Source organism: Phreatobacter aquaticus, from assembly GCF_005160265.1.
In the GTDB taxonomy this organism is placed as follows: domain Bacteria; phylum Pseudomonadota; class Alphaproteobacteria; order Rhizobiales; family Phreatobacteraceae; genus Phreatobacter; species Phreatobacter aquaticus.
Genome location: NZ_CP039865.1, coordinates 3384069 through 3495604 on the forward strand (window position 1 = coordinate 3384069; position 111536 = coordinate 3495604).

Consider the following 111536-nt stretch of genomic DNA (forward strand, 5'->3'; position numbering starts at 1 on the left):
GCAGGGCGACGGCCCCAAGCGCATGGTCGTGCGCAAGGAAGGCCCGGGCACTGTCAGCGCCGGCGACATCCAGACGGTTGGCGACGTTGTCATCCTCAATCCGGATCTCGTGATCTGCACCCTCGACGAGGGCGCCTCGATCCGCATGGAATTCACCGTCGACACCGGCAAGGGCTATGTCCCGGCCGAGAAGAACCGCGCCGAAGACGCGCCGATCGGCCTGATCCCGGTCGACAGCCTGTTCTCGCCGGTCAAGAAGGTCTCCTACCAGGTCTCGCCGACCCGCGAAGGCCAGGTGCTCGACTACGACAAGCTGACCCTGACGGTGGAGACCGACGGTTCGGTCACCCCTGAGGACGCGATCGCCTATGCGGCCCGTATCCTGCAGGACCAGCTGGAAATCTTCGTCAACTTCGAAGAGCCGCGCAAGGAAGTGGTCCAGGAGACGATCCCGGATCTCGCCTTCAACCCGGCGCTGCTCAAGAAGGTCGACGAGCTCGAACTGTCGGTTCGTTCGGCGAACTGCCTGAAGAACGACAACATCGTCTATATCGGCGACCTGATCCAGAAGACCGAGGCGGAAATGCTCCGCACTCCGAACTTCGGCCGCAAGTCGCTGAACGAGATCAAGGAAGTGCTTGCCCAGATGGGCCTCCACCTCGGTATGGAGGTTACGGGTTGGCCGCCGGAGAATATCGAAGAGCTCGCAAAGCGCTTCGAGGACCATTACTGACTTAACATTTCCCGCTGACCGTGAGGTCCGCGCGGCTCACCCGGAGGATACGGCGATGCGTCACGGCAAAGCCCACCGCAAGTTCAACCGCACGGCAGAACATCGCAAGGCGATGTTTGCCAACATGTGTGCGGCTCTGATCAAGCACGAACAGATCGTCACGACCCTGCCGAAGGCCAAGGACCTGCGTCCCGTCGTCGAGAAGCTGGTGACCCTTGGCAAGCGCGGCGACCTGCACGCCCGTCGTCAGGCCGTCAGCCAGCTGCGCGACCTCGGCATGGTCAAGAAGCTGTTCGAGATCATCGGCCCGCGCTACCAGGCGCGCAACGGCGGCTATACCCGCGTGTTGAAGGCCGGCTTCCGCCATGGCGACAACGCCCCGGTGGCAGTGATCGAGTTCGTCGATCGCGACGTCGATGCCAAGGGCAAGGATTCCGGTCCGGTCCAGGCGCAGTCGGAGCAGGCCGCGGCCTGATCTCTTAGACGTCAAGGCAAGTGAGGGCTCGTGCTTGCGCGGGCCCTGTTGAGGGCGGCCGTCAGGTCGCCCTTTTTGCGTGGGCGTGGTCAGGCCCTGCGCGCGGTCGCGATCTCAATCGACACGCCGGCGAACATGATGGCGCTCGCCAGGGCGAAGACGAGGGCATGGCTGCCCGTGGTGGCCAGAATCGCCGTGAAGCAATAGGCGCCACCTGCCTGCATGGCGGCAAACACCACCGTCTGCAGGGCCCAGGCCGGCGTGTGGGCCTCTGCGCCGACGATTTCTCGGGTTCGCCCGGCGGCGAGCGAGCCAAGGCCGATCATTAGCCCCCCGGTCAACATCGCGGACAAGCCCAGCAGCACGATCTGGCTGGTAAGCACGGGGATTGCGGCCCCAAGCGCCATCAGGGCGACCACGACCCTCAGGGACAGCGCAAACCCGAACCTGTCGGCAGCCAGGCCCGCCACCATGGGTGCGACAACCGCCGTGCAACCGGCAAGGATCCAGATCCATCCGCCGACCACCAGGCCGTAGCCGAGGTCGCGGGCCACGTGGTCGACGAAGATGGTGGTGTGCGGCACATAGCCGGCAGCTGCCGCGCTATAGGCAGCGGCAAGGCCGATGAAGGCCGGCGACGTGCGCCAACCGGTGGGAGCCTGCGCGCCTACCTGAGCCGGCTCCGGCGGAGGTGTTCGGGGCAGCGTCAGAACAAGGGCAATCGCCGCGGCCGCGATGATGGCGGTGCAGGCAAGCCAGGCGGCGGCCGGCCCCTGCGCCGCGAACAGGGGCACCACTGTACCCGACAGCATGAAGCCGGTTCCGACGCCCGCAAAGGTCAGGCCTCCTGCGAGCCCCCGGCGGGTCGGGGCGACGGTCGATGCAACGACCGGCGGGATCACGATCATCATCAGTCCACCTGTCACACCCGACAATGTGCGCAGCGCGATGAAGACGGGCGACGGGAGCGGTATGGCCGAGAAGGCAAAGGCGGCGACCGAGGCGATGGAGGCGAGAATGATCAGCGCCCGGACGCCAAGGAGACGCGTGGCCGTGATGGATGCCAAGGCGCCGGCCATATAGCCGGCGAGATTGAACGCCGCCGACAGGTTGAGCGTGGTCGGACTGGCCCAGCTGGCCTCCACCATGGCGGGGATCAGCGGCGGGAAGCCGAAGCGTCCCATGCCGATGGCGACCAGCAGGCCGCAATAGCCCGCGATCACCGGCCCCCAGAACGCCCCCTTCACCGATGGGGTGTTCTGAACCGTCACGCCGAACGCTCGATGGCGACGCTGCGACAGTCCATCTCATAGTCGAGACCGATCACGGGCGGCCGGGCGAAATGCCAGGTGAGCCCGGCCCGCGCCGCACCGCGCCGCGCCATCTCGCTCGCCATGAACGGATGGATGTCGAACACGCAATAGGTCTGGGTAGCGGTCGTGTTGCGCCAGGCATGACCGAAGGCGGCCATGCGCTTTTCCATCTGCGCGAGCACGAAAACGGCCTTCTCGGTCAGCGCGTCGGTTCCGGTCTCCTGATAGCGCACGATGCGTTCGGCATAGGGGCCGGGGCCTTCACGCGCTTCGCCGGAACCTGAAATGACGAAGTTCGGCTCGCCGGCGTCCCCCTCGCGGGTGAATGAGAAAGCATGGAACGATGGCTCGGTGGGCGCACCGATTTCGGGACAGACATTCGAGCGGGCGACCGGGTTGGTTGTTCCGTCGAACAGGCCCCAGGCGCGGAGTGTCTCGACATAGGTTTCGTTGAAGGAGCGGAACCCCTGGTCACTGAACTGACCGGGTGAGCGCAATTCACACGCGCAAAACGAGGTCAGTGGCCGGCCTGCGGTGCGAATCATCGCGGCGATCAGGTCAAAGCCGGCTTTCAGGGGCACCGGCTCACGGAACATCACCCGCTCGATATGAAAACCTGGATCGGCGGCAGCGCCCGCCGAGTACTGGAAGACGCTCGGCACGAACCGGTAGTTCCCGGGAGCGAAGGCAATCGCGGTCATGGCCAGTCCTTGGGCTGAAGCGGGCAGGGGCATGAAAGGTTGCGGTTCGCTGCACACCGGTCAACCGGCACGAATGCATCATGCCGGTGCGGCATCGCAGGATACGCGACGGGCGGACATCATTTGAGCCGCCGCCCTTCCGGCCAGGGTTGGGCGCCGCTATATTCCCGCCATGACCCGATTTGCCTCCCTGATTGCCGCAGCGAGCCTCGCGCTCGCGTCCACCGCGACCCTCGTCTTGGCTCAGGCGCCGCAGCGCCAGGCACCATCCTCGCGTGCCGAAGTGCAGCTGTCCTTCGCACCCGTCGTGAAGCGAGCGGCGCCGGCCGTGGTGAATGTCTATGGCGCGCGCGTCGAGCAGGTCCGCAACGCCTTCTTTGACGACCCGATCTTCCGCCGCTTCTTCGGGGACCGCGGCGGTGGGCAAGGTCCGCAGCGCGAGGAAGTCGCCCGTTCGCTCGGTTCCGGCGTGGTCGCCGATGCCTCCGGCCTTGTTGTCACCAACAACCACGTCGTCGAGAACATGACGGAGGTGAAGATCTCGCTCGCCGACCGCCGCGAGTTCGAGGTCGACATCGTTCTGCGCGATCCCCGCACTGACCTGGCAATCCTGAAGATCCGCAACCCGCCCTCCGATCTCGCGGTGCTGCCCATCGGCGATTCCGATGCGCTGGAGGTTGGCGACATCGTGCTGGCCATCGGCAATCCGTTCGGCGTCGGCCAGACCGTGACGCAGGGTATCGTCTCGGCGCTGGCCCGCACCCAGGTGGGGGTCGCCGACTTCCAGTCCTTCGTGCAGACCGATGCCGCCATCAATCCCGGCAATTCCGGTGGCGCCCTGGTCGATATGTCCGGCAATCTCGTCGGCATCAACACTGCGATCTTCTCACGCTCCGGCGGCAGCCACGGCATCGGCTTTGCCATTCCGACCGCAATGGCGCGCCTCGTGCTCGATTCGGCGCGGGCCGGCAGCCCGACGGTCCGGCGGCCCTGGTTCGGCGCGACCTTGCAGACAGTCAGTCCCGAACTTCTGGAAAGCCTCGGGCTGGCGCGGCCGACCGGTGCGCTTGTCGTGACCATTGTCGCCAACTCGCCCGCCGCCAAGGCGGGGCTTAGGGTCGGCGACCTCATCACCGCCGTCGACGGCCGCGAGATCGAGAACCCGGACGGCTTCGGCTATCGTTTCGGCATCCGCCCGATCGGCGGGCTCGCGACGCTGGCCGTCACTCGCGAGCGCCGCAACCTGATCATTCCGGTGGCCCTTGAAATTGCCCCGGCTGGCCCGCGCGACGCTGAGAAGATCACCGGCATTTCACCCTTCCAGGGCGCGACGGTGTCGTCGGTTTCGCCGGCGCTCGCCGACCAGCTGCGCGTTTCGCATCGCCTGTCGGGTGTAGTCATCACCGAGGTTGAGCCCGGCTCGCCGGCAGCTCAGGTCGGCCTGCAGCCGGGCGATTTCGTGCTGGGCGTCAATGGCAGCGAAATCAAGGCGCCGCGCGACCTGCAGCAGGCAACAGCCCAGCGGGCGCGCCTCTGGCGCTTCCAGATCGATCGGCAGGGGCAGGTCATCAATTCGATGATGGGCGGCTGAGGTGGATCTGTTCGAGGCCGCGGGCCCCGATCCCAAGGCCCCGCGTCCGCTTGCCGATCGTCTCCGTCCGCAAACGCTCGCCGATGTGGCCGGACAGGAACACCTGACGGGTCCGGACGGCGCGCTGACCAGGCTTCTGCGCACCCGCTCGCTGGGTTCGCTCATCTTCTGGGGACCACCCGGCACGGGAAAGACCACGGTTGCCCGTCTGCTGGCGGGCGAGACGGATCTCGCCTTCGAGCAGATCTCGGCCATCTTCACCGGCGTCGCCGATCTGAAGAAGGTCTTCGAACAGGCCCGATCCCGCCGGATGCAGGGGCGCGGCACCCTGCTGTTCGTCGACGAGATCCATCGCTTCAATCGGTCGCAGCAGGATGCCTTCCTGCCGGTGGTCGAGGACGGCACGGTCACGCTGGTCGGGGCCACCACGGAGAACCCGTCCTTCGAGCTCAATGCCGCGCTTCTCTCTCGTGCGCGCGTGCTGACCTTCCGGTCCCTCGACGACGAGGCGCTGGAGAAACTCCTCGTGCGGGCCGAGGCTGAGGTCGAGCATCCGCTGCCGCTCGATGAGGACGCCCGCGCCGCGCTCGTCCGCATGGCGGATGGCGATGGCCGGGCCGTTCTCACCCTTGCCGAGGAAGTCTGGCGGGCAGCAGGCGAGGGCGAGACCTTCGACACGGCGGGCCTCTCGGAGATCGTTCAGCGCCGTGCGCCGATCTACGACAAGGCGCAGGAGGGGCACTACAACCTCATCTCCGCGCTGCACAAGACGGTGCGCGGCTCCGATCCTGATGCGGCGCTCTATTACCTCGCGCGCATGCTGGATGCTGGCGAGGACCCGCTGTTCATCGCGCGCCGCGTCGTGCGGATGGCGGTGGAGGATATCGGGCTCGCCGACCCGCAGGCGCTCGTCGTCGCCAATGCGGCCAAGGACGCCTACGATTTTCTTGGCAGCCCCGAGGGCGAGCTCGCGCTGGCCAATGCGGTTCTCTATGTCGCAACCGCGCCGAAATCCAACGCCGCCTATACCGCCTGGAAGAAAGCGATGGCGCTGGCGAAGGAGCGCGGCAGTGTCATGCCGCCGAAGACCATCCTCAACGCGCCGACCAAGCTGATGAAATCCGAAGGCTATGGCGGTGGCTATCGCTATGACCACGATGAGCCTGACGCCTTTTCCGGCCAGGATTACTGGCCCGAGGCGATCGGCCGCCAATCCCTTTACGACCCGGTCGAACGCGGGTTCGAGCGCGAGATCAGGAAGCGCATGGAATGGTGGGCCAAGCTGCGCAAGGAGCGTGGCTGAGCCTGCTGCGTCGTTTGTGACGGCTGTAGCCGGCGGCTAGAATGAGCACGCTTTCAGGTCAGCGACCGAGTCGGCAGGGTGAACACATGACGGCTCCGGTTCCCAGGCTCTATCATGCGGCGCCCTCCTATTACTCGATGATCGCCCGGTTGGCACTGATCGAGGCGGGAGTGCCCTTCGAGCCGGTCAGGCTCGACATCCACCGCAGGAAGCAGCAGCTCGACCCGGACTATGTCCGCATCAATCCCGACATGACCGTGCCGGCCCTGGCCTGGCCTGGCCGGATCCTGGCCGACAGCCGCCTGATTCTGGCGGAGGCCTTTGCCAGCCTGCCCGCGAGTGCGGAGAGTGAAGCCTGGGTCGACAAGCACTACGCGTTCCCCATCGAGGAGCTGACGATGGGCCGCCTGATGGCGACCAATCCGCTGGCCCGGCGCTTCTTCCCACGCACTCTGGTGTCGATCCATGCCCGCCTGCTGACGCTGGCCGAGGCCCATCCCGATCTGGCGGAGCGTTACCGCCATCGGGCCGAGCGCTTCGCCGAACGCATCGAGACCTTCGATCCATCGGCGGTGGTGGGTCTGTTTGCGCACCGTCTGGCCGAGGCCGAGAGCCTCCTCGATCAGCTTGACGCTGCGTTGGCCGACGGCAGGTCTTTCCTTGACGGCCAAGCCTATGGTCCTGCGGATGTGGTCTGGACAGTTTTCCTCGCCCGCATGCGGTTCGTTGGCCGGGCAGAGGCTGTCACGCGGCGTCCCTCGCTTGCGCGTTACGAGGCGGCGATGTCCGCTCGGCCGAGCCATCACGCCGCTGACCTGTGGACGAAGCTTCATCCGCTTCGCATGTTGAGGCAGTTGTTCGGCTGAGCCCTGGCCGCAATGGTTGGCCTGTGCTCGTCACGTCCCTACTTGAAGGCTCGGACAAGACGTCATGACCAAGGCACTTCTCGTCTTCCTCGGCTCCGGCATTGGCGGCACGCTGCGCTATGGCGTCAACATCTGGGCACCGAAGGTGTTCGGCCTGTATCTTCCGGCGTCCACCTTCATCGTCAATGTCGTGGGCGGGTTTCTCATGGGCGTGATTGTCGGCTGGCTCGCCTTCAAGGCCCATGTGCCGTGGTCGCAGGACGTCCGCTTGTTCCTCACCACCGGCATTCTCGGCGGCTTCACCACGTTCTCGGCCTTTTCTTTGGATAGCGTCTTGCTCATTGAGCGGGGTGACTATGCAACCGCAGGGCTCTATGTGGTGGCCTCTGTGGTTCTGTCGATCGCGGCGCTCGCGCTCGGCCTCGCCCTGATGAGGAGTTTGTCATGAAGGGCAAGGGCGGAAGGCCTCCCGGTTCCGGTCGTTCGGGCCCGTCGGGCAAGAGCGGATTGCGGTCCGGGCCCCCAAGGTCCGGCGCGTCACGGTCAGGCGCGCCGCGCAACGGCGGGCCGGCCAAGCGCGGTCCGGCCGGCGCCAAGGGCGAGCCACGGTTCCGCCGCGATGAGGATCGTCCGGCTCCGCGTTTCCGTCGGGATGACGACAGGCCAGCGCCGCGCTTTCGCCGCGACGATGATCGCCCGGCCTCGCGCTCCCGCGAGGAGGAGGTTCGCCTGCCGCCGCGCACCAGGGGCGCCCGGCCGACGGAAGCCGAACTGCGCAGCTTTGATGGCTCGCCGCGCCGCTCCCGCGATTCCGAATGGGATGTGCGCGAGCCCGAGTGGTCGCCCGAGCAGGACCTGGACATCAGCGCGCTCGAAGAGCCGCGCGAGCCCCGGGAACCACGCGAGCCGAGACCGCCGCGCGAACCGCGCCGTCGTGACGACGACCGTTCGCGCTCTGCCCGTCCAGCCAGCCGCGGCCGGGAAGACGCAGCCGAGCCGCGGCGCCCCGCTGCTCCGACCGGCCCGACCAAGGCCGAGCTGAAGGCTGCTGCGACCGAGACGCTGCAGACCGGCGTCCAGACGCTCACCGTCACCGATGACGAGGACGACATGCGCGTCGACCGCTTCCTCGCGGCGCGTTTTCCCCAGCTCTCGTTCAGCTACATCCAGCGCATCGTCCGCAAGGGCGAATTGCGCGTTAACGGCAAGCGGGTCGAGACCAAGGACCGGCTCGAACCCGGCCAGGCCGTGCGCGTGCCGCCGCTCAAGATCGAGGCCCAGCGCCCGATGAGCGCCAAGGTCGGCGAGGACGTAAAGGGCTTTCTGGCCTCCATCACGCTTTACGAGGACCAGGACGTGCTTGTGCTCTGCAAGCCGGCGGGATTGTCGGTGCAGGGTGGATCCGGCACCAAGAAGCATCTGGACGGCATGCTGGCCGTGCTGACCGACGAGGAGGGCCAGCGGCCGCGTCTCGTCCACCGGCTCGACAAGGACACGTCTGGCTGCATCCTGATTGCCAAGAACCGCTTCACCGCAGCAGCGCTCGCCAAGACCTTCCGCACGCGTTCGGCGCGCAAGATCTACTGGGCTGTCGTCGCCGGCGTTCCGAAGCCCCGGCAGGGGCGCGTTTCCACCTTCCTCGCCAAGGAAGAGCGCGAGGACGAGAGCTTCATGCGCATCGCCAAGCATGGCGAGAAGGGCGCAAGCCATGCGGTGAGCTATTATGCCGTCATCGAGACCATGGCGCAGAAGCTCGCCTGGCTGTCGTTCAAGCCGGTGACCGGCCGAACCCATCAACTGCGCGTCCACGCAGCCGAGATCGGTCACCCGATTCTCGGGGATCCCAAATATTTCCAGATCGAGAACTGGGAAATTCCTGGCGGCCTGCAGGACAAGCTGCACCTGCACGCCCGCCGCCTCGTCGTGCCGCACCCCCGCGGAAAGGGCACGATCGATGTGTCGGCTCCGCTGCCGCCCCATATGGAACAGACTTTCAATCTGATGGGCTGGGACGTGACGCGCTACGATCCGATCGTCGAGGCGCCCGAGGAATAAGACGACGGGCGGGCGAGGGGGCCTCACCATGACGATGAATGCCGCGATCTACCTGACCGCCGCCATTCTCGGCGTGATTGTCTGGCTGATCATCGTGGTCACTCGCCGGGTCATTCGCACCGTGCCCGGCGGCGGCCGTGACGCCAAGGCCATGGCCGAGCTGGTTGCCGAGCTTAAGCGGGGCAACGACCTAAGCGAGCGGCGGATCGCCGAACTCGCCGTGCGGGTCGAGGCGCTCGAGAAGCGCCTCGGCTGAACTGAACGCTCGGTTCACCCGCCATTCAACGGCAACACGCGAAGCATCTTCTCCCGTTCGCGTCATCCAGAGAGGAGATATTCCATGAAGCGTCTGATCCAGGCTTTCGCCATCACCGTGCTGGCCGCCGTGCCGGCCCTCGCTCAGCCGATGCCCGGCGCGCCCATGACCGATGGCCAGGCCGCCCGCATGCAGTGCCGCCAGGAGGCCGCGTCGCGCGGCATCGTTGGCCCCGAGCGCCGGCTTGCCGTCCGCCAGTGCATGCAGACCCGTTTTCCTCAACTGGCCGGCAATCCCGAGCTGCGCGCCGAGCGGCAGAACTGCCGCCAGGATGCGCGTGCCCGTGGCGCCCGTGGACCGGAAGTGCGCGCAGCTGTTCTCGACTGCCTCCAGGCCCGCCGGCCTGATCTCGCCCGCATCGTCCAGTGCCGCCAGACGGTCCGGGCCCAGGGCCTGATGCCGCGCACGCCGGAGTTCCGCCAGGCCATCCAGGCTTGCCGCCGGGGAGCCTGATGACGCTCCAGCTTGACAGCAGGATGCCAGTGGTTGAAGCGCTCCGGGCACCCCCCCGGAGCGTTTTGACGTGAAGCTCGTGATCTTCGACTGCGACGGCACGCTGGTCGACAGCCAGCACATCATCGTCGCGGCCATGAACAAGGCCTTTGAAGGCCTCAATCGCGAACCCCCGCCGCGTACGGCGACGCTCGGCATTGTCGGCCTGTCGCTGACCGAAGCGCTGGAGGCCCTGACCGCGCCGGACGATCCCGATGTGCCGGTGCTTGTCGAGGGGTACAAGAACGCGTTTCACGACTTGCGCGCCGGCGGCCTGGTGACCGAGCCGCTCTATGACGGCGCCCGCGAGGTGGTTGAGGCACTGGCGGCGAGCGGCGACGTCATCCTTGGCATCGCAACTGGCAAGTCACAGCGCGGTGTTCGGCTGGTGCTCGGCCATCACGGAATCTACGACCATTTCTCGACCATTCAGACCGCGGACGATGCCCCCTCCAAGCCGCATCCCGGCATGATCGAGCAGGCGATGGCGGCAGTGGGCATCGGGTCGGCCGACACGGTGATGATTGGCGATACGACCTTCGACATGCAGATGGCAGAGGCTGCCGGCGTCGCCGCGATCGGTGTCGCCTGGGGTTATCATCCCGTCGAGGCCCTGCACGCCACGCGCGCCCGCATTGTGCTCGACCAGTTCGCGCAATTGCCTGCGACCCTCGACCACCTGTGGCGCTGATCCGGCCTGGATGCTAAGGCCAGCGCCATGAGCAAATCTGTGTTCGACGACTGGTTCGCCAAGGGCCTGGACCCCGCAGGCTACGATCCCGTGGCAGCCGCCAGTCTCGCCATGAAGCCGCAATTGCCCAAGCGGTTCTACGAGGTGGCGAGCTATGCCGAGACCGATGGCGCCTTCGCGCTGACGCTGGATGGCCGCAAGGCCAAGACGCCCGGCCGCAAGCTCGTCGCCATGCCGTCTGCGGCGCTGGCCGAGGCAGTTGCCGCTGAATGGCAGGCCCAGGTCACTCATATCAACCCGGCCACCATGCCGCTCACCCGCATTGTCAATGCGATCATCGAGGGCGTGACCGAGGTGCCGGAAGCGGTTGCCGAGGAGATCGTCAAATATGCTGGGTCCGATCTGCTCTGCTACCGCGCCGACCGCCCGCAGAGCCTGGTCGAGCGGCAGGCCGCAGCCTGGGATCCGGTCCTGACATTCCTGCGCGAAACTATCGGCGCGCGCTTCTTCCTGTCCGAGGGCATCGTCTTTGTCGAACAGCCGGAACCCTCGATCGCTGCGGTCCGGGCCGCGCTTCCGCGAGACGCGTGGCGCATCGGCGCGATGAGCGTCATCACCACGCTGACCGGCTCCGCCCTGCTGGCGATCGCCGTCCAGCGCGGTTTCATGTCAGCAGATGCCGCTTTCGATGCGGCCCATGTCGACGACGATTTCCAGCGCGACACCTGGGGGCACGACGATGAGGCTGCCGCACGTCGTGCCGTCCGCCACGCCGAAATGACGGCTGCGGCAAAGGTCCTGTCGTCCTTGTGACATGGGTTGGAAACTCGCAGGCCTCATCTCGCCTTGATCGGCAGCTAAGAGCGGCCTGAGGGAGACCTTGCGATGAAGGTGACGCTCGATCTGGCACGTTTGGTCGAGGATGGCCGGCTGACACCCGAGGAGGCGGCACGCCTCAAGGGGCTCGCTGCCGAAAGCACAGGCTCGCTCGCCATCAACATTCTGGTCGGCTTTGGCGTGGTCGCCGTGGCCTGCGGCATTCTCGGCCTGTTCCCGGTGCCAAGCGTTGCCAGCGTCATCGGCAGCATGGTTGGCATGGTCGGCCTTGGCATGATCCTGACAGGGCAGCGGAACTGGGCCGTCTTCGCCAATATCTGCCTGTTGTCGGGCGCCCTGATCCTTGCCGGCGGCATCATTGCGCTGACCAAGGGTTCACCTTTGACATTCTTCGGCATCACGCTGCTGTTTTCCGCGACAGCGATCCTGGCGCGTAGCGGATTGCTGATGGCGCTTGCGGTCATCGCCTTGTCCGCCGCTCTTGGCGCGTCGACCACCTATTGGCACGCCACCTATTCGCTGGGCATCCAGCAGCCGTTCCTGACCGTCCTGCTGTTTTCGGCCCTGGCTCTGGGGCTCTATCACCTGTCGAAGCGCCTGAAAGCGGATATGGAGCGTCTGGCGATCATTGCGGCGCGAACGGCCCTGCTGCTGATCAATTTCGGCTTTTGGATCGGCTCGCTCTGGGGCGACCGCCTGCGCTTCCTTGGGCCGGATGCCGGCTTCGGCATTCCGGCCTGGATTTTCTCCATCCTCTGGGTCGTCGCCATCGTCGGCGCCGGAAGCTGGGCCGCGCGCGCCAATCGGCCGTGGGTGCTCAATCTCGCCGCTGTCTTCGGCGCGATCCATTTCTATACCCAATGGTTCGAGAAACTCGGCGCGACACCGCTCAGCGTCCTCGTCGCGGGCGTGGCCACGCTCGGTGCGGCTATCGCGCTGTGGAAGTACAATCAGGGCAAGACTATTCCGGCGTGAAACCGGCTGTCCTAGCGGCCAAGCAGAGCTCCAAGGAGACCGATCGCGACGGCAATGCCGGCGAAGATGGGGCCTGCGCCCGAACGGAACAGGTGGATGATGGCCGCCGAGCCAAGGCACATGCCGAGTGCGATGCCCGCAATGATCAGGGAATGAAAGCTGCTGGCGCGCTGAGCAAGCGACAACAGATAGGTACCCGTGAACAGGAATGGGGCAAGGATCAGCAGTGCGCGGACCACGCGCCAGTTGATCTCGGGATCGTCCCATTTCTCGTGCATGGCTCATGACAACACTGCCTTGCCATCCTGTCGAGAGCTTGCCGAGGCATCGGCGGGCACCGATTGCCGTGTGCCGGCTATCCCCCTTCAGTCTCATTGGTTGGCGCGCAACTTGCGTGCTAACGAAACGGCCTGTGGTCTTGAGGGGCGGGGAGCGATCCCTGGCAATGGCATGAAGGACGTCCTGGACAAGCTCGAAGAGCGCCGTGGCGAGGCCCGTCTCGGCGGCGGCCAGCGTCGGATCGATGCCCAGCATGCGCGCGGCAAGCTGACCGCGCGCGAGCGCATCGAATTGCTGCTCGATCGCGGCTCCTTCGAAGAGTTCGACATGTTCGTCCAGCACCGCTGTGCCGATTTCGGCATGGAGAGCCAGCACATTCCCGGCGACGGCGTGGTCACCGGCTGGGGCACGGTCAACGGCCGCACGGTTTTCGTCTTCTCCAAGGACTTCACCGTGTTCGGTGGATCGCTGTCTGGCGCCCATGCCGCCAAGATCACCAAGATCCAGGACATGGCCCTGAAGGCCCGCGCGCCGATCATCGGCCTGTTTGACGCCGGTGGTGCGCGAATCCAGGAAGGTGTTGATGCGCTAGGCGGTTACGGCGAAGTCTTCAAGCGCAATGTTACCGCTTCTGGCGTCATTCCGCAGATTTCGCTGATCATGGGCCCCTGCGCCGGCGGCGACGTCTACTCGCCCGCCATGACCGATTTCATCTTCATGGTGAAAGACACGAGCTACATGTTCGTGACCGGTCCGGACGTGGTCAAGACCGTCACCAACGAGGTCGTGACCTCGGAGGAACTGGGAGGAGCATCCGTTCACGCGGTGAAGTCGTCGGTCGCCGACGGCGCCTATGAGAACGACCTCGAGGCGCTCCTGCAGATGCGCCGTCTGATCGACTTCCTGCCGGCGAACAACCTCGACGGTGTGCCGGAACTGCCGAGTTTCGACACGCTCGATCGCATCGACATGTCGCTCGACACGCTGGTGCCGGACAATCCGAACAAGCCCTATGACATCAAGGAACTGATCCTCAAGACGGTCGACGAGGGCGACTTCTTCGAGATCCAGGCGAAATTCGCCGGCAATATCGTCACCGGCTTTGCCCGTATCGAGGGCCGCTCGGTCGGCATCGTTGCCAATCAGCCCATGGTGCTGGCAGGCGTGCTGGACTCCGATGCCAGCCGTAAGGCCGCCCGTTTCGTCCGCTTCTGCGACGCCTTCTCGATCCCGATCGTCACCTTCGTCGACGTGCCGGGCTTCCTGCCCGGAACCGCGCAGGAATATGGCGGCCTGATCAAGCACGGCGCCAAGCTCCTGTTCGCCTATTCCCAGTGCACCGTGCCGCTGGTGACCATCATCACCCGCAAGGCCTTTGGCGGCGCCTATGACGTTATGGCGTCGAAGCATATTGGCGGCGACATCAACTATGCCTGGCCCTCGGCGCAGATCGCGGTCATGGGCGCCAAGGGTGCGGTCGAGATCATCTTCCGTGCCGATATCGGCGATGCCGACAAGATCGCGGCGCGCACCAAGGAATATGAGGAGCGCTTCCTGTCGCCGTTTGTTGCGGCCGAGCGCGGCTATATCGACGAGGTCATCATGCCGCACTCCACCCGGCGCCGGGTGGCTCGGGCGCTTGGGTTGCTCCGCCACAAGGCCAGCGAGACACCCTGGAAGAAGCACGACAATATTCCGCTGTGAAATAGCGGCGCCTCGACAGTTCTGCCGCAAGCATCAGCCGTGCGATTGGCGCGCTTGCGCCTGATCCTCGTCAAAGACACCGTCGTTCCGGGCCGTCACTGTTGTGCGGTTCAATCCGGAACGGAGGTTCCCCCATGTCCATCAAGACAATCTATCTCGCTTTGATCGCTGGCGATGGCGCGCGCCCACAGGGTGCGATCGACTACGCGCTGTCGCTTGCCGCCGAAAACAGCGCCCATCTGTCGATTGTCGTCGGCGCGATCAAGGTGCCCGTCGTGGTCTATTCCGGCGTGGCCGAGGTCCAGGCCATCGTCACGGACGAGAACAACAACCGCTCACGCGAGGGCGAGGCCCTGGCCGCCGGCATCGCCAAGGGCGCCGAGATGAACGGCGTTTCGTGTTCGGTGCAGGTCCTGACCGATTCGATTGATCCCCTGTTCACCCGCATCGCCCAGCGCGCCCGCCTGCACGATCTCGCGATCTGCGGCCGGCCGCGGGCCGAGGATGTCTGGTCGACCGAACTTGCCGAAACACTGCTCCTGTCCAGCGGTCGACCGGTCATCGTTGTGCCGGATGGCTTTGCCGCCGACCGCGCCTCGCGCACCATTGTCGCCGCATGGGATGGAACGGCGGTCGCCGCCCGCGCCGTGGGCGAGGCCATGCCGCTCATCGAGCGGGCAGGCGTGGTCGAAGTGGTCACCGTGCTCGGCGACAAGAGCGCCGTCGACATCGTGCCGGGCGCGGAGCTCGCACCCATGCTCGCCCATCACGGCGTCAAGGTCACTCTGGTGGACCTGCCGGCGAACCGCGATGTTGGCCAGGCGATCTCGAACCATGCGCAGCTGAGCCGGGCACAGATGATCGTCATGGGCGGCTATGCCCATTCCAGGCTTCGCCAGATGGTGCTGGGCGGCACGACGCGAACGCTGCTGCAGACGACGCCGATCCCGCTGTTCATGGCGCATTGAGCGCCCTGCGGAAGGCCCTCAGGTCTTCCGGCGCTTGCGGGTGAGAATTTCCGCCGAGACCTGGGCAATGCCCGGCGCCTCGGCGGCACTCAAGGCCTTGGCCTGTCGCTCGACAGTCTTCCAGACCCTCAGGATATTGCCAGAGGCGATCTTGCCGATCGCCGCATCCGACCAGCCACGCCGGACCAGTTCGGCGATCAGGTGGGGAAAACGTGACGTGTCATTGAGGTCCGGTGGGTTCGGACCACCATAGAAATCCGAGCCGATGCCGATATGGTCCGGCCCGGTCCGGTCGACGATATAGGCGATATGGTCGCAAAGCTCGCTGATCGAGCCACGAGGCCAGGGGCCTTCGGCACGCGCCTTCTCGGTGACCGCCGCATCGATGTCGATCCCGGGCATGGTCTTGCCGAAGCGCTGGAACGGGCTGACCCATTGGTGGCTCTTCCGCGAGATGAAATTCGGCACGAAGGTCGCCATGACCATGCCGCCATTGCCTTTGACCCGGGCGAGCACGTCGTCTGTGACATTGCGCGGGTGGTCGCAGAGCGAGAAGGCGTTGGAATGCGACCAGAGAAGCGGTGCTCTCGCCGCATCGATCGCCGCATGCTGCGCCTTGGGCGAGGCATGGGCGAGATCGACCATGATGCCAAGCCGATTGCACTCGGCAATGACGGCCCGTCCGAATCGGGTCATCCCGTCGTGGCGCGGCGCATCGGTCGCCGAATCGATCCAGTCCAGCGTCTCGTTGTGGCAGAGCGTCAGGATGCGGATGCCTGCGGCGTACCAGACCCGCAGCGGTGACAGCGACCCTTCGAGCCCGACGGCGCTCTCCACAGACAGAACCGAGGCGATCTTGCCGAGACGCTTCGCCTTCGCAACGTCGCTTGCCCGTCGCGCTGGATGGAACACGTCGGCATGGACGCTCTCGATGTCGAGACCGATGGCAATCTGCTCCAGCGTGAAGCGGGCAGGGCGCGGCACCGAGGTCGGGACGAAGGCGGCGAACACCTGGGCCGCCACCAGGCCGTCCCTCAGGCGGGGAATGTCGGTGTCGCTTTCCTGGTGCACGCGGTCGAGGCCATAGGCCTTCACATCGCCATTGGCCTCGTCGCGGCGAATGACGAAGGGCAAGTCGTTGTGGCCATCAAACAGCGGAAACCGCGCCAGAAGTTCGCGGGCCTTGGTCAGAGCCTTGTCGTCACGTGCCATGCTGGATGCCTGCCCGATTCCGCTGGAAGCCAGGCTGCAGGATGTCACGCCGTCAGGGATGCGACCATTGCGTTTTCGATCGTGACCACCCGGCCTCTTTCGATGGCAAGCGCGAGCTTGCCGTGCTTCAGCGCCAGAGCCTTCTCGCCGAACAGCTCGCGCCGCCAGCCCTTGAGGGCGCCGATATCGGCCTCGTCATCCTCGGCGATGCGGTCGAGGTCATCCGATGTCGCAACCACCTTGGCGGCTACGTGGTGTTTCTCGGCCACCATCTTGAGAAGCACCTTGAGCAGTTCGACCGTTGCGGACTGCGCCTGGCTCGGCGGCCGGTGCTTGTCGATCGCGGGAAGTGTCTTGGGGTCGAGCGCAAGGCCGCGAACCGCGGCCTCCACCACAGAGATGCCGTCGCGCGAGCGCTCCCAGCCCTTCGGGATCGAGCGCATGGCGCCCAGCGCCTCGACGGTCTTCGGCCCGGTCATCGCGATGTCGATGAGGCTGTCGTCCTTGAGCACGCGCGAGCGCGGCACGTTGCGCATCTGCGCCTCGCGTTCGCGCCAGGCCGCGACTTCCATGAGGACAGCGAGTTCGCGCGGCTTGCGCACGCGGGTGCGGAACCGCTCCCACGCCCGCTCAGGCTCCTGCCGGTAGGTCTCGGGCGAGGTCAGCACGCGCATTTCCTCGGCGACCCAGTCGCTGCGGCCGCGCTTCTCGAGTTCGCCGGTCAGTTTCAGATAGACATCGCGCAGATGGGTGACATCGGCGATCGCATAGATGATCTGCGCCTCGCTTAAGGGCCGCTTCGACCAGTCGGTGAAGCGGCTCGTCTTGTCGAGCTGCGTGCCGTTGGTGCGTTGGACCAGCTGGTCGTAGGAGATCGAATCGCCATAGCCGAGCACCATCGCGGCCACCTGACTGTCGAACAGCGGGGCCGGAATGCGCTTCGACAGGTGCCAGATGATCTCCACGTCCTGGCGCGCGGCATGGAACACCTTGACGATCCCGGGATCGACCATCAGGTCGAAAAATGGCGCAAGATCCATGTCGGGCGCCAGCGCATCAATCGCCACGGCCTCGTCGGGGCTGGCGAGCTGGATGACGCAGAGCTTCGGCCAGAACGTTGTTTCGCGCAGGAACTCGGTATCGACCGTCACGAACGGGTGCTTGGCAAGTCGCGCGCAGATGGCCGCGAGTTCAGACGAGGAGGTGATCAGCATCATCGCCTACATACAGGAGTCGCACAGGCTTTGCGAAGCATCTCAAGAGACAGAGAGCTGCGCTTCGATGAGGGAGATGATGCGCGTGTCTGTCGGGCGTACGCGGGCAGGGAAAGCGCCGACGATCCGGCCCGAACGGCCGATCAGGAACTTGTGGAAATTCCAGGTGGGGATATCGGCCGGGCGTTCGGATGCCGCCCAGCGATAGAACGGATGGGCGTTGGCGCCCCGTACGACCTGCTTGGCGGCCAGCGGGAAGGTCACGCCGAAGGTTCCCTGGCAAAATTCGACGATCTCCTTGTTGGAGCCGCGCTCCTGGGCGAAGTCGTCGGAGGGTATGCCGATCACCACCAGGCCGCGTGACCCAAAGCGCTCGTGAAGCGCCTGAAGGTCGGCATATTGCGGTGTGAACCCGCAGGACGACGCGGTGTTGACGACGAGCAGCACCTTGCCGGCGTGGTCGGCGAGGTTGAGCTTGCCACCCTCGATGCCATCGAATGCGAAGCGGAACGCTGCTCCCGGCAGCATTGTCGCGTTCTGGGCCAGGGCCGTGGCGGGCATGAATCCGCCAAGACCTGCGAGCAGCTTGCGTCGGTCGATTGCCATGACACTCCTCCGCGAACCTGTCCAATATACGCCATTGCGGCTGACTTGGATGCACGATCTGCAGCAACCGGGACCTGCTGTGAGGGGACTTCTTGTCTCCGGGGCCGTGTCGAGGCCCATGTCCGCTCCTGGCCGGCCGGCCGTCACCCTAGCGTCACACTTGCCGCCGAGAGATCAGTGCACTCGCAGCCAGGGACCGGTCATGGATTATTTTCGGCGCTTCACCTTCCTCTTCGCCACGCCCTCCTTCGAGGCCGAGGATCTCGAAGGCATCCGGTTCAACCAGATCGTCAGCGAGATCGAGCGCTCGGGCTTCGAGGTGGTCAAGGCGCGCAAGCTGGAAGATGCCGAGATAGCCGTTCAGACCGATGCGGCCATCGGCTGCATGGTGGTCGACTGGGGCAAGAAGGGCCTGGAGGGCAAGACGGCCTCGCTGATCAACCTGATGCGCCGCCGAGGCCTCGACTTCCCGATCATCCTGCTGATCCGGCGCAAGCGCTTCGAGGATCTGCCGGTCGAGGTCCTCGATTTCATCGACGGCTATGTCTTCCTGTCCGAGGAGACGCCGGCCTTCATCGCCAAGAATCTGATCAGCCGGCTCAAGCAATATGCCGAGACCTTGAAGACCCCGTTCTTCGGCGCCCTTGTCGATTATGCGGAGGAGGGCAACCAGCTCTGGACCTGCCCCGGGCACAATGGCGGCGTGTTCTACAGCCGCAGCCCGATCGGCCGGGTGTTCATGGAACATCTCGGCGAGGCGGTGTTTCGCGACGATCTCGACAATTCCGTGCTCGATCTCGGCGACCTCCTGACCCATGAGGGGCCAGCCCTGCAGGCGCAGATGGAAGCCGCCAAGATCTTCGGCGCCGAGAAGACCTATTTCGTGCTGAATGGCACGTCGAGCTCGAACAAGGTGGTGCTGGGCGCGCTTGTCACCGACGGCGACCTTGTCCTGTTCGACCGCAACAACCACAAGGCCGCCCTTCATGGCGCGCTGATGATCTCCGGCGGCATCCCCGTCTATGTCCCGACCACCCGCAATGCCTGGGGCCTCATCGGTCCGATGGATCATGCGGCCTTTGACGAGACGGCCTTGCGCGAGCGCATCCGCACCAATCCGCTCGTCAAGGATACTGAGGCCTGGCGTCGCCCCCGGCCGTTCCGCGTCGCGGTGATCGAGCAATGCACTTATGACGGCACGATCCACAATGCCGAGATGATCCTGAAGCAGATCGGGCACCTCTGCGACTACATCCTGTTCGACGAGGCCTGGGCCGGCTTCATGAAGTTCCACCCGCTCTATGCCGGCCGCTTCGCCATGGGCCTGACCGAGCTCGGGGCCGATGCGCCGGGCATCATCGCCACGCAGTCGAGCCACAAGCAGCTCGCGAGCTTCTCGCAATCCTCGCAGATCCACGTGAAGGACCGGCACATTCGCGGCCAGAAGCGGCGCGTCGAGCACAGGCGCTTCAACGAGAGCTTCATGCAGCACGCCTCGACATCGCCGTTCTACCCGCTCTTCGCCTCCCTCGATGTCGGCGCGCAGATGATGAAGGGGCGTTCGGGCGAAGTGCTCTGGGACGATACGATCCGGCTCGGCATCGAGCTGCGCAAGAAGATCCGCGCGGTGCGCCGCGAATTCGAGGAAAAGGAGCTGAGGCCGGAACGCCGATGGTTCTTCGAGCCCTTCGTGCCGGATCGGGTGCGCATTCCCGATGTCTCGCGCGATGGTGCGGTCCATGACGTTGCCTGGGAAACGGTGAGCACGGACCTGCTGGCCACTGACCCGTCCTATTGGCAATTGGCGCCTGGCGCTGCCTGGCACGGCTATACTGGCATGGCCGATGGCTATGCCATGACCGATCCGAACAAGCTGACGCTGCTGACGCCGGGCTTCGACCGGGCGCTCGGCACTTATACCGAACACGGCATTCCGGCCCCGATCGTGGCCCAATATCTGCGTGAGAACCGGATCGTCCCGGAGAAGAACGATCTCAACTCCCTGCTGTTCCTGCTGACCCCCGGCGTCGAGGCCTCCAAGGCCGGAACGCTGGTCAGCGGCCTCGTCGCGTTCAAGAGACTGCATGACGACAATGCCCTGCTGGAGGAAGCCATCCCGGAATTCTTCCGGCGGCGGCCTCAGCGCTATGCCGGTGTGCGGCTGCGCGACCTGTGCGGCGACATGCACCGCTTCTTCCGTGACGCCGATGTGAGCGGGCTGCAGAAGCGCCAGTTCCTGGCCGACCACCTGCCGGAGGTCGCCATGTCGCCTCATGACGCGGCGCGCAGCCTTGTGCGCAACGATGTCGACTTCCTGCCGATCGATGCCATTGCCGGCCGGGTCGCCACCACACCCTTCGTGGTCTACCCGCCGGGCATCGCCACGATCGTGCCGGGCGAGCGCCTGACGGCGCGGGCACAGCCGATGATTGATTACCTCAGGATGTTCGAGACCTGTTTCAACACATTCCCGGGCTTCGAGGTCGAGATCCAGGGTGTCTATCGCCAGGTGGAGCCTTCGGGTCGCATCCGGCTCTACACCTATGTGATCGCTGAGTAATGGCCATCGAACAGGTTGCCGGCACCATGCAGAAAGAGCCCACCATCAGCATCCGCCCGACCCGCGACACCGACGTCGAGGCGATGCTGTCGATCTACCGCCACCACATCCGCCGCGGCGTCGAAGACGATGTCGAGGATGCCGACACGCCCCAGCCGGACGATTTCGCCGACCGGCGCAAGAACCTGCGCAACCGCCGCTATCCCCACATCGTCGCGACAATCGACGGCCAGGTCGTGGGCTATGCCTATGTCGTGCTGTTCCGGAAGCGCCCGGCCTATCGCTACACCGTGAAGCACTCGATCTATGTGCATCACGCCCATCTCGGCCAGGGCGTGGGGCGTCAATTGCTCAAGGAACTGATCGATTCCTGTGCTGCCGCCGGCTTCCGTCAGATGATCGGCTATATCGATGGCGACAATGCCGCCTCGCTTGGGTTGCACGCGAAGTTCGGCTTCGAGCGCGTCGGCCACCTTCCGGGAGTAGCCTATCGCTATGGCCGCTGGTCCGACAGCGTCATGGTGCAGCGCTCGCTGGGGGCGGGTATCACCGCCCCACCGCCGCCAATGCCTTTGTCGCGCCGGTAAGGCGCCTGAAGCTTAGCCCTTGGCCTTGGCTTCCGCCGCCTCATCCGCCAGGAACTTCTCCAGCCAGTGGATGTCGTAGCGGCCGGCGGCGATTTCGGGATTGCGCACGAGATCGCGGAACAGCGGCAGGGTGGTCTCGATGCCGTCGACCACGAACTCGTCGAGAGCCCGCTTCAGCCGTGCCAGGCATTCCGGCCGGTTGCGGCCATGCACGATGAGCTTGCCCACGAGGGAATCGTAGTGCGGCGGGATCGTGTAGCCCTGGTAGGCATGGCTGTCGACGCGCACGCCCAAGCCGCCGGGCACGTGGAACAGGTTGAGCTTGCCGGGCGAGGGCCGGAAGGTCTTCGGGTTCTCGGCATTGACCCGGCACTCGATCGCATGGCCCTGGATGACGATGTCGTCCTGGGTCACCGACAGCTTCTGGCCCGATGCGATCTTGATCTGCTCGTTCACCAGGTCGATGCCGGTGATCATCTCGGTCACCGGATGCTCCACCTGGATACGGGTGTTCATCTCGATGAAATAGAACTCGCCGTCCTCGTAGAGGAACTCGATCGTGCCCGCACCGATATAGCCGAGATCGGCCATGGCCTTGGCGCAGACGCCGCCGATGCGGGCGCGCTGTTCCTCGGTGATGATGGGCGAGGGGCCTTCCTCCCAGACCTTCTGGTGACGGCGCTGCAGCGAGCAGTCGCGCTCGCCGAGATGGATGGCATTGCCCTGGCCGTCGCCGAGAATCTGGATCTCAATATGGCGGGGATGGCCGAGATATTTCTCGATATAGACGGCGTCGTCGCCGAAGGCGGCCTTGGCCTCGGTCTTGGCGGTCTGCAGCGCGACGTCGAGTTCGTCCGCCGTGCGCGCGACCTTCATGCCACGGCCACCGCCGCCGGCTGCCGCCTTGATGATCACCGGGAAGCCGATCTCCTTGGCGATCTTGCGGGCATCCTCGTCATTGTCGACGCCGCCCTCCGAGCCCGGAACGGTCGGAATGCCCAAGCGCTTGGCCGTGCGCTTGGCCTCGATCTTGTCGCCCATCACCCGGATATGCTCGGCCTTGGGGCCGATGAAGGTGATGCCGTGGCTCTCCAGGATCTCGGCGAAGCGAGCATTCTCGGAGAGAAACCCATAGCCCGGATGGACCGCGTCGGCGCCGGTGATCTCGCAGGCGGCGAGCAGCTGCGGCACGTTGAGATAGCTGTCGCGGGCAGCCGGCGGGCCGATGCAGACGCTCTCGTCAGCGAGCTTCACATGCATGGCCTCGGCATCGGCGGTCGAGTGGACCGCAACCGTCGCGATGTCGAGCTCCTTGCAGGCCCGCAGCACGCGCAGCGCGATTTCACCCCGATTGGCGATCAGCACCTTGTGGAACATCGGGCGGGTGCTCATTCGATGATCAGCAGCGGTTCGCCATATTCCACCGGTCGCCCGTCCTCGAACAGGATGCGGGTGATGGTGCCGGCGCGCGGCGCAACGATGTCGTTGAAGGTCTTCATCGCCTCGATGAGGCAGAGCCGATCGCCCTCCTTCACCTGCATGCCGAGCTCGATCAGCGGGCGGGCATCGGGCGAGGGGCGGCGATAGGCGGTGCCGACCATCGGCGAGGTCACAACGCCGGGATGCTTGCGCGGGTCGTCGACCGCGGCGGCGGGCACTGCGGCGGCAACCGGTGCGGCAGCGGCCGCAACAGGGGCGGGGGCTGCGGCAGGTGCCTGGACCACGGCCTGCACGGTCACCTGCCGGGCAACCCGGATCTTCAGGTTGTCATGGGCGATCTCGATCTCGGTCAGATCGGTATCGGTCAGCACCTGCGCGAGTTCGCGGATCAGTGCGGGATCGATGGGGGATTTGCCTTTGAGCATTTTGCCCTCTTTGACCTTCGGCGAATGTTGCATCACGCCTTGGGAGCCGACGCGGCGAGCGCGGCAATGGCGAGCGCGTAACCCTGGGGACCAAGCCCGACGATCACACCGCGCGCGATGGGAGACAGAAAGGAGTGGTGACGGAACGCCTCGCGGGCATGCACATTGGTGATGTGCACCTCGATCAGCGACACGCCGGTGCCGCGCACCGCATCCGCGATGGCGAGCGACGTGTGGGTATAGGCGCCGGCATTGAGCACCACGCCGGCGAGCTTGCCGGCTTTTTGAAGCTTGCCGGCCTCATGGATCCAGTCGACCAGCACGCCTTCGTGGTTCGACTGGCGGCAATCCGCCGTCAGGCCGAATTTCGCAGCCTCGGCCACGCAGAGCGCGTCGACATCGGCCAGCGTCGTCGATCCGTAGATCGCCGGTTCGCGAGTCCCGAGAAGATTGAGATTGGGTCCGTTGAGAACGAAGATGGTGCTCATGCGCCCGTTGGTCGCTTGCCGCTGAGCCGCACCGGGCGCACTGGCGCCAAGGCGGACTCATGCCAAAACCCGGCGATCAAGGGCCGCCAAGGCGCGCCCTTATAGGCTCGACCGCGCCGGATGGGAAGCCGGTAGCGTCGCAAGCCGGATATGGCCGCGCCGCTGCCGTGGATAAGTCGTCAGACGGCCGCCGGTCTGGCCAGCGCCGCGCCGGGCCAGAGCTTGGCAGATGCGCGGACATATTGCTTCGGACGGGGGAGGTCGGCACCGAGCACGTCGGCCGCGTGCCAGCCCCAGCGCGGATTGTCGAGAAAGCCGCGTCCCAGCGCGACCATGTCGGCGGCGGCGGACGCGATGATCTCCTCGGCATGGCGCGGATCGGCGATGAGCCCGACGGCGCGGGTCGCAATCCCGGTGCCGTCCTTCACGGCCTTGGCGAAGGGCACCTGGTAGCCGGGCGAGACCTTGACGCGGGCCTTCGGCGATCCGCCGCCGGACGAGACGCAGATGAAGTCGAGACCGGCCTCCTTGAGCGCGGCGGAGAGGGCAACAGCGTCTTCCACCTGCAAGCCGTCATCGGCCCAGTCCTGGCCGGTGATGCGGGCGCCGAGCGCCACATCGGCCGGCAACGCGGCCCTGACCGCGCGGGCGATCTCCAATGGCCAGGCGAAACGGGCGTCGCGGCTGCCGCCATAGCGGTCGGTGCGATGGTTGGACAGCGGGCTCATCACATTGTGCAGGAGATAGCCATGCGCCATGTGGAGCTCGACCGCCTCGAAGCCGATGCGGGCCGCGCGCTTGGCGGCCTGAACGAAGGCTTCCAGGATGCGCGCCATGTCAGCCTCGTCCATTGCCTTCGGCATGTGCCAGCCGGCATCGAAGGGTTCGGCCGAGGCCGCAACCGTCGGCCAGGGGTCGGCACCGGGCGGCAGGGCGGCGCCACCTTCCCAGGGCCGCTGCGAAGACGCCTTGCGGCCGGCATGGCCGATCTGGATGCCGAAAGCGGTGCCGGGCAGGGCGACGGTGCGCGCCGCCGCGATCACCTTGGCCATGGCGGCCTCGTTGGCGTCGGAATAGAGGCCGACGCAGCCATGCGTGATCCGGCCGATGCGTTCGACGCCGGTCGCCTCGACGACGACCAGGCCGGCGCCCGACATGGCGAGGTTCATCAGGTGCTGCATGTGCCAATCGTTCATGCAGCCGTCATCGGCGGAATATTGGCACATCGGCGCGACGACGATGCGGTTCGGTAGTTCGACCGGGCCGATGTCGAAGGGGCTGAACAGGAGGCTCATCGGTCATCCATTGTCTGGCTGGAGCAGCCGGCGCTTGTCCGGCAGGGGCGTCAGGCGGTTTTGTCGCCCGGATGGTGTCCTTGGGGCAAGCCGGGCCGACGCATGGCGCATGTGTCCGGCGCAGACCACCCGACGCCGCAGATGGCTGGCGCGGGGCCGACATTCGGGCTAACCACCGATCCATGCTCCGGCAAGGCGCTCAGACAGGCTTTTGTTCTTCCCCGCGCCGGTGAGACAACCAGATCATTTCCCGGAAGCGCCATGACCGCCACGACACCCGACATGCAGGCCGCCGGCGATCGGCTCGCTCGCCGCAATGCCTTCGTTCTGGCGCTGGCAACTGCGCTGGCCGGCGCCAACACCACGGTGATGTTCGCAACCGGTGCCATTGTCGGAGCGGAACTGGCGCCCGTGCGGTCGCTTGCAACGCTCCCGATCTCGATCTTCGTCGTCGGCCTTGCCACCGCCAGCCTGCCGGTCGGCATGCTGATCCAGCGCGTTGGCCGCCGCGCTGCCTACCAGATCGCCACCATTGCCGGCGTGCTGACCGGCCTGTTCGGCTATCTCGGCGTCACGCTGTCCAGCTTTCCGATCTTCTGCGTCGCGACCTTCTGCGCCGGCTTCTATGCGTCCGCCGCGCAGAGCTACCGGTTTGCCGCGGCCGACACCGCCAGCGATGCCTTCCGCCCCAAGGCGATTTCCTGGGTGATGACCGGCGGCATCCTGGCCGGCGTCGTCGGCCCGCAGCTCGTCGTCTGGACCAAGGACGCCCTGCCGCCCATCCTGTTCGCCGGAACCTATATTGGACAGGCGGTGATCGCACTCATGGCCGGCGTCATCCTGTCGTTCATCGATATCCCGAAACCGAAGCCGGTCGTTGCCGGCTCGCATCGGCCGGTCTCCGCCTATTTCCGCGACCGCGCTTTCCTCACCGCTGTCACCTGTGGCGCGGCGACCTACATGCTGATGAATTTCGTCATGACCGCCGCTCCGCTCGCCATGATCGGCTGCAATCACTCCGTCGCCGACGCCGCCTACGGCATCCAGTGGCACGTCATCGCCATGTACGGCCCGAGCTTCTTCACCGGTAGCTTCATCGCGCGCTTCGGAGCGCCTCGCGTCGTCGCTGCGGGTCTGGCGCTGACCGCCCTGTCGGCCGCGGTCGCGCTGACCGGCATTACCGTCATGCATTTCTACGCAGCCCTCGTCTTGCTCGGGCTCGGCTGGAACTTCGGCTATATCGGCGCAAGCGCGATGGTGGCCGCGACGGCAGAGCCGCAAGAGCGCACGCGCGTGCAGTCGATCAACGATTTCTGCGTCTTCGGCGTCATGGCGATCGGGTCGTTCTCATCCGGCCAGGTGGTGACATCCTATGGCTGGGACATGGTCAACATCGTCGTCTTCCCGATCGTCGCCCTGGCAGCCGGGGCGCTTCTTCTGCGCCAGCTGACATCCAGCAGGGGACAAGCCGCCTGATATCGGCTTGAGCCTAAAGACCGATTGGCGGCTCCGTTGCTTAGCGGGCCGTATTTTGGCAAAAACACGACCGACTCGTGATCGAGCGCAACTCCGGGATTCCGGCGGTGGCCTCATCGGGCAATAACAAGCGGTCCGCAAAGGACCAGGCGGACGTCTCAATCAGGGGCGCCGGGCAAGAGGAACGTTGGGAATGAGCACTGCTCTGTGGGTAATTATCGGCTGTGGACTCCTGTCCATCGTCTACGGTGGCTGGGCCACCAAATGGCTTCTTGATCAGGATGCCGGTTCGGCGCGCATGCAGGAAATCTCCGGCGCCATCGCCGAGGGTGCGCAGGCCTATCTGAAGCGCCAGTACATCACGATCGGCATGGTCGGCGTGGTCATCCTGATCGCGCTCTACTTCCTTCTCGGCGGTGCAGTCGCCATCGGCTTCGTCATCGGCGCGGTTCTGTCGGGCGCTGCCGGCTTCATCGGCATGAACGTCTCGGTGCGCGCCAATGTCCGCACCGCCCAGGCGGCCTCCAAGTCGCTGGCCGCGGGCCTCGACGTCGCCTTCAAGGCGGGCGCGGTCACCGGTCTGCTTGTCGCCGGCCTCGCGCTGCTCGGCGTCGCTGTCTATTTCTGGTTCCTGACCGGTCCGATGGGCATGGGCCCGGCGAGCCGCACCGTGATCGACGCGCTCGTGGCGCTCGGCTTCGGCGCTTCGCTGATCTCGATCTTCGCCCGTCTCGGCGGCGGCATCTTCACCAAGGGCGCTGACGTCGGCGCCGATCTGGTCGGCAAGGTCGAAGCCGGCATTCCGGAAGATGACCCGCGCAACCCGGCGACCATTGCCGACAACGTGGGCGACAATGTCGGCGACTGCGCCGGCATGGCCGCCGACCTGTTCGAAACCTATGCCGTGACCGTGGTCGCAACCATGGTTCTGGCCGCAATCTTCTTCGCCAAGGCCTCGCCGCTCGTGCTGCAGGCGTCGCTGATCTATCCGCTCGCCATTTGCGCGGTGTGCATCGTCACCTCGATCATCGGCACCTTCTTCGTGAAGCTCGGCGCCGACAACTCGATCATGGGCGCGCTCTACAAGGGCCTGATCGCAACCGGCGTCCTCTCCGCAGTCGGTCTTGCCGCCGCCACCCAGTTCGTCACCGGTTGGGGCGAACTCGGCGTTGTGGCCGGCCAGTCGATCACCGGCAAGAACCTGTTCTTCTGCGGTCTCGTCGGCCTGCTGGTGACCGGTCTCATCGTCTGGATCACCGAATACTACACCGGCACGGGCAAGCGCCCGGTCGTCTCGATCGCCCAGGCCTCCGTCACCGGCCACGGCACCAACGTGATCCAGGGCCTGGCCGTGTCGCTCGAATCGACCGCGCTTCCGGCCATGGTCATCGTTGGCGGCATCATTGCCACCTTCCAGCTGGCCGGCCTCTACGGCACGGCGATCGCGGTCACCACCATGCTCGGCCTTGCCGGCATGATCGTCGCCCTCGACGCATTCGGACCGGTCACCGACAATGCCGGCGGCATTGCCGAAATGGCCGGCCTGCCCAAGGAAGTGCGTCACTCCACCGATGCGCTCGACGCGGTGGGCAACACCACCAAGGCGGTCACCAAGGGCTATGCGATCGGTTCGGCCGGCCTCGGCGCGCTGGTTCTCTTCGCAGCCTATACCAACGATTTGCAGCAGTTCATCGATGCAGGCCTTCCCTACTTCAAGGATGTCGGCAAGGTCTCCTTCGACCTGTCCAACCCCTATGTCGTCGCTGGCCTGATCTTCGGTGGCCTCATCCCCTACCTGTTCGGTGGCATCGCCATGACCGCCGTCGGCCGCGCCGCCGGTTCGGTCGTGGAAGAGGTCCGTCGCCAGTTCAAGGAGAAGCCGGGCATCATGCTCGGCACCGACAAGCCGGATTATGCCCGTGCTGTCGACATGCTGACCAAGGCGGCGATCAAGGAGATGATCATCCCCTCGCTGCTGCCGGTGCTCGCGCCGCTCATCGCCTATTTCGGCGTGCTGTGGCTGTCGGGCTCCAAGGCCTCGGCCTTCGCAGCACTTGGCGCCTCGCTGCTCGGCGTGATCGTCAACGGCCTGTTCGTGGCCATCTCGATGACGTCTGGCGGCGGTGCCTGGGACAACGCCAAGAAGTCGTTCGAAGACGGCTTCGTCGACAAGGACGGCGTGAAGCATCTGAAGGGTTCGGATGCCCACAAGGCCTCCGTCACCGGCGACACCGTCGGCGACCCCTACAAGGACACGGCGGGTCCCGCCGTCAATCCGGCGATCAAGATCTGCAACATCGTGGCGCTGCTGCTGCTCGCCATCCTCGCGCACTGATCTGTCGCACAGGACCAGAATGCAAAACCCCGCGGAGCGATCCGCGGGGTTCTGTCGTTCGAGGGGCGTCAGCGCCGCCGCGCTTCCTCCACCGAGCGGATGCGTCGGTAGGCGACGCCCAGCATCGTCCTGTTGTCGCCGGTCTCCTGGCCATAGACATCGGTGTCCTGGATGTTGATGCCGGCATCGAGACCGCCGATCACCCCGAGTGCCGAGGTCAGCTTGACGCCGGCCTGCGCCGTCCAGGCGACGCGGGTGTAAACGGCGGCGTTGTAGACAAGATCGATCACCGCCACCTCGCGACCGGCGGCGACGCTGCGGGCAATGCGCCGCGCGCAGGCGCCGTCTGTCGGGTACATCGTGTCGCGAACGGCCGAGGTGAGCCCCACAGCCTCGCCGTTGCTGACCCGGACATGGGCGGCATGGATCGGCGTCGTGGCATCGCCGAGCGAGAACGAGGCGATCTTGGCGAGATCGAACTTCAGATGCGCGCTCGCACTGAACACACGGTTGACCGTCATGACGGAGGTCGCATGGACGACCTCGGTCTTCACCCCGTCCCCCAGTTCCTCCCCGAGATTGCAGAGCCGTCGCTGGAGCTGGAACGTCACATAGCCGTCGCGCTTCATTGGCCGCTCGAACACGTCGCCGGGATGAAGATTGGTCACGCGCGGAAAGGCGAGGGACACCTCGCTGCCGCTGCCAAGCGCCGCAGCGACCGACGATAGCACCGCGTCGCGCACCCGCGTGTTGTCCGGCCTGTCGCCCGCGCCTTGCAATCCCGCGGTTTGGCAGCCCGCCAGCATGAGCGGCGCCAAGGCCGCCAGATATCGCACTCTCATCACAACCCCTCCCGTTGAATGCCCCAAGGCATTGCAATTGAGAGTTGTGTAAATAAGAATGTCAATCATAGAGTGTATTGACCGGGTATGCGCACACAGGTTGCGGCATCTGTCGATCAGAACGAAAAAACCCCGCCGAAGCGGGGCTTTTCAAGATTGCCGAGGCTTCTGCGCGACCTCAGGTCCGCGGGCCGATCATGATCTGACGGAGCAGGTTGGCTTCCTCGCCACCGGTCTGGGTCGTGCGGCTGACGAAGTCGAACACCTTGCCGTCCTGCAATCCGTAATTGGCAATCCGCTCGACACGCTTCTGACCATCAAAATAGACGGCCAGCACGTTGCGCTCGACGGTGCGAGGAGCCTGGAACGTGAATTGGCGGACCTGCTTCTCGTTGATGTAGTAGAAGACGTCACCGCTGATGGTGGAAATGGTGGTGGGCGTCCCAAGCGCGACCAGAACCTGATCCTGGCTGTTGCCCTGCTTGACCTGAGCGAGGGCATCCTCGCTGATCAGATAGCCGCGATTGAACGTTTCACCGCCGAAGCCGAGACCGGACATCGGGGCGCCGGAACAGCCGGCCAGCCACAAGGTGGCGGCAGCAGCGATGGCGGCCTTTGCCAGACGGGATGAGACAGGCATCATAAAGTCGACCTCAACTGACGTGCGGCACTGACAACGCCGATCCAGCGCTTGAATGCGCGGGCGCGTTGACTTAACCCCCATGCGCGACCAATTCAACCCGAACCAGGACGCGGCCCCATGATCTTCGGCCTGTTTCGCCGGAAGAAGAGCGACGAGACCATCTCGAGCCTTTACGGCGCCATCGTGGCGCAGGCTCGCAATCCCGTCTTCTATCGCGACCTCGGCGTCGCCGACACGGCTGAAGGACGGTTCGAAATGATCGTCCTGCATATGTTTCTCGTGCTCCACAGGCTCAAGGAAGAGCCGGAGGAAAGGCGGGAGCTCGGCCAGGCCTTGTTCGGCGTGCTGTTCCTCGACCTCGACCGGGGCCTGCGAGAAATGGGTGTCGGTGACCTCAAGGTGCCCAAGCGCATTCGCAAAATGGGCGAATCCTTCTACGGGCGCATCAAGGTCTATGATGAGGCCCTCGCCAGCGACGAGACGGATGCGCTCGAGCGCGCGCTTGCCCGCAACGTGCTCGGCAAGCCTGATGCGGAGACGGCCGGCTTCGCAGCCTATGTCCGGGCCGCGTCCGCCGAACTGGCCTCCCTGCCGTTCGAACGGCTCGCCAGCGGTGAGGTCATCTTCCCGTCCGTGCCGAGAGGAGCCGCGTCATGAGTGAAGCACGACCATCCGGCCTGCCGCATTGGCCTGTCCGCTTGTCCCAGGTCCCGTCCGGTGGCCTCGATTTTGTCCGCGACCGTCTGAGCGAGGACGATGCGCGCGCGTTCGCCGCCCACCTTGGTGTCCAGGCGCTGTCGGCCTTCCATCTCAAGGCCCATATCCGTCCTCATCGTGGCGACGGACTGGCGGTGGAGGGCAGGGTGCGGGCGACCGTCGCCCAGACCTGCGTTGTCAGCCTGGAGGCGATGGACAATCTGATCGATGAGGAAATCGAGGTCTCCTACCGTCCGCAGGAGGTCCTGAAGCCGGTCCTCGTCGAGGATGAAGACGGCATCGCGATCGATGCCGGTATCGACAGCGACGACCCGCTCATCGGCGGCACGATCGATCTCGCGGCCATCGCGGCCGAGTTCCTGGCACTTGGCATCGACCCCTATCCGCGGAAGCCGGGCATCGATTTCGATGCGCCGTCGGCGGGCGAGGGTGCTTCGCCCTTCGCGGCCCTCGCCAAGCTGAAACGCTAGGGATTAGAAAGCCGAGCAATCTTTCCCTCAGAAAACAGGCAGCCCCTTGTGCCGCCGTTTTCAGGCGCTATTGTCCCGGCTCCTCGAACCGGCGGTTCGATTGCAGGTCTGGGCGCATCGGGCGCCCGCGCGAACGGGATGGCGAATGTCCGAGAAGGTCAGGCTTGCCCTTGATGTCATGGGGGGAGATTTTGGTCCCTCCGTCGTCATTCCAGGCGCCGAAATTGCCTTGTCGCGCCATAAGGACATGGAATTCGTGCTGGTCGGCGACGAGCGCCAGATCATGCCGCTTCTCGCCGCCAATCCGCGCGTCAAGGCGCGCTCCGAGATCGTTCACACCGACATTGCCATCCGGATGGACGATAAGCCGTCCAAGGCGCTGCGCTATGGCCGGCGTGTGTCTTCCATGTGGAAGGCGCTGGACGAGGTCAAATTCGGCCGTGCCGCAGCCGCCGTCTCGGCCGGTAACACTGGCGCCCTGATGGCCATGGCTGCCTTCAACCTGAAGACCATGCCGGGCATCGAGCGGCCGGCGCTGGCGGCGCTGTGGCCGACGCTGAAGGGCGAATCGATCGTGCTCGACATGGGCGCCTCGATCGGCGCCGACGCGGCGGCCCTCTTCGACATGGCCGTGATGGGCGCCGCGATGGCGCGCGTGGTCTTCGACATCGAGCGCCCGACCGTCGGCCTGCTCAATATCGGCGTCGAGGAGGTCAAGGGCCTCGAATTCATCCGCGAGGCCGGCCAGATGCTGCGCGACGCGGACCTCGCCGATCTCGACTATCGCGGTTTCGTCGAGGGCGACGATATCGGCAAGGGCACGGTCGAAGTCGTCGTCACCGAGGGCTTCACCGGCAATATCGCGCTGAAGACCGGCGAGGGGACTGCCCGCCAGATCGGCGAATATCTGAGGGCCGCCATGTCTCGCACCTGGCGCTCGCGCCTGGGCTACCTGCTTGCGCGCAATGCCTTTGCGACGCTGCGCGAGAAGATGGATCCCCGCAAGTCGAACGGCGCGGTGTTCCTCGGCCTCAACGGCGTCGTTGTGAAAAGTCATGGCGGAACCGATCCGATCGGCTTTGCAAGCGCGGTCGATGTCGCCTACGACATGGCCCGCTACGATCTCCAGTCGAAGATCCGCACCATGGTGGATGTGTCCCACGCGGCGCGGAAAGACCCAACAGCAGCACCGGTCGAGGCCGCATCGTGACCCTTCGTTCCGTCGTCCTCGGTGTCGGCAGCCATCTGCCGGCGCGCATCCTGACCAATGCCGAACTGGCGGGACAGGTCGATACATCGGACGAGTGGATCGTCCAGCGCACCGGCATTCACCAGCGCCACATCGCTGGCGAAGGCGAGACCACCTCGGATCTGGCCTTTCATGCGGCCGAGAAGGCGCTCGCCCATGCCGGCGTGGCCGCCACCGACATCGACCTGATCATCCTCGCGACATCGACGCCCGACCGCACCTTTCCGGCGAGTGCCACCGCCGTCCAGATGCGCCTCGGCATCACCCATGGCGTTGCCTTTGATCTGCAGGCAGTCTGCTCCGGTTTCATCTTCGCGCTGACGACCGCCGACAAGTTCCTCCGTTCGGGCAGCCACAAGCGGGCTCTAGTCATCGGGGCCGAGACCTTCTCGCGCATTCTCGACTGGGAAGACCGCACGACCTGCGTGCTGTTCGGTGACGGCGCTGGCGCCATCGTCCTGGAGGCGCAGGAGCAGCCGGACGGGATCGCGGGCAGGGGCATCCTCACCACCCATCTGCGCTCCGACGGCCGCCATACGTCCAAGCTCTATGTCGATGGCGGGCCTTCGCTGACCGGCACGGTCGGCCACCTGCGCATGGAGGGCCGCGAGGTCTTCAAACATGCGGTCGGCATGATCACCGATGTGATGACCGATGCCTATGCCGCCACCGGCACGTCATCGGCCGATCTCGACTGGTTCGTGCCCCACCAGGCCAACAAGCGCATCATCGATGCATCCGCCGACAAGCTGAAGATCGACCGCGACAAGGTGGTGATAACCGTCGATCGCCACGGCAACACATCCGCGGCCTCGATCCCGCTGGCGCTCGACGTCGCCGTCAAGGATGGCCGCATCCAGAAGGGCCATCTGGTCATGCTGGAGGCGATGGGCGGCGGGTTTACCTGGGGTTCGGCGCTTCTGCGTTGGTGACGCCGGCGTGATCGAAGGTGTTGACCGCCGCCGGTTGAACCCATAGTGATAATGAAATCAGAATGATAAGGGCACCTGTCGGCATCTGGACCGACGCGTGAATGTTGCCCGTAGAGCTTAACTTTGGGGGTCGATATGGCGGGCAAGACCGTCACACGCGCCGACTTGTGCGAGGCTGTGTATCAGAAGGTCGGACTTTCCAGGACGGAGTCGGCGCAACTCGTCGAACTCGTGCTCAAGGAGGTCACGGATTGCCTCGCCGATGGCGAGACCGTGAAACTGTCGTCCTTCGGCTCCTTCGTCGTGCGCTCGAAGGGCGAGCGTGTCGGCCGCAATCCGAAGACCGGCCAGGAAGTGCCGATCGCGCCACGGCGCGTCATGGTGTTCAAGCCGTCCAACATCCTCAAGGCCAAGATCAATGGCCAGAGTGGCGAGGGCCTCAAGGACTGACGCGTCCCCGGTGTCGTCTTTCCCTTAGGTCAACATTTGTCGCAAAAACTGTCCTTTTTCATGATACCGGCCGTTGTCGTGGCGCCGCGAATCCGTCACGCTTTGGCCTTCCGCGCACGTTAGCGATCGGGCTGCCGCAAGCTTTCGCGGTTCAGGCTGACGCCCCCATCTGCGCTCCCAGGCTATCGGTGACTGTCCGTGGACAAGGCTCCCGACGCATATCGTACGATCAGCGAGGTCGCGGATGATCTCGACCTGCCGCAGCACGTGCTGCGGTTCTGGGAGACCCGTTTTTCGCAGATCAAGCCACTGAAGCGCGGCGGCGGCCGGCGCTATTATCGCCCCGACGACATCGACCTGCTGCGCGGCATCCGGCATCTGCTCTACGGGGAAGGCTACACGATCCGCGGCGTTCAGCGGATCATCAAGGAAAGCGGCATCAAGGCGATCCAGGCGCTGGGGCGCGGCGAGGGTGCTGTCCCGCGCGCCAAGCCGGGTGGTCCTGATATCATCGATCCCGAGACCGGCGACGATGGCGCCCTCGATCTCGGTCCCGATGATGACGAATTGCCCAACATGGCCGCAGCGCCACAGGCCGCGCCCGCCGTGGCGCCGAGGCAAGAGCCGCCACCGCTCTCTGCTCATGTCGACGACGCTCACCACAGCACCCGGCGGCAGGAGCCGACCATGCAGCCGGCGGTCCAGCCGGCGTTGATGCAACCCTCAGCCCAGCCGGCGCGGACAGCCATGTTCCGCGAGCCGCCAGTCGATCTTGGCAGCGCGGAGCCGCCCCCCCGGCCTTCGATCCAGACCTATCCTGTGCCCGCCAACCCGGTTGCCGATATCGCCCGCCCGCCGCTGGTTGCGAGCCCATCGGCCGAGGCTTACCGTCCGCCAGCGCCAATGCCTGCTCCCAATCCGGCTCCGATGCCATCCGTAGCGCCGGCACCCGTCCGCTATGCCGAACCGCTGCCAAGCGCCGCGAGAGGTTCGGCCGCCGCCTTGGCCGCCGATCATATCCGGCGCCTCCAGGCCGCACTCTACGAATTGTCGGAATGCCGCCGCAGGCTCGATCAGGCCTTCGAGGCGCGCTGAGCGAGGCGAGGGCCCATGTCGAGCACCGGCCGCATGGGCTCAAGAGGCCTGATCGCCGCCATGTGCCTCGGCCAGGTCGGCAATCTCGTGCCCCATGTCATCCTCCAGGCGATCATGGCCCGGCATCTCATGCCCGCCTGGGGGCTTTCGGCCACTGAAGCAGGGTTGATGGCCAGCGCCTATGCGCTTGGCTACATGCTGGCGGTGCCGGTTCTGGTGACCCTCACGGACCGCATCGATGCCAGGCTGATCCTTACCGGCGGGTCGGCGGCGAGCGGGCTGTGCACGATCGGCCTGGGGCTGTTCGCCGATGGCGCGCTGTCGGCCGCCCTGTTCTGGGGCCTGGCCGGAATGAGCTTCGCCGGCGCCTATATGCCCGGCCTCAAGGCGATGACCGACCGGCTGTCCGGCGCCGATCCCTCACGCGCGATCGCCTTCTACACATCGTGCTTTGCCCTTGGTGTCGGCCTGTCGTTCCTGCTGGGCCAGGTGATCGCCGACAGGTTCGGCTGGCGCGCGGCATTCGTCGTCACCGGCTTTGGCCCGCTGGTCATGGTGGCGGTCGGCCTATGGCTCAAGCCTGTCGCGCCGAAGCCGTCAGGTGGCCGGCTGCTCGATTTCCGGCCGGTCTTCGCCAACCGCCAGGCGCTCGGCTATATCTTCGCCTATTCCATCCACTGCCTCGAGCTCTATGGCTGGCGCACCTGGATCGTCGGCTTCTGGTCGTTCATCGCCGCCTCGCGCGGCGGGCTGGTGCCGATCGATGCCTTGGCCTTGTCGTTCCTCGTCAGCGTCATCTCGATGCCGGCGAGCCTCATTGGCAACGAACTCGCCATGCGCTTCGGCCGCCACGCAACCATCGCCCGGATCATGAATGCCGCAAGCCTGATCGCCATCGCCATCGCAATCGGCGTCGAGGCGCCGCCCGCCTTGCTGCTCTGCCTCGTCTTTCTCTATGCCGTCGCGATCCCGGCCGATTCCGGCGCGCTCACTGCCGGCATGAGTGCGGCGGCGACCACGAGCCATCGCGGTGCAACCATGGCGCTGCACACCACGATGGGCTTTGCCTTCTCGGCAATTGGCGCCTGGTCAAGCGGCCTGATGCTCGACCTTGCCGGCGGCCCGGCTTCCGCCTCTGGCTGGCGCGCCATGTTCGGGCTCTTTGCCGTTATCGGTCTGGCCGGTCCGCTGGCGCTCTGGTGGTCGAGACGCTGACAGAAAGCCCTTGCAATCCGGAACGGACAAGAACATATAGAGAACATTGTGGAGGCCTGACCATGGCACAGCATTCCCTGCGGATCCGCGACGAGGCGGAGACCGAAACCTACGAGCCGAGCGACGCCGAGGTGGAAGAGGTCCTCGCCGAGTTCGACGGCGATCCGCGCCGCGCCATCAAGGCGCTGTTGCAGGATATCGAGGCTCTCGCCAGCGATCGCCGCGGCACGCTCGCCTATGGCTACATGTACCAGCACCTGGAACTGGTGAAGCTGCCCTGATCAGCGTCGGGAACCGATGGCTGACTGGCCGGTTGTTCTCGCGAAACCGAGGAGGCCACGCCATGGCAGTCAAACCCGAATCCGGTGCTCATCAGCCCGAAGCCCTGGCGCTCGCCGCCGAGGCAGCGCGTCACGGCGGCAAGAAGCCGGATGATGTCGGCCTGGTCGCAACGCCGAAGACCGCACCTGTGCAGACGAGCTCGGCCGCCAAGGATCGTGCGGCCACCAAGGTTCTGCAGGAGGGCGTCACCGGCAAGGACAAGGGCGCCGAGGCGGCAATCGATGCCCTGCCGGATCGCACCAAACCGCTCGGCGAGGGTCGCGGCAAGCGTTGATTGGCCAGACAGGCCGGGGGCATGAGCCTCCGGTCTGGCGCCGTCGATGAATCTCGAGCTGGCAACGGCGCTCGGGATAGCACCCGGTCAGGCGGCGGCCTTTGTGCCTTGCGGGCGCATGGCTAGCATGGGTTGCTTTGCCCACGCCTTGGCGGCATTCACCCGCGCATGAGCAGGACATTCATCTTCCTGGGCGGCGATGCTTGGCCGCTCGACAGCAACGTGGAAGACACGCTTCGCAGCAGGCTCGTCGGTCCGGACGATTGTTTCATCGGCCACAAGACCGTCATGGTCGGCGAGCGGACATTCGACCTCGCACGGCGGTCTCAGCGGCTGCTTGAGGTACTTCTCCCGCTTGCCGCCCGATCCGAGTCGGTGGTCGTCCTCGGACGTTCGTCGGGCGCACGGATCGCCACGACAATCGCCCCGCTCGTCAGCGCGCAATGCCGATCCCTTCACATCGTCGCTCTGGCCTATCCGTTCGAGAATCCGGAGCTGGGGCCGGAACCGGAGCGCTATCGTCACCTTGAAACGCTCGCCGTCCCGACCTTGATCGTTCAGGGCACGCGCGATGAATATGGCGGCCGGGACGTCCTCACGCGTTACGAATTCTCCGCCGCCATCGAGATCATGTTCGTCGACAACAACCACTTCTTTAGCCTTGAGGACGCCGATTGGGATGTCGTGCTCGAGCGGATCGGGCGGTTTATCGGCGCGGGTGGGTGAGGTTGCCGCCTTGTGCCGCCGGTCGGTGACGTCGCTCGCGATTGTCCTGGCTCACAATCGACTGCAGGCCGGCTTGGACGCTTGCAGATCCGGACACAGTGAGAGCGAGCACGAAAAGGACCGCGCGAAGGCGGCCTCTTTGAGCCGAGAGCAGATTGCTCAAGAGCACTCGACGACCGCGGAACGGCCGGTCGATCTCAAACTGATTGGGCGATAAAGGGAAAATTGGTCGGAGTGCAGAGATTTGAACTCTGGACCCCTTGCACCCCATGCAAGTGCGCTACCGGGCTGCGCTACACTCCGACCGTGCGAGGGGATTTAGTTGGTTTCGCGCCGAACCGCAACCCGCTCAGCGACACACAATCCCCACAAGAGCCCGCCGAGCACCCAGAAATGGCGCCAATGCTCGGTATCGATGATCTTTCCTTCGAAGGCGAGGCCGGAAAAACTGGCGAAAAGGGCGATGGCCACTGGCTGCGTCGGGCGGAATCGCAGCGATGCGGCCAATCCGACCACCAATGTCAGCCCCACCAGCACGTGATAGGCGATCCCGGCGGTCCAGCCGCCCGACATGAAAGAGTTGAGATAGACGTTGTGCGCATCCTCGGGAAAGAAGCGGCTGAACTGCAGCGGGCCGATGCCATTCGGCAGGTCCAGCGCCATCTGCCAGCCGTAGACGTGCCGGCCGAATCGACCCATCGGCCCGTTGTCATAGGACTGGTTGAAATTGGCGCGCTCGCGCATCAACTCGGCGACCTTGTCGAATGACAGCGCCACCACGATAAGGCCGGCCAGCAGAACGAGACCGGCGGCGCAGACGATGATGATGCGCGCGCGCTCGTGCCGTGAGCGGGCCACCAGAAACAGGAGCGCGATCATCAGCACGGCCGAGAGGCCGAAATGGATCCAGGCGCCGCGCGAGAATGACAGCAAGAGCCCCAGCATGGTGACGCCGAGCACCGCGCCCGCCTTCACCATGGCGCGCCCCGATCCCCGGAAGAACACCTGGATCGCCATCAGCATGGGAAAGATCAGGAAGGGGCCGAAGACATTGGGATCGTTGAACGTGCCCTTGGCGCGGCCGTAGAGCGTGAAGAGGTCGAAGGCGCCGGGGAACAGCCGGAAATAGCCTGCAATGCCGGCAAGGGTGGCGATCAGGGCCGCCAGCGTCCAGCCTTTCACGATGATCGCCAGCCGGGCCTCGGCATTTTCCGCCGCGATCATGGCGAAGAACACCATGGTGATGGCGAGATACCAGGAGACCGCCACCCAGGGCACCACCTTGAGCGAACCAAGCACCGGGATCGCCGCAATCGTCAGGCCCAGGCAATAGGCGACCAGCGTGAAGATCAGCGGCATGTGCACGCGCTGCAGCGTCAGGGCGCCGGTGATGCAGAAGGCACCGATCGCCAGCGCCGCGCCGATCTCATAGGGCGATGGTTCGGCGAACACGAAGGCGCCGCCGACCATCATCAGGAACAGGAGCTTCTGGCGAAAGCCCTCGAACCGCTCGGTCCCATGCGAAAGCCGCCGCGGGGGTGCCGCGGCGGCCGGACCGGGAAGGGCCGAGGTCAGGCTCAAAAGGCGTTCTCGCGGTGGCTCGCCAGCGAGATCGGCGTCTTGGCGAGAATGTAGAGGTCGAACAGGATCGACCAGTTCTCGATGTAATAGAGGTCGTGCTCGACGCGCCGCTGGATCTTCTCCGGCGTGTCGGTCTCGCCGCGCCAGCCATTCACCTGCGCCCAGCCGGTAATGCCGGGCTTCACCTTGTGGCGGGCGAAATAGCCGTCGACCACATCGCCATAGAGCTGGTTGGCCGCCTTGGCATGGACGGCATGGGGGCGGGGACCGACCAGCGACAGGTCGTTCTTGAACACGACGTTGAACAGCTGCGGCAGCTCGTCGATCGAGGTCTTGCGAATGAACCGGCCGACGCGGGTGACGCGCGGGTCGCCCTTGGTGACGAGCTTGGAGGCGGTCGCGTCGCTCATGTCGGTATACATGGAGCGGAACTTGAACACCTCGATCATCTCGTTGTTGAAGCCATAGCGCTTCTGGCGGAAGAACACCGGACCCTTGTTGTCCAGCTTCACGGCGATGGCGGTCAAAAGGAAGATCGGCGACAGCGCGATCAGCGCACAGGTGCCGACAATCTTGTCGAACACCCATTTCAGCACGACGTCCCAGTCCTGGATCGGTTTGTCGAACACGTCGAGCACCGGGACATTGCCGATATAGGAATAGGCGCGCGGTCTGAACCGGAGCTTGGCGGCGTGGGCGGCCAGGCGAATGTCGACCGGCAGCACCCAGAGCTTGCGCAACATGTGCAGCACGCGGGTCTCGGCGGTCATCGGGATGGTGACGATGACAAGGTCGACGCGGGTGCGGCGGGCGAATTCCACCAGATCATCGACAGTGCCGAGTTTCGGCACATTGGCGGCATGCGCTGGCGAACGGACATCGGTGCGGTCGTCGAACGTGCCGCAGATGGTGACGTCGGAATCGCGCTGCGCCTGGATTGAGCGGATCAGCTCTTCCGCGGCTTCGCCGCCGCCCACCACGACGGCGCGGCGCTGCAGACGGCCGGCACGCGACCAGGTCTTGACGATCTGAGCCAGGCCGATGCGGAACACGGCGAGAATGCCGAGGCCGCTCGCATACCAGGTGCCGAGCCAGAAGCGCGACAATTCCTCGCCGGCCTTGAGGAAGAAGGCGACCGCAAAGGCAATGAGAAACACCAGCGTCCAGGCCACCACAAGGCGGCCGAACTGAGCGACATGGGTGCGGAAGACGTGGACGTCGTAGAGGCCCGCTGCCTGGAAGGCGAGGGTCGTCAACATGGCAAGGCCGAACAGGCCGACCGTCGAGGTCCATTGCACGCCGTTGTCGGGATAGACCCAGCCCATATAGATCGTGGCGCCGAGGAACAGGACCAGCGTGAACTCGATCAGGCGGACGATGCCGCCGAGCACGACCGGCGAATAGGCGGCGCCAACTTCTTCACCGGCGATCCGCGCGGCAAGGTCGGAAAGGTCGCGCCGGGGTTCGGCCGGAGATTGCGGTTGGGCCGCGGCTGGCCCTGCGCCTTCTTCGACGGCCTTGATGATGTCGCGTCCGGTAAAGCCAAACATGTCCGGTTCTCTCAACGTCTCGTCCTGAGCCGGCGCGCATCGGAATTCCCGGCACGCACCGAAGTTGCCGGAGGTTAGGTTGGAAACGTTGCTTTTCCTTTAGGAAGGCAGACGCCGGTTGCGCTGCCATGCCCGTATCCTATTGTGGCGCCAGACCGGCACCAGGGGATGATCGTCATGGCCCAGCGCATGGAATGGTGGATGGGCGCGGTGATGGCCGCCACCCTGCAGATTGGTCCGGCAGCGGCGCAGTCCCTGCCGCGAGAGGTGGAGGCGGCACGGCGCAGCGCCGGCGAGGCCTGCATCGGACGTGTCGAATTCGCACCCGGCTATATCCAGATGGTCGATTTCAACGGCGACGGTCGGCCAGATTATCTCGTCAACGAGGAAATGGTGAAATGTCCAGGCGCCCCGCCCTTGTTCTGCGGCTCGGGCGGCTGCAGTTGGGCGCTCTACCTGTCGGGGGCGGGCGGCGGCTACCGCAAGGTGCTCGACGGGCTGGACTACAAGCTGACCATCGAGCGATCGGCGACACCTCCCATCCTGGGAACAGAAGGGCGCGGCGGCAGGAGCCGCTACCAGTGGAACGGACGCGCCATGGCAAGGATCGGTGGCCGCTAAGCGGCGGACGTCACGGCTTCGCCATGGCCTCGCGATAGGCGGCCAGCACGCCCTCGGTCATCGCGCCAATGGAGAAGCCCTCGGCAATGCGCGCCTTGAGCCGACTTGCGGCGGCAGCGGTCTCCTCGGGCGCATCGAGCCGTTGCACAATGGCATTCGCCAGCACCTCCGCATCGCCTGGCGTCACCAGCAGGCCGGCATCGGGGCCGAATATCTCGCCGATCCCACCCACGGCGGTGGCGATCTGGGCCAGGCCGCAGGCACCGGCCTCGAGCACCACATAGGGCAACGATTCCGCGCGCGACGGCACCAGCAGAAGCTTGCCGCGCGCAAAGGCCTCGCGGGCGGGCAGGGCGCCTGGAAAGGTCACCTGATCGGCCAGTCCGAGGGAGGCGGCCATGTCGCGGAATGCCTGTGCCTCTGGCCCGGCGCCGACAATCGTCGCGGTCAAGCGGCGGCCCTGGCCGTTGAGGCGCGTGATAGCCTGCAGCATCACGTCGACGCCCTTCAGGTGGCGCAATTCGCCGATGAACAGGAGGTCGGTCGCGTCCGGGCGCTGGATCACCGGCTCGAATTCGGAGGCGCCGACGCCGTTATGGACGACGCGCACAAGCCCCTTGGGATCGCAGACCTTGGCGGCGAACGTATCGCGGCCATAGGCGCTCTCGAACAGGAACAGGTCGGTACGCTTCGCCAGGAATTCTTCCAGCGTCAGATAGACGAAGCCGACTGCGGTCGAGCGCGAATAGTGCAGGCTACCGCCATGCGGCGTGTAGACCTTGATCCGCTTAGCCCCGACGAGCCGCGCATAGGCGCCGCCCTTGGAGCCATGGCCATGGACGATGTCGATGGAGAGTTCCCTCAATCGGGCGATCACATGCCGGCCAGCCGACCAGTCGGACAGGCCGAGTTCGCGGCTCATCGGCACCCGGCTGACGCCGAAGGCCAGCGTCGGGGCGAGATCAGCCAGCATCCTGTCGGCACGGTCGCCGCCGGTGGAGGCATCGGCGACGATGCCGACGCGATGGCCGCGGGCGGTCTGCTCGGCTGCGAGGTCGACGACATGGCGAAACAGGCCGCCGACCGGCGAGCGCATCACATGGAGGATGGCGAGGCTGTCGAGCGCCACAGGTGTCAGAACCAGCGCTCGCGCACGACGATCGTGTCGCCTGGTACCATCTGGTGGGTGAGGGGCACATCGGCGCGATAGAGCTGGCCGTCGACCTTGCGCGTGACTTCGATGCTCCAGCGATTGGCGCGCGGGGTGAAACCTCCGGCGATGGCGATGGCGTTCTGCACGGTCATGCCGTTGACGAAGGGAAACTGCCCGCCTGCGGTAACCTCGCCCATGATGAAGAAGGGTCGGTAGGTGTCGATCTCGACCGAGACGCTGGGATCGCGGATATAACCGCCGCGCAGCCTGGAGGCGATTTCCCGGCCGAGGGCTTCGGTGGAACGCCCGGAGGCCGGCACCGCACCGATCAGCGGCATGGCGATATTGCCGGTGGAATCGACGGCATAGGAATTGGTCAGGCCTTCCTGGCCGAACACCACGACGCGCAGGCGGTCGCCGGTATCCAGCACATAGGGCCCGCGGGGGGCGATGGCCTCATGGGGCACCAGCGTACCCTGCTCGCGCAAGGGGCCGGCGACGCCGCGGGTCGTGTCGACCAGCGTGCCTGGCCCGGAGGCGGGACGGCCGGCGCAGCCGGCCAGGGCCAGCGCTGCGATGGCCGCAACGAGGAACCGACGCATGACCTTCAGTCCTTGCTAACCACAATGCTCATGGAGAGCGATCATGGCGGAGCGTGGTTAAGAAAGCCTGAGTGGCGCCGGTATTCTGATGCAGGGCCATTTTGAGCATTAACGCGATGGCAACCCTAATGATTTCTGATGCTCGTCGTAATTTGTGCGTGGGCCGAGGGTATCGTGGTCATGGGTGGATGGAGCGGCCGCGAGGCTGATCAGACGGCAGGCGGCCAGGGGCTCGACCTCATGGCGCTGGGGCGCGCCATCTGGGCGAAGCGCCTGTGGATCGCCTTGCCGACTTTGGCGGCGCTGGCCGGCACCTTCGCCGTCGTCTCCGTGGCGCAGCCGACCTATCGATCCGAGACGCGGCTCATCGTCGAAAGCGGCGAAAACCCCTACACCCGTTCGGAGGTCGACCGCTCCAATGGCGGCGACCGTGCTGCCGTCGATCAGGAGGCCGTGCTGAGCCAGGTGCAGCTTGTCCTGTCACGCGATGTCGCGCAGGCGGTCGCCACCCAGCTCGAGCTTGCCCGCCGTCCGGAATTCGATCCGACGCTCCGCGGTTTCAATCCGGTGAAACAGGTTCTGATCCTCATCGGCCTGATGGACGATCCGCTGCGCATGACGGCGGAAGAGCGCGTGCTGAAAAGCTATTACGAGAAGCTGACCGCCTTCCAGGTCGACAAGTCGCGCGTCATCGCCATCCAGTTCGACTCCACCGATCCGCTCTTCGCGGCCGAGGCCGCCAATGTGGTGGCAGCCCGCTTCCTGGAGGCCCAGCAGGCCTCCAAGCGCAGCCAGACCCGCAATGCCTCCGAATGGCTGGCGGGCGAGGTGGAGCAGCTCCGCCGCAAGGTTCAGGACTCCGAGGGCAGGGTGGAGAGCTTCCGCGCCCGGTCGAACCTGTTCGTCGGCTCGAACAATACCAGCCTGACAGGCCAGCAGCTCGCCGAGGTCAACAGCCAGATCGCCGCCGCCCGCGCGCAGCAATCCGATGCCCAGACCCGCTCGCGCCTCCTGCGCGATTTCCTGCGCGCCGGCCGTCCGATCGAATCCGGCGACGTCGTCAATTCCGAGATCATCCGCCGCCTCAACGAGCAGCGCGCAGCCGTCCAGGCCCAGCTTGCCGAACAATCCTCGACGCTCGGGCCGCGCCATCCGCGCATTGCCGAACTGCGCGCCCAGGCAACCAATCTCGACAGCCAGCTGCGCTCCGAAGCCGAGAAGATGGTCCGCGTGCTGGAAAACGATGCGCGCCTTGCAGGCGCCCGGGTCGAAGCCCTGTCGCAGAACCTCGACCAGGCCAAGCGCCAGTCGAGTGATGCGAGCGAGCAGGAGGTCCAGCTGCGGGTGCTGGAGCGTGAGGCCAAATCCCATCGCGACCAGCTGGAGGCGCTGCTCGCCCGCTACCGCGACGCCACCGCCCGCGACAGCCTGAACGCGCTGCCCGCCGATGCCCGCATCGTCTCGCGCGCCACGGTCTCGAACGTGCCGGCCTTCCCCAAGAAGGTCCCGACCATGCTGATCGTCACGCTCGGCACCTTCCTGCTGGCGCTCGGTACCGTCGCGACCCTGGCCCTTCTGGCCTCGCCCGACGGGGCGGAACGGCATGAGCGCAACGAGCCGAATTTCGATGAGGCGGGCGCCGAATCCGAGGCTCATCAGCCGGTCATGCTGGTGTCCGGCCCTGATCTAAGCCCCGAGAGCCTCAACGACGCCGAACCAGCCCTGCGGGAGAGCATCGGTCATGACGGCGATCGCGCAACGGATGGCCCGACCGCCGGCAGTTTCGACGAATTGCTGACGCTTCTGAACAGCGGCACCGCCGAGAAGCGCCGCACCCTGGTGGTCGGCACCGAGGCCGATCTGGTCGCGACCGGCGTCTGTCTCGCCTTCGCCCGCGAACTGGCCAGGAGTGGCAGCAAGGTCGTCATGATCGATTGCGCGGCCAATGGCGCGCTCTCGGCACTGGCCGGACCCGGTGCCGCCGGCCTCGCCGATTTCGCCGATGGCCGCGCCGACCTGCCAGCGATCATCCACCGCGATCCCGCCTCCCGCGCCCATATCGTGCCTGCCGGCAACGGTGAGCCTGACGCCGAGGCCCGCGAGTTCGCGGTCTCGGTCCTTGCCGGCACCTATGACGCCCTGCTGATCCTCGGCGATCGGCTGCCTGCCGATGCGGCGGCCTTCGAGGCGCTGGCAGCGCTTGCCGGTGACGCGGTGATCGTCAGTGCCAGCGACGCGCGCGACCCGAAGGTCGTCAGCGCCTATCGCCGCCTCGATGCCGTCGGTCTGAAACCGGTCGTGGTCATGCTGGCGGAAGCGAATGAGGCGCCTCTTGCCGAGGTCGTCGCGGCCTGAAGCTGAGCGCGATCGGGTCCACGCAGCCCGGCTCCGTCCCCGCTGGCACAATCATGCCAATCCTCGTGCGTCATGCCCGGCCTTGTGCCGGGTATCCACGACGTGAGGCGAGTTGCTGACTGAAAGACGTGGATGGTCGGGACACGCTCGACCATGACGAAGGAGATGTCGGCCAGGCGTTTGAATTCCGAGAGCGGTTCCGGGATGAACAGGGCAGGCGCGATCCCGGGTGTTACCGACCGGCAGCGGCCTTGCCGCGCGCCCGGCGCAGCTTGACGATCAGCGGCCAAAGCCAGTCCGACTGCTTCACCGCCCGCTTGGCGCGCATCGCGAAGGCCTCGACACTGGCCGCGAGCCGGCCCTTCCAGCTCATCGCGATGAACTGGTCGAACAGCGGATCGACGCCGTCGCAGAGGTTCGACTTGTACTGCGCTTCGCCCGCGCCGAGATCGAAGACGCTGAGCCCGCGCGCGCAGCAATGGCGGATGAGGTGGTGGAGCAGCAATTCGCCGGGGCTCTCGCGGGTCATTGGCCCGGTGGTCATGGCATTGAACATGCCCGAGAACCGGCCGCCGGCAACCGTGCCGCCAAACAGCGCGACAGGTTCGTCGCCGACCATCAGCGCCGACAGTTCGATCACCGGACGGCCCTCGGAAAGGCCCCTGGTCGCCGCCTCGATGATGAAGGCGCGGGTGCCGGGTTCGGCAAAGACATTGGCGATGCCGAGTTCGGCGAAGCGGGCCGCCTTCCAGGCGAGGAACAGGTCGGTGAAGCGCTCGACCTCGGCCACGTCGCGGGCGAGCCGGAAGCTCACCGCGCCATGCTCGGCCAGTGCGCGCTCCTTCTTGCGCAGCTTCTTGCGCGAATCCTTCGACACCACCCGCTCGATGACGGCATCGGCGTCCGGTCCAAGCGCGAGGTGATAGCCGAACGAGGGCGAGGGCTGATGCGGCAGGCGCGCAAAGGGATTGGCGAGGCCCGCCCAGCTTTCGGGCTGGCCGGTCAGGCGGAACAGGTCGACCGGGTGCGGGGCCGCCGCCGCGATGTCGCGGAGCACCATCGTCAGCCGGTCCGGCGTCATCGCCTCGGCAAAGGCGGGGCGCCACAGTCCCAGCCCGAAATTGGCGTGGCTCCCGCCCATGAAGCGCGCGCTGGTCAGGCCCCGGCTGGTCGACAGGACAAGCGGCAGCAGCGCCTGCGCGCGCCCGGCATCGTCCGAGATCACCGCAAGACAGGGCGTTTCGTCGCCGGCCAGGTGCCGATGGAAGATCTGCAGCCAGTCGAACGCCTGATAGGCGCTGAACACCGCATCGGCCTCCAGGACGCGCCAGACCGCCTCGACATCGCCGAAAGTGGTGGCAACGCGCACATGGCAGCCGCTGGCGCCAATGCTGCGGGCCGGCAGACCATGGGCGGCAGCGGGGGCGTCGAGGGTCAGGCTCATGAGACAAGGTCCGATACTGATCGAGCTCGAACCTTGCCAGCCAAAGGTCAAGAAAGGGTTGGGCCGACCAGGCTCACGCCTTCAGCGGAATCCAGATCTCGTAGCCGCCGAGGCCCGTCATCGGGTTGAACTCCGCTCCATAGCGTTCCAGCACCGGCGCGTCGGCAACCTCGCGTCCGGATTCTGGCAGCCAGCGCTCCCAGATCGCGGCGAAGACCCCGCGAATGCCCGCGATATGGTCGCCACGCGCGAAGACGGCATAGGTGCTGGCTGGAACGCGCAGCCGCCCGAACTCGGCCGGCAGATCGTCGAAATCGGCAACTGCGACGCCGGCCATATAGTCAAAATTGCCGGCATCGTCGGTGTTGAAGCAGGCGCCGTAGGCGACCTTGCCGATCTGGCCGTCAATGCTGCCCATATGGGCGTTGAGCCGCTCCCAGAGGGCCGGCAGGCCGGCAATCGCTTCGCAATGGAAGCGCTCGACATGGCCTGCGAGCAGCATGGGCGCGCCGACTTCGATGCGTGGTGAGGCAAGGTCGTCGACAAGGGTAAGCGTCATGGTGATGGGCTCCACGAGCGAGAGGGGATTGACGTCCGACTGGTTCCGGACCGCCTCGGGGGTCAGGCTGAACTGGTCGCGGAACGCCCTGGAAAAGGCCTCGTGCGAGCCATAGCCAGCCTCGAGGGCCACTTGGAGAATGTCCGGAGCGCCGTCGGCAAGAGTGCGGGCGGCCTCGCTCAGGCGCCGGGCCCGCATGTAGCGCATCAGGCTTCGGCCGGTGACTGCGGCGAAGGCTCGCGTCAGATGGAACGGTGACACCTGGCAATGCCGTGCCACATCGTCGAGCACGACAGGCGCGGCGAGATGGCTTTCGATGAACCAGACGGCTTTCTCGACGGGTGTCATGCGAGGGTCCTGACTGCGTGTGTCAGTTCTAGGGGAGGCGGAGCGCGCCCGTTTGATCGATCTTGCTGCTCGCGGGACGGGCCCGGCCGGGGTCTTGGCTGTCGTGGCCGCTCAGATAACGCTTCGGCGGCGCGCCCAGCATGCGGCGGAACATGGTGGTGAAGGCCGCCACGCTCTCGTAGCCGAGGTCCATCGCAACCCCGGTGACGGCTTCGCCGCGTGCAAGCCGTGGCAGCGCCGCGAACAGGCAGGCCTGCTGGCGCCATTCGGTCAGGCTGAGACCCGTTTGCGCCCGGAAGGCTCGGGTGAAGGCGCGCCGGCTCATGGCGAGATCGCGGGCCCAGTCGTCGATCCGGGCGGCGGGCGAGGGCGCCTCGATGAAACGGCGGCAAAGAGCGGCAAGCTTCGGGTCGGATGGCATGGCGAGACCGAGCGGCTGTTCGGGCAGGCGCGGGATCTCGCGCAGCATCAGCGCCATGACCAGGCCCGCCCGGCTGGTCGGCTCGGGATCGATCGGCAGCGTCACCGCCTCGATGATCAGGGCGCGCATCAGGTCGGTGATCGCGACGACGCGCACCACCTCCGGCAGGCCGTCGATGGCGCCGGGCGTCACATAGACCGAGCGCATCTTCACATCGCCGAGGATCTCCACCTCGTGGAACACGCCAGCCGGGATCCACAGGCCATATTGCGGCGGGATGATCCAGCGCCCGGCATCGGTCACCACCACGACCACGCCGTCTAGGGCGTTCATCAGCTGGCCGCGGGTATGGTTGTGCCGCTTGATCCGCCAGCCGCCGGGATAGTCGCTCGCGAGCGCCACCGTCTCGCCGCTCGCCTGTTCGAGGACAGTGCGGCGGGCAAGATCGATGTCGATCTCGCGGGAGGGATCGGGACGGCGCATGGTCAGGTGTTCCGAACGGCGAGGCTGGCCCAGTCGCGAAAGAAACTGACCAGATCACGCAAGCAGGACGGACCGCAAGGTCTATCGTGCAGATCCCGGCCGCCGCGCGCGTCGCCGGCCTGAAGGACCGTGCCGACCATGACCCATGCCGCTGCCCCCGCCGGCCGTCCCGCCGCTGACCAGACCGCTTTCACGATCATCGCGGCCCTGTCGTTCTCCCACATGTTGAACGACCTGATGCAGTCGCTGATCCCGGCGATCTATCCGATGCTCAAGGAGAATTATGCGCTCGATTTCGCGCAGATCGGCCTCTTGACGCTCGCCTTCAACACGACGGCCTCGCTGTTCCAGCCGATCGTCGGCCTCTATACCGACAAGCACCCGCAGCCCTATTCGCTGACCATCGGCATGGGCTTCTCGCTGGTTGGCCTGATCCTCCTGGCCAATGCCAATGCCTATTGGCTGCTGCTGATCGCGGCCTCGCTGGTGGGGCTGGGATCCGCGGTGTTCCACCCGGAATCCTCCCGCATGGCGAGGCTTGCCTCAGGTGGCCGCCATGGGCTTGCCCAGTCGTTGTTCCAGGTCGGTGGCAATGTCGGCTCCGCCATCGGTCCGCTGCTCGCAGCCCTCATCGTGCTGCCGAGGGGCCAGGGCGCGGTTGCCTGGTTCTCGCTAGCGGCCATGGTGGCGATGATCGTGCTGTTCCGGGTCGGCGGCTGGTATGTCCGGCACCGCGCCGCCAGCGCCGCGCGGCCGGCCGCAGCCGTCAGGCCGCTCATCCTGCCGCGCGCCGTCGTCACGCGCTCGATCACGGTCCTCGGCCTGCTGGTCTTCTCGAAATACGTCTATCTCTCCAGCCTGACGAGCTATTACACCTTCTACACGATGCACAAATTCGCGCTCTCGGTGCGCGATGCGCAGATGCTCCTGTTCGTGTTTCTCGGCGCGGTGGCGGTCGGCACCATCATTGGCGGACCCATCGGCGACCGCGTCGGCCGCAAGCCGGTGATCTGGGGGTCGATCCTCGGCACGTTGCCCTTCACCCTGGCGCTGCCCTACGCGAGCCTGCCCTGGACAGTGGTTCTCACCATCATCATCGGGCTGATCATGGCCTCGGCCTTCTCCGCCATCATCGTGTTCGCGCAGGAACTGGTGCCGGGCAAGGTCGGCCTGATCGGTGGCCTGTTCTTCGGCTTCGCCTTCGGCATGGGCGGCATCGGGGCTGCGGTGCTCGGCATTGTCGCCGACTGGAAGGGCATCGACTTCGTCTACCGCGTCTGCGCCTTCCTGCCGCTGATCGGGCTCCTGACCATCTTCCTGCCGGATATGGCGAAGGAGCGGGCGAAGGCGGCGGGGGCAAGCTAGACGATGCGGACGTCAAGGCTGATGCTGCGCTGCGTCATGTTCTGACAAACAAAACCAGGCGATTGTCACATTGCCGTAGCGTCAGAGCGTGCTAGCCTGACCATCTGGTCACTGCCAGCACAGGAGTTCGGCATGAGCATTTTCAGTTCCATTCTCGACAAGATCCTTCCGGGCCGCGCGCACGCCGCCCCGGCTCCCGCTGCGCCCGCTGCTGGCGCCGCCCCCGCGGCAGCCCCTGGCGCTGCTCCTGCCGCTGCCGGTGCTGCACCGGCCGGCCCCCCGGTCGATGTGTCCGCCATGTTGACGGATCTCGCCGCCAAGGCCGGCCAGCCGCTGAACTGGCAGACCTCGATCGTCGACCTTCTCAAGCTCTTGAACCTTGATTCCAGCCTCACCGCCCGCAAGGAACTCGCCAAGGAGCTGCACTATACCGGTTCCACCGACGACACCGCGACGATGAACGTCTGGCTGATCAAGGAAGTCATGAAGCAGCTCGCCGCGAACGGCGGCAAGGTTCCCGATTCCCTGAAGCATTGAGGTTTTGGGCCGCAATCTCTGCGGCCTATGCCTTCCCGAAAGCGCCGCCGGAGCAATCCGGCGGCGTTTTCGTGTCTCAGCGCGTCTGTCTGGCGGCGATATCCGCGCGCAGCGCTGCCACCTCGCGCATCAGGCCGTCGATCCGTTCGGCCATGGCCGCATCCGATCCGGCGGGATGGGTGAGCTTGGGTTGCGCATCGCCGGTCTCCTCGTCCAGCGCCGTCACCACCACGCCGATGAACAGGTTGAGCGCCATGAAGGCCGACACGACCATGAAGGTGATGACAAAGACGAAGCCGTAAGGGTGGCCCTTCTCGGTCAGCGGCTTGACGATACCGCCCGCCCAGTCGTCGAAGGTCATCGCCTGGAACAGCGTGAAGCTGGAGGCGCCGATCGAGCCGAACAGCTCCGGATTGGTCTCGCCGAACAGCTTGGTGCCGATCACCGCGAAGACATAGAAGATCAGCGTCAGCAGCAGCGCGATCGACCCCATGCCGGGCAGGGCATGGATGAGGCCTGCCACCACCCGCCGGAGCGATGGGATCGCGGTGACCAGCCTGAGCACCCTGAGTACGCGCAGGGCTCGCAGCACGGAGAGCGCGCCGGTGGCCGGGATGATCGCGATAGCGACCACGATCAGATCGAACACGCTCCAGGGATCGCGGATGAAGTGCCGGCCATTGACCGCCATCCGGGCGATCAGCTCGATCACGAAGACCGCAAGGATCACCCGGTCGATCGCATCAAGCAGCGGTCCGACCGCCGCCACGGCAGCAGGGCTCGTCTCCAGCCCCAGCGTCACCGCATTGATCAGGATGAGGACGAGGATCACCCGCTCGAAGCGCGGATGGGCAATGAAACTGGCAAGACGCTGGAACATGGGGTCTCCGGGAATCCGCTTCAGAGCATCCATGCGAGAGCCTGCGGCGTCCAGCCTCACCAAACCGCAAAGCCAGTTTTCCCATGTGTTTCCCACATGCTCTGTCGCTCAGTGCGGTGGACGGATACCCCAGGGGCCGCGCGCCTCCACCATCTGGGGCAGCGCCTCCCGGTCGGCCATGGCGGGCGGACGTGGCGGCATGGCCTGCGGCAGCCGTCCGCCGGCGGTCGCCGCCAGCGCCTGCACGCGCTTGGTGACCGAGGGATGGGTCGAGAACAGGTCGGAAAAGGCATTGTCCGGGTCGTTCTCGACGCACATGTCCATGATGCCCGACGGCACGCCGTCGATATCGGCGCGGCCGGATATCTTGAGCAGCGCCGAGATCATGGCGTCCGGGTTCTTGGTCAGCTCCACCGCGCCGGCATCGGCAAGGTATTCTCGCGCCCTGGACAGCGAGAGGCGGACGATGATCGCCAGCACCCAGGAGGCCACGATGATCGCGATGCCGATCAGCACGGCCGCGCCGCCGCCCTTGCGGTCGTCGCGGCTGGACGACGAGGAAAACCGCAGTCCGCCTTGCGTGAACATCCGGAACACGATCTCGCCGACCAGCGACAGGACGCCGGCGATCACCACGGCGATGATCATCATCCTGACGTCGCCATTGCGGATATGGGTCAGCTCATGGGCGAGCACCGCCTCGATCTCGGCATCGTCGAGATTTGCGATCAGACCGGTGGTGACCGTGATGGTGAACTGCTTCTCGTTGACCCCGCTGGCGAAGGCGTTCAGCGCCTCGCTGTCCAGGATCGCCAGCTTCGGCATGGTCAACCCGCGCGAGATGCAGAGGTTTTCCAGCATTTTGTAGAGCTTCGGATTGTCCTCGCGGCCGATGCCGCGCGCGCCCGACATCAGCCCGATCATTCCGACATTGAAGCGAAAGCCGATGAACACCCAGGCGAGCGTGCCGAGCGTCACGAAGGGCAGGGCGACCAGGAAGGTGCGCCCGGTCGCAGCCGCCGCGCTCTCACCGGCTGTGACGAACCCAAGTCCATAGGCCACCAGGATCAGCCCATAGGCCATGGCATAGGCGAGCACGAACAGGCCGGCGAGCAGGAAGCCCGAGCGGATGCGGTTGCGGCGGATATGGCCATAGAGCCCGAAGGCCTGCCCCACCATGACTTAAGCCTCAGAACTTGACGGTCGGGGCCTGGTCGAGCTGGGCGCGCGCTTCCGTGCCGACGTCGAAGAAGTCGCGCGGTTGAAAGCCCATCGACGCTGCGAACAGCGCCGCTGGAAAGGCCTGGATCGAGGCATTGTATTCGCTGACAGCATTGTTGAAGAAGCGCCGGGCGGCGGCGAGCTTGTTCTCCACATCGGCGAGCTGCTGCTGCAGCTCCTGGAAATTGACGCTGGCCTTCAGGTCCGGATAGGCCTCGGCGAGCGCCATCAGGCGGCCGACAGCGCCCGACAATTGCTGTTCGGCGGCGGCCTGCGCCTGCGGACCCTGGGCGGCTACCGCCGCGTTGCGGGCATTCACGACAGCCTCCAGCGTGCCGCGCTCGTGGGAGGCATAGCCCTTCACGGTCTCGACCAGGTTGGGGATGAGGTCGTGGCGCTGCTTCAGCTGCACGTCGATGTCGGCGAAGGCCTGGGCCACCCGCTGCCTCAAGCCCACGAGGCCGTTATAGGTGAAGATGACATAGACGACGGCGAGGACGATCAGTCCGAGAATGGCCCAACCCATGGTCTGCTCCTGTGGCGATCGAGGACAAGGACCCTCGCACGATGCGCCGCCCCGCGCAAAACCCGCGAGAGGGCCGTTTAGTTCCTGAGCACTGCGCAGGCGCCGCCGGCACCCCGGATGCGCTCGCAGAGGGCGTCGGCTGCCCGCCGCGATGGTGCGGGCGCCCTGACACGGTAATAGGTCGCCCGGCCGAAGCTGCGGAGCCGCGACCCCAGGATCATCGGCTGGACGTTGCCCAGAATGCCGGCGAGCCGGGCCCGGGCGCGGCCATAGCTCGCCAGCGCCACCGAGCGCGAGAAATGGCCGGCAAGCTGCACGCCCCAGGGGGCAAATGGGCCTTCCGCGATCGCAGGCGTGCCGGCGCCGCCGGGCCGGCGGATCTGCGCCGTCACCATCAGGCAGGTCTGCGGTGGATGATCGTGCAGGCCATCCGTGGGTTGAACCGGCCGGCGGCTCTCCTCGAGCCAGGATTCCGGCGAGCGTCCTGTGATCTTCCACACATAGTCCAGCGTCTCCGCCGGCAGCGAGCGTCCCTCGAGAAAGCCCTGCACGCGGTTCGGCCCGGCATTGTAGGCGGCGGCGGCCAGCCCCCAATTGCCGAAGCGCTTCATCAGGTCGGCCAGGAACGAGGCCGAATGGGCAATCGCCTGCTCCGGATCGAAGGGATCGGCGAGGCCGCGCTCGGCGGCGGTTCCGGGCATGAACTGCGCCACACCCTGCGCACCCGCCGGGCTCACCGCCCGCAGGCGGAAGCCGCTCTCGGCGAAGATCAGGCGGGTGAAGAAATGGACGGGCAGGCCGCGGGTACGCGCATTGCCCTCGATCAGCCGGCAGAGCGACTGCTCCAGCGTCTCGCCGTCGGGTGCCTGCGCGACGGCGGGCGTCGCGAGCGCGAGCAGCATGGCAGCAAGGATGAACCATCGAGCCTGCAAGGCGGTCCCCGTCGTGCATCGATGTTTCGGGCTTACCACGGTGGGCGAGGGCGGACAAAACAGGCTCAGGCAGCGGCCCGCTTCGGCGAAACCACCGCCACCAGCACGCCGAGCAGGATCAGCGCGCCGGAGCCGACGAGATGCAGCGTCAGCGGCTCGCCGAGCAGCAGGGTCGCGCCGACAGCTGCGATCACCGGGGCGGTCAGCTGGACGACGGCGGCCTGCGCGCCGGTGGCGCCCCTGACAGCACGGTACCACACGACATAGCCAAGCCCGGAGGCCAGCGCGCCCGAGGCAAGGCCGGCCGCGAGGCCCAAGAGGGTCCATGTCTCCAGGGTCAGCGCCGCCGCGATCATCGCGACGCCCAGCGGTGCCGCCCGCAGAAAATTGCCGGCGGTCGCGCCGATCGGATCGGGCTCGCCCTTGCCGCGCAGCGAATAGATGCCCCAGGCGAGGCCCGAAAGTGTCATCAGGGCCGCGGCCAGCGGGTCGGGCGCGCCGAGGCGCGGGAAGACCAGCGCCACGAAGCCGGCAAAGGCCGCGCCGATGCCGAGCCACTCGATCAGGCCCGGCCGCTCGCCACGCATCAGCGACCACGAGATCATCGTGATCTGCACCATGGCGAACAGGATCAGCGCGCCGATGGCCGCCCCCAGCCGCACATAGGCCAGCGAAAAGGCGACCGCATAGCCGGCCAGCGCCAGCGCCGATGCCCAGCTGCCGGGAAGCCCGCGGCCGAGCCTGCCTTCGCGCGCCATCAGCAGGGACAGAACGACGGCTGCCGCCACCAGCCTCACGCCGGTGAAGGCGAGCGGCCCCATCGCGCCATCGGCGAGCGCGAGACGCGCCAGAAGCGAGTTGGCGGCGAACGCCACCATGGCGACCGTGGTGAGGAGTAAGGGCATGGGATGTGCCAGGGAACGGGAGGTTCTTTCTACAGGCTGATCGACGTGGCGGCAGCACGTCTCTCGACCGATGGCCCGACGGGCCGATATCTGGCGCGCATGACTGTGGGCGACGGTAGAAAGCGGTGTCTTTGCGGATTGACGTAAGGTTGGCGGCCACTCACTGTCCGCCCGCGCTGTGCACCGATCAGTCATACCGTCGCTCTTCAGCACCGCCGGCGCCAGACGGTTCCCTTAAGGACGATTCAATGCGTTCCCTTGCTCTGGCGGCCTTCGCGGCAGCCTCTCTCTTTGCCTCCGTCGAGGCCCATGCCCAGGCCCAGCAGAATTTCGCGATGGTCAACCGCTCGGGCGCTCAGATCGACGAGGTCTATGTCAGCGCGTCCAATCGTGACAGCTGGGGCCGCGACATCCTGGGCGACGGCGTGATGCCGTCGGGCACCCGCCGCAACATCACCTTCCCGCGCGGCACGCGCGCTTGCGAGTTTGACATCCGCGTCGTGTTCGCCAATGGCCAGCGCCGCGAGACGCGCGGCGTCGACCTCTGCCAGGTCTCGACCGTCACGGTCACCCCGAGCGGCCGCTTCGCCACCGAGTGAGGCGAGGGCCGACTGGCCCGACCCATCAACCCGGCCCTGGCGACAGGGCCGGGTTTTTTGTGCTCGGAGTCGGCGTTATCGCCGCTTCAGAAGGATGAACAGGTTGTCGCCGGTGCTGTAATGGAGGCCCCAGCGGCTGAGCGGCGGCTTCGGCCCGCCGAAGCGCCGGATCTCCGCGTAGGCGGCGAGCGCCTGCGGAAACCGTTCGGCCAGCAGCGTCAGTTCGGCTGGTCGCATCACCACATAGGTCGGCCTGAGCGCATCCACGATGCCCTCCAGCGTGCCGGTCGGCTTCATGCCGCGCTGGGCTGCCACCGCTATCGGCGAGCCGAGGCCCGGAAAATCATAGGTCGTCTTGTTGCGGGCAAACCAGCCGATATAGCCGAGCGGCTCAAGGCTGACGGTGTTGTTCGGCCCCATCATCTCGTTCAGGGCAAGGCCGATGGGCGTGCGCACGCTGTCCTCGATCTGCGTCTGCCATTCCTTCTCGATGGGAAACGAGAAGGGGATATGCATGGCATAGGCAAAGGCCAGCGCCGAACCAAGCACCAGGCTGGTCCGCTGGCTGAGCCAGGACGCGCCATAGCCGGCCATGACGGCACCAATCGCCGTGAATGGCGGCAGGTACCACATGTAATAGGCCGGCACGAGAGCGCTTGCCCGATAGATGAGGAACACAATCCCGAAGCCGGCGATGGCCAGCACGCGCTTGTCTTCACGCGCGGCGCGCACCAGACCCATGAGGCAGAGCACGATCACCACGCTCACGATGGGCAGCAGCACATAATCGGGCAGCGGCGCCTTGTCGATGAAGGTCATCTGCCAGAACGGCGCGAAATGGCGCCACCATTGCAGCACGTATTCGAGCGGGGCGAGCCAGCCGAAACTGCCGGTGACGATCTGGAACGACTGGCTCTTGGCGACGATCGTGTGGGGAACCGGCGAGCCGTAATAGAGCGTCGCGAACAGGAACCATGGCCCGCCGACCAGCAACGTTCCGAGCACCACCTTCGGCACCTGCCGCCAGTCGATCAGCAGCACGGTGAGCCCGACGATCGGCAGCCAGAAGACGAATTCCGGCCGGCACAGCATTCCGGCGCCGCTGGCAAAGCCCAGCCGCCACCAGCGGGACGCCAGCAGATAATGGGCATTGGCCAGCGCCACGGCGACGACCACCTGCGTCTCCATGCCGGCCATGCCGAAGAAGATGTGGTGCTGGTCGAGTGCGAGATAGCCGAGCACCATGATCAGCGCACCGGTGGAGAAGCCCAGCCGCCGGCCGATCTCATTGGCGTAATAGAGCGCCGGGATAACGGCGAACAGGCTCACCAGTTTCTGGAAGGCGAGCCCCTGGCCCACCGCCTCGCCGATCAGCGGCGCCAGGATGCTGGCCGCCGAGGTGAAGGATTGGACGCGCGGCTCGCTGATGTGATGGGTGAGACCGTAACCCTCCCAGGCATTGCGTGCCGAGGTCAGCGTAATCAGCGCGTCTTCCCAGGTGCGGCCTGTATAGAGCCAGAAAACCAGGCGTGAGACGAGGGCAGCCAGCAAGAAAACCGAAAAAACCGGATTGTCCCGCAAGTATCGAATGGCTTTCTGCATGCCGGTATTCCAGTGTGATGCCGCCGTGACCGCGGCATGACGTTGGATGCCCTGCGGGGCGTTCGGCGATAGCCTGCGCGGGCGTCGATGTCCAGTCGGCCGGATGGGCAGGTCTGATGCGGCTTCAGCGGGGCAGGGCGCGCATGGACGAGAAGATGGTGACCCTGCGGTCCGCGCTTCTCCAGCAGCCTGCCAGCGCTCAGAAGCGCGTCGTCATGCGCACCTTGAGAAATCGCAAGGCGCGTTGCGCTTCCGCCAGTTCGATCGCGTCATAGCGATCCGCCAGATCGGCCGGAATGTTCAACGGCTCGCATCGGCGATCGGCCCGCAGGATGAGAACGCCTTCCAGCACGCTGTAGTCCAGTTCAAGCGAGCGCAGCAGCACCATGATGAGATTGATGTCCTTGGACACCAGGGTCTGCAGGACGAAGGCGGCCTGGAAACCGGATGCTTTGCCGATCACCAGCGCGACGTCGAAGATCCGCTTCTGGTCGCAAAGTCGCGCCAATGCATCGCCCAGCGCGATCGTCGCGGTGCCAATCGCCGCAAGGATCTCTTCCGCCTCGAGGTTATCCGCGATGCGCTTGGCGGTCTGGTGCTCGAAGGTGGGCTGCGGGCGTGTGGGCGAGCGGGCCTGGCGGAGCGACAGTTGCAAGGCCAGCGCTTCCGAGACGAGCGGCGCCAGCTTGCGTGCGGCCTCCGGTGACAGGTCTGGCCGATCGACCAGAAGGGCGCCCAGCGTGACGTCGTAACGGGCAAGCCCGATCAAGGTCGACATCGAATCCCGGGAGATCTCGGCGCGCGGGTGACCGGTGACGCCGTGACGGACGATTCGGCTGCCCCGCTGGATCAGGATGTCGGTGAGCGATGCCGGCAGGCTTGCACGGCGGACGATGGCCTGCAGATGATCATCCGAGCCGGTGCTGGCCACTTCCGCGAGCTGGACATGCGGCAGGATCGGCGACTGGCTGAGCACAGGCCCGGCGACAGCGATCTGGGGATCATGGGCGAGCGTGCCGAGCACATTGACCGGCGCGCGGCTGCTGGGGGCGATGCGCTCCGAATAGGACACGCGATGGTCGTCCGGCATGTCGCGAAGCACGCGGGTGACGATCTCGCCGAACAGGTATTCCTCGGAATCGGAGGGCGGCGTCACCTGGTCCAGATAGAGGTCCGTGATGCTGCGCAGCAGTGCCAGCCGCTTGTCCGGCTCCCGTTCGGTTGCAAGGTGCTTCAGATCATCGAGCATAGAAAGGCAGATCCCCGGGGCTAGCCATCAAAATCGGGGCGAAACTGGCCCAGATTTGTTGAAAATTGTCCGGCTTGGCGGTCAGGGCTGCGGTAATGGCCGTTAATCCTGATGGTGGATTGAGCCGATGCACCCTGGCGGGAGAACGGGCATTAATCATGATGGTCTTGGCAATCATGTCGGGCATTCGAGCAATGGACAGGTGAGCGCCGCGCGAGGCGGGCATATTGTCAATCCGTGATGAACGGCAGGAAGCATAAAAAGCGCAAACACAGTCGTTGGTTGCTGTGCTTAATGCATATCAGTATTCTGGAAGATCATAATGCAATCTTTGCATTAACAGGTGGCGCCCGATGATGGCCGATATGCATTAGGTCACCTTGCGTCATATCCGCCGCTGAACGAGGTGGGGATGTGGACGCCGCGGTTTATGCAGGGAATCCCATGGACTTTCGCTGGCTTCACGACTTCCTGGCTCTGGCCGACATTCGCAATTTCCGGTTGGCGGCCGAGCGCCGCAACAGCTCGCAGCCTGCCTTCAGCCGTCGCATCCAATCCCTGGAAGCCTGGCTTGGCACCAGCCTGATCGATCGCTCGGCCCATCCCGTTCGCCTGACCGATGCCGGCGAACGCTTCGTCGATGCAGCCGATGCCATCATCCGCCAGGTGATGGTGGCGCGCGGCGCCCTCAGCGGCACCCCGTCTGATGACGGCCGGGCGATGATCAGCTTCTCGCTGCCCCATTCCCTTGCCTTGGCGCGCTTCCCCCAATGGTGGACGGTGTGGTCGGTCGCCAGCGGCGCGCGGTCATGCCGCGTAGTGTCCGGTTCCATCAACGAGATGCGGGCCCATCACGTGACGCGCCGGTCGGACATTCTCATCTCGTTCGACCATGCCGATCATCCGCTCCATCTCGACCCCGCGCATTATCGTCAGGTGGATCTCGGCCTGGAATGGCTGCGGCCCTATGTCTCGAGCCGGTCGAACGAGCGCCATCTGGTTCTGGCGGGCAAGGCCCGCGGGCCTTCCGCTCTCGTCCGCTACCCGAGCTGCAGTTTTCTCGGGCGTCTGGTCGACGCCATCCTCGCCGCCCGTCAGGCCCGGATGCAGACGATCTGCGAGGCGGATGCCGCCGAGGTCCTGCTCCGCATGGCGGTTGCAGGTCACGGCATCGCCTGGCTGCCGGAATCGACCGCTGCCGACGCTGTCGCAGCCGGGCGTCTGCGTCTCGCCGGTGACGAAACCTGGTCCATGCCCATGCGCATCGTCGCCTACAGCCCGCGCGCCCTGGTATCTCCGGCGGTCACCACCCTGATGGATTTCCTCGCCGACCGCCCGTCCGGCGGCCATGGGCAGGTCGCAGCGCTCGTCTGAGATCGCCGCGTTACGTCAACATTCCGGCTTGGCGCATCATCAGGGAATATTGTCGGTCAATCGGGCAAATGAAGCAGATGACCTTTGTTTTTCCAGTAGGCAGCCTGGTGTCACAGTCTTTGACCTCTGACCGGCGCATCTATTGCTCAACGGATCTCCTCACCAATTCTCAACACTCACGCCTCATGGTGCCTGCAAGGGAGCGCGCCGCGGATGGCGCCGGCCCCCTGATCATGTTGGGGTCAATGCGGGCTTTGAAGACATCCGTCTACAAGGCGGGGCTGGAAACGCTCTGGTTCACGGGGGCGCATCGTGCGCTGCGGCCCGTGTTCGGCGGCGTCGGCGCGATCCTCATGCTGCATCACGTGCGCCCGGCCGAGCCGCGCGAGTTCGCACCGAACCGGCTGCTGGAAGTCACCCCCGATTATCTCGAAAGCGTCATCGAGCGTGTCAGGGCGCAAGGCTTCGAGACCCTGTCGCTCGACCAGGCCTGCGACCGGCTGGCCGGGGGCGGTGACATCCGGCCGTTCGTCTGCTTCACCTTCGACGACGGCTACCGCGACAATGCCGACTATGCCTGGCCGATCCTGAAGCGCCACGGCGTGCCGTTCACGCTCTATCTGCCCACCGCCTTCATCGACCAGGAGGGCGAGCTCTGGTGGCTGGTGCTGGAGGACACGATCCGCACCCAGCGCTCGGTGACGGCGCAGATTGCCGGCCGCACCGTCCATTTCGACTGTTCGACCCCGGCGCTGAAGCGCGAGGCCTGGCGCGAGATCTATTGGTGGCTGCGCTCGCTGCCCGAAACCGAATTGCGCGCCTATGTCCGCGATCTCGCCGCGCGCCACGGGCTCGATTTCCGCGACACCTGCCGCCGGCTGTGCATGACCTGGGACGAGGTGAGGGCGCTAGCCAGCGATCCGCTGGTCACCATAGGCGCCCATACGGTCAACCATTACATGCTGGCGAAATTCGACTGCGACACCGCGCGCGCCGAGATGCTGGGCTCGAAGGATCGGATCACCAGCGAGCTCGGCCGAGAGGTCAGCCATTTCGCCTATCCGGTGGGCGACCCGACCTCGGCCGGCCCGCGCGACTTCCAGATGGCCGCCGAATGCGGCTTCCGCTCGGCCGTCACCACGCGTCCCGGCCTCATCTTCCCCGAGCACCGCGACCATTTGACAGCCCTGCCGCGTGTATCCCTCAACGGCGAATTCCAGTCGCTGCGCTATCTGGACGTGCTGCTTTCCGGCGCGCCCTTCGCCTTTTTCAACCGGTTCCGCCGGGTGAACGCTGCCTGATCGGCGCTTTTCGGGGACAACAGCAAAATCCGCCGCGAGGCCGTCGCGATTGAGCCTGAATCAGATAGTTTGTGGGATGACGGTCCGCGCTCCGCGGCCGCCGAAAGCCCTTTCAGCCTGATGTCTGACCCGACCGGAACCAAACCCTTCTCCGCCTTCGAATGGATGCTGTCGCTGCGCTATCTGCGCGCGCGGCGGAAGGAGGGATTCATCTCGGTGATTGCCGGCTTCTCCTTCATCGGCATCATGCTGGGGGTGGCCACCCTCATCATCGTGATGGCGGTGATGAATGGCTTCCGCAAGGAACTGCTCGGCAAGATCCTGGGTGTCCAGGGGCATATGGTGCTGCAGCCGATCGATACCCCGCTCACCGATTTCTCCGATGTTGCCGCCCGGCTGATGCGCGTGCCGGGCATCCGGCTGGCAGCCCCGGTGGTCGAGGGCCAGGCGCTGGCCTCATCGCCGTTCAATGCGGGCGGCGCCATCGTGCGCGGCATGCGCGCCGAGGACATTCGCCGCCTGCCGCTGATCGCCGGCAATATCAAGCAGGGCGGCATCGACGATTTCGACACGATCGAGGGCGTCATGGTGGGACAGCGGCTGGCGGCGCAATTGTCGCTCCGGCTCGGCGACTCGCTGACGCTCGTCTCACCGCGCGGCACGCCGACACCGATGGGCATGACGCCGCGCATCAAGGCCTATCCGATCGTGGCGATCTTCGAGGTCGGCATGACGGAATATGACTCCGCCTTCGTGTTCATGCCGTTCACCGAGGCGCAGGCCTATTTCAATCGCGAGGGCGATGCCTCCTCCATCGAGGTCTATACCGACAATCCGGACCGCATCGATCAGTACCGGCGCCTGGTCTCCGAGAAGGTCGAGCGGCCCGTGTTCATCGTCGACTGGCGCCAGCGCAATGCCTCGTTCTTCTCCGCCCTCCAGGTGGAGCGCAATGTCATGTTCATGATCCTGACGCTGATCGTGCTGGTGGCGACGCTGAACATCATTTCGGGTCTGATCATGCTGGTGAAGGACAAGGGCCGCGACATCGCCATCCTGCGCACCATGGGGGCGACGCGCGGCGCGATCATGCGGATCTTCCTGATCACCGGCGCGTCCATCGGCGTGGTCGGCACGCTCGCCGGCTTCGCCCTCGGCGTGCTGGTCTGCCTCAATATCGAGAAGATCCAGGAATTCGTCTCCTGGGTCACCGGCACCACGCTGTGGGACCCCACCGTGCGCTTCCTCACCCAGATCCCCGCCGATATGTCGACCGGCGAGACGCTCACCGTGCTGTTCATGGCGCTCACCCTGTCGCTGCTCGCAACGCTCTATCCCTCCTGGCGCGCCGCGCGCCTCGATCCGGTGGAGGCCCTGCGCTATGAGTGAAGCCGCAATCGAAAAGCCGGCCGGAACGGGCGAGCGCGAAGCGCCGGTGCTCTGGCTCCATGCCGTCGAGCGCCGCTATTCGGAAGCCGGCGCGCCGCTGGAAATCCTGAAAGGGGCCGAGCTCGCGGTCTGGCCCGGCGAAAGCGTCGCGCTCATCGCGCCCTCTGGCACAGGCAAGTCGACCCTGCTGCATCTCGCCGGCCTGCTCGAAGCCCCGGATGGCGGCGAGGTCTATATTGGCGGGCGCGCCACGTCCAAACTGTCGGATTCCGAGCGCACCCGCATCCGCCGCATCGATATCGGCTTCGTCTATCAGTTCCATCACCTGCTGCCGGAATTCTCCGCGCTGGAGAATGTCGTCCTCCCGCAGATGATCCGCGGCCTGTCGAAAAAGGTCGCCCGCAACAATGCCAGCGAGCTCCTCGGCTATCTCGGACTTGGCGAGCGCCTGTCGCACCGGCCCTCGGAACTGTCGGGCGGCGAGCAGCAGCGGGTCGCCATCGCGCGTGCCGTCGCCAACGCTCCGCGCATCCTGATGGCGGACGAGCCCACCGGCAATCTCGACCCCAAGACCGCCGACCACGTGTTCTCCGCGCTCGGCCAGTTGGTCCGGGCGTCCAGGCTCGCGGCGGTCATCGCCACCCACAACATGGAACTCGCCGGCCGGATGGATCGGCGCGTGACCATCCGCGACGGGCTGGTGGTGGAGCTTTAGGGGGGCGTTCAGCCGCGAGCTTTTGGATCTCTCTGGGATAGCGCTTCCTCTCCACCCTCATCCTGAGGTGCTCGCCGGAGGCGAGTCTCGAAGGACCTCTTGGCCTCGTGGCCTATCCTTCGAGGCCCGGACTATCGCCCTCGCGCCCGAGGCATGAGGGTGTGCGTGTGGCAAGCGTCCCGGGGGCATCCCGCAAGGCAACCACGTCATGCCCGCCCTTGTGGCGGGCATCCACGTCTACCTTCTGCTCTTGGGATGCCAAAGTCGTGGATGCCCGGGACAGGCCCGGGCATGACGACAGAGAGTGTTGGTCTCCAGACGAAGGCCGGTTGCCGCGCTTGTCGTCGGACGGGGCCTCACAACTGGCGCCATTGCGCCATTTTCCGCTGTGTTCAGCTTTTGTTGACTCTCTCTGTTGCTCGTTTGTTCTCATTGCTTGTCATGAGAACAAAACCGGTACATGCTCCCTGGGTCAACGCAGTCACGTCACAACAGGACGAGGGAGAGACCCATGATCCGCACGATGATCGAAGACGCAGCAGCTCTGGTGGCACTCGGGCTTTTCACCGGCATGGTGGCCGTATGGGCGCAGGCCTTTCAGGGGCTCTGAGGCTTGGGATAGGGCGGGCCGGGCAGGGGACCCGGTCCAACGGGCTCTGCCGATACGACCTCGATGCTCATGCAACGAAGCCGCGCGCTGAGGCCGAAGCCGCGATCAAAGGTCACGACGCGGTGTGGCGGCAGCGGTTCGCCCGAAGTGAAGGTGCCGCGTTCCTCGGTGGTGATCGTCAGCGAGACGATCATGTTGTCGTGGTTGAAGTCGTCGAGATGGATGGCATCCACGTCATGGAAGCGGAGCACCGCCAGCACGTCCGGCCCTTGCCAGACCTCCTGGGTCGCGCGCAGCACGCGGATCGTGACGGTCGCGACAGGCATGATGTTGGAATCGTCCCAGTCGCCAGGCGCGATCTGCCCGCGCCACAGATGGATATCGATCACTTCGGCGTCGTGGAACGATGGCCAGCCGCTGAAGTGCCGGGTCAGCCGATCATGATGAAGGATGATGGCGGGATCGAAGGACATCGGAACTGGTTCCGGCAAGACCGAGAAGCGCGCTGTCGAAGACCCGCCCGCTGGCCTGGCATGAGCCTGTGGCAGCAAGCGCGAGACTGGATTGTGTATCGCGCATGGCCAGCGCGCAATCCGCATTGCCCGCCGCTCCGGTAGCGGGCAAGAGTGAAGCGAGAGGCAGACTCACACCACAGTACAGCGAGACCCAAGGCCTTGGCCGAGCAGAATTTCGTCCACTTGCGTGTCCATTCGTCGTTCTCGCTGCTCGAGGGCGCGCTGTCGATTGCCAAGCTGACCAAGCTCGCCTCCCACGACCGGATGCCGGCGCTGGCCGTCACCGACACCAACAATCTGTTCGCGGCCCTCGAATTCTCCGACAAGGTCGCCGGCTACGGCATCCAGCCGCTGGTCGGCCTGACCCTTGGCGTCGACTTCGCCGACCGCGAGGTCGATCCGCGCCGGCCGAACCTTGCCGGTATCAAGCCGCGCATCGCTGTCATCGCCGCGACGGAGGCCGGCTACCGCAATCTCATGGCGCTGTCGTCCAGTGCCTTCATGACCTCCAGCGATGTCGGCGACGCCAGCGTCACCGTCCAAATTCTGGAGGCCCATGCGGAGGGCCTGATCGCGTTGACCGGCGGCCCCGGCGGGCCGATCGACCGGGCCTTTCACGACAACCAGACCGATCTCGCCAAGGGGCGGCTCGACCGTCTGACCGCGATCTTCAGCGATCGGCTCTATGTCGAGCTGCAGCGCCACGGCCTGGAGAGCGAACGCCAGGTGGAACCGGCGCTGATCGAGGAGGCCTATTCACGCGGCCTGCCGCTGGTGGCCACCAACCAGTGCTTCTTCGGATCGATCTCGGACTACGAGAGCCACGACGCCCTGCTCGCCATCGCGGCGGGGCGCCTCCTGTCCGACACCGAGCGGCGCCAGCTGACGCCCGAACACCGGTTCAAGACTCAGGCCGAGATGATCCAGCTGTTTACCGATCTGCCCGAGGCGATTGCCTCGACGGTCGAGATCGCCAGGCGCTGCCATTATCGGCCGCGCACCCGCAAGCCCATCCTGCCGCGCTTCACCAGGGTCGGCGGCGATCCCGTCGACGAGGGCGCCGAGCTTGCCCGCCAGGCGCGCGAGGGCCTCGATGCCAGGCTCGCCGCCCATGGTCCGGCCGAGGGCCTGACCGAGCAGACCTATCGCGACCGGCTCGAATTCGAGCTCGGCGTCATCGAGAAGATGAAGTTCCCCGGCTACTTCCTCATCGTGTCGGACTTCATCAAATGGGCCAAGGCCCAGAGCATTCCGGTTGGCCCCGGCCGCGGCTCGGGCGCGGGCTCGCTGGTTGCCTATGCGCTGACCGTCACCGATCTGGACCCGCTCCGGTTCAACCTGCTGTTCGAGCGCTTCCTCAATCCGGAACGCGTCTCGATGCCGGATTTCGACATCGACTTCTGCCAGGACCGGCGCGACGAGGTGATCCGCTACGTCCAGGAGCGCTATGGCCGCAGCCAGGTGGCCCAGATCATCACCTTCGGTACCCTGCAGGCGAGGGGCGTGCTACGCGACGTCGGCCGCGTGCTCGAACTGCCGTATGGCCAGGTCGACAAGCTCTGCAAGCTGGTGCCGCAGAACCCGGCGGCCCCGATCACGCTCGACAAGGCGATCGAGGGCGAGCCGAAGCTGCAGGCCGCCCGCGAGGAGGAGCCGGTGGTTGGCCGGCTGTTCGATATTGCGGTGAAGCTTGAGGGCCTGAACCGCCACGCCTCCACCCATGCCGCAGGTCTCGTCATCGGCGACCGGCCGCTGGTCGAGCTGGTGCCACTCTACCGAGACCCCAAGACCGACATGCCGGTCACCCAGTACAATATGAAATGGGTGGAACAGGCCGGCCTGGTGAAGTTCGACTTTCTGGGTCTGAAGACCCTGACCGTGATGCAGAAGGCGATCGACCTCCTGAAGCAGCGCCACGTCGACGTGGAACTGGCCAGCATCCCGCTCGATGACGCCAAGAGCTACGACATGATGGCGCGCGGCGAGACGGTCGGCGTGTTCCAGGTGGAAAGCGTCGGCATGCGCAAGGCGCTTGTCGAGATGAAGGCGAGCCGCTTCGAGGACATCATCGCGCTGGTGGCGCTCTACCGGCCGGGCCCGATGGCCAACATTCCGGTCTATTGCGCTCGCAAGCTGGGGCTGGAAAAGGCCGAATATCCCCATCCGCTGCTGGAGCAGGTGCTGTCCGAGACCCACGGCATCATCGTCTACCAGGAACAGGTCATGCAGGCCGCCCAGATCCTGTCGGGCTATTCGCTGGGCGAAGCCGACCTTCTGCGCCGCGCCATGGGCAAGAAGATCAAGGCGGAGATGGACCAGCAGCGCGAGCGTTTCGTCTCGGGCGCCGTGACCAATGGCATCACCAAATCCAAAGCCGACGAAATTTTTGATTTGCTGGCTAAGTTTGCCGATTACGGCTTCAACAAGAGCCATGCAGCCGCCTATGCGCTGGTTTCCTACCACACGGCATGGTTGAAGGCGAACCATCCGGTTGAGTTCATCGCGGCGTCGATGACGCTCGACATGTCGAACACCGACAAGCTGTCGGAATTCCGCCGGGAGGCCGTTCGCCTGAAGATCGCGGTGGAGCCGCCCTGCGTCAACCGCTCGGGCGTCGAGTTCAACGTCGCCGACGGCAAGATCCTCTATGCGCTGGCGGCGGTGAAGGGTGTGGGTACCCAGGCGGTCGAGGCGATCGTGGCGGCGCGCGGTGACCGGCCTTTCGCCGATCTCGCCGATTTCGCGAACCGCATCAATCCGCGCAGCCTCAATCGCAAGACGCTGGAAAATCTCGCTTGTGCCGGTGCCTTCGACGCGCTGGAGCCGAACCGCGCGCGCGCGCTCGCCGCGGTCGACCAGGTTCTGGCCGAGGCCCAGCGCCGGGCCGAGGGCAGGGCGCTTGGCCAGGACGAATTGTTCGGCGGCTCGGGCCCGGCCCCTCTGCGCCTGCCCGAGGTCGAGGCCTGGCTGCCAGGGCGCCTGCTCGACGAGGAGTACAAGGCGATCGGCTTCTTCCTCTCGGGCCACCCGCTCGACGATTATCAGCAGGCGCTGCGCCGCATGCGCATTGAGCCCTTCGCCGAATTTGCCCGCTCGGTGCGCCAGGGCGCCAGCGCCGGCAGGCTCGCCGGCGTGGTCACCTCGCGCCAGGAGCGCCGCACCAAGACCGGCAACAAGATGGGCATCGTCACCCTGTCGGACCCGTCCGGCCATTACGAGGCCGTGCTGTTCTCGGAAGGCCTCGCCCTTTATCGCGATCTCCTCGAACCCGGCCAGGCTGTGCTCATGTCGGTCGGCGCGGAGCTGCAGGGCGAAGAGGTCCGCGTGCGGCTCTTGACGGTTGAGCCGCTGGAGGCCGCCGCCATCAAGGTGCAGAAGGGCTTCCGCGTCTTTGTCGATGGGCCGGCGCCGGTCGAGAGCGTCGCCAAGCGGCTGATGACCAAGGGCGACGGCGAGGTCTCGATCGTGCTGGTCCTCCCCGATGCGCTGAGCGAGGTGGAGGTGAAGCTTCCCGGCCGCTACGCGGTGTCGCCGCAGATCGCCGGCGCGCTGAAGGCGGTGCCCGGCGTCATGACCGTGATGGAGCTCTAGAGCCGGACGGAGGCCTCTCTCCTGTTCCAGGATGGCTCCGCCTGATCAGGGCTAAACCCTTGATATCCCGTGGGCCTGCCGGAGCGCCATTTCGCGTGGCCTCCGGCATGGTCCGCTCGCCGCCCGGATCAGACAGAGAGGCCGGAGAGGCGTGCCGGCAGGCCGGAAATGGCGGCGACATCGGCATTGGCGAAGGCAAAGCGCAGGTGGCGCTCCTGGCCCGGCCCGAAATACGAACCGGGCAGGCCGAGCACACCGCGTTCCGCCGCCAGCGCCTCGGCCACCCGCTCGGCCGGTACGCCGTCGAAGGGATGGCGGACATAGGCGAAATAGGCGCCGATCGAGGATATCTCCCAGCCCGGACAGCTGGAAACCACGCCTTCGAAGGCAGAGATGCGCCCGTTGATCGCGGCTCGCACCTCAGCCCGCCAGGGCTGCATCGCACCGATCGCCCAGGCGAGCACGCCTTGGGCGGGTCTCGCCGCGCAGATCTGGAAGCTATCGAGCACCTTCAGGACCTGCGCCATGGGCGCGGGACCTGCCGTGATGGCACCGACCCGGTGACCAGGCACGGCATAGGCCTTGGAGAACGAGTAGAGCTGGATCACATGGTCGCGCCAGCCGGCCTCGGTGAACAGGCCATGGGCGCGGTTGGCACCGGGTGCGAGGAAGTCGCGATAGGTCTCGTCGATGATCAGCGCGACGCCTCGGGCACGCGCAAGCCCGGCAAAGGCCGCGATCAGCCCGTCGGGATAGATCGCCCCAGTCGGATTGTTGGGCGTCACCAGCACGAGGGCGCGGGTTCGCCCGTCGATCAGCGCCTCGGCCGCGGCGACGGCCGGCACGAAACGGTCCTCCGGCCGGCAGATCAGCGGCCGTGCCTCGATTCCCAGCATCTGCAGGGTCATCTGGTGGTTGAAGTACCAGGGGGCCGGCAGGATGACATTGTCGCCGGCCTTAGCCACGGCGAGGATCGCCGCCACGAAGGCGAGGTTGCAGCCCGCCGTGATGGCGACATCGGCGGACGCGATCTCTCCACCGTAAAGATGAGAGAGTTCAGCGGCATAGCTCTCGCGAAGGTCGGCATCACCGAGGATCGCGCCATAGCGGGCGATGTCGGGACGGGCGGCGGCCTCGCCGAGGCGCTTGAGCAGTTCGGCCGGCGGCGCGGAGCCGGGCGCCGCCTGCGACAAGTCGATCGGCGGTCCGAAGCCACCGTCGTAGCGGGTCATCCAGGCGCGCGCCGCCGGGATCGGGGGCGTGCCGGTGTCGATCAGATCGGGATTGAGCTGGAGCAAGCGATCACCAGACCCCGGTATTGGGCATCGAGGCCCAGGGCTCGGCGGCAGCCTTGGCATCGCCCTTCTGCAACAGCTCGATCGAGACATTGTCCGGGGAACGGACGAAGGCCATGCGGCCGTCGCGCGGCGGGCGGTTGATGGTGACGCCCGAGCGCATCAGCTTCTCGCATGTCGCGTAGATGTCGTCGACCTCATAGGCGAGATGGCCGAAATTGCGGCCGCCCGTATAGGTTTCCGGGTCCCAGTTGTAGGTCAATTCGAGCATCGGCGCGTCACGGCGGCCGGCGGCGATGTCGGCTGCCGCGCGCTCCTTGTCCTCGGGCGCGCACAGGAACACCAGCGAGAACCGGCCCTGCTCGAAATCGTTCTTGCGCACCTGAACCAGCCCGAGCTTGTTACAGTAGAAGTCCATGGACTGGTCGAGATCGGTCACCCGGACCATGGTGTGAAGGTAGCGCATCTTTGGCTCCGCTCAAGGCTGAGGGCATGGAATGGACGGCGAATGGACACCAGCAATAGCTGATCTGGCAAGCCTTGTCCGGCAATCCAGCTGCGCTGTGGCATTCACCGGGGCGGGTCTGTCGACCGAGAGCGGCATTCCGGATTTCCGCTCGCCCAGCGGCCTGTGGACCAAGAACAAGCCGATCCCGTTCGATGCTTTCGTGGCCGATCGCGCCGTGCGCAACGAGGCCTGGCGGCGCAAGTTCGTCATGGACGAGAGTTTCCGCAACGCCTTGCCGGGCAGGGGCCACAGAGTGCTCGCAGCGATGGCGGCGGCTGGCCACCTCACGGGCATCATCACCCAGAACATCGACAACCTGCACCAGGATTCCGGTGTCGGCGACCAGCATCTGGTCGAATTGCACGGCAATGGCAGCTACGCGACCTGCCTCGAATGCCGCCACCGCTACGAACTGGATTGGGTGCGGGCCCGTTATGAGGCCGCGGGCAACGTGGCGCCGGATTGTTCGGCCTGCGGCGGCCCGGTGAAGTCGGCGACCATCTCGTTCGGCCAGGCCATGCCGGAGGCGGAGATGCGCCGCGCGCTCGACTGGTCGCTGACGTCCGACCTGTTCCTGGCGATTGGCTCGTCGCTGGTGGTCCACCCGGCGGCCGGCCTGCCGGTTGCGGCCAGGCGCAACGGTGCGAAGCTTGTCATCATCAACCGGGAACCGACGCCGCTCGATGAGATCGCCGACCTCGTCATCTCCGCCGATATCGGCGATGTCCTGTCGCGCCTCGCCGACAGCCTTGACCTTCCGTTACGTCACTGATGTTGCGTCAAGAACCGATCCACCAAAAGCCACGAAAGCCGTGGGAGCGCTGGAATTTCGGGCTTTGCCACACACGGAGCGGTGTTATCCTCTGCAGTGAGAATCAGGCGGGGTGGGACTGAGGCCAACGGTCCCGATTGAGCGGCGGTGAGAGTTATGGCGGCGGACGGCTCTGATCCGGACGGCTTCGGCACGAAGAACGACATGCACGGTCGGCTCGACGACCAGCCGAACCTTGAAGATGTGCCCGGAGATCTCGTTGAGATTGCTGGCACGATCAAGTGGTTCGACGTCGCCAAGGGTTACGGGTTCATCGTGCCCGATGGCGGCGGCGCCGACGTGCTGCTCCACGTGACCAGCCTGCGCCGCGACGGCTACCAGACCGCCTATGAGGGCGCACGCATCGTCGTCGAGGCAACCGCCCGCCAGCGCGGCCTGCAGACCTTCCGAATCCTGTCGATGGACGATTCGACTGCCATCCATCCCTCGCAGATGCCGCCGCCTCGCACCCATGTCTCGGTCACGCCGACCAGCGGGCTGGAGCGGGCCGAGGTCAAATGGTTCAACCGGCTGCGCGGCTTCGGCTTCCTGTCCCGCGGACCCGGCACGCCGGACATCTTCGTCCACATGGAGACCCTGCGCCGCTACGGTCTGACCGAGCTCCGGCCCGGACAATGGGTTCTCGTGCGGTTCGGCGACGGCTCCAAGGGGCTGATGGCGGCCGAGGTTCGGCCGGATGGTCCATCCTTCCCGGCGGCCCATTGAAAGCTGGTGATGGCGCGATGACTGCGTTCCCCATTTCGCGTCGTGCAGTTCTCCTTGGTGGCCTGGTCTGTTCGATCCCTGCCGCGTCGGCGGCCGACTCCGACCGTCTGACGATCGTCACCCGCGGCGGCCAGAGCCACGTGTTCACGCTCGAGCTTGCCAATACGCCCGAAGCGCGCTCGCGTGGCCTGATGTTCCGCCGCGAGCTGGCTCCGGATAAGGGCATGCTGTTCGAATTCGGCGCTCGCGAGAGCGAAGTCTCGATGTGGATGAAGAACACCTATATCTCCCTCGACATGGTGTTCATCCGTGCCGATGGCACGATCCGCCATATCGCCGAGAACACCACGCCGCTCTCGGAGGCGACCATCTCGTCCGGCGGCCCGGTCCGCGGCGTGCTGGAAGTGATCGGCGGCACCGCCAAGCGTCTCGGCATCGCACCGGGTGACCGGGTCGAACACCCGTATTTCCAGCGCTGACGCGGTTGGGCCGGCACAAGCCGGGCTTCGCGCTTGCTGCTGGCCGCAGCCTCGGCTATGCCGTGGCCAACGGGGCGTAGCGCAGCCTGGTAGCGCGAGAGTTTTGGGTACTCTAGGTCGCTGGTTCGAATCCAGTCGCCCCGACCAGATCCGGAGGGTTCACATTGGTCGCCCGTATCTACAAGCCAGCCAAGACCGCCATGCAGTCGGGACAGGGCAAGACTCACGATTGGCGCCTGGATTTCGAGCCGGAGACGCCGCGCGTGGTCGAGCCGCTGATGGGCTATACGAGCTCCACCGACATGCGCCAGCAGCTGCGCCTCACCTTCGAGACGAAGGAAGAGGCCATTGCCTATGCCGAGAAGAATGGCCTGGCCTATCAGGTGTCGGAGGCCGAGGAGCCGAAGCGCCGGCTCGCCGCCTATTCCGACAATTTCAAGTTCAACCGGGTCGGCGCCTGGACTCACTGACCCGCTCCGTCGCGGGCAGGGGGCACCGGTCTGCCGCGCCTGCTATCCGGTCCCGTAGCTCAGCTGGATAGAGCGACAGCCTTCTAAGCTGTTGGTCGCAGGTTCGAGCCCTGCCGGGATCGCCAGCATTTTCAATGACGGATGCTTGATTGGCGGGAGCGTTGGGTCCCGCCAGACAACACCGAGTGAACACAAACCGTCTTGTGAATGTCGCTATCGCGGCCAGGCGGGCACTGTCAGAGGAAAATCGGGTTGCTGTCGTAGGGGCGGGCCGCTAGCCGGAGCGGATAAGCAATCCCGGCATTTTCGCTATTTCAAGACGTCGCCTGAGATCATCTGCCTGGCAGTGATGATGTCTGTCCGCTACCCGCTACCCGCTGTCGCTGCGGTGCTGCGACTAAGTTCCTCAGCCAGTAGATCGAACACCAATCGGACCCTCCGGCTCGTGTGCAACTCGCGGTGACTCACCAGCCAGACGGGCACTGATGTCCCAGGCAGTTCAGGTAGCAAACGGACGACGTTTGGCATGAGTTCAGCAATTTCCTGCAACATCATGCCGATGCCGAGGCCCTGCCGCACCATTTCCCACAGGACGACGGAATTGTCGGAGACAATCCGGAATTGGTCTGCCGAAACGGGTATACCGGCGGCGCGCAAGTGCCCCGAAAATTGATCAACGGGGTCGAACCCCAGTACCTCGAGGGTACAGAGTTCCGCGACACTTTCCGGTTTCCCGTTCTCGGCAACCCAGCTTTCAGCCGCATAGAAGTGGGCCGTCATCTCTCCAACCAGCCTGGCGATGAGTTCAGGTTCGGTCGGACGCACGTGGCGGATGGCAATGTCGGCCTCGCGCTTTCTGAGGTCGCTGATTGAGTCCGAGGCGACGATGACCAGTGTGATCTGCGGTGCCATCGCGCGAACGCGAGCCAGCAGGCTCGGGAGAAGGTAGGCCGAGACCGCATCCGTCGCGCTGATGGTGACACGCCCCTGGATGTCTTGAGACTTGCCGGCGGCGGCCAGCGCCATCGCTTCTGCCGCTGTCGACATCGCGCGCGCATGGTCAAGCAGACTGAGGCCGGCGTCAGTCAAGACGAGCCGTTTGCCGATCCTCTCAAAAAGGGTGGTTCCGAGCGCTGCCTCCAGCGCGGCTACCTGGCGCGATAAGGTGGGCTGTGTCAGCCCGAGCTTGCGCGCCGCACCCGAAAGCGAACCGAAAGCTGCCGTCGCAGAGAAAGCACGAGCCTGATTCCAATCCATTTTGCTCATGCGAATTCGTATATTCTTTGTACAAATTTCGGCAATACCCCAAAATCATGCATGAACTAGGTCATGGGTCTTCAGAAGGAGACCATCATGCTTCGAACTATCGATGACACCCGCTTCTGGGACAGGTCTGCGCGGAAATATGCGGCAACTCACATAAAGGACATGCCCGGCTACGAGCGCACCAGCGAGCGCACGCGACACTTCCTCAACCCGTCCGACACAGTGCTCGAACTCGGATGCGGGACCGGCACGACCGCGCTTAAGCTTGCGCCGTTCGTTGGCCATATCGTTGGAAGTGATTCTTCGACCGAGATGGTCGCCATCGCGCGGGAAAAGGCCACCGCGTTGGGGTGCGAGAACGCTGAGTTCACAGTTGCGGCTGCCGAAAGCGGTCCCGATTTGGTCGGCTCTTACGATGCAGTCCTTGCGTTCAACCTTCTGCACCTGATTGCCGATCGGCAGGCCGCCTTTGCGCGGATCCACCGCTTCCTTAAGCCGGGCGGGCTGTTTATTTCCAAGACCCCCTGCCTGTCTGAGATGAACCCGTTGATCCGCATCGTGGTGCCGCTGATGCGCTTCGCCGGGCAGGCGCCATTCGTATCGTTTTTTGCAGCCCCAGCCCTCGAAGCCGAAATCGCTGACGCAAGCTTCAATGTCCTCGACAGGGAGCGACATGGGACAGGTCGCAAAGATCCTCGGATTTTTATCGTCGCTCGAAAGTCAGGCTGATCAGGTGCCTTAACGGGTAAGCGCCTTCGCTCAGTCGTCATGGTGTTGTGGAAGCAAGCGTGACGGATCGCCTGGCGTCCTACGGCGCAGCACTGAAGACATCGGGCGCGGTCCAAAAGCGCGAGATCAGGCGTTGGCTGAACAATCGCGCGGAGAACCCCCACCAGCCCTTCCGACACAGAGAACTCGCAACGTTGCGGTTTCGGCGGATGAAAAGTCAGCAGAAATTTGCCGAATTCCACGGCTCGATCCACAACCACATCAACCAGTAACGCTCACTGGTTGGTCTGACAGCACTGTGCGCAGGGCGGTCACCGGTCGGCTTCCTCCCGCAGCATCTCCAGTGTTGCCGGATCGAACTTGGCCTTGACCCGTCGTCCATCGGCCGTGACGGCATGGACCTTGTAGCAGCCATCATCCGTCCGGATGCGTGTCACTTGCCAGCCGCGCACCCTCAGGCGCTCGACAAGCGCGTCGCGGGGCTGCCAGTCGGCCATGGGCGCTGTGCAGCGCGGGCTTGCCGCAGCCATGCCGCCCCAAAGGGCTGTTACGAGCAGAGCGCTGGCTCCCAGGGTCCGCTTCATCGTGCACTCCTCGCCGGCATTGGTCATTGTGTGGTGATGGACCATATTGACCTGACGCCAGCCTGAACCGCCGGACGAACCTTATTCAGCCGATCGTCAGCTTCCGGGGCTAGCGTCGTGCCGGATGACCATGGACCGGGACCCTGCACATGCGCGTTCTGCTCGTTGAAGACGATACGCTTCTCGGGGCGGCGGTGCGCGATCAGATCGCTGCAGACGGGCATAGCGTCGATTGGGCGACCAGACTGGATGCCGCGAGCGACCATCTCCGCGTCGCCACCTATCAACTCATCCTCCTGGACCTGATGCTGCCCGACGGTCAGGGGCTGGACTTTCTGCGCCGCAGGCGCCTCGCGGGGGACGACACCCCGGTCATCATCCTGACCGCCCGCGACCAGATCTCCGACCGGATCGCCGGCCTCAACGGCGGCGCCGACGACTATCTGGTCAAACCCTTCGACCTGTCGGAGCTGACGGCCAGACTGGGTGCGGTCGCAAGACGCTATGCGGGCAATCCCAATCCGATCGTCCGTCTCGGCGAATTGCAGGTCGACATGGCTGGCCGGTCCGTTCAACGCGCCGGCCGCCGCGTGGCGCTGACCGCGCGGGAGTGGGCCCTGTTCGAGGCCCTGCTGCAGCATCCGCACCAGCTTCTGTCCAAGGCGCAGTTGGAGGAGCGACTCTACTCGTTCGACACCGAGATCGAGAGCAACACGATCGAGGTCTATGTCGGACGGCTGCGCAAGAAGGTCGGCCACGCGATGATCGAGACGGTGCGTGGCATGGGCTACCGGCTCGGACAGAGCGTCGCCACAGACAGTACCGGAGATCGTTGATGAGGCAGCTGTTCCCGCATCCGAGGCTCAGCCTGCAACGCAGGCTTGCCCTCGCGCTGGCGGGATGCGTGACGGCATGCTGGCTCGCCGGGACGGTCGCGGCCGGTTTCGTCCTGCGTGAAGAGATCAGCGAGGTCTTCGACAGCGCCTTGCAGGAGGTTGCGCAGGGGGTCCTTCCGCTCGCCTATGCGGAAATCCTTGAGCGCGGCACGGACGGCCCCCCGGACAGCGCGCCAAACCGCGTCGCCTCTGTCGGGCCACACCGGGAGTATATCGCCTACATCGTCCGCAACGCCGCGGGGCGTGTGCTGCTGATGTCTCACGACGCGGACCTTGCGATGTTCCCGAGCACCATCCAGCCGGGATTTGCCGACGGCCCCGTGACCCGGCTCTACACGGAGGCCGCCATTCGCGGCACACTGTTCGTGACCTCCGCGGAGCGTCCAGGGCATCGGCGCGCGACGGTCGTGCAGGCAACACGGATGCTGGTCTGGCCGCTGGGGGTGCTTCTTCCCCTGATCGCGGCCGTCATCTGGCTTCTTGTTGCCCGGTCGTTCCGGCCGATCGGGGCGTTTCAGCGCGCCATCGAAGCGCGCGGCGGTGGGAATTTGACGCCGGTCGATACCAGCGCTCTGTCCGTCGAGATCGCCCCGGCGGCGGAGGCCGTCAACCAGCTGATCGAGCGGCTCAAGCAGGCGCTTGAAGGAGAGCGCAGGTTCACCGCCAACAGCGCCCACGAGCTGCGAACGCCTGTTGCTGCTGCACTTGCCCAGACACAAAGGCTTCTCGCTGAATTGCCGGACGGGCAGAGCCATGACCGCGCCACCGCTATCGAGGCGGCCTTGCGTCGGCTGACCAGGCTGTCTGAGAAGCTGTTGCAACTCGCAAAGGCCGAAAGCGGACGCCTGAAGGCCGACAGGCCACAAGATCTCGCGCAGGCGCTGTCCCTTGTTCTCGCCGATCTCCAGGGCACACCGGGTGTCGAGGACCGACTGATCGTCGAGGTCCCCGAGAGCGGAACGTTCCTGTCGTGGCTGGACATCGACGCCTTCGCCATCCTTGCCCGCAACCTCATCGAGAATGCTGTCAGACACGGAGACATGTCCAAGCCGGTCCATGTGTCGCTGACGGCCGGTGGCCTCTTGCGCGTCTCCAATTCCGGCCGGGTGGTTCCGGTCGATAGCCTTGCCCTCATGACCAAGGCGTTTCAGCGTGGAAATACCAACGCAGACGGTGCCGGGATCGGATTGGCGATTGTCGCGGCCATTGCCGAGGGTATCGGGACGCGGCTGGAGCTTCGATCGCCTGCCCCAGGCATGGTCGACGGATTCGAGGCCAGCGTCTTGTTGCCGAAGGCGCCATGCTGAACGCCAGCTGACGGTCTTTGTCGCCCAACGTCAGGCCATCGTCAGTTTCGCGGCGCACGACTCCGGATGCCAGACAAACCCGGAGACCGTCCATGACACACAAGATCCTCGGCCTCGGCCTTGCCGCCGCCATCGGCCTCGCCGGCATCGTCCTGCCCCAAGCGGCGGAAGCGCGTCCCGTGCGCCTGACCACTACCTTGAAGGCCTATGGCGGCAACGGCGCCTATCTCGCGATCTACCTCATCGACCCGCAGGGACGCTTTCATTCCACACTGCGGGTGGCCGGGGGCAAGGCCAAGTATCACAGGCATCTCACTGGCTGGTTCCGTGGCTCCAATGGTCGTATCGACGGGACCACGGGCGCCAGCGTCGGCAGTGGCCAGACCCTCAGGATCAGTGTCGACATCGCCGACGCCCTGATTGACGCCGGCTACCAGATCCAGATCGACAGTGCGGTCGAGAATGAGCGCGACGTGCCCGCCGACGTGACCGTTCCGCTCGCTGCCGGAAATGCCGGGCGGGCGATCGCCGGCCGCGGCTACGTCCAGTCCTTCGCCTTCGACATGTGACCAGCACGAGGGCACCCGTCATGCTGCGCACGCTTCACTCGGTCACCGGTCTCGCCGCTGCCATCCTGGTGGTGGTCCTGGCGCTTTCGGGAGCCATCCTGTCGGTCAATCCGGTATCTGAATGGATGGCGGCCCCAGCCGTCCGGTCCGGCCACACCGAGATTGCCGCACTGGCCGATGTGGTCGCGGCACGGCGGCCGGAGGTCGACAAGATCGTCCGGACAGCCTCGGGCACCCTCGTCGTTTCCTATTTTGACGGGACCAGCGCGGGGTCCGAAGTTGTCGATCCCGAAACGGGCGCGGCCCTCGGGCCGCATGCGCCGTCGGGCTTCACCCGCATGGTCACGAACCTGCATCGCTCGCTGCTGCTCGGCCAGACGGGCCGAGCGGTAGCAGGCCTTGGCGCGGCCGCCATGGTCATCCTGACCATGTCTGGCGCCTTGATGCTTATGGCGCGGCTCGGAGGCTGGCGGGCGATCCTGCGGCCGGTCCGTGGCACGCCCATGCAGCGCTGGCACGCGGGGATCGGCAGGCTGACGATGGTCGCCCTGCTGCTGTCATCGCTCACCGGCACCTATATGGCGCTTGCGACCTTCGAACTCGTTCCCGATGGCTCTGCGCAGGCCTCGAAGAGCAGCGAGGGTGTCGGCGGGCCACGCCTGCCTGTCGGAAAGGTCGCGGCACTTGCCGCCGTTGATCTCGCCGATCTGAGGGAGTTGGCCTTTCCCTATGCGGGCGATCCGACCGACACCTACACGCTGACCACGTCCCGCGGCGTCAGCCAGATCGACGCAGCGACAGGCGAGGTTCTTACCTTCGAGGCTCATGCCGCCGGCAGCCGGTTCTACGAGTTCGTCTACATGCTTCACACTGGCCAGGGGCTCTGGCCGCTTGGCCTGCTGCTCGGTCTCTCTGCCACCGCCGTGCCGCTCTTCGCAGCCACCGGCGCGCTAATCTGGTGGCGCCGGTTCAAGGCGATGCCACGTTTCCCCGGCAATGCCAGCGCAGCCTCTGCGGAGACCATCATCCTCGTTGGCAGCGAAGGTGGCAGTACCTGGGGCTTCGCGGCTGCGCTGCACCAGTCCCTGACCGCAGCGGGGCAGCGGGTGCGCACGGTGCCGATGAATGCGATCGGCTCCCCTTATCCAAAGGCAGCGCGGATGCTGATCCTGCCTGCGACCTATGGCGAGGGAACCGCGCCTGCGTCGGCCTCGGCCTTCCTGGCGCGCCTTGATGGCCTCGACATGCGACTGCCTGTTGCCGTCCTTGGCTTTGGCGATCGTCAGTTCCCGCGGTTCTGCGGCTTCGCCGACACCGTCTCCGCTGCTCTGGACGCCCGGGGCTGGCCATCCCTTCTTTCCCTTTGCCGCATCGATCGCCAGTCGGCGCAGGAGTTTGCGCGCTGGGGCGAAGACCTCGGCGTTGCGCTTGGTCTGGACCTGAACCTCAAGGCAGTTGCCGCGAGGCCGAAGACCTTCTCGCTCGAACTCGTCCGCCGCGTCGACTACGGTGCAGAGGTGCAGGCACCCACCGCGATCCTGTCCTTCGCCATGCCGGCGGACAGCCGGCACGGCGCCTGGTGGCGCACCCTTTTTCCGGCTGGGCTGCCTCAGTTCGAGCCCGGCGACATCGTCGGCATCATTCCGCCTGGCAGCGACAGGCCGCGCTACTACTCCCTGGCGTCGGCGAACCGCGACGGCGTTCTGGAGATCTGTGTCCGCAAGCAGCCCGGCGGCCACTGCTCGACCTTCCTGCACGACCTCGACCTCGGCGGGCGGATCGAGAGCTTCATCAGGCCGAACCCGGCGTTTCGTCCTTCTGCGGGCAAGGCACCGTTGGTGCTCATTGGAGCAGGGGCCGGCATCGGCCCCCTGGTCGGCTTCACACGGCACAACGAAACCGGGCGTCCCATCCACCTCTATTGGGGTGGACGCAACCCTGCCTCGGACTTCCTCTACCGGGAGGAGTTGACGGAATGTCTCGCCGATCAGCGGCTGACGGCGCTCAGGACGGCCTTCTCCCGTGTTCCGGGTGGCGGTTACGTCCAGGGCAGGCTGGCCGAAGACGGTGCGGAACTGCTCGACATGATCCGGAAGGGCGCCCAGATCCTCGTCTGCGGCGGCCGCGACATGGCAGTCGGTGTCGAGCGGACGCTCGAGGCCATCCTGAAACCCGCGGGCCTCGATCTGGCCCGGCTCAAGGAAGAGGGTCGCTATGTTGCCGATGTCTATTGAGAAGGCATGTCCCTCGGCAGGTCCTGCGCCTTCGCGCAGGACCTTGAGTGGCCCGACGATGGGGACGCGTTTTTCCTGCGTCTACTTCGCGCGGCAGGATTTCGACGAGAGCCGGCTCGCTCGCGCCTTGTTGGAGGCGGTGGGCAATGTCGACCAGCAGATGTCGAGCTGGAAGGCCAGCTCCGATCTGAACAGGCTCAACGCGGCAGATATCGGTGCATGGGTGTCCGTCCCGGGTGAACTGGAGACGGTCCTGGCATCGGCAATCGAGATAGGTCGGCAATCGCAAGGCCTCTTCGACATCGGAGTTGGCGATGCGCTGCGCGCCTGGGGGTTCGGCGCGGCCGCCACGGCACCGGACGGCGCCCTGATCGCCGCCTTGCCACCAGTCCGACTCGCCGCCCATGACGTCCTCGACGTGGACATGCTGCAACATCGCGTCCGGAAGCGGGCGGCGATCAGTCTCGACCTGTCCGGGATCGCCAAGGGCTTTGGCGTGGATGAGCTGGCCCGCGTCATGAACGCCTTCGGCATGAGGGACTGGCTGGTGGGAATCGACGGCGAGATGCGCGCGCGCGGAGCAAAACCGGACGGTTCCCCCTGGGTCGTCGCCCACGAGCGCCCAACTCCCGGAGTGCGGGAGCCTATGGGTGTGCTCGAACTGAGCGACATCGCAGTCGCCACTTCCGGCAATTACCGGCACTTCCACGAGATCGACGGCCGAAGGGTGTCGCACACCATCGTGCCGGAATCGGGCTGCCCACTCGACAACGGGATCGCATCCGTGACGGTGCTCGCCACGACATGCATGGCGGCGGACGCCTGGGCAACCGCCCTCCTGGTGGCAGGCCTCGTGTCAGGACTTGAGCTGGCGCGAAAAGCGGGTGTGGAAGCGATCTTTGTTCAGCAGGATGGCACGATCCACGGCTTGGGCTGAGCGGCCGTGTGTGGTCGTGAGTGCGCTCACGCATCCAGAAGCAGATTTCGGACCTTCGGCTGGGGGCCAAGAACAGTCTTTGGCCGCACCCCTTGCGGCTGAGTGTGAATGCAGAATTTTACCCAGGATGAGTGGCGCTTCAAACGGGTAGCGCTTCAACTGATCTGAGCCCGGAAACTCTACCCTCGGACGGTCCAAAGATCTGTCTTGGATCAAGCAAACCACGAATCCGCCCCATGGCCGGAGGAATGCCGGGGTCAGGTCGCGATCAATCCACCGACAGGCTTCGGAGGAAAGCGACGAGATCGGCGATTTCGCTCTCCGTCAGTCGCAGGGGCTGTAGAATACGCTCACCATCCGTGTGCAAACGCGTGAGATCGATCTCGGAGTAATGCCGGACGACATCGGTCAAGCTCGCCCTCGATCCATTGTGCATGTAGGGCGCGGTGTGCGTCAGATTGCGAAGCGTCGGCACCTTGAACGCGCCGAAATTGGCATGAAGGTCGGCGACATGGCGGGTGGCCCAGGCATCCCGCCGCTCCGGGTCGTCGTTGAACAGACCGAGCTGGTTGTAGGGGCTCGACCTCAACAGCAGAATGCCTTGTTGCCGACCGGGGTCGACGCGGCCCGGCTCGATGAAGAATGGCACTCCGACATCTGCGAATTCGCCGTTGGTGAAGGCCGGGCCAACATGGCAGAAATTGCATTTCCCCTGCCCGACGAACAGTGCGGCACCGCGCTGTGCCTGCTGTGGATAGCGGGCAGCGGCAACGCGATCCCCACGAGCGAGCGCATCGCGAAACTCGTCGAAACGCGTTCGGCCGGAGACGATCGTTTCCTGAAAGGCGGCGAGGGCCTTGGCAACATCGGCCAGAACCCTGTCCGCGCCGGACGGATCGATCGTGTATCCGAACACGCCCTGGTAGGCCCGAGACAGAACCGGGTCCGTGCCAATCACTCGCGCCAGATGGCTTGCATCTGCTCCCATTTCGCGCGGATCGAGGATGGGACCGATGCTATGGGCCCAGAGACTGTCGGAACGGCCATCCCAGCCGAACCAGCGCTGGCGACCGACATCGAAAAGCGGCAGCGCATTCCGGTCGACGGTGGCAAGGCCGCGGCTTTGCGGAAGACCGTCCGTCCAGCCCCGGTCAGGGCGGTGACACGTCGCGCAGGATACGGTTCCGGTGCGGGACAGACGCTTGTCAAAGAACAGAATGCGTCCGAATTCGATCGCTTCTGGCTTGCCCGATGCACGATTGCTCGGATCGGGCGATTTCGGGACCGGCCAAGGTCCATGCCGCACCAGCTCGGCGATCTCGCTATCAGTCAGAACAAGCTCGTTGGTGCGCGCCTGTTCGCCTGTCAGCAAGGCTGCGACCACGAGGAAAGCTGTCAGCAGGCATCCTCTTCGAGCGATGGTTCGGCGCGTCACCGAATGTCCATGTCCAAGGTCAGGCGCTCCGGACGTGCGCCTGCAAACACCGTGACGACGATCTCCCATCGGCCGGGCATATGAAACAACATGCCCGTCGCCTGATAGCGGCCGTCTCCGACCGCGACAATCGTCGGCCTGTAGTTCATGCCGTGGCGATGGGCTGGCATTGTCGCATCAATGGCGATCCGCTCAATCCGGCTGCTTGCCCCACAAAGTGCGATCCCGACATCAAAAGGCATGCCGACGGTGATGTTCGCCGGGCTTGTCGCGATCGCTGCGCGCACGGACCCTTGCGGCGGCGCTTTCATCGGCTCTCCTGAGCCTTGAGGCAGGCAATCGCCGTGCGCCGATGTCGCTGCGAGGAGGATAACCGCAGCGATGATCTGCGGGCCGGAACAGGTCATTGTTGTAGTCCGGGCCCTGGCGCGACTTTCAGAAGCATCGCCTCGGCGTTGCGGTAGGCGATGCGTTCGGCCAGATCCCGGGGCAGGCTCGATAGCCAGCGCCGGCTGAAATCTGCGTGTGGACCAATATAGTGCCAGCGCTCCGGCGTGAATGTATCGGTGCCTACCATGAATCGATCCGGGAACTCCTCGAACACCGCCTTCCAGTCCGCTGCGACAACACCTCCGCTCGCATGATCATTGCGGAAAGCAAGGTCGGCCCAGAGGTTGGGATATTTGTGCAGCATTTCGCGCACGCGTTCGGGGCGGTCGAAACCGGAATGGGCCCAAAGAACGATAGCTTCCGGATAGGACTTGAAGATGCGGTCGATCGCATCGGCGTCGGAATGGGCACGCAGCATGAGCTTGTGATGGCGCGCCAGCGCGATCATGCGTTGGACGACCGGCTTGTCGATATCCGATCCGAATGCATGGAACTCGCCAAGTGCCCTGTATCTGTACCTGCTCAACCGGTCCTCGACATAGGCGATGATCGTCGGGTCATTGGTCCATCCGGCGGTGTCACTACGGCGGCGATAAGGGCGCAACGAGGGAACGATCAGATCAGGTGCTTCGCGCCACAGCCGCTGCGTTCCCTCATCATCTGAACTCGAGACCAAGGCCTTGCGGACCCCCGCCTGCCGAAGGATGGCCACGGCAGCAGCTGGAGGGATCATTTCGACAGCGTCATGGCTGTAGTGCACATGGGCATCGAAGAGAGGCAGGCGTTCCTGTGCCGTTGCTGCAACAGCCGAGACCGCCATCACGACGGTCAGCGAGACGGCCAGACATCGCATCGTCTACTCCTCCAGATCGCGCGAAGGTCTCGTTTGTCGCGTCGCAAAAGATGAACGTTGGTGCTGGGGCGCGTCAACGAAAATGCACGACCTGATCAGTGCCGGGGAAGGGGGCTTTCTGAGGTTGTTTTGGTTGGTTTGACAGCACCGGAATGCCGAGGGCCGCGATCGCCTGCGGCACAGAAGTGCCTGCAGATTGCCGAACTCGCGTGCGGCCTATCCGAGCCGACGCCCTACCAGAGCAACCTTGGTTGGGAAGGGGCAGCGAATCCGCCCTGGCAGCTGGGCAAGTTGCGGCGCGTGCCGTCCGGCCGGATGCACCTGCGCTGTTGGCGCCGGAACTCGCGGCCGATGCTGCCCCGGCCGCCGAAGCTGCGAAATCCGCGAAATCCGCCGCGCCGACGCATTTCCAGAAGTCCATTTTCCGTGACTGGGGTCGTCAACGGCCGGGCTGCGGGCTCCGCCGTGTTCAAGAAGGCCATCAGGGCAAGGGTCTCAAGCATGGGTCTCTCCCGTTGGGGTTCAAGAATGGTCCAACGGGAGCCTTCCGCTCCCGTCGCTAGTCGCCCTTCGGCCCACCCCGGAACAGGATGCGCCAGCGCCCTTCGGCTGTCGAGATCCTTGCAATGTCATTTCGGGACCCATCCAAACCTCAGGTGTTTGGGGCTGCCAAAGGAAAATCGGGTTGCCGGCATGGGGCCAAGACGGTTGGCTCGGCTCAAGCAGAACTCCCGCATTTTCGCTACCTCAAGACATCGCCTGAGATAATCCGCCTGGCAGTGATGATGTACGTCCGCTACCCGCTGTCGCTGCGCAACGTCGAGGACCTGCTTCACGAACGCGGTATCGCCATCACCCACGAGACAGTGCGGTTCTGGTGGAGCCGCTTCGGAGTGATCTTCGCCACAGAGATCCGCCGGAGCCGAGTTTAGGCGATGCGGTCGTTCCGTCATCGGCGAAGCATTCTGACACCTCGGAATCGCCCAACGAATTCAATATCGCGCTCGAAATTGGATTTATCAGAGTGTTGTTGAAATCATTGGGCAACCTCAGGCCTTCTAAGCTGTTGGTCGCAGGTTCGAGCTCTGCCGGGATCGTCAGTTTCCGTTCCATGTCATGGTGGTCGGCGACGACCGCGCGGTGCCTGAGTTGGCTCCGAAGCTGCTTCCGAGGCTATCCGGGTTGCCACTGCGACCGCCCAATGCGCATTCCGAGTGTTGCTATTGGGGTACGCTAACGGAAGCTACTCCCTGCTATCGTACATGTCCTGACGTAATGAGGGTTCAATGAACCGCCACCTGATTGCCACCGCATCCGCTCTCGCCCTTTCGGTCGGGTTTGCTCAGGCCGCTGATCTTGGCGCCCCGCGCATGCCGATCGCTGCTGCCGTAGTGGCTCCGGTCTTCAATTGGACAGGCTTCTACCTCGGCGCTCACGTGGGCTACGGATGGGGGCGGACCGGTGGCAGTTTGTTCACACCCACGGGCACGTTCCAGACAAATGAGCCGGCGTCGCCAAACGGCGTGTTCGGTGGCGGTCAGTTGGGATACAATTGGCAGTTCAACAACATTGTTCTCGGCCTAGAGACCGATCTGAGCGCGGCCGGCTTCCGCGATAGCCGCCTATACAACGTGAACCCAGTGTTCTCCAACAACACCCGCGTCAATTGGGTTGGTACAGCGCGCGCGAGGGCGGGTTTGGCCTTTGACAAGGCACTGCTCTATGTCACGGGCGGTCTTGCCTATGGCGGGGTCTCGATCGGCGCAGTGCCCGGCCCGGTCGGCGTCACCTCCAGCCGTACCCGCCTCGGTTTTGCGCTTGGGACCGGCGTCGAATACGCCTTTGCGCCGACCTGGACCGCAAAGCTCGAGTACATGTACTACAATTTCGGCTCTGCGACGTACACGACCTCGGCTGCTGCCGAGTTCATTCGCGCGACCCCGCAGGTCCACACCGTCAAAATTGGCGTGAACTACCTGTTCTCGACCGGTCCCTCGGCGGTCGTCGCCCGCTACTGAGCCCCGGCGAACGGAACGCCGAAAGGCCGCATCCGGGCGACCTTTCCTTTTGATCTCGGGACTGTGTCGGGTGCGCCGACTGTCAGCGTCAATGCGTTGGCGTCAGCCGGTCCAGATGGCGACGCGACAGCCAGATCGCGACCGTGGCGGCGGCCACCATCCAGATCTTGCCCAACACCAGGCCCGGCAGCAAAGCGACCGAGCCGAAGGCGAGCCACAGGAACAAGGCGCTGTCGATTGCCGTGCCGACCAGGCTGGAGGCAAGGACGGCCGGGATCAGTCGCTTGCGGGCAAGCGGCGTGTAGACTGCCGTGTCGGCGAGTTCGGAGAAGATGAAGGCGGCCGCCGAGGCAATCGCCAGCGAGGGCGCCGCAACCAGCCAGGAGAGCGCCGCGCCGGCTGCGATGCCAGCCAGTGACCAGGACAGTCCAAGCGTCCGCTGCACCAGGTCACGCAGCACCAAGGCCAGGCCGATCATCAGCACGCCGGACGGCGCCATCAGGCCGAAGCCGACCGGGATGAGGCAGGGGCCATTGGGAACGCAGGTCGTGCCGATGTTGCTGATCAGCCAGTTGGCTGCGGGAATGGTGGCGATGAAGCCGGCAAGCGCTGCATATCCGAGCATGACGGGGGTCCGGAGCTTTGGAACGTGGATTTGCGCGGGCTCTACACGGTCAGGCGCGCGACCGCCACCTCAAAGAGCGCCTAGGCCTCACGAGGCTGTTGCGTGACATGCCCGTGACCTTCGCCTAGAAGGCGGTCGGCAGACCAAAGCGCCGCCTCTGTCTCCAGCCTTGCTTCAAGACCGAAAGGTCGCCTTGCCGAGACGTCCATGACGCCAATGCCAGTGCCTTCGCCCGAGTTGACCACGTTCCGAAACCGCGCCGCGGCTTCATGGGAGATGCTGCGCGCCGGGCTCGTGCGACTGTTCCGGCCGGTCAGGCCGACAGCCACGCCCGCCTTGCGGATCTTTCCGGGATGGCCGGAGCGGTTCGCTGCGGCCGCGATCGCGCTGGCGCTGATCTTGGCCGGCATGGCCTATCTCGATCCGGTCCTGCAGCCCCTGCAATACGGCATCACGGGGCATCTCGCGACCTTCTTCCAGATCGTCACCGATTTCGGCAAGTCCGGCTGGCTGCTCTGGCCATGCGGTGTGGCGATCCTCGTCATAGTGGCAGTGATGCCGCCGGTTCAGCGTCTCGCCGACCGGGTCGTGCTGGCCCTGATGGCCCGTCTGGCCTTCGTGTTCATTGCGGTCGCCGGATCAGGGATCATCATCGCCGTCGTGAAGCGGCTGATCGGCCGTGGCCGTCCTCGCTACTTCCAGGAGTTCGGCTCGCTGCATTTCGATCTGACGGCATGGAAGGCGTCCTATGCGAGCTTCCCCTCAGGGCATTCGCAGACGGCTTTTGCCATCGCCGTATCGTTTGCCTGCCTGTTTCCCCGGTGGCGCAACTGGTTGTTGGCGGCCGCCGCTCTGGTGGCTGTCAGCCGGGTGGCCGTCGATGCCCATTATGCCACCGACATCGTGGTGGGCTCGGCTTGGGGCGCCTGGTTCACATTGATGACCCGCGAATGGTTCGCCCGGCGGGGCCTGGTCTTCTCGCCGGGCATGGATCGACGTCCGTTTCCAATGCCGGCGCGGCGCCTGCGACAGGCGGTCACAGCTTTGGCAGGGCGCCTGCGCGGGCGTTGACGTGTCCGCGCAGGCGTTGTCTGGCCGTCAGGACGCGGCCTTCATCCGCTCGAAGCCGGCTGCGAGATCAGCCTGCAGATCGACAACGTCTTCGAGTCCGATCTGGAAGCGCAGCGCCGTGCCGCCGGGGTTCCAAGTCGTCGCCGTCCGGTAGGTCGAGCAGTCGAACGGAACGACCAGGCTCTCGTAGCCGCCCCACGAATAGCCCATGCCGAACAGCTCGAGGCCATCGAGGAATGCAGCTAGGGCTTTCTGAGAAACAGGATGAAGAATTACCGAGAACAGGCCTGATGCACCTTTGAAATCACGCTTCCAGATATTGTGGCCAGGGTGCGACGGGAAAGCCGGATGCAGAAGCGTCTTGACCTCGGGACGCGCGGCCAGCCATTCGGCCATGGCCATGCCCTGACGCTGGGCCTCGTCGAGCCGAAGCTTCATGGTGCGCAGTCCGCGCAGTGCCAGGAAGTGGTCTTCCGGGCCCGCACCGATGGCCATGGCGTCGAAGGTCTGGCGCAGCGGCTTCCAGCACCGCTCGTTGGCGGTGACCAGGCCCATCAGGATGTCCGAATGGCCGCCGAGATATTTGGTGCCGGCTTCGATGGCGAGGTCGACACCCCGCTCGTGGGGCGGGAAATAGAGCGGCGTTGCCCAGGTATTGTCCATCAGCACCACGGCGCCGTGCTTGTGGGCGACTTCGGCGATGGCCGGAATGTCCTGCATTTCGAAGCTCTGCGAGCCCGGCGCCTCGGTGAACACGGCCGTCGTATTGGGGCGCATGAGGTCGCCGATGCCAGCACCCACCAGCGGATCGTAATAGGTTGTTTCGACGCCGAAGCGCTTCAACACGCCATCGCAGTAATTGCGTGTCGGGCGGTAGACCGAATCCGGCACCAGCAGATGATCCCCGGCCTTCAGGCAGGATTGCAGCGCGACGACGATGGCCGCGAGGCCCGAGGGCACGATCACCGTACCTGCCGCGCCTGATATGTCACTCCAGGCCTGTTCCAGCGCCTGGGTCGTCGGCGTGCCGTAGGTTCCATAGACGAAGCGCTGACGCCGGGCCTGAAGCTCCTCATAGGTCGGATAGAGAACAGTCGACCCCCGGTAGATCGGTGTGTTGACGAAGCCGAATTGTTCGGAAGGCTTGCGGCCGCCGACGACCAGTCGGGTGCGCTCGGACAGGCGCTTGGGATCAGTGGGGCCGGACATGAATGCCTCGAATTCTGAGATGCGGCGACTGTCGCCGGCAGGGAAGGGGAAGGCATTTCCGCGACCGCCTCTGCGTCAGTCAAGCCCTTGACCCTCGTTCCAAGATGGCCTGTGATGCAGGAATGCGAGGTCTCCAGGCTCAGCGGCGGCTAGAACCGGCGCGCTGGCCAGGGGGGAAGCGGCCTTTATGGCCGAAATCCGGGCGAACCAGCCTCGCAAGCTTCATCGACCGAACCACAAGAGTGGAAGGGCTGCCACCATGAAACGGATCGTCTCAACCATCGCGCTCGGCGCGGCGCTCGGCCTCGCGGCCACCGCTGCCTCTGCGCAGACGGCGAATACCACGCTGCGCAATGTTCAGAACAAGGGCTTCGTCCAGTGCGGCGTGACCCAGGGCCTGGCGGGCTTCTCCCAGCCCGACAGCGCGGGCAATTGGGTTGGCTTCGACGTCGACCTGTGCCGCGCCATTGCCGCTGCGATCTTCAATGATCCGACGAAGGTGCGGTTCTCGCCGCTGTCGGCGAAGGATCGGTTCACCGCTCTCCAGTCGGGTGAAATCGACGTCCTGTCGCGCAACACGACCTGGAGCCTCCAGCGCGACACCTCGCTCGGCCTCAACTTCGCTGGTGTGAACTATTATGACGGCCAGGGCTTCATGGTCCGCAAGGCGCTCAACGTGAAGAGCGCCCGCGAACTGTCCGGCGCTTCGGTCTGCGTCCAGACCGGCACCACGACGGAGCTCAACGTCGCCGACTATTTCCGTGCAAACAACATGAAGTACGAGCCGGTGGTCTTCGTGACGGCCGACGAGACGATCAAGGCCTACGAATCGGGTCGTTGCGACGTTTTCACGACCGATGCCTCGGGCCTCTACGCCCAGCGCCTCAACCTTTCGAACGCCAATGACCACGTGGTTCTGCCGGAAATCATCTCGAAGGAGCCGCTCGGCCCCGTCGTCCGCCATGGCGACGACCAGTGGTTCGACATCGTGAAGTGGGTGCTCTTTGCACAGGTCACTGCTGAAGAACTGGGCATCACCAAGGCCAATGTCGATCAGCAGCTGCAGTCGACCAACCCCGAGATTCGGCGCGCGCTGGGCATCGAGGGCAATCTCGGCGAAGCGCTCGGCCTGACCAAGGATTGGGTCGTTCGCATCGTCAAGCATGTCGGCAATTACGGCGAGAGCTTCGACCGCAACCTCGGCCCCAGCACCCGGCTCGGCATCGCCCGCGGCCTGAATGCGCTGTGGAACAAGGGCGGTCTGCAGTACGCGCCGCCGATCCGCTGATACAGGATCGATCTTACCAGCTAGACACGACATGCATCCCGGGTCCACGATCCGGGGTGCATTCGGTGAAGACGAATGGCCCGCGAATTGCTCGATAGCAAACACGACAGGGTCGCTCACCGGCGGAGAAGGGGACGGCAAAAATGACGGACGGCACATTGCCGGCTCAAGGGGGAACTGCGCCCAAAGTCGCATTCTTCAACGACCCGAAGATCAGAGGCTACATCTTCCAGGCTGTCGCGCTCGCGATCCTGATCTTCATGATCTATTCGGCGGTCAGCAACGCTGTCACCAATCTGACCAACCAGCGCATCGCCGCTGGCTTCGGCTTCCTCAACAACACCGCCGGCTTCGGCATCTCCCAGACGCTGATTCCCTGGGGTGAGGCCATGTCCTATGGCCGAGCCTTCGTGGTTGGCCTGTTGAACACCCTGTTGGTCGCCGTTGTCGGCGTCGTGTTGGCAACGTTCCTGGGTTTTGTGGTTGGCATCGCGCGCCTCTCGCCGAACTGGGTGATCTCGAAGATCGCCTATTGGTATGTCGAGGTGATCCGCAATCTGCCGCTGCTGTTCCAGATCCTGTTCTGGTACCTGGCGGTGCTGGCGACAATGCCTGGCCCGCGCGACGCCTACTCGATTTTCGGCAATTTCTACGCGTCCAATCGCGGCCTCACCATGCCGAAGCCGATGTTCGGTGATGCGGCTGTCGGTATCCTCATCGCACTCATCGTCGGCGTGATCGCGGCTTTTGTGGTGCGTTCCTGGGCCTACAAGCGACAGGCCGAGACAGGACAGCAGTTCCCTGTGGCGCTCACCATGTGGGGGCTGATCCTCGGACTGCCGATCATTGCCTATTTCCTCACGGGCATGCCGATCAGTTTCGAATATCCGACCAAGGGCCGGTTCAACCTGTCCGGCGGCACGACGGTCATCCCCGAGTTCATTGCCCTCGTCATCGCGCTCGTTGCCTATACCGCCGCCTTCATTGGCGAGATCGTCAGGGCAGGCATCCAGGCGGTGAGCCACGGCCAGACCGAGGCGGGCCGTTCGCTCGGCCTGTCCGAGGGCCGTATCCTCAACCTGATTGTCATTCCCCAGGCCATGCGGGTGATCATCCCGCCATTGACCAGCCAGTACCTCAACCTGACCAAGAACTCGTCGCTGGCTGTCGGCATCGGCTATCCTGACATGGTGTCGGTCGGCGGTACGATCCTGAACCAGACGGGACAGGCAATCGAGATCATCGCCATGTGGATGGGCTGCTACCTGACGGTGTCGATCATCACCTCCATCTTCATGAATTGGTACAATCAGCGCATTGCGCTGGTGGAACGGTGAGGCCGGCACCATGACGACCTCCTTTGTCCGCTCCGAACTTGTCACGCCCGACGCGCCGCCAGCCTCGCTGGTCGGACCGGTCGGCTGGGTGCGCAAGAATCTGTTCTCCTCGATCCCGAATGCGGTGCTGACCTTGGTCGGCGCCTATATCGCCTACAAGCTCGTCTGGTCGTTCGTTGACTTCACGATCGTGCGGGCAGTCTGGACCGGAGCCGACCGGGAAGCCTGTCTGGATGCAAAGGTTGGCTGGGCCGTCGGTGCCTGCTGGCCGTTCATCTGGGCGAAATTCGGCCAGTTCATGTACGGCTTCTATCCGGTCGAGTTCCGCTGGCGGGTGAATCTGACCTACATCATCGCCATCCTGCTGCTCGTTCCGCTGCTGATCCCAAAAGTGCCCTACAAGGCGCTGAACGCCGTCTTGTTCTTCGGCGCTTTTCCGATCCTGGCCTTCACGCTGCTCTATGGCGGGTCGATCATCAATCCGTGGCTGAGCGTCATCGGCTGGCTCGCGGTCATGTTCGCTGTCGTCCTGCTGGTCGCCTATGTCCTCAGCGTTATCGAGAAGAAGCCGGTCGCGCCGTATCTGAATTATGGAGCAGGCATTCTGGCGGTTGGCGTCAGCTGCATGCTGCTCGTCCGCACCGGCCTGTTTGCCGAGCCGACAATGCCGATCGTCGAGACGCGGCAATGGGGTGGCCTGCTGGTGACCCTCGTTGTTGCAACGGTCGGCATCGTTGCGGCCCTACCGATCGGCGTCGCCCTCGCGCTTGGCCGCCGCTCGAAGCTGCCGATGATCCGTTTCCTGAGCGTTGCCCTGATCGAGGTCGTGCGCGGTGTTCCGCTGATCACAGTGCTGTTCTTTGCGACGTATCTGCTGCCGCTGTTCCTCGAGCGTTCCCCCGACGCGCTTCTGCGCGTGCTGGTCGGCGTCTCCATCTTCTCCGGCGCCTATATGGCCGAGACGATTCGCGGCGGCCTGCAGGCGATCCCGAAAGGCCAGTTCGAAGGCGCTCAGGCGCTTGGCCTCAACTATCCGCGCATGATGGGACTGATTGTGCTGCCCCAGGCGCTGAAGCTGGTCATTCCCGGCATCGTCAATGCGTTTATCGGCCTGTTCAAGGACACGACGCTGGTGTCGATCGTCGCGATCTTCGACCTGTTGGGCGGCCTGCGTGCGGGCTTCACCGATCCGCAATGGGCAAGCCCGGTCACTCTCTACACCGGCTTCGCTTTTGCCGGGATCATCTACTTCTCGTTCTGCTACTTCATGTCCCGGTATTCGATCTTTGTCGAAAACCGCCTCAATACCGGCCGCCGCCGCTGATCGCCGGCGCACAAGAACAAGGTTTTCAGGAGTCCCGAATGACCAGTTCCGCTATCGCCAAGATGCCGACGACCAACAATGAGGTCGCAGTCGACATCACGGGCATGCACAAATGGTACGGCGAGTTTCATGTGCTGAAGGACGTCAACCTGACGGTGAAGCGCGGCGAGCGCATCGTCATCTGCGGGCCCTCGGGCTCCGGCAAGTCGACGATGATCCGCTGCATCAACCGCCTGGAGGAGCACCAGAAGGGCACGATCGTCGTCGACGGGATCGAACTGACCAACGACCTCAAGAAGATCGACGAGATTCGTCGCGAGGTCGGCATGGTGTTCCAGCACTTCAATCTGTTCCCGCACCTCACCATCCTCGAGAACTGCACGCTGGCGCCGATCTGGGTCAAGAAGATGCCCAAGAAGGAAGCCGAGGAAGTGGCGATGCACTACCTCAAGCGCGTCCGCATCCCCGAGCAGGCGCTCAAGTATCCAGGCCAGCTGTCAGGCGGTCAGCAGCAGCGCGTCGCGATTGCGCGCGCGCTCTGCATGAGCCCGAAGATCATGCTGTTCGACGAGCCGACCTCGGCGCTCGATCCGGAAATGGTCAAGGAAGTGCTCGACACCATGGTGGGCCTCGCCGAGGAAGGTATGACCATGCTCTGCGTCACCCATGAGATGGGCTTCGCCCGTCAGGTCGCCAACCGCGTGATCTTCATGGACTACGGGCAGATCATCGAGATGAACGAGCCCAATGCGTTCTTCTCGAACCCGCAGCACGAGCGCACCAAGCTGTTCCTGTCGCAGATCTTGCACTGACGGGCGTCAAGCCGGAGGAGGTGGCCGATGTCCGGTCTGGCGGGCCACCTGCTGCCCCTGCTGGCGGCCGCAAGCCTCGGCCTTCTCGCCGGTGCCCTGCTGGCCGAAGACCGGTTGCTCGTGCCCTATTGGCGGACACTGCCGGCCGAGACGTTCTTCGGCCTGCACCCGACATACGGGCCGCTTCTCTATCGGTTCTTCGCGCCGCTGACCATGGTGGTTCCGCCGGCGGCGATTTTGGCTGCCGTTCAGGTGACCCTGCAGTCCGGCGGTTTCTCGCCGCGCAGTCTCTTGGCGATCGCGTCAGCGGTGTTGGCCTGCAGTCTGGTCGCCATCTACCTCGCGTTCTTCAAGTCGGCGAATGAAGCCTTCCTGCGGCGCGCCGTGTCTGCCACGGAGCTGCCGGCCGCCCTCGCACGCTGGGCGGCCTGGCACCGTGCTCGCGTCATTGTCTGCCTGACTGCCTTTGGGCTGTCGCTCCTGTCCCTGGTCGCCTGACAATCAAGTCTTGGCGACGCGCTGGAGCAGCTGGCTCACGTCTGCGTACCGGTGACCACCGGGCAATCGTCAAGGCCGCCCCATTCGGCCCAGGAGCCGTCATAGAGGCCAGCGGGTTCCTTGCCGATGGCATCAAGGGCAAGCCACAGGATCGCCGCAGACACACCCGACCCGCAGCTGGTGATGACCGGCCGGTCGAGATCGACGCCAGCATCGGCAAATGCCCGCCTGATCGCCTCCTGCGACACCAGGCGGCCGTCCTTGACGATCTTGCCGAAGGGTAGGTTGAGTGCGCCCGGCATATGACCCGATTTCAAGCCTGCGCGCGGCTCCGGCGTTTCGCCACGGAAGCGGTCGGCTGGGCGCGCATCCACCACCTGCACCTTGGCCGAGGCCAGGGCTTTCTTGACATCGCCGAGATCGGCGACCGCGCCATGGTTGCGCCGCGCCGTGAAATGGCGCTCTTCGCGCGCCTTGGCGGGGCCGGCCTCGACCTCGCGACCCTCGGCCACCCATTTGGGCAGGCCGCCATCGAGAATGAACACGCGCTCGACGCCGAAGGTGCGGAACATCCACCAGACGCGGGGTGCCGAAAACAGTCCTGCGCCGTCATAGACCAGCACCGACTTGCCGTCGCCGATGCCGAGCTTGCGGCACGCCGACTGGAACACCGCCGAAGGCGGCATCATGTGCGGCAGATCGGAATCCTTGTCCTTCACGCTGTCGATATCGAAACGCTGGGCGCCGGGAATGTGGCCGGCGAGGAATTCCGCCTCGGCATCGCGGTTCATGGTCGACAGGTAATAGGAGGCATCCAGGATGACCAGATCCGGGGCTTGGAGGTGGTCGGCTAGCCAGTCGGTGGAACGGAGCCAGGAAGAGGGAAGGGCGGTCATCAAGCGGTTCCTCAGCCGAACACGACGCGCACGCGTCGGTTCTGTTTGCCTTTTTTCTCGATCGCCGAGACGACCAGCCGGCCGACCTCGCTCGTATTCTTGACGTGTGTGCCGCCGCACGGCTGCAGATCAATGTCGCCAATTGCAACCAGCCGGACCTTGCCTGACCCCATGGGCGGCTTCACCGACATGGTCTTCACCAGGCCGGGATTGGCCTCAAGCTCGGCATCGGTAATCCAACGGGTGGTCACGTCGGCATCGCGGCCAATCAGGCCGTTCAGCTTCTCGGTCACGTCGTCCTTGTCGATACCGGCCTCGGGAATGTCGAAGTCGAGCCTGCTCTCGTCGGTGCCGATCGACCCGCCCGTCACCGGATAGGTCAGCACAACGGACAGGAGATGGAGGCCGGTATGCATGCGCATCCGCTTGTAGCGGATCGGCCAGTCGATCTTGGCGGTGACCGTTGATCCGATAGCCGGAGCGGCTGACCCAGGCGCCAGCGCATGAACGATATCCTGCTTGGTCTCGCCATAGACCGCAGTCGCAACCACAAGCTCCGCGTCGCCCACGACCATCGTGCCGACGTCGCCCGGTTGCCCGCCGCCGGTGGGATAGAACACGGTCCGGTCGAGCTGAACCCCGAAGGCCCCATCCTTCTCGGTGATCCCCACAACCGTCGCGGTGCATTCGGTGAGATAGGCGTCGTCGCGAAACAGAAACTCGGTCGGCATTGGGTCTCAGCTGCCTTCTATCAGGTCGACGACGGGTTCATCGGGACGTTCGAGCCAGCGCGGAACGCCAAGGCCCTTGGAGCGCAGGAACGCCGGATCGTAGATCTTCGACGCATAGCGGAAGCCATAGTCGCAGAGAATGGTCACGATCGTATGGCCGGGACCCATCTGACGCGCAAGCCTGATGGCACCCGCGACATTGACGCCGCTCGAGGGGCCGACACAGAGGCCCTCGTGGTCAAGTAGGTCGAACATGACCGGAATGGCCTCGTCGTCAGGGATCTGGAAGGCCACGTCCACCGGCGCGCCGTCGATGTTGCGGGTGACGCGATTCTGTCCGATTCCTTCGGCGATCGACGAGCCACTCGCCGTGAGTTCGCCACGGGTGAACCACGAATACATGGCGGCGCCCAGAGGGTCGGCGCAACCGATGGTCACATTGGGATTGAAGCCCTTGAGCGCCATGGCAATGCCGGCAAGCGTTCCGCCGGAGCCGACCGAGCAGATGAAGCCGTCGACTTTGCCGTCTGTGTCGCGCCAGATCTCCGGGCCGGTGGTTTCGATATGGGCCTGCCGGTTCGCGACATTGTCGAACTGGTTGGCCCAGAACGCGCCGTTGGGATTTTCCTTGGCGAGCCGCGCAGCGGTGCGTTCGGACACGCGGACGAAATTGTTCGGATTGGCATAGGGAGCCGGCGGCACCTCGATCAGGCGGGCGCCGAGATGGCGCAGCGCATCCTTCTTCTCGCGGGACTGGCTGTTCGGAATGACGATGACGCATTCAAGCCCGAGCGCCCGTCCGACCATGGCGAGCCCGATGCCCGTATTGCCGGCGGTGCCCTCGACGATGGTGCCACCCGGCCTCACCAGGCCCTTGGCCATGGCATCGCGGATCAGGAACAGCGCGGCCCGGTCCTTGACCGACTGGCCCGGGTTCAGGAACTCAGCCTTGCCAAGGATGGTACAGCCGGTCGCCTCGCTCGCACCCTTGAGCTTGATGAGCGGCGTTTTGCCGATGGCATCGACGACGGATGGCAGGAAAGGCATCGCGGGCTCCGCAAACGTCGCCGGACGCTAGCTGAGCCGGTCCTGACGCTCAACCCGCCATCCGGCGAAGAAACCAACCGTTCTGCGATCACCGCTGCGCGAAGATGAACTGTCTCACATCGATGGTGCCTGCGCGAAATCCCGCCTCGCAATAGGCGAGGTAATAGACCCACAAACGGCGGAACCGTTCATCGAAGCCGAGATGGGTCAGATCGGGCCAGACGGCGGTGAACCTGTCGGCCCAGGTCTTCAGGGTTGCCGCATAATCCCCACCGAAGGCCGTTTCGCCATCGACCTTCAGCCCGGCCTGGCCGGCAAGATCGCGCATATGGCTTGCTGTCGGCAGCATGCCGCCCGGAAACACATAGGCGCGAATGAAGTCGATTTCCCTGAGATAGTCGGCCCAGAGTTGTTCGGCGAGAGTGATGACCTGGACACCGGCCCGGCCGCCCGGCTTCAGGCATCCCGCGAGCGTGCTGAAATAAACCGGCCAATATTCCTTGCCCACGGCCTCGAACATCTCGATCGATGCGATGGCGTCATAGGTGCCGGTCTCGTCACGGTAATCCTGGAGCTTGATGGTGACGCGATCGGAAAGGCCAGCTTCCGCCATCCGCTTCACGGCAAAGGCATGCTGTTCGTCGGACAGTGTCAGTGCGGTCACACGGGCCCCGTAGTCACGCGCCGCCACCTCGGCAAAGCCACCCCAGCCACAGCCGATCTCCAGCACATGGTCACCGGGCTTGAGCTGCAGCTGGTCGGCGAGCATCCGGTATTTCGCGTGCTGGGCCGACGGCAGGTCAGCTGCGCCCGCGCCGAAATAGGCCGAGGAATAGGTCATGGAGGGGTCGAGCCATGCCTTGTAGAACGCGTTGCCCAGGTCGTAATGGGCAACGATGTTGCGTTTCGCCTGGCGCTTCGTGTTGCGATTGCGCCAGTGGCGATAGCGCTGCACCAACCGGGCAAGCGGGTTGAAGCGGGTCAGGCGACGCACGGCCTCGGTATTGGCGCAGAAGAAATAGAGGAAACCCGCAGGATCCGGGCTGTCCCATTCGTTGCGGATGAAGGCTTCGGCAAAGCCGACATCGCCGTCGAGAATCAGCCTGCGCGCGAATCGGTAGTCACGAATGATGACCTCGGCCGAAGGCCCGTCATCCGCGCCCCGAAACACCAGCCGCCGCCCGTCGGGAAGCGTCACTGTCAGCCTGCCTCGCCGGATGTCGAGCGGATATTTGAGGGCCTGACGCACGATCAGCGGCAGGCCTGCGGTCGCCATGCGCAGGCTTTCGCGGGTCACTTCGATGACGGATGAAAACGGCGCAGAACGCTCGGTACCAGTGGTCATGAACATGCTCGCTGTTGAAGTCCGGCGCAAAACCATGTCGGCTTCGCTCCGATGGCACGTGAGCGCTGGGGCATGGCAACGCGGCATCCAATTCCGGTTGCGTTGTCGACAATGCGAGCGCGGCGGAACGAGGCACGGACCAGAAGGTTATGCATTTTTCCCGTTTGTTCAACGGTTGCGACCGGCAACACGTTCCGCTCAAACGTCATCGCGGCCACGCAGCGCCTGAAACGCGTCGAGCGCCCGGGCGCGGGCCACGGCATGGTCCACGATCGGACGCGGGTAGGTCACGCCCAGTCGGACGCCCGCGCCCTTCAAGACCTGGTCGTCAGCCTGCCACGGCGCGTGGATTGCGCTATCGGGCAATCGTGCCAGTTCCGGCACATAGCGGCGGATATAATCACCCTTGGGATCAAAGGTTTCGCCCTGCTTGACCGGATTGAAAACTCGGAAATAGGGCGCGGCGTCGGCACCCGAACCGGCCACCCACTGCCAGCTCGCCGCATTGTTGGCGGCATCGGCATCGACCAGCGTCTCCCAGAACCAGGCCTCGCCCTCGCGCCAGTCGATCATCAGGTGCTTGATGAGGAACGAGGCGACGACCATGCGCACGCGGTTGTGCATCCATCCGGTCTGCCAGAGCTCGCGCATGCCGGCATCGACCAGCGGATACCCGGTCAAGCCGCGCTGCCAGGCGGCGAGGCCAGCGGGGTCGGTCCGCCACGGAAAGGCGTCGAAGCGCGCCTGGAAGTTGTCCTGCGCCAGGCGTGGCCAGTGAAAGAGCAGGTGATAGGAAAATTCACGCCAGCCGACTTCCGAGAGGAACTTGTCGATTCCAGCCCGCCCGGACGCCGCGCCCGCATGTTCGCTGGCGTGCCAGATTTGCACCGGGGAGAGTTCACCGAAGCGCAGATGCGGCGAAAGACGGGAGGTTGAAGCAAGATCGGGCCGGTTGCGCTCGTCGGGATAGCGCGCCAGGCCGGCGTCCAGGAAGTCCGCTAGCCGTGCACGGGCCCCGGCCTCTCCGGGAGACCAGACCTCTGCAAAACCCGCAGCCCAATTGGGGGATGTGGGTTCGAGCCCCCAGCTTGCAAGCTCTTCGCTTGGGACGGGCGTCCTGCTGCCGACAAGGACCGCCGGCACCGGCAGGCTGGCGCCTGGCTCTCCGAGCCGTTGATGGGCGCGCCAGAAGGGCGTGAACACCCGCATGGGATCGCCAGCCTGGGTCTTCACCTCCCATGGCTCGCGCAGAAGGCTTCCGCCGAAGGTGTCCACCGCGACGCCAGTGGCCTTTAGATCGGCCTTGATGGCCGAATCGCACGCGATACCCACCGGATCGTAGCGCCGGTTCCAGGCCACCAGCCCCGCGCCAAGGCAATGGGCCAGATCAGGCACGATGGTGCGTGCATCGCCCGACCGAAGCACCAATTGCACGCCCCGCGCTTCCAGATCGCGGCCGAGCGATTGAAGGCTTCGCGATAGCCACCAGCGCGCGGCGTCACCCACTGGTGCGCGTCCGCCCGCAGCATTCTCCAGAACATAGAGCGCAATCACGGGCGCGCCGGTCTCGGCAGCCCGGCAAAGGGCTGGATTATCCGCAAGGCGCAGGTCGTTGCGAAACCAGAGCAGCGTGGGGGAGGGCAGGGTCATCCTGCCTATACACCGCAGAGGCGGCTTCGGATCAGGCGTGCCTGCTGAAAGCACGTGGCGGCGATCGGGCCATCGGAGCCAAACAAAAAGGCGGACCTGACACACGTCAGATCCGCCTTTTCGAAAGTGGCTCCCCGGGCCGGATTCGAACCAGCGACCAACCGGTTAACAGCCGGTTGCTCTACCACTGAGCTACCGAGGATCATCGCTTTCGCGAATGAGCGGCGCGTCTAACACAGGTCTGACACGATTGCCAAGTGACGATTGTGAAGAACCTTGCAGCCGAGCCCGCAAATTGGGCCCGACGTGCATGTCGACGGTCAGGGAAACGGCAGAATTTCGGCCACCTAGGCCGAAATGCGAGCCTTTCGACATTATCGGGCTGAATGCTCGCCGAGCGAAAGATTTCAGGAGAAGGGAGGTGGAGGCCTCGCCCTATTTAGAACCCGTTGTTCTCTGGAGTTTCGCGCTGTTCTTCGCTGTTCCCTTGTATTTTGCAAAGACAGGTAAATCGCATCTTGTGCACCGTGTCAAGCGTGCACCCTTGTACGGCCCTGTATTCCTCGGTATGGCTCAATCTCCGTCGCCGAGTGCACAAGAAAGTGCACAAGGATCGTTCGAAGGCTCAGCGAGGAAGCGAACGCATGGCCAGTCAGGTCAACAAATTGTCGGCCCGCCGGGTCGAGACGCTCACTGAACCCGGGCGACATTCGGATGGTGGCGGGCTCTATCTCGCTGTTTCGGACACCGGCGCAAAAAGTTGGGTCTTCGCTTGGGTCCGTTCCGGCAAGCGCAACATGGTGGGCCTCGGTTCGTTCAAGGCCGTGCCGCTCGCCAAGGCCCGGGAGAAGGCCGCGGAGGCCCGTCAGGCAGTTGAGCGCGGCGAAGATCCCCGAATCGTCCTGAAGCCCGCCAGCGCGGCCCCTGCCGCCGTGGTGACCTTCGGCGACGAGGCCACGGCCATGATGGAATCGCTGCGGCCAATCTGGCGGTCTGAGGTCCATAGCCGCCAATTCGAGAACAGCCTCCGAACCTATGCCGCTGAGATCTGGAATCGCCCGATCGCCGTGTTGAACGCGGTCGACATCAAAAACATGCTGTTGCCGATCTGGAGCGAGAAGCACGAGACAGCGACACGCGTCCGCGAGAGGACCGAACGTGTCTTCGCCCATGCCCGGGCACATGGCCGATATGAGGGTTTCAATCCTGCCGCGTGGCAGGGGAACCTGAAGGATCTTCTGCCGAAGGGGAAACGCGTGGTCTCCCACAATGCCGCGCTCCCGTTTCAGCTGATGCCGGATTTCATGGCGAAGCTCCGATCGTCCTATGGGCAATCGTACCGGCTGCTAGAGTTCATCATCTTGACGTGGGTTCGCACGGGCGAGGCGCGCGGCGCGCGCTGGGAAGAGATCGACGTCACCCGCCGTCTATGGACGGTGCCGGGCGAGCGCATGAAGGCGGGCAAGGTTCACGTTGTCCCCTTGTCCGATCAGGTGCTGCGGCTCCTCGGCAATCAGAACCGGCCTGAGAGCGGCAAGGGCTTGGTGTTCCCCGGGCCGAAGGGCGAGGAGCTATCCAACATGGCCGCAGCCATGCGCCTGCGGAAACTGATCGTCGGCATGAAGCACGGAGAGACGCCGGTCGAGGCGACGGTGCACGGCTTCCGCAGCACGGCCCGCACATGGGCAGGCGAGGTCACCGACACGCCACGCGAGGTTGCCGAGGCTGCCTTGGCCCATGTGGTCGGCAATGCCGTGGAGCAGGCTTATTCGCGCGGCGATGCGCTGGAGAAGCGGAAGGGGCTCATGCAGGCGTGGGCCGACTATTGCTTCTCGCCTGTGGCTCCGGCTATTGACGCAACGTCACTTGCGGCCTGAGGTCCCCGATGCGCCTTGCTATTGCGACCTTGTTCGTCGCCATCTCCGCTATTCCGGCTGCCGCTCAAATTTCACAGGCGTCCGCTGAAGCCGCGATCGACGCGACCACAGTCCTTACGCTCGGGGCCGGGTGCGCAATGCGGTTCGAACGTCGCCAAGCCGAGGTCTTCACGGCTTTTGACCGGAGGCCCGAAGTCGCGGCGATCCTGCGTGACCACGCTCAATTTATGAAAGAGTCGTGGGACATGGCCAACACCCAGCAGAAACGCGAGCTTTGCGATTTCGCCCGGGCAAAGGCGCGAAGCTTGGACATCACACTGCGGCGCTAGTCGCCAGTCGATCGATTGTCTGTTTCGCCGTGCATCAGGTCGTGCAGCGCCTCGCCAAGGCCATCCTTATAGTGCTGGAGAGCGTCCCGAAGTGCAGTGCTGGCGACGAGGAGCTTGTCGGCCATCACCATTCGCTTGCTTTCGGCAAGGGTGTCTTCGCTTAGGATTACCATCGCGCTGCTGATCTCCAACGCGGCCCTCTTTATCGCCTCTGCTAGCTCGCTGGCGGAGGGATCGGGCGGACGCGGTCCTGCTCCGGGGAAGCGCACAATCGTCATACGGGCCTGTCCCTTGTTGCAGGTCGCTCGACTCAAGAGACGACGTAAGGGAAGCTAGCTTGCACGCTACATTCTGAGCAATTGTGGAATTGCCTCAATGGCGGACAAAATGACGCATCTAACCGGTGCACGCTATGACTTTCCGCCCTTCACCACGCGGAGCTTCGCCGCACCTGGTGGCATGTCCGGCGGTCTTGGACGGCCCTCGATGTCCGGCAGATAGGCGAGGCACCGCGGCTCATACTTCCGGGGATCCCGGGCCAACTGCCACGGGCAATCCTTAGTCAGCCGCACCAGAAGCTCATCGAGGCCGATGTCGGCGCCGAAGGCCTGTCCCAGACGCGCGATGCGGTATTGCCCGGCGCGCCGACATGGGTCGCACCGCAGGCGGAGGATGACATAGGGATAGGTGGCCAGCTTGCCGGGTTCGTCCATGAGAACAAGACGAGAACACGGGGAGGGGGCCGGGTGTCAAGGTCGGCGGATGATGATCATCCGAGCGGCTGTGTATGGCTCTGGCACCGGGTGCCGCAACCATATGCCGATGATGATCGGTACCCGGAAACAAGAAGCCCCGCACGATGGGCTTCGGTCCCTCAAGCGTCGGCGGTCACACGGCGGGCGTCGCCATGGCGGTCATGCCGGTCATTGCCGGGCGCGTGAGTAGCATGGCGGCTAGCCGACGAGTTGGGTAAATCCCTCGTGGTCTAGAAATGTGGCATTTTCGGCCTATATTCCGGGGAGTGCGTTCGGGGCCGGTTGCAATTCGGTGTGCTAGGAACCCTTAGGGCTTGGGGACGTTGTCCTTGTGTCAGTGGGTTTTTCGGTTCCAGATTCTTGACAACTGGGACATCGAATGATACCCAAATGATACGTGATGAGATTTGAGGTGGGAACGGCTTCCCCACACACCTCCCTTCAAAAGGGGAGGTATAGTAGCCCGAAAGGGTGAAGAGATGCAGGGATTTAGCACCCTGCCAGCTTTCATCTCGGCGAAATGGAGCCCGGAGCAATCCGGGCTTTTCGCTTATTTGGGGCTGCGCAAGTGCATTTTCTCGCGCCGCTTCATCACAGTTTGTTCTGCAATTCGATAAGCGCTGGCGATGTGGTAATTCCCATGATCGTCAGGCTCAATAGAAATTGCGACAAGCACATGTGATGTGCCGTCCGGCACCGGTATTTTTCCGATAAATTCAATCTTGCCGCCGTTTTTCCAATCGTCGCCAATATACAGCGGGTCCGCCACTAGCGAGACTATGTGCGGCAAAATTAGCGGATAGTCATTGGGGTGGCGCGATTGGGCGTGCTGCTGTGCACGACTGGAGAAAATGACTTCTCCCGCATCTAATTCGGTACCTAGCGTCCTATTGATAGTTTCTACCGGCAGCCGGCCAACTTGAATAGAAGCGGGCGGCTTGGCTTTGTTTTTCCGTGACATCACCGGCGTTTATGCCACCGGAATGCCATTTGCTCTAGCCTTCCCGGCAGTTATCCGGAAAATTCGAGCATTCAACCCGAAGCCTGAAACGTTCTGCCTCTCCCCGAACAGCCATCCATGAGAGCCGGGCGCGCTCCCGCAGGCTCAGGGTTCCCGGCTCCATGCCGGACAGGAAGGCGTCGAGGGTGGCGTCGGCGAGGTCGGCGATGGCTTCCTCGCGATAGGGCGTTGCGCCGGTCCGGACGCCGTAGGCCGGGCAGATGCCATGGAAACGGCCACGGCTCCGAATGAGCCAGCCGAACGGCGCGGCGACGATCTGATGTGACATTGGTTCCTCGTGAGATAGGTGCGGCGGGGCCTGACTGCCCGACAGCCCCGCCGCTGAGCCGGGCCAACCCGTGGGAGCCTTTCGGCCCGGCTCAATTCAAAGGCGCGCCAGACGCTCCAGCGCGATGGAAACGGACACGGCCAATGCCGCGACCTCGTGCGGGTCGGCCTTGATCAGGGCCGGGAGAGACAGCGACAGCGCCTCCCGCATTTCAGGCGTGGCCGAACCCGCGTTCTCCTCGATCGCCAGTAGGGCGCGGGCCGCAGGCGCGGCGCCGGGGAGGTGGAGGCGTGTTTCGAGGATATCGCGGAACGTCTCCAGCTTGGCCAAGATCCCGCCATGGGTGACAGGGATCGTCATGGCCGCGCGGTTGATGGCCGACAGGGCTTCGCGCGGATCCGGGGAGCCGATGGATTGTTTCAGAAGGGCAACGGCTGTGAGCGCCGGGTCGCCGGAATAGTTCATTGCGGATCTCCGATGATGATCTGGGCGGTTGTCGCCGCGGTGGCCGGGGATTGGCCGACCTGGAGCGCGAAGAGGGCTGCGAGCGTGATCAAGGCACCGCGCGCGAAGGCAGCGCTGGCGATCAGAATGGCGTCATAGGTGGTCATGGGGTGTCCGGTCTTTGGGTATCCGAAAGAGGAGCGCCGCACCGGAGGGACCGGCGCGGCGCGATGGCTTACAGAGGGTCGGGCGTATCGATGCCCAGCTGGGTCAACTCGAGTTCAGTGCGGCCCGTGCCGGATTTCAGGACGGTTCGGACTTCAAAGACCCGGCTCGAGTTCAGGTGCAGGATCCGATCGCCACGCTGAGGCTGATAGGGCAGCTGCGAGGCGTCGAAGTGCAGGCAAGGGCCGCGCGTGGTCACGATCGGCTCGTGGTCTCGTGAGCCCATCTTGCCGAGGTGACGCGGCCCGCTGTCCAAGTGCACGACGGCTGTGAACGTGACCGGCGGGCGTGACGGATCCGGCTGGGTGCCGTAGTTGGGCTTGGTCACCTGCGGTTGCAGTTGCACGGGCTCGCCGAAGGCCTGATCGATGCCGCCATGGATCTTGCCCAGCGCCTTGGTGAAGAAGGTGCCCCCGATCATCATTGGACTCCTGTCGAGGGCGTGGCCGTTGCACCAGGTGCCGAGACACCCTGCGATCCGCCCATGCCTCGGCCGGTGTTCACGCCGTTGATCAGCGGCATGACCGCGTCACGGGCGATCTGGGCAACGTGCACCGCGAACATGGCGCCAGCCTCAACTGAGACTTTCACCTCGTTCCGCACCTCGGCAGTTCCGGTCACCGACACGCTCGATTGAGGCGTGTCACCGTGCACCCGGTTGAAAGCACGGCCTCGTGCACCTTCCGGATCTCGGTCGCGCTCCCGCTGGGCTCGGTAGCTGCGTTCATAGTCCGCAGGGTCGAGGTTCGGGATCGTTGACGGGATCCGAGCCGGGCTGCCGCCTCCGCCCATTTCCCAGAGGCCCGCGCGTCCCGGCTGGGGGAAGAGCGTGTCACGGAACAGCCGGAGCGCCGCCGGGACAAATGTCGCCACGGCATCGCCGACAGGATCCCGCGACGGGGTGTAGTTGGGCGTGTGCGGTGAATCGGGGCCGTAGAAGTCCCGGTCTGCCGATCGCCGCTGATTGGCTTCACGCCACCTGCGGTTTTCGTCGACCGTCCCTTGCCTGAGCGCCAGGTCGGGCTGATCGCCGATCGCGGCGCCGGGGTTGGGCACGTTGTTTCGGGCCTCGATGTCGCGCCGGATCGTCGGCTCAAGAGCGACGCGAAGGCGTTCGGCCACCAGCGAGGCCGCGACACCCAGACCGCCAATCCAGCCGATCAGGCCGCTGATCGCCACGCCAGCCGCACCAGCTGCCGCACCGATGCCGCCAGCTGCACCAGCACCCGCGCCGCCAAGGCCTAGCAAGGCCACGGCACCACGCAGCAAGCCGATAGAGGTGGCGAGACCCGCGATGACGGACCCGGCACCGAGAGCCATGGCCTGCGTGTCGGTCAGGCTTCCGGTGAGGCTCTTCAACCCGGCGGCAGCCCGGTTGAACATGGGCGTGAGAACGTCCGTGAACGGCTTGGTGATCCGGTCGAGGAACGAGTTGGTTGCCGACCCAAGGTCATTGAGCGACGTGGTGAAGGCTTCGAACAGCTTCCGCCGCGCCTCGGCAAAGACCTCTGCCGCGCGCTGTTTCTCAAGCTCGCCTTGGATCGAATCCAGCTGTTCGATTGGCATTGCGAACAGACGCGAACCCATTTCCTGACCGAAAATGTTGTTGAACGCACCGATGCCCGCACCTTTTTCCTTAAGCTGCCGGATCATCTTGATGAGATCGACCTGTGTCGCCGCGTTCGACATGTAGGTGCTCAGGAAATTCTGCTGCTTCGCGCGGTCGCTGAAACGACGGTCGCCGGTTGCCTGCAGTGATGCACCCAGCCGTTCACGCTGGGCCTCCAGCGCCGCGTTCTCAGCGTTCTTGCGTGCCTCCGGATCCTGAAGCGCGCGCGCCGTGGCAAGGTCCGCCTGATACTTGGCGAAGTCAGCCTCGAACCGCCTGCGATGCTGAGGAGAGAGCCGACCAATCCGGCTTTCGAGTGCCGAGTTGAAGCCGCGCGCATTGATCAGCGTCGGGTCGATCGACACGACATCTTCCCAGCGGATGCCATTGGCTGCCAGTGCCGTGCGCCCGGGGCCACGCGGGCTTGCCAGACGTGCCCAGCCGGAGCGGAGGGCGTTACCGGCTTCGGCGCCCATGATGCCGTTGCGCGCCAGCGCGATGCCCATGGCATCAAGCTGATCAGCGGGAACCTGGAAGCCGTGCGCCGCAGGCTGGGCAAACTTATAGAATTGGGCGGTTTGCTGCATGCCGCCGGGGGCAAGGCGGTTGACGCGAAGCAAGCGGCCCGATGTCTCGGTGAATGCGGTCTGAACCTCGTTGGAGGTCGCCAATTCGACTGGGATCTGATCGCCGACGCGATATGTCCGGCGGTTGCGACCCTCGCCAACGGTGCGCTCGGTTTCTGCCCGAACCTGCCGCTGCATAAAGACTATCTGCGCGAGTTCCTCGGCAGCCTTGGCCATCGGTTGGCCGGTCATGCGCGCGTACATCTGCACATGGTCGAGGGCCGAAGCTGCCGACGCCTGCGGGATACCGGCTTTGATCAACTCCATGATGCCACGCATGTTGCCAGCGTAGCCTTCGGGGGTGAGAGCGCGGGAATTGCGCGCGATCGCTTCGGCTCGGGCGAGATCCGGGCCGGACACGTCGCCGAAGACGTTGAGGTCGGTGCGGATGGTGTCCATCTCACGCGCGACCCGGGCCATCTGCACCGGGAGCGAGGCGATGACGCCGCCAAGGCTTGCGCCGACAGACGTGCCGATCGCACGGAAGCCCGACGCCAGCCGCGACTGCATCGTGACGGTATGGCCAAGGGCCGTGTTGAGGGCGCCGACCTTGGAGGCTGCCTGATCGATGCCGCCGATCTGGATATTGGCCGCGCCGATCTGCTTGAACGCGTCGGATAGCCGCTTCGCTTCCTGCGCGACCTTCAGGAAGACGGCTGTAGCGTTGTCTACGGCTGAAACTGTTGCCGTTACGCTCGGATTGCTCATGTGGGTGATCCCATAGGAGGCCGTCCGGAGCGCATTCGCGCGCCCCGTGGCGTCATTTGCTCAATTGAGCCTGTTGTTTCCGGTACTTGGACCCCATTTCGAGGTACATGATCATCCGGTCCAGCTGCATGTTCTCGACCTCACTCGGGGCCATTTCGAGCCCGAAGATGAGGTGAGCCATCAGCTGTTTGAGTTCTCCAAAGGGTCTTTCGCCCCCACGGACGGAGCGAAGGCCGACACCATGGACGCAAGCGCCTCGTTGAGGTCGGCAGCCGCCATCATCTCCAGGTCGGACTGATCGACGCCGGACATTTCCGCCATGAACTTGAAACAGCACGCATAGTCGAAGCTGTTGCGATAGCTCACCGTTCCATCCCGGTTCTCGGTGAACGTGGTCACCAGCGGGGTGCCGTAGTCGAGGAACGCGCGGGCGCGCGGCGCCTTGAAGACGAGTTCGCGGATCTCACCCTTGTGGGTCTGGAGCGGCTCGGAAAGCTTGTAGGTGACAGGCATTGGATAATCCTTCAGCGTTGCCCGGCTCATCGGCGCGGGACATTGGGTGGTCGGTTGAGTGGTCGTTGTGGTAGGTGCGGCGCGCCGTCTGGGCTCTAGGAGCGGACCCCAGCCGCCCAAGCGCGCAATGACGCTTCTTTCCCAGCCGTAGCTCGGTTGGCCGCGGTCACCGCGGTATCGAGGGGCTCTGTCGGGATCAGCCGGGGAGGTTCCACCCCAGCCGCAGCACAGGCCTTTTCGACGGGGACGCCGCGCCGGACGGCTGCCAGTGCCGTGTCGAGGCGGTTGACGCGATCCCAGTCGCCGGAGGCGCGCGCCGTGCTTGACGCAAGCTCCAGCGATCGGATGGCGAGAGGCGCCGGGGCCGCGGTGACCGGCGGCAGCACGAGGGGCGTTGCCGGTTGCCGGGATCGAAGGAACGCGCTCGCCGTCTGGGCCGTCATGCCGGGCGTCACCGATAGCTCAACGATCAGGCTGTCGGGCGCTGTCTGGGCTTCGGGGAGCGCGCTGATCTCTTTCAACAGCGCGATGCGCGGATCCTTGGCCCGGGGAGGGGCCGGGGGTGGCATCGGCGCGGCGGGAGCGGCTGGGGCGGCAACGCCGGGGGTGCTGTAGCCGTCGGCGTCCAGCTGGCGCGCCAGGCTGATGCACGCGATCTCGAAAGGGATGGTTCCGAGATCCGGCTGGGTCGCTTCGACGCGGCGGCAGGCTTCGAACAAGGCAACCGGGATGACCTTGTAGATGGATGCCGCCTTGGCGATCTCGTGGTCGGTTCGTAGGGTAGGGCGCGCCATGTCAGCGATACCTGTTGCGCCGGTCAAAGCCGGGGATGGATGTCGGGCCGACGCGGATCGATCGGGCCGTTGATTGGCCTTGCGCGGCGGCACATTCGATTTCGAGGCGCCGGATCTCGACCCGAAGGTCTTCGGGCCGGGCATTTGCGAACGCGACCTCCCGGTCGCCACTCGCCGTATTATCGCGGGCTCGCATCAGGCGTTGGCCGGTGAGCAACTCGTCTAGGGCGTTCCGGAGCGTCGCCAGCCGGGCGCACGGGTCATAGGTGGTCGTGATGGCCATTAGTCTCGCTCCGCATGGTTGGGGTCGCGGGTGCCGCGCCTCGTGGGGATGGCGTCGGCGGGGGTGAGGCCTGCGGCGCGGAGGAGGTCATTCTCTCGCTTCCGTTGCTCAACGAATTGCTCGAAATCACTGCCCTGAGCCGCGTGGATCGCTGTCAAGCTGTCGAGGTGGTTCTCGACCCTCAGGACGTCGGCTTGCGCCTGCTTCAGCGGGTCGGCGACAATCGCACCGGCTCCAGACCAAACCGCAGAAATCAGGGCCGCGCGGTGGGGGTAAAAGCCGCCCATGAGACGACGCGGCAGCACGACGCGGCCCGTGGCAACCGCTTCCTCAAGCCACGCTTCGAAGTGCAGCTGATAGAAGCGCGCGATGACCTTCCGACGGCGGAGCGTGATCCTATGCGGAACCTGGATGGCGAGGCGGGCCGCTGAGAACGAGGTCTTGCTGTAGTCGCCGCTCACCGTTTCGTAGGCCAACCCGGCGGCAGCCGCTGCCGATCGAGCCAAGGAACGTTCGAACGGCTCGAAATCATTCCCGTTGGCGTCCGCCGTGTTGAATCTCAGCTTGTCGCCGGGGTGCAGGTGCGAGAATGTGCCGGGATTGGCTTGGACCTTTGCTTCGGAATAGAAGCCAGCCCGTGACGCCATCATGGCATCGAGGGTGGTCCCGTTCGTCAGCGACGGGGAAATGCCGGTGCCGCGCGATCCCGGCAAGGTTGCCGAAAGCTCGTCATTCACGCCAAGTCCCGCCAAAGCAAGGTTGCTAGGCAGTTCCGACTCAATAGTGGCCGCAAACTGCGACCTGAGGAGGAACGAGGCTAGAGTGAACTCTAGGGCGTTCGCGTGGTCGAGGGCAGGCGTTGCCGCCGCGACCAACGGGCTGGCGCCGCGAACCTGTCCGGGTGCCGTCGCTTCGAAGATCAGCGCGACCTGAGGACGGCCCCATGCCGATCGGGCGCGGACGTTGACCGGGATCCCGCTGGAGATATTGGACCCGGCAGGCTTCGGCATGACGCTGTAGCCGGTGACGCGCCCTTTCGCGTCAAGCCAGACGCCGCGGTAACAGCGCGGGCCGTCCAGCGGGCCTTGCTTCTCGTGGCGGCTGGAAAGCTGCAGCGGGTCGAGGAGCCGAACCTTGGTGCCGTAGCGCGACAGGCCGTCGCGATACCACTCGCTGGAGGTCAAAATCTCCCCAGAGAGCAAATACGAACGGCAGCCCGCGAAAGCCAGCTGATGAAAATCGCTGACACCTGCCAGGTCGCATTCGAGCGGCGACGAGGCGTAGCCGTTCCACTCTCGTTCGATGTCGCGCGACAGCTTCTTCGCCTCGTCGGGCGTGATGCCGAGGGCCGTGGCGTCGATCCGCGAGGAGAGCGTGAGGCCTTCCCCGCAAATGCTCGTCGCGGCCTGATCGACAATCGTCGCGACCAAGCTGTTGCCGGTCTGGAGATCCGTCAGCGCTGCCGAGATCCGGGGGCCTTCCGCGTGAGGGACAGCCGCCTGATAGCTCCATCCGAATCCGAGGCCGGTATTGTTGGCGTAGCGCGCCCATGAGAGCCGTCCGGATTTCCCGTCGCTCCCGCTCATGAAGCCAGCCGTGACCGGGCCGACGCCAGACGTCGGGACAGCCGAGGCCGTGCCCGCCGGAAGCTCCGGCAGGTTGTGGGTGATTTCCATGGTTGAGATCCTCAGAAGCCCGGGTTGAACGGCAGGCCGGATGCCTTCTTGGCGAAATGGGCGATCTGTTCGGCGCGCTCCGGGCTCAACTCGCCAGCGCGCGCGGCGGCTGCCGGGGCGGTCGGTTCGAAGGGGATGCCGGTGCTGCCGACCTGGGCCATCAGGGCCGTGAAGGCGTCGGCTTGCCGGTTGATCGCGGCGAAGGTCGGGTCTTCGGCGGGCACCTTGCCGAGGATCGTCAGCGCGTTCTCAGCGGACATGCCTTGCATGATTGCCAGTTCTGCGGCGAGCGCCGGGCGTGCCTTTGCGGCATCGGTTTCCATGATGGACCAGATGCGGATCCGGTCGGCCATCACGGCATCGTCTACCGCGGCGCGGATCTGGGCCGTGACGACGTCAGGGGAAAGAGCGGCGGCTGCCGGGATATTCTTGGGGGCTCGTGCCATTGGGGACTCCATTGGTAGCTTGATTGAGGGCGCGCGCCAGTTCGGCCATGGTTGGCTTGGCCGGTGCGCTTGTGTGGTGGGTCGAGGTGGCTTGCCGGGGGCGGGGTTTGATCCGCTCCAGCTTCAGGAGGTGTGCCGCAGCAAGAGCGAGCGCCGCGCAATCGAGCGGCTCGTTTCGGATGCTGGGGTGCAGTTTTTCGAAGATCAGTTTCGTGTAACCGCGCTTGTCCACCTTCCGGACTAGCTTTTCCGAGGTCAGGCCGGTGAAGTAGGTTTCCGGCAGGTGGTCCGGCAAATGCAGA

113 protein-coding genes, 4 tRNA genes and 2 pseudogenes (2 of these 119 cut by a window edge) are annotated in these 111536 nt (G+C 65.0%); 61 read left to right on the forward strand and 58 right to left on the reverse strand.

Annotated features, from left to right (window positions below):
• Both E8L99_RS15950 and rplQ read left to right on the forward strand, forming a co-directional pair.
• Positions 1-733, forward strand: the 3' portion of a protein-coding gene (locus E8L99_RS15950) for a DNA-directed RNA polymerase subunit alpha (protein WP_391527495.1). Its footprint begins 305 nt before the window's first position; only the last 733 of its 1038 coding nucleotides appear in the window; the start codon falls outside the window, past its left edge; it ends in the stop codon at positions 731-733.
• A gap of 55 nt (positions 734-788) precedes the next feature.
• Positions 789-1208 carry a 50S ribosomal protein L17 gene (gene rplQ / locus E8L99_RS15955; RefSeq protein WP_137100475.1) on the forward strand — a complete coding sequence of 140 codons (420 nt, stop codon included), beginning with the start codon at positions 789-791 and terminating at the stop codon, positions 1206-1208.
• 89 nt (positions 1209-1297) lie between these two features.
• Here the strand turns inward: rplQ and E8L99_RS15960 are convergent, their stop codons facing one another.
• The gene (locus E8L99_RS15960; protein ID WP_137100476.1) at positions 1298-2479 is read right to left on the reverse strand and encodes a YbfB/YjiJ family MFS transporter; all 1182 of its coding nucleotides are present in this window, start codon (positions 2477-2479) and stop codon (positions 1298-1300) included.
• Positions 2476-3222, reverse strand: a complete 747-nt coding sequence (gene cnbZ / locus E8L99_RS15965) for a 2-amino-5-chloromuconate deaminase CnbZ (RefSeq protein ID WP_137100477.1) — start codon at positions 3220-3222, stop codon at positions 2476-2478. Before cnbZ ends, E8L99_RS15960 begins: the two co-directional genes overlap by 4 nt.
• A gap of 172 nt (positions 3223-3394) precedes the next feature.
• On the opposite strand from cnbZ, the gene E8L99_RS15970 reads away from it, so the two are divergent.
• The 10 genes from E8L99_RS15970 to E8L99_RS16015 all read left to right on the forward strand — a co-directional run bounded on the left by E8L99_RS15970 (position 3395) and on the right by E8L99_RS16015 (position 12348).
• Positions 3395-4813 (forward strand): Do family serine endopeptidase, encoded by a 1419-nt coding sequence (locus E8L99_RS15970; protein WP_137100478.1) that lies wholly within the window; start codon positions 3395-3397, stop codon positions 4811-4813.
• 1 nt (position 4814) lies between these two features.
• Positions 4815-6116: a replication-associated recombination protein A gene (locus E8L99_RS15975; RefSeq protein WP_137100479.1), complete on the forward strand. Its 1302-nt coding sequence runs from the start codon at positions 4815-4817 to the stop codon at positions 6114-6116.
• An 86-nt stretch (positions 6117-6202) separates the two neighbouring features.
• Positions 6203-6982 (forward strand): glutathione S-transferase family protein, encoded by a 780-nt coding sequence (locus E8L99_RS15980; protein ID WP_168201698.1) that lies wholly within the window; start codon positions 6203-6205, stop codon positions 6980-6982.
• Positions 6983-7046: 64 nt separating this feature from the next.
• Positions 7047-7430, forward strand: coding sequence for a fluoride efflux transporter CrcB (gene crcB, locus E8L99_RS15985; protein ID WP_137100481.1), 384 nt, complete (start codon positions 7047-7049; stop codon positions 7428-7430).
• A complete protein-coding gene (locus E8L99_RS15990; protein WP_137100482.1) occupies positions 7427-9037 on the forward strand; it encodes an RluA family pseudouridine synthase in 1611 nt (536 codons plus the stop codon). Before crcB ends, E8L99_RS15990 begins: the two co-directional genes overlap by 4 nt.
• Before the next feature lie 28 nt (positions 9038-9065).
• Positions 9066-9293 (forward strand): hypothetical protein, encoded by a 228-nt coding sequence (locus tag E8L99_RS15995; RefSeq protein ID WP_137100483.1) that lies wholly within the window; start codon positions 9066-9068, stop codon positions 9291-9293.
• Between the two features lie 84 nt (positions 9294-9377).
• On the forward strand, positions 9378-9806 hold the full coding sequence (locus E8L99_RS16000; protein ID WP_137100484.1) for a hypothetical protein: 429 nt from the start codon (positions 9378-9380) through the stop codon (positions 9804-9806).
• Between the two features lie 70 nt (positions 9807-9876).
• The gene (locus E8L99_RS16005) at positions 9877-10536 is read left to right on the forward strand and encodes an HAD-IA family hydrolase (protein ID WP_137100485.1); all 660 of its coding nucleotides are present in this window, start codon (positions 9877-9879) and stop codon (positions 10534-10536) included.
• 27 nt (positions 10537-10563) lie between these two features.
• Entirely contained in the window at positions 10564-11349 is a 786-nt protein-coding gene (locus tag E8L99_RS16010) for an ATP12 family chaperone protein (RefSeq protein ID WP_137100486.1), read from the forward strand.
• 72 nt (positions 11350-11421) lie between these two features.
• A complete protein-coding gene (locus E8L99_RS16015; protein WP_137100487.1) occupies positions 11422-12348 on the forward strand; it encodes a hypothetical protein in 927 nt (308 codons plus the stop codon).
• Positions 12349-12359: 11 nt separating this feature from the next.
• On the opposite strand, the gene E8L99_RS16020 is transcribed toward E8L99_RS16015, so the two are convergent.
• Positions 12360-12626 carry a hypothetical protein gene (locus tag E8L99_RS16020; protein ID WP_137100488.1) on the reverse strand — a complete coding sequence of 89 codons (267 nt, stop codon included), beginning with the start codon at positions 12624-12626 and terminating at the stop codon, positions 12360-12362.
• Positions 12627-12798: 172 nt separating this feature from the next.
• Between E8L99_RS16020 and E8L99_RS16025 the strand changes: the two genes are divergently transcribed.
• The gene (locus E8L99_RS16025) at positions 12799-14331 is read left to right on the forward strand and encodes an acyl-CoA carboxylase subunit beta (RefSeq protein ID WP_137100489.1); all 1533 of its coding nucleotides are present in this window, start codon (positions 12799-12801) and stop codon (positions 14329-14331) included.
• Between the two features lie 134 nt (positions 14332-14465).
• The gene (locus E8L99_RS16030; RefSeq protein ID WP_137100490.1) at positions 14466-15299 is read left to right on the forward strand and encodes a universal stress protein; all 834 of its coding nucleotides are present in this window, start codon (positions 14466-14468) and stop codon (positions 15297-15299) included.
• 18 nt (positions 15300-15317) lie between these two features.
• Here the strand turns inward: E8L99_RS16030 and E8L99_RS16035 are convergent, their stop codons facing one another.
• The 3 genes from E8L99_RS16035 to E8L99_RS16045 are packed head-to-tail and all read right to left on the reverse strand — an operon-like array spanning position 15318 to position 18331.
• Positions 15318-16511: a dipeptidase gene (locus E8L99_RS16035; protein ID WP_137100491.1), complete on the reverse strand. Its 1194-nt coding sequence runs from the start codon at positions 16509-16511 to the stop codon at positions 15318-15320.
• 44 nt (positions 16512-16555) lie between these two features.
• Positions 16556-17728, reverse strand: a complete 1173-nt coding sequence (gene rnd, locus E8L99_RS16040) for a ribonuclease D (RefSeq protein ID WP_137100492.1) — start codon at positions 17726-17728, stop codon at positions 16556-16558.
• A 39-nt stretch (positions 17729-17767) separates the two neighbouring features.
• On the reverse strand, positions 17768-18331 hold the full coding sequence (locus E8L99_RS16045) for a glutathione peroxidase (protein WP_137100493.1): 564 nt from the start codon (positions 18329-18331) through the stop codon (positions 17768-17770).
• Between the two features lie 202 nt (positions 18332-18533).
• On the opposite strand from E8L99_RS16045, the gene E8L99_RS16050 reads away from it, so the two are divergent.
• Both E8L99_RS16050 and E8L99_RS16055 read left to right on the forward strand, forming a co-directional pair.
• Positions 18534-20891, forward strand: a complete 2358-nt coding sequence (locus E8L99_RS16050; protein ID WP_137100494.1) for an Orn/Lys/Arg family decarboxylase — start codon at positions 18534-18536, stop codon at positions 20889-20891.
• Between the two features lie 26 nt (positions 20892-20917).
• Positions 20918-21478 (forward strand): GNAT family N-acetyltransferase, encoded by a 561-nt coding sequence (locus tag E8L99_RS16055; protein WP_137102149.1) that lies wholly within the window; start codon positions 20918-20920, stop codon positions 21476-21478.
• A 12-nt stretch (positions 21479-21490) separates the two neighbouring features.
• On the opposite strand, the gene accC is transcribed toward E8L99_RS16055, so the two are convergent.
• From accC to E8L99_RS16075, 4 genes are all read right to left on the reverse strand, one after another.
• Positions 21491-22855, reverse strand: a complete 1365-nt coding sequence (accC, locus tag E8L99_RS16060; RefSeq protein WP_137102150.1) for an acetyl-CoA carboxylase biotin carboxylase subunit — start codon at positions 22853-22855, stop codon at positions 21491-21493.
• Positions 22856-22866: 11 nt separating this feature from the next.
• Positions 22867-23343 (reverse strand): acetyl-CoA carboxylase biotin carboxyl carrier protein, encoded by a 477-nt coding sequence (gene accB, locus E8L99_RS16065; protein ID WP_137100495.1) that lies wholly within the window; start codon positions 23341-23343, stop codon positions 22867-22869.
• A 32-nt stretch (positions 23344-23375) separates the two neighbouring features.
• Complete coding sequence (aroQ, locus tag E8L99_RS16070; protein ID WP_137100496.1) at positions 23376-23831, reverse strand: type II 3-dehydroquinate dehydratase; 456 nt, start codon at positions 23829-23831, stop codon at positions 23376-23378.
• A 179-nt stretch (positions 23832-24010) separates the two neighbouring features.
• Positions 24011-25126, reverse strand: coding sequence for an NADH:flavin oxidoreductase/NADH oxidase (locus E8L99_RS16075; protein WP_137100497.1), 1116 nt, complete (start codon positions 25124-25126; stop codon positions 24011-24013).
• A gap of 261 nt (positions 25127-25387) precedes the next feature.
• Between E8L99_RS16075 and E8L99_RS16080 the strand changes: the two genes are divergently transcribed.
• Positions 25388-26602, forward strand: coding sequence for an MFS transporter (locus tag E8L99_RS16080; RefSeq protein WP_137100498.1), 1215 nt, complete (start codon positions 25388-25390; stop codon positions 26600-26602).
• Positions 26603-26795: 193 nt separating this feature from the next.
• Positions 26796-28937, forward strand: a complete 2142-nt coding sequence (locus E8L99_RS16085; RefSeq protein WP_137100499.1) for a sodium-translocating pyrophosphatase — start codon at positions 26796-26798, stop codon at positions 28935-28937.
• A gap of 68 nt (positions 28938-29005) precedes the next feature.
• Here E8L99_RS16085 and E8L99_RS16090 read toward each other — a convergent pair whose 3' ends face one another.
• Positions 29006-29779, reverse strand: coding sequence for a hypothetical protein (locus E8L99_RS16090; protein WP_137100500.1), 774 nt, complete (start codon positions 29777-29779; stop codon positions 29006-29008).
• Positions 29780-29957: 178 nt separating this feature from the next.
• Positions 29958-30419 carry an outer membrane protein assembly factor BamE gene (locus E8L99_RS16095; protein WP_252511131.1) on the reverse strand — a complete coding sequence of 154 codons (462 nt, stop codon included), beginning with the start codon at positions 30417-30419 and terminating at the stop codon, positions 29958-29960.
• Between the two features lie 120 nt (positions 30420-30539).
• On the opposite strand from E8L99_RS16095, the gene E8L99_RS16100 reads away from it, so the two are divergent.
• The 10 genes and pseudogenes from E8L99_RS16100 (at position 30540) to E8L99_RS16145 (ending at position 37892) form a co-directional block, all read left to right on the forward strand.
• Positions 30540-31079 (forward strand): ubiquinol-cytochrome C chaperone family protein, encoded by a 540-nt coding sequence (locus E8L99_RS16100; RefSeq protein ID WP_137100502.1) that lies wholly within the window; start codon positions 30540-30542, stop codon positions 31077-31079.
• Positions 31076-31609, forward strand: a complete 534-nt coding sequence (locus tag E8L99_RS16105) for a YceD family protein (RefSeq protein ID WP_137100503.1) — start codon at positions 31076-31078, stop codon at positions 31607-31609. Before E8L99_RS16100 ends, E8L99_RS16105 begins: the two co-directional genes overlap by 4 nt.
• A 145-nt stretch (positions 31610-31754) precedes the next feature.
• Positions 31755-32819 carry a phosphate acyltransferase PlsX gene (gene plsX / locus E8L99_RS16110; protein ID WP_137100504.1) on the forward strand — a complete coding sequence of 355 codons (1065 nt, stop codon included), beginning with the start codon at positions 31755-31757 and terminating at the stop codon, positions 32817-32819.
• Positions 32813-33790, forward strand: a complete 978-nt coding sequence (locus tag E8L99_RS16115) for a beta-ketoacyl-ACP synthase III (protein ID WP_137102151.1) — start codon at positions 32813-32815, stop codon at positions 33788-33790. Before plsX ends, E8L99_RS16115 begins: the two co-directional genes overlap by 7 nt.
• A 135-nt stretch (positions 33791-33925) precedes the next feature.
• Positions 33926-34240: an integration host factor subunit alpha gene (locus tag E8L99_RS16120; RefSeq protein ID WP_137100505.1), complete on the forward strand. Its 315-nt coding sequence runs from the start codon at positions 33926-33928 to the stop codon at positions 34238-34240.
• A 198-nt stretch (positions 34241-34438) separates the two neighbouring features.
• A pseudogene (locus E8L99_RS24105) lies at positions 34439-34699 on the forward strand (MerR family transcriptional regulator); the annotation flags it as partial.
• Between the two features lie 651 nt (positions 34700-35350).
• Positions 35351-36550 (forward strand): MFS transporter, encoded by a 1200-nt coding sequence (locus E8L99_RS16130; protein ID WP_252511132.1) that lies wholly within the window; start codon positions 35351-35353, stop codon positions 36548-36550.
• A 62-nt stretch (positions 36551-36612) separates the two neighbouring features.
• The gene (locus E8L99_RS16135) at positions 36613-36831 is read left to right on the forward strand and encodes a hypothetical protein (RefSeq protein ID WP_137100507.1); all 219 of its coding nucleotides are present in this window, start codon (positions 36613-36615) and stop codon (positions 36829-36831) included.
• Between the two features lie 62 nt (positions 36832-36893).
• Positions 36894-37166, forward strand: a complete 273-nt coding sequence (locus tag E8L99_RS16140) for a hypothetical protein (protein WP_137100508.1) — start codon at positions 36894-36896, stop codon at positions 37164-37166.
• A 168-nt stretch (positions 37167-37334) separates the two neighbouring features.
• Positions 37335-37892 carry an alpha/beta family hydrolase gene (locus E8L99_RS16145; protein WP_137100509.1) on the forward strand — a complete coding sequence of 186 codons (558 nt, stop codon included), beginning with the start codon at positions 37335-37337 and terminating at the stop codon, positions 37890-37892.
• A 226-nt stretch (positions 37893-38118) separates the two neighbouring features.
• Here E8L99_RS16145 and E8L99_RS16150 read toward each other — a convergent pair.
• The 3 genes from E8L99_RS16150 to E8L99_RS16160 all read right to left on the reverse strand — a co-directional run bounded on the left by E8L99_RS16150 (position 38119) and on the right by E8L99_RS16160 (position 41023).
• Positions 38119-38195: transfer RNA gene (locus E8L99_RS16150), tRNA-Pro, on the reverse strand.
• Between the two features lie 15 nt (positions 38196-38210).
• A complete protein-coding gene (locus tag E8L99_RS16155) occupies positions 38211-39473 on the reverse strand; it encodes an O-antigen ligase family protein (protein ID WP_137100510.1) in 1263 nt (420 codons plus the stop codon).
• Entirely contained in the window at positions 39470-41023 is a 1554-nt protein-coding gene (locus tag E8L99_RS16160) for an undecaprenyl-phosphate glucose phosphotransferase (RefSeq protein ID WP_137100511.1), read from the reverse strand. The genes E8L99_RS16155 and E8L99_RS16160 overlap by 4 nt, the downstream gene beginning before the upstream one ends.
• Before the next feature lie 177 nt (positions 41024-41200).
• Here E8L99_RS16160 and E8L99_RS16165 point away from each other — a divergent pair, with 177 nt between their 5' ends.
• Positions 41201-41644 (forward strand): hypothetical protein, encoded by a 444-nt coding sequence (locus E8L99_RS16165; protein WP_137100512.1) that lies wholly within the window; start codon positions 41201-41203, stop codon positions 41642-41644.
• Between the two features lie 10 nt (positions 41645-41654).
• Here E8L99_RS16165 and E8L99_RS16170 read toward each other — a convergent pair whose 3' ends face one another.
• Together E8L99_RS16170 and E8L99_RS16175 are read right to left on the reverse strand one after the other, a co-directional pair.
• Positions 41655-42773, reverse strand: coding sequence for a glycosyltransferase (locus E8L99_RS16170; RefSeq protein ID WP_252511133.1), 1119 nt, complete (start codon positions 42771-42773; stop codon positions 41655-41657).
• Between the two features lie 5 nt (positions 42774-42778).
• A complete protein-coding gene (locus E8L99_RS16175; protein ID WP_210421770.1) occupies positions 42779-43399 on the reverse strand; it encodes a polysaccharide biosynthesis/export family protein in 621 nt (206 codons plus the stop codon).
• Positions 43400-43537: 138 nt separating this feature from the next.
• On the opposite strand from E8L99_RS16175, the gene E8L99_RS16180 reads away from it, so the two are divergent.
• Positions 43538-45754 carry a GumC family protein gene (locus E8L99_RS16180; protein ID WP_137100514.1) on the forward strand — a complete coding sequence of 739 codons (2217 nt, stop codon included), beginning with the start codon at positions 43538-43540 and terminating at the stop codon, positions 45752-45754.
• Positions 45755-45986: 232 nt separating this feature from the next.
• On the opposite strand, the gene E8L99_RS16185 is transcribed toward E8L99_RS16180, so the two are convergent.
• From E8L99_RS16185 to E8L99_RS16195, 3 genes are all read right to left on the reverse strand, one after another.
• Positions 45987-47198: a GNAT family N-acetyltransferase gene (locus E8L99_RS16185; RefSeq protein ID WP_137100515.1), complete on the reverse strand. Its 1212-nt coding sequence runs from the start codon at positions 47196-47198 to the stop codon at positions 45987-45989.
• Between the two features lie 73 nt (positions 47199-47271).
• Positions 47272-48105 (reverse strand): AraC family transcriptional regulator, encoded by an 834-nt coding sequence (locus tag E8L99_RS16190; RefSeq protein WP_137100516.1) that lies wholly within the window; start codon positions 48103-48105, stop codon positions 47272-47274.
• Positions 48106-48133: 28 nt separating this feature from the next.
• Entirely contained in the window at positions 48134-49009 is an 876-nt protein-coding gene (locus E8L99_RS16195; protein WP_137100517.1) for an AraC family transcriptional regulator, read from the reverse strand.
• A 138-nt stretch (positions 49010-49147) separates the two neighbouring features.
• On the opposite strand from E8L99_RS16195, the gene E8L99_RS16200 reads away from it, so the two are divergent.
• Complete coding sequence (locus E8L99_RS16200) at positions 49148-50374, forward strand: MFS transporter (protein ID WP_137100518.1); 1227 nt, start codon at positions 49148-49150, stop codon at positions 50372-50374.
• Between the two features lie 132 nt (positions 50375-50506).
• Positions 50507-50911: a DUF3597 domain-containing protein gene (locus E8L99_RS16205; protein ID WP_137100519.1), complete on the forward strand. Its 405-nt coding sequence runs from the start codon at positions 50507-50509 to the stop codon at positions 50909-50911.
• A 76-nt stretch (positions 50912-50987) separates the two neighbouring features.
• Here E8L99_RS16205 and E8L99_RS16210 read toward each other — a convergent pair whose 3' ends face one another.
• The 5 genes from E8L99_RS16210 to E8L99_RS16230 all read right to left on the reverse strand — a co-directional run bounded on the left by E8L99_RS16210 (position 50988) and on the right by E8L99_RS16230 (position 55375).
• The gene (locus E8L99_RS16210) at positions 50988-51791 is read right to left on the reverse strand and encodes an ion transporter (protein ID WP_137100520.1); all 804 of its coding nucleotides are present in this window, start codon (positions 51789-51791) and stop codon (positions 50988-50990) included.
• Positions 51792-51899: 108 nt separating this feature from the next.
• Positions 51900-52970 (reverse strand): M48 family metallopeptidase, encoded by a 1071-nt coding sequence (locus tag E8L99_RS16215; protein ID WP_137100521.1) that lies wholly within the window; start codon positions 52968-52970, stop codon positions 51900-51902.
• Positions 52971-52980: 10 nt separating this feature from the next.
• Positions 52981-53538, reverse strand: a complete 558-nt coding sequence (locus tag E8L99_RS16220) for a LemA family protein (RefSeq protein WP_137100522.1) — start codon at positions 53536-53538, stop codon at positions 52981-52983.
• A gap of 77 nt (positions 53539-53615) precedes the next feature.
• On the reverse strand, positions 53616-54440 hold the full coding sequence (locus E8L99_RS16225; protein ID WP_137102154.1) for a lytic transglycosylase domain-containing protein: 825 nt from the start codon (positions 54438-54440) through the stop codon (positions 53616-53618).
• A 95-nt stretch (positions 54441-54535) separates the two neighbouring features.
• Positions 54536-55375: a DMT family transporter gene (locus E8L99_RS16230; protein ID WP_137100523.1), complete on the reverse strand. Its 840-nt coding sequence runs from the start codon at positions 55373-55375 to the stop codon at positions 54536-54538.
• Positions 55376-55623: 248 nt separating this feature from the next.
• Here E8L99_RS16230 and E8L99_RS16235 point away from each other — a divergent pair, with 248 nt between their 5' ends.
• Entirely contained in the window at positions 55624-55974 is a 351-nt protein-coding gene (locus E8L99_RS16235; RefSeq protein ID WP_137100524.1) for a hypothetical protein, read from the forward strand.
• 75 nt (positions 55975-56049) lie between these two features.
• Here the strand turns inward: E8L99_RS16235 and E8L99_RS16240 are convergent, their stop codons facing one another.
• From E8L99_RS16240 to E8L99_RS16250, 3 genes are all read right to left on the reverse strand, one after another.
• Complete coding sequence (locus tag E8L99_RS16240) at positions 56050-57576, reverse strand: hypothetical protein (RefSeq protein WP_137100525.1); 1527 nt, start codon at positions 57574-57576, stop codon at positions 56050-56052.
• Positions 57577-57775: 199 nt separating this feature from the next.
• Complete coding sequence (locus E8L99_RS16245; RefSeq protein WP_137100526.1) at positions 57776-58825, reverse strand: DUF2336 domain-containing protein; 1050 nt, start codon at positions 58823-58825, stop codon at positions 57776-57778.
• Entirely contained in the window at positions 58815-59051 is a 237-nt protein-coding gene (locus E8L99_RS16250) for a hypothetical protein (RefSeq protein ID WP_137100527.1), read from the reverse strand. Before E8L99_RS16250 ends, E8L99_RS16245 begins: the two co-directional genes overlap by 11 nt.
• A 218-nt stretch (positions 59052-59269) precedes the next feature.
• On the opposite strand from E8L99_RS16250, the gene E8L99_RS16255 reads away from it, so the two are divergent.
• The 4 genes from E8L99_RS16255 to E8L99_RS16270 all read left to right on the forward strand — a co-directional run bounded on the left by E8L99_RS16255 (position 59270) and on the right by E8L99_RS16270 (position 63604).
• Positions 59270-60199 (forward strand): LysR family transcriptional regulator, encoded by a 930-nt coding sequence (locus tag E8L99_RS16255; protein ID WP_137100528.1) that lies wholly within the window; start codon positions 59270-59272, stop codon positions 60197-60199.
• 245 nt (positions 60200-60444) lie between these two features.
• Entirely contained in the window at positions 60445-61500 is a 1056-nt protein-coding gene (locus E8L99_RS16260; RefSeq protein ID WP_137100529.1) for a polysaccharide deacetylase family protein, read from the forward strand.
• A gap of 120 nt (positions 61501-61620) precedes the next feature.
• The gene (locus E8L99_RS16265; protein WP_137100530.1) at positions 61621-62889 is read left to right on the forward strand and encodes a lipoprotein-releasing ABC transporter permease subunit; all 1269 of its coding nucleotides are present in this window, start codon (positions 61621-61623) and stop codon (positions 62887-62889) included.
• The gene (locus E8L99_RS16270; protein ID WP_137100531.1) at positions 62882-63604 is read left to right on the forward strand and encodes an ABC transporter ATP-binding protein; all 723 of its coding nucleotides are present in this window, start codon (positions 62882-62884) and stop codon (positions 63602-63604) included. The genes E8L99_RS16265 and E8L99_RS16270 overlap by 8 nt, the downstream gene beginning before the upstream one ends.
• 597 nt (positions 63605-64201) lie before the next feature.
• Here the strand turns inward: E8L99_RS16270 and E8L99_RS16275 are convergent.
• Entirely contained in the window at positions 64202-64687 is a 486-nt protein-coding gene (locus E8L99_RS16275; RefSeq protein ID WP_168201699.1) for an Imm50 family immunity protein, read from the reverse strand.
• 201 nt (positions 64688-64888) lie between these two features.
• Between E8L99_RS16275 and dnaE the strand changes: the two genes are divergently transcribed.
• Positions 64889-68320 carry a DNA polymerase III subunit alpha gene (gene dnaE / locus E8L99_RS16280; protein ID WP_137100533.1) on the forward strand — a complete coding sequence of 1144 codons (3432 nt, stop codon included), beginning with the start codon at positions 64889-64891 and terminating at the stop codon, positions 68318-68320.
• Positions 68321-68448: 128 nt separating this feature from the next.
• Here dnaE and E8L99_RS16285 read toward each other — a convergent pair whose 3' ends face one another.
• Both E8L99_RS16285 and gloA read right to left on the reverse strand, forming a co-directional pair.
• Entirely contained in the window at positions 68449-69618 is a 1170-nt protein-coding gene (locus E8L99_RS16285) for an aminotransferase (RefSeq protein ID WP_252511134.1), read from the reverse strand.
• A gap of 4 nt (positions 69619-69622) precedes the next feature.
• Positions 69623-70081, reverse strand: a complete 459-nt coding sequence (gene gloA, locus E8L99_RS16290) for a lactoylglutathione lyase (protein WP_137100535.1) — start codon at positions 70079-70081, stop codon at positions 69623-69625.
• 31 nt (positions 70082-70112) lie between these two features.
• Here gloA and E8L99_RS16295 point away from each other — a divergent pair, with 31 nt between their 5' ends.
• From E8L99_RS16295 to E8L99_RS16320, 6 genes are all read left to right on the forward strand, one after another.
• Positions 70113-70895: an SIR2 family NAD-dependent protein deacylase gene (locus E8L99_RS16295; RefSeq protein ID WP_137100536.1), complete on the forward strand. Its 783-nt coding sequence runs from the start codon at positions 70113-70115 to the stop codon at positions 70893-70895.
• A 204-nt stretch (positions 70896-71099) separates the two neighbouring features.
• Positions 71100-71660 (forward strand): cold-shock protein, encoded by a 561-nt coding sequence (locus E8L99_RS16300; protein ID WP_252511135.1) that lies wholly within the window; start codon positions 71100-71102, stop codon positions 71658-71660.
• A 17-nt stretch (positions 71661-71677) separates the two neighbouring features.
• A complete protein-coding gene (locus E8L99_RS16305) occupies positions 71678-72139 on the forward strand; it encodes a DUF192 domain-containing protein (protein ID WP_137100538.1) in 462 nt (153 codons plus the stop codon).
• Between the two features lie 70 nt (positions 72140-72209).
• Positions 72210-72286 (forward strand) — tRNA-Pro (locus E8L99_RS16310).
• A 17-nt stretch (positions 72287-72303) separates the two neighbouring features.
• The gene (locus E8L99_RS16315; RefSeq protein ID WP_137100539.1) at positions 72304-72609 is read left to right on the forward strand and encodes an ETC complex I subunit; all 306 of its coding nucleotides are present in this window, start codon (positions 72304-72306) and stop codon (positions 72607-72609) included.
• A gap of 48 nt (positions 72610-72657) precedes the next feature.
• Positions 72658-72734, forward strand: a tRNA-Arg gene (locus E8L99_RS16320).
• Positions 72735-72972: 238 nt separating this feature from the next.
• Here E8L99_RS16320 and E8L99_RS16330 read toward each other — a convergent pair.
• A complete protein-coding gene (locus E8L99_RS16330) occupies positions 72973-73875 on the reverse strand; it encodes a LysR family transcriptional regulator (RefSeq protein WP_137100540.1) in 903 nt (300 codons plus the stop codon).
• Positions 73876-73962: 87 nt separating this feature from the next.
• Between E8L99_RS16330 and E8L99_RS16335 the strand changes: the two genes are divergently transcribed.
• Positions 73963-74604, forward strand: a complete 642-nt coding sequence (locus E8L99_RS16335; protein ID WP_137100541.1) for a class I SAM-dependent methyltransferase — start codon at positions 73963-73965, stop codon at positions 74602-74604.
• Positions 74605-74663: 59 nt separating this feature from the next.
• The gene (locus tag E8L99_RS16340; protein WP_168201700.1) at positions 74664-74876 is read left to right on the forward strand and encodes a DDE-type integrase/transposase/recombinase; all 213 of its coding nucleotides are present in this window, start codon (positions 74664-74666) and stop codon (positions 74874-74876) included.
• A 39-nt stretch (positions 74877-74915) separates the two neighbouring features.
• Here the strand turns inward: E8L99_RS16340 and E8L99_RS16345 are convergent, their stop codons facing one another.
• Positions 74916-75188 (reverse strand): PepSY domain-containing protein, encoded by a 273-nt coding sequence (locus E8L99_RS16345; RefSeq protein WP_137100543.1) that lies wholly within the window; start codon positions 75186-75188, stop codon positions 74916-74918.
• A 149-nt stretch (positions 75189-75337) separates the two neighbouring features.
• Between E8L99_RS16345 and E8L99_RS16350 the strand changes: the two genes are divergently transcribed.
• The 5 genes from E8L99_RS16350 (at position 75338) to E8L99_RS16370 (ending at position 81131) form a co-directional block, all read left to right on the forward strand.
• On the forward strand, positions 75338-76024 hold the full coding sequence (locus tag E8L99_RS16350) for a response regulator transcription factor (RefSeq protein ID WP_137100544.1): 687 nt from the start codon (positions 75338-75340) through the stop codon (positions 76022-76024).
• Positions 76024-77391, forward strand: a complete 1368-nt coding sequence (locus E8L99_RS16355; protein ID WP_137100545.1) for a sensor histidine kinase — start codon at positions 76024-76026, stop codon at positions 77389-77391. Before E8L99_RS16350 ends, E8L99_RS16355 begins: the two co-directional genes overlap by 1 nt.
• A 92-nt stretch (positions 77392-77483) precedes the next feature.
• Positions 77484-77960, forward strand: a complete 477-nt coding sequence (locus E8L99_RS16360) for a DUF2271 domain-containing protein (protein ID WP_137100546.1) — start codon at positions 77484-77486, stop codon at positions 77958-77960.
• A gap of 20 nt (positions 77961-77980) precedes the next feature.
• Positions 77981-80194, forward strand: a complete 2214-nt coding sequence (locus E8L99_RS16365) for a PepSY domain-containing protein (protein WP_137100547.1) — start codon at positions 77981-77983, stop codon at positions 80192-80194.
• Positions 80195-80252: 58 nt separating this feature from the next.
• The gene (locus tag E8L99_RS16370; RefSeq protein WP_252511136.1) at positions 80253-81131 is read left to right on the forward strand and encodes an FAD:protein FMN transferase; all 879 of its coding nucleotides are present in this window, start codon (positions 80253-80255) and stop codon (positions 81129-81131) included.
• A 268-nt stretch (positions 81132-81399) separates the two neighbouring features.
• Here E8L99_RS16370 and E8L99_RS16375 read toward each other — a convergent pair whose 3' ends face one another.
• From E8L99_RS16375 to E8L99_RS16385, 3 genes are read right to left on the reverse strand one after another with little or no spacing between them, the layout of a single operon-like run.
• Complete coding sequence (locus tag E8L99_RS16375) at positions 81400-82566, reverse strand: cytochrome-c peroxidase (RefSeq protein ID WP_168201701.1); 1167 nt, start codon at positions 82564-82566, stop codon at positions 81400-81402.
• Entirely contained in the window at positions 82563-82973 is a 411-nt protein-coding gene (locus E8L99_RS16380; protein ID WP_137100549.1) for a FixH family protein, read from the reverse strand. The genes E8L99_RS16375 and E8L99_RS16380 overlap by 4 nt, the downstream gene beginning before the upstream one ends.
• A complete protein-coding gene (locus E8L99_RS16385) occupies positions 82970-83809 on the reverse strand; it encodes an amidohydrolase family protein (RefSeq protein WP_137100550.1) in 840 nt (279 codons plus the stop codon). The genes E8L99_RS16380 and E8L99_RS16385 overlap by 4 nt, the downstream gene beginning before the upstream one ends.
• 764 nt (positions 83810-84573) lie before the next feature.
• Here E8L99_RS16385 and E8L99_RS24190 point away from each other — a divergent pair.
• Positions 84574-84729, forward strand: a pseudogene (locus E8L99_RS24190) (IS6 family transposase); the annotation flags it as partial.
• A 366-nt stretch (positions 84730-85095) separates the two neighbouring features.
• Positions 85096-85827, forward strand: coding sequence for an outer membrane protein (locus tag E8L99_RS16395; RefSeq protein WP_137100551.1), 732 nt, complete (start codon positions 85096-85098; stop codon positions 85825-85827).
• Positions 85828-85915: 88 nt separating this feature from the next.
• Here E8L99_RS16395 and E8L99_RS16400 read toward each other — a convergent pair whose 3' ends face one another.
• Positions 85916-86452 (reverse strand): VUT family protein, encoded by a 537-nt coding sequence (locus tag E8L99_RS16400; RefSeq protein WP_137100552.1) that lies wholly within the window; start codon positions 86450-86452, stop codon positions 85916-85918.
• A gap of 207 nt (positions 86453-86659) precedes the next feature.
• Here E8L99_RS16400 and E8L99_RS16405 point away from each other — a divergent pair, with 207 nt between their 5' ends.
• Positions 86660-87523, forward strand: a complete 864-nt coding sequence (locus E8L99_RS16405) for a phosphatase PAP2 family protein (RefSeq protein WP_137100553.1) — start codon at positions 86660-86662, stop codon at positions 87521-87523.
• Positions 87524-87550: 27 nt separating this feature from the next.
• On the opposite strand, the gene metC is transcribed toward E8L99_RS16405, so the two are convergent.
• Complete coding sequence (gene metC / locus E8L99_RS16410; protein WP_137100554.1) at positions 87551-88732, reverse strand: cystathionine beta-lyase; 1182 nt, start codon at positions 88730-88732, stop codon at positions 87551-87553.
• A 259-nt stretch (positions 88733-88991) separates the two neighbouring features.
• Here metC and E8L99_RS16415 point away from each other — a divergent pair, with 259 nt between their 5' ends.
• The 5 genes from E8L99_RS16415 (at position 88992) to E8L99_RS16435 (ending at position 93991) form a co-directional block, all read left to right on the forward strand.
• Complete coding sequence (locus E8L99_RS16415; RefSeq protein ID WP_137100555.1) at positions 88992-90020, forward strand: amino acid ABC transporter substrate-binding protein; 1029 nt, start codon at positions 88992-88994, stop codon at positions 90018-90020.
• A 143-nt stretch (positions 90021-90163) separates the two neighbouring features.
• Positions 90164-91357 (forward strand): amino acid ABC transporter permease, encoded by a 1194-nt coding sequence (locus E8L99_RS16420; RefSeq protein ID WP_137100556.1) that lies wholly within the window; start codon positions 90164-90166, stop codon positions 91355-91357.
• Between the two features lie 10 nt (positions 91358-91367).
• Positions 91368-92681, forward strand: coding sequence for an amino acid ABC transporter permease (locus E8L99_RS16425; RefSeq protein ID WP_137100557.1), 1314 nt, complete (start codon positions 91368-91370; stop codon positions 92679-92681).
• A gap of 38 nt (positions 92682-92719) precedes the next feature.
• Positions 92720-93493, forward strand: coding sequence for an amino acid ABC transporter ATP-binding protein (locus E8L99_RS16430; protein ID WP_137100558.1), 774 nt, complete (start codon positions 92720-92722; stop codon positions 93491-93493).
• A 27-nt stretch (positions 93494-93520) separates the two neighbouring features.
• The gene (locus E8L99_RS16435) at positions 93521-93991 is read left to right on the forward strand and encodes a DUF1772 domain-containing protein (protein WP_137100559.1); all 471 of its coding nucleotides are present in this window, start codon (positions 93521-93523) and stop codon (positions 93989-93991) included.
• 35 nt (positions 93992-94026) lie between these two features.
• Here the strand turns inward: E8L99_RS16435 and sseA are convergent, their stop codons facing one another.
• From sseA to E8L99_RS16465, 6 genes are all read right to left on the reverse strand, one after another.
• Positions 94027-94887: a 3-mercaptopyruvate sulfurtransferase gene (gene sseA, locus E8L99_RS16440; protein ID WP_137100560.1), complete on the reverse strand. Its 861-nt coding sequence runs from the start codon at positions 94885-94887 to the stop codon at positions 94027-94029.
• Positions 94888-94898: 11 nt separating this feature from the next.
• Positions 94899-95618: an alanyl-tRNA editing protein gene (locus tag E8L99_RS16445; RefSeq protein WP_137100561.1), complete on the reverse strand. Its 720-nt coding sequence runs from the start codon at positions 95616-95618 to the stop codon at positions 94899-94901.
• Between the two features lie 6 nt (positions 95619-95624).
• On the reverse strand, positions 95625-96665 hold the full coding sequence (locus E8L99_RS16450; RefSeq protein ID WP_137100562.1) for a cysteine synthase A: 1041 nt from the start codon (positions 96663-96665) through the stop codon (positions 95625-95627).
• 88 nt (positions 96666-96753) lie between these two features.
• Positions 96754-98010: an SAM-dependent methyltransferase gene (locus E8L99_RS16455; RefSeq protein ID WP_137100563.1), complete on the reverse strand. Its 1257-nt coding sequence runs from the start codon at positions 98008-98010 to the stop codon at positions 96754-96756.
• A gap of 198 nt (positions 98011-98208) precedes the next feature.
• On the reverse strand, positions 98209-99660 hold the full coding sequence (locus E8L99_RS16460) for a cryptochrome/photolyase family protein (protein WP_137100564.1): 1452 nt from the start codon (positions 99658-99660) through the stop codon (positions 98209-98211).
• 127 nt (positions 99661-99787) lie between these two features.
• Positions 99788-99862, reverse strand: a tRNA-Asn gene (locus E8L99_RS16465).
• 442 nt (positions 99863-100304) lie between these two features.
• Here E8L99_RS16465 and E8L99_RS16470 point away from each other — a divergent pair.
• Positions 100305-101537 (forward strand): tyrosine-type recombinase/integrase, encoded by a 1233-nt coding sequence (locus E8L99_RS16470; protein WP_137100565.1) that lies wholly within the window; start codon positions 100305-100307, stop codon positions 101535-101537.
• Positions 101538-101545: 8 nt separating this feature from the next.
• A complete protein-coding gene (locus E8L99_RS16475) occupies positions 101546-101866 on the forward strand; it encodes a hypothetical protein (protein ID WP_137100566.1) in 321 nt (106 codons plus the stop codon).
• On the opposite strand, the gene E8L99_RS16480 is transcribed toward E8L99_RS16475, so the two are convergent.
• From E8L99_RS16480 to E8L99_RS16540, 14 genes are all read right to left on the reverse strand, one after another.
• Positions 101863-102144, reverse strand: coding sequence for a hypothetical protein (locus tag E8L99_RS16480; RefSeq protein WP_137100567.1), 282 nt, complete (start codon positions 102142-102144; stop codon positions 101863-101865). The genes E8L99_RS16475 and E8L99_RS16480 overlap by 4 nt on opposite strands.
• 132 nt (positions 102145-102276) lie before the next feature.
• Positions 102277-102579: a hypothetical protein gene (locus E8L99_RS16485; protein ID WP_137100568.1), complete on the reverse strand. Its 303-nt coding sequence runs from the start codon at positions 102577-102579 to the stop codon at positions 102277-102279.
• Between the two features lie 592 nt (positions 102580-103171).
• The gene (locus E8L99_RS16490) at positions 103172-103582 is read right to left on the reverse strand and encodes a PBECR3 domain-containing polyvalent protein (RefSeq protein WP_137100569.1); all 411 of its coding nucleotides are present in this window, start codon (positions 103580-103582) and stop codon (positions 103172-103174) included.
• A gap of 34 nt (positions 103583-103616) precedes the next feature.
• Positions 103617-103910 (reverse strand): hypothetical protein, encoded by a 294-nt coding sequence (locus tag E8L99_RS16495; protein WP_137100570.1) that lies wholly within the window; start codon positions 103908-103910, stop codon positions 103617-103619.
• 96 nt (positions 103911-104006) lie between these two features.
• A complete protein-coding gene (locus E8L99_RS16500; protein WP_137100571.1) occupies positions 104007-104375 on the reverse strand; it encodes a hypothetical protein in 369 nt (122 codons plus the stop codon).
• Positions 104372-104521 carry a hypothetical protein gene (locus E8L99_RS23815; protein ID WP_168201702.1) on the reverse strand — a complete coding sequence of 50 codons (150 nt, stop codon included), beginning with the start codon at positions 104519-104521 and terminating at the stop codon, positions 104372-104374. The genes E8L99_RS16500 and E8L99_RS23815 overlap by 4 nt, the downstream gene beginning before the upstream one ends.
• A 68-nt stretch (positions 104522-104589) precedes the next feature.
• Positions 104590-105000 carry a hypothetical protein gene (locus tag E8L99_RS16505; RefSeq protein WP_137100572.1) on the reverse strand — a complete coding sequence of 137 codons (411 nt, stop codon included), beginning with the start codon at positions 104998-105000 and terminating at the stop codon, positions 104590-104592.
• Positions 105000-107522, reverse strand: a complete 2523-nt coding sequence (locus E8L99_RS16510) for a phage tail tape measure protein (protein ID WP_137100573.1) — start codon at positions 107520-107522, stop codon at positions 105000-105002. Before E8L99_RS16510 ends, E8L99_RS16505 begins: the two co-directional genes overlap by 1 nt.
• Before the next feature lie 180 nt (positions 107523-107702).
• Positions 107703-108035 (reverse strand): hypothetical protein, encoded by a 333-nt coding sequence (locus tag E8L99_RS16515; protein ID WP_137100574.1) that lies wholly within the window; start codon positions 108033-108035, stop codon positions 107703-107705.
• Positions 108036-108130: 95 nt separating this feature from the next.
• On the reverse strand, positions 108131-108829 hold the full coding sequence (locus tag E8L99_RS16520; protein ID WP_137100575.1) for a hypothetical protein: 699 nt from the start codon (positions 108827-108829) through the stop codon (positions 108131-108133).
• 1 nt (position 108830) lies between these two features.
• On the reverse strand, positions 108831-109112 hold the full coding sequence (locus E8L99_RS16525; RefSeq protein ID WP_137100576.1) for a gpW family head-tail joining protein: 282 nt from the start codon (positions 109110-109112) through the stop codon (positions 108831-108833).
• Positions 109112-110788, reverse strand: coding sequence for a phage portal protein (locus tag E8L99_RS16530; protein ID WP_137100577.1), 1677 nt, complete (start codon positions 110786-110788; stop codon positions 109112-109114). The genes E8L99_RS16525 and E8L99_RS16530 overlap by 1 nt, the downstream gene beginning before the upstream one ends.
• 11 nt (positions 110789-110799) lie before the next feature.
• Positions 110800-111234, reverse strand: coding sequence for a hypothetical protein (locus tag E8L99_RS16535; RefSeq protein ID WP_137100578.1), 435 nt, complete (start codon positions 111232-111234; stop codon positions 110800-110802).
• On the reverse strand, positions 111185-111536 hold the end of the coding sequence (locus E8L99_RS16540) for a terminase gpA endonuclease subunit (RefSeq protein WP_137100579.1). 1517 nt of this gene lie beyond the right edge of the window; 352 of the gene's 1869 nt are visible here — the last part of the coding sequence; its start codon lies beyond the right edge, outside the window; it ends in the stop codon at positions 111185-111187. Before E8L99_RS16540 ends, E8L99_RS16535 begins: the two co-directional genes overlap by 50 nt.

Coding starts and splice junctions, on each gene's coding strand:
- E8L99_RS16050 (WP_137100494.1), top strand. CDS start 18,534: ATGGATTATTTTCGGCGCTTCACCTTCCTCTTCGCCACGCCCTCCTTC.
- E8L99_RS16055 (WP_137102149.1), top strand. CDS start 20,918: ATGCAGAAAGAGCCCACCATCAGCATCCGCCCGACCCGCGACACCGAC.
- E8L99_RS16035 (WP_137100491.1), bottom strand. CDS start 16,511: ATGGCACGTGACGACAAGGCTCTGACCAAGGCCCGCGAACTTCTGGCG.
- E8L99_RS16235 (WP_137100524.1), top strand. CDS start 55,624: ATGCGTTCCCTTGCTCTGGCGGCCTTCGCGGCAGCCTCTCTCTTTGCC.
- E8L99_RS16485 (WP_137100568.1), bottom strand. CDS start 102,579: ATGGACGAACCCGGCAAGCTGGCCACCTATCCCTATGTCATCCTCCGC.
- E8L99_RS15970 (WP_137100478.1), top strand. CDS start 3,395: ATGACCCGATTTGCCTCCCTGATTGCCGCAGCGAGCCTCGCGCTCGCG.
- E8L99_RS16190 (WP_137100516.1), bottom strand. CDS start 48,105: ATGACACCCGTCGAGAAAGCCGTCTGGTTCATCGAAAGCCATCTCGCC.
- E8L99_RS16090 (WP_137100500.1), bottom strand. CDS start 29,779: ATGAGAGTGCGATATCTGGCGGCCTTGGCGCCGCTCATGCTGGCGGGC.
- accC (WP_137102150.1), bottom strand. CDS start 22,855: ATGTTCCACAAGGTGCTGATCGCCAATCGGGGTGAAATCGCGCTGCGC.
- E8L99_RS16275 (WP_168201699.1), bottom strand. CDS start 64,687: ATGTCCTTCGATCCCGCCATCATCCTTCATCATGATCGGCTGACCCGG.
- E8L99_RS16530 (WP_137100577.1), bottom strand. CDS start 110,788: ATGGAAATCACCCACAACCTGCCGGAGCTTCCGGCGGGCACGGCCTCG.
- E8L99_RS16175 (WP_210421770.1), bottom strand. CDS start 43,399: ATGCGTCGGTTCCTCGTTGCGGCCATCGCAGCGCTGGCCCTGGCCGGC.
- E8L99_RS16520 (WP_137100575.1), bottom strand. CDS start 108,829: ATGGCGCGCCCTACCCTACGAACCGACCACGAGATCGCCAAGGCGGCA.
- sseA (WP_137100560.1), bottom strand. CDS start 94,887: ATGACCGCCCTTCCCTCTTCCTGGCTCCGTTCCACCGACTGGCTAGCC.
- E8L99_RS16480 (WP_137100567.1), bottom strand. CDS start 102,144: ATGACGATTGTGCGCTTCCCCGGAGCAGGACCGCGTCCGCCCGATCCC.
- E8L99_RS16305 (WP_137100538.1), top strand. CDS start 71,678: ATGACTGCGTTCCCCATTTCGCGTCGTGCAGTTCTCCTTGGTGGCCTG.
- E8L99_RS16245 (WP_137100526.1), bottom strand. CDS start 58,825: ATGCTCGATGATCTGAAGCACCTTGCAACCGAACGGGAGCCGGACAAG.
- E8L99_RS16295 (WP_137100536.1), top strand. CDS start 70,113: ATGGACGGCGAATGGACACCAGCAATAGCTGATCTGGCAAGCCTTGTC.
- E8L99_RS15995 (WP_137100483.1), top strand. CDS start 9,066: ATGACGATGAATGCCGCGATCTACCTGACCGCCGCCATTCTCGGCGTG.
- E8L99_RS16045 (WP_137100493.1), bottom strand. CDS start 18,331: ATGGCAATCGACCGACGCAAGCTGCTCGCAGGTCTTGGCGGATTCATG.
- accB (WP_137100495.1), bottom strand. CDS start 23,343: ATGCTCAAAGGCAAATCCCCCATCGATCCCGCACTGATCCGCGAACTC.
- E8L99_RS16240 (WP_137100525.1), bottom strand. CDS start 57,576: ATGCAGAAAGCCATTCGATACTTGCGGGACAATCCGGTTTTTTCGGTT.
- E8L99_RS16405 (WP_137100553.1), top strand. CDS start 86,660: ATGACGCCAATGCCAGTGCCTTCGCCCGAGTTGACCACGTTCCGAAAC.
- E8L99_RS16140 (WP_137100508.1), top strand. CDS start 36,894: ATGGCAGTCAAACCCGAATCCGGTGCTCATCAGCCCGAAGCCCTGGCG.
- E8L99_RS16445 (WP_137100561.1), bottom strand. CDS start 95,618: ATGCCGACCGAGTTTCTGTTTCGCGACGACGCCTATCTCACCGAATGC.
- aroQ (WP_137100496.1), bottom strand. CDS start 23,831: ATGAGCACCATCTTCGTTCTCAACGGACCCAATCTCAATCTTCTCGGG.
- E8L99_RS16260 (WP_137100529.1), top strand. CDS start 60,445: ATGCGGGCTTTGAAGACATCCGTCTACAAGGCGGGGCTGGAAACGCTC.
- E8L99_RS16205 (WP_137100519.1), top strand. CDS start 50,507: ATGAGCATTTTCAGTTCCATTCTCGACAAGATCCTTCCGGGCCGCGCG.
- E8L99_RS16100 (WP_137100502.1), top strand. CDS start 30,540: ATGATCTTCGGCCTGTTTCGCCGGAAGAAGAGCGACGAGACCATCTCG.
- E8L99_RS16095 (WP_252511131.1), bottom strand. CDS start 30,419: ATGCCTGTCTCATCCCGTCTGGCAAAGGCCGCCATCGCTGCTGCCGCC.
- E8L99_RS16435 (WP_137100559.1), top strand. CDS start 93,521: ATGTCCGGTCTGGCGGGCCACCTGCTGCCCCTGCTGGCGGCCGCAAGC.
- E8L99_RS16105 (WP_137100503.1), top strand. CDS start 31,076: ATGAGTGAAGCACGACCATCCGGCCTGCCGCATTGGCCTGTCCGCTTG.
- E8L99_RS16145 (WP_137100509.1), top strand. CDS start 37,335: ATGAGCAGGACATTCATCTTCCTGGGCGGCGATGCTTGGCCGCTCGAC.
- E8L99_RS16015 (WP_137100487.1), top strand. CDS start 11,422: ATGAAGGTGACGCTCGATCTGGCACGTTTGGTCGAGGATGGCCGGCTG.
- E8L99_RS16215 (WP_137100521.1), bottom strand. CDS start 52,970: ATGGTGGGGCAGGCCTTCGGGCTCTATGGCCATATCCGCCGCAACCGC.
- E8L99_RS16395 (WP_137100551.1), top strand. CDS start 85,096: ATGAACCGCCACCTGATTGCCACCGCATCCGCTCTCGCCCTTTCGGTC.
- E8L99_RS16400 (WP_137100552.1), bottom strand. CDS start 86,452: ATGCTCGGATATGCAGCGCTTGCCGGCTTCATCGCCACCATTCCCGCA.
- E8L99_RS16300 (WP_252511135.1), top strand. CDS start 71,100: ATGCACGGTCGGCTCGACGACCAGCCGAACCTTGAAGATGTGCCCGGA.
- E8L99_RS16335 (WP_137100541.1), top strand. CDS start 73,963: ATGCTTCGAACTATCGATGACACCCGCTTCTGGGACAGGTCTGCGCGG.
- E8L99_RS16450 (WP_137100562.1), bottom strand. CDS start 96,665: ATGCCTTTCCTGCCATCCGTCGTCGATGCCATCGGCAAAACGCCGCTC.
- E8L99_RS16255 (WP_137100528.1), top strand. CDS start 59,270: ATGGACTTTCGCTGGCTTCACGACTTCCTGGCTCTGGCCGACATTCGC.
- E8L99_RS16075 (WP_137100497.1), bottom strand. CDS start 25,126: ATGAGCCTCCTGTTCAGCCCCTTCGACATCGGCCCGGTCGAACTACCG.
- E8L99_RS16120 (WP_137100505.1), top strand. CDS start 33,926: ATGGCGGGCAAGACCGTCACACGCGCCGACTTGTGCGAGGCTGTGTAT.
- E8L99_RS16525 (WP_137100576.1), bottom strand. CDS start 109,112: ATGGCCATCACGACCACCTATGACCCGTGCGCCCGGCTGGCGACGCTC.
- E8L99_RS16510 (WP_137100573.1), bottom strand. CDS start 107,522: ATGAGCAATCCGAGCGTAACGGCAACAGTTTCAGCCGTAGACAACGCT.
- E8L99_RS16385 (WP_137100550.1), bottom strand. CDS start 83,809: ATGCGATGTCTGGCCGTCTCGCTGACCGTCGTGATGGCGGTCTCGGCT.
- E8L99_RS16025 (WP_137100489.1), top strand. CDS start 12,799: ATGAAGGACGTCCTGGACAAGCTCGAAGAGCGCCGTGGCGAGGCCCGT.
- crcB (WP_137100481.1), top strand. CDS start 7,047: ATGACCAAGGCACTTCTCGTCTTCCTCGGCTCCGGCATTGGCGGCACG.
- E8L99_RS16425 (WP_137100557.1), top strand. CDS start 91,368: ATGACGACCTCCTTTGTCCGCTCCGAACTTGTCACGCCCGACGCGCCG.
- E8L99_RS16180 (WP_137100514.1), top strand. CDS start 43,538: ATGCTCGTCGTAATTTGTGCGTGGGCCGAGGGTATCGTGGTCATGGGT.
- E8L99_RS16355 (WP_137100545.1), top strand. CDS start 76,024: ATGAGGCAGCTGTTCCCGCATCCGAGGCTCAGCCTGCAACGCAGGCTT.
- E8L99_RS16515 (WP_137100574.1), bottom strand. CDS start 108,035: ATGCCTGTCACCTACAAGCTTTCCGAGCCGCTCCAGACCCACAAGGGT.
- metC (WP_137100554.1), bottom strand. CDS start 88,732: ATGTCCGGCCCCACTGATCCCAAGCGCCTGTCCGAGCGCACCCGACTG.
- E8L99_RS16195 (WP_137100517.1), bottom strand. CDS start 49,009: ATGCGCCGTCCCGATCCCTCCCGCGAGATCGACATCGATCTTGCCCGC.
- E8L99_RS16160 (WP_137100511.1), bottom strand. CDS start 41,023: ATGTTTGGCTTTACCGGACGCGACATCATCAAGGCCGTCGAAGAAGGC.
- E8L99_RS16505 (WP_137100572.1), bottom strand. CDS start 105,000: ATGATCGGGGGCACCTTCTTCACCAAGGCGCTGGGCAAGATCCATGGC.
- E8L99_RS16225 (WP_137102154.1), bottom strand. CDS start 54,440: ATGCTGCTCGCGCTCGCGACGCCCGCCGTCGCGCAGGCACCCGACGGC.
- E8L99_RS16455 (WP_137100563.1), bottom strand. CDS start 98,010: ATGACCACTGGTACCGAGCGTTCTGCGCCGTTTTCATCCGTCATCGAA.
- E8L99_RS16135 (WP_137100507.1), top strand. CDS start 36,613: ATGGCACAGCATTCCCTGCGGATCCGCGACGAGGCGGAGACCGAAACC.
- E8L99_RS16265 (WP_137100530.1), top strand. CDS start 61,621: ATGTCTGACCCGACCGGAACCAAACCCTTCTCCGCCTTCGAATGGATG.
- E8L99_RS16165 (WP_137100512.1), top strand. CDS start 41,201: ATGGCCCAGCGCATGGAATGGTGGATGGGCGCGGTGATGGCCGCCACC.
- E8L99_RS16250 (WP_137100527.1), bottom strand. CDS start 59,051: ATGCCCGCCTCGCGCGGCGCTCACCTGTCCATTGCTCGAATGCCCGAC.
- E8L99_RS16230 (WP_137100523.1), bottom strand. CDS start 55,375: ATGCCCTTACTCCTCACCACGGTCGCCATGGTGGCGTTCGCCGCCAAC.
- rplQ (WP_137100475.1), top strand. CDS start 789: ATGCGTCACGGCAAAGCCCACCGCAAGTTCAACCGCACGGCAGAACAT.
- E8L99_RS16270 (WP_137100531.1), top strand. CDS start 62,882: ATGAGTGAAGCCGCAATCGAAAAGCCGGCCGGAACGGGCGAGCGCGAA.
- E8L99_RS16000 (WP_137100484.1), top strand. CDS start 9,378: ATGAAGCGTCTGATCCAGGCTTTCGCCATCACCGTGCTGGCCGCCGTG.
- E8L99_RS16185 (WP_137100515.1), bottom strand. CDS start 47,198: ATGAGCCTGACCCTCGACGCCCCCGCTGCCGCCCATGGTCTGCCGGCC.
- E8L99_RS16415 (WP_137100555.1), top strand. CDS start 88,992: ATGAAACGGATCGTCTCAACCATCGCGCTCGGCGCGGCGCTCGGCCTC.
- E8L99_RS16085 (WP_137100499.1), top strand. CDS start 26,796: ATGAGCACTGCTCTGTGGGTAATTATCGGCTGTGGACTCCTGTCCATC.
- cnbZ (WP_137100477.1), bottom strand. CDS start 3,222: ATGACCGCGATTGCCTTCGCTCCCGGGAACTACCGGTTCGTGCCGAGC.
- E8L99_RS16210 (WP_137100520.1), bottom strand. CDS start 51,791: ATGTTCCAGCGTCTTGCCAGTTTCATTGCCCATCCGCGCTTCGAGCGG.
- E8L99_RS23815 (WP_168201702.1), bottom strand. CDS start 104,521: ATGACCACCTATGACGCCATTCTGATCGCCAGCGCTGCCTTCGCGCGC.
- rnd (WP_137100492.1), bottom strand. CDS start 17,728: ATGATGCTGATCACCTCCTCGTCTGAACTCGCGGCCATCTGCGCGCGA.
- E8L99_RS16460 (WP_137100564.1), bottom strand. CDS start 99,660: ATGACCCTGCCCTCCCCCACGCTGCTCTGGTTTCGCAACGACCTGCGC.
- E8L99_RS16350 (WP_137100544.1), top strand. CDS start 75,338: ATGCGCGTTCTGCTCGTTGAAGACGATACGCTTCTCGGGGCGGCGGTG.
- E8L99_RS15980 (WP_168201698.1), top strand. CDS start 6,203: ATGACGGCTCCGGTTCCCAGGCTCTATCATGCGGCGCCCTCCTATTAC.
- E8L99_RS16370 (WP_252511136.1), top strand. CDS start 80,253: ATGGGGACGCGTTTTTCCTGCGTCTACTTCGCGCGGCAGGATTTCGAC.
- E8L99_RS16030 (WP_137100490.1), top strand. CDS start 14,466: ATGTCCATCAAGACAATCTATCTCGCTTTGATCGCTGGCGATGGCGCG.
- E8L99_RS16470 (WP_137100565.1), top strand. CDS start 100,305: ATGGCCAGTCAGGTCAACAAATTGTCGGCCCGCCGGGTCGAGACGCTC.
- E8L99_RS16500 (WP_137100571.1), bottom strand. CDS start 104,375: ATGAACTATTCCGGCGACCCGGCGCTCACAGCCGTTGCCCTTCTGAAA.
- E8L99_RS16495 (WP_137100570.1), bottom strand. CDS start 103,910: ATGTCACATCAGATCGTCGCCGCGCCGTTCGGCTGGCTCATTCGGAGC.
- E8L99_RS16345 (WP_137100543.1), bottom strand. CDS start 75,188: ATGAAGCGGACCCTGGGAGCCAGCGCTCTGCTCGTAACAGCCCTTTGG.
- E8L99_RS16420 (WP_137100556.1), top strand. CDS start 90,164: ATGACGGACGGCACATTGCCGGCTCAAGGGGGAACTGCGCCCAAAGTC.
- plsX (WP_137100504.1), top strand. CDS start 31,755: ATGTCCGAGAAGGTCAGGCTTGCCCTTGATGTCATGGGGGGAGATTTT.
- E8L99_RS16020 (WP_137100488.1), bottom strand. CDS start 12,626: ATGCACGAGAAATGGGACGATCCCGAGATCAACTGGCGCGTGGTCCGC.
- E8L99_RS16535 (WP_137100578.1), bottom strand. CDS start 111,234: ATGGCACGAGCCCCCAAGAATATCCCGGCAGCCGCCGCTCTTTCCCCT.
- E8L99_RS15990 (WP_137100482.1), top strand. CDS start 7,427: ATGAAGGGCAAGGGCGGAAGGCCTCCCGGTTCCGGTCGTTCGGGCCCG.
- E8L99_RS16365 (WP_137100547.1), top strand. CDS start 77,981: ATGCTGCGCACGCTTCACTCGGTCACCGGTCTCGCCGCTGCCATCCTG.
- E8L99_RS16380 (WP_137100549.1), bottom strand. CDS start 82,973: ATGACCTGTTCCGGCCCGCAGATCATCGCTGCGGTTATCCTCCTCGCA.
- E8L99_RS16130 (WP_252511132.1), top strand. CDS start 35,351: ATGTCGAGCACCGGCCGCATGGGCTCAAGAGGCCTGATCGCCGCCATG.
- E8L99_RS16220 (WP_137100522.1), bottom strand. CDS start 53,538: ATGGGTTGGGCCATTCTCGGACTGATCGTCCTCGCCGTCGTCTATGTC.
- E8L99_RS16200 (WP_137100518.1), top strand. CDS start 49,148: ATGACCCATGCCGCTGCCCCCGCCGGCCGTCCCGCCGCTGACCAGACC.
- E8L99_RS16475 (WP_137100566.1), top strand. CDS start 101,546: ATGCGCCTTGCTATTGCGACCTTGTTCGTCGCCATCTCCGCTATTCCG.
- E8L99_RS16080 (WP_137100498.1), top strand. CDS start 25,388: ATGACCGCCACGACACCCGACATGCAGGCCGCCGGCGATCGGCTCGCT.
- gloA (WP_137100535.1), bottom strand. CDS start 70,081: ATGCGCTACCTTCACACCATGGTCCGGGTGACCGATCTCGACCAGTCC.
- E8L99_RS16010 (WP_137100486.1), top strand. CDS start 10,564: ATGAGCAAATCTGTGTTCGACGACTGGTTCGCCAAGGGCCTGGACCCC.
- E8L99_RS16430 (WP_137100558.1), top strand. CDS start 92,720: ATGACCAGTTCCGCTATCGCCAAGATGCCGACGACCAACAATGAGGTC.
- E8L99_RS16330 (WP_137100540.1), bottom strand. CDS start 73,875: ATGAGCAAAATGGATTGGAATCAGGCTCGTGCTTTCTCTGCGACGGCA.
- E8L99_RS16360 (WP_137100546.1), top strand. CDS start 77,484: ATGACACACAAGATCCTCGGCCTCGGCCTTGCCGCCGCCATCGGCCTC.
- E8L99_RS16490 (WP_137100569.1), bottom strand. CDS start 103,582: ATGTCACGGAAAAACAAAGCCAAGCCGCCCGCTTCTATTCAAGTTGGC.